97 protein-coding genes and 1 pseudogene (2 of these 98 only partly in view) are annotated in these 115,343 nt (G+C 35.3%); 32 read left to right on the top strand and 66 right to left on the bottom strand.

The features are described from left to right. The 6 genes from HN014_RS13945 to tgt all read right to left on the bottom strand — a co-directional run. Positions 1-836 carry the 5' portion of an asparagine synthetase B gene (locus HN014_RS13945; protein WP_254884009.1) on the bottom strand. Its footprint begins 502 nt before the window's first position, so only the first 836 of its 1,338 coding nucleotides appear in the window; the start codon lies at positions 834-836; its stop codon lies off the left edge, out of view. Next, the gene (dnaB, locus tag HN014_RS13940) at positions 811-2,355 is read right to left on the bottom strand and encodes a replicative DNA helicase (protein ID WP_176029465.1); all 1,545 of its coding nucleotides are present in this window, start codon (positions 2,353-2,355) and stop codon (positions 811-813) included. Before dnaB ends, HN014_RS13945 begins: the two co-directional genes overlap by 26 nt. Before the next feature lie 167 nt (positions 2,356-2,522). Then, the gene (locus HN014_RS13935; RefSeq protein WP_176029464.1) at positions 2,523-3,476 is read right to left on the bottom strand and encodes an acetyl-CoA carboxylase carboxyltransferase subunit alpha; all 954 of its coding nucleotides are present in this window, start codon (positions 3,474-3,476) and stop codon (positions 2,523-2,525) included. A 68-nt stretch (positions 3,477-3,544) separates the two neighbouring features. Continuing rightward, complete coding sequence (locus HN014_RS13930; protein ID WP_176029463.1) at positions 3,545-4,459, bottom strand: DMT family transporter; 915 nt, start codon at positions 4,457-4,459, stop codon at positions 3,545-3,547. Then, positions 4,446-5,516 carry an LptF/LptG family permease gene (locus HN014_RS13925; protein WP_176029462.1) on the bottom strand — a complete coding sequence of 357 codons (1,071 nt, stop codon included), beginning with the start codon at positions 5,514-5,516 and terminating at the stop codon, positions 4,446-4,448. Before HN014_RS13925 ends, HN014_RS13930 begins: the two co-directional genes overlap by 14 nt. Positions 5,517-5,518: 2 nt before the next feature. Further along, on the bottom strand, positions 5,519-6,649 hold the full coding sequence (tgt, locus tag HN014_RS13920; protein WP_176029461.1) for a tRNA guanosine(34) transglycosylase Tgt: 1,131 nt from the start codon (positions 6,647-6,649) through the stop codon (positions 5,519-5,521). A 176-nt stretch (positions 6,650-6,825) separates the two neighbouring features. Here tgt and HN014_RS13915 point away from each other — a divergent pair, with 176 nt between their 5' ends. The 3 genes from HN014_RS13915 to HN014_RS13905 all read left to right on the top strand — a co-directional run bounded on the left by HN014_RS13915 (position 6,826) and on the right by HN014_RS13905 (position 9,469). Beyond that, complete coding sequence (locus HN014_RS13915; protein ID WP_176029460.1) at positions 6,826-7,671, top strand: transketolase; 846 nt, start codon at positions 6,826-6,828, stop codon at positions 7,669-7,671. A gap of 71 nt (positions 7,672-7,742) precedes the next feature. Then, positions 7,743-8,696 (top strand): transketolase family protein, encoded by a 954-nt coding sequence (locus tag HN014_RS13910; RefSeq protein ID WP_176029459.1) that lies wholly within the window; start codon positions 7,743-7,745, stop codon positions 8,694-8,696. A gap of 155 nt (positions 8,697-8,851) precedes the next feature. Further along, positions 8,852-9,469: a porin family protein gene (locus tag HN014_RS13905; protein WP_176029458.1), complete on the top strand. Its 618-nt coding sequence runs from the start codon at positions 8,852-8,854 to the stop codon at positions 9,467-9,469. 88 nt (positions 9,470-9,557) lie between these two features. On the opposite strand, the gene HN014_RS13900 is transcribed toward HN014_RS13905, so the two are convergent. The 13 genes from HN014_RS13900 to HN014_RS13840 form a co-directional block, all read right to left on the bottom strand. After that, complete coding sequence (locus tag HN014_RS13900; protein ID WP_176029457.1) at positions 9,558-10,052, bottom strand: YdcF family protein; 495 nt, start codon at positions 10,050-10,052, stop codon at positions 9,558-9,560. Further along, positions 10,049-10,399: an SgcJ/EcaC family oxidoreductase gene (locus tag HN014_RS13895; RefSeq protein WP_176029456.1), complete on the bottom strand. Its 351-nt coding sequence runs from the start codon at positions 10,397-10,399 to the stop codon at positions 10,049-10,051. Before HN014_RS13895 ends, HN014_RS13900 begins: the two co-directional genes overlap by 4 nt. 133 nt (positions 10,400-10,532) lie before the next feature. Continuing rightward, complete coding sequence (gene rimO / locus HN014_RS13890) at positions 10,533-11,834, bottom strand: 30S ribosomal protein S12 methylthiotransferase RimO (RefSeq protein WP_176029455.1); 1,302 nt, start codon at positions 11,832-11,834, stop codon at positions 10,533-10,535. A gap of 88 nt (positions 11,835-11,922) precedes the next feature. Continuing rightward, complete coding sequence (locus HN014_RS13885; RefSeq protein ID WP_176029454.1) at positions 11,923-13,578, bottom strand: amidase family protein; 1,656 nt, start codon at positions 13,576-13,578, stop codon at positions 11,923-11,925. Between the two features lie 317 nt (positions 13,579-13,895). Then, positions 13,896-14,849: a signal recognition particle-docking protein FtsY gene (gene ftsY, locus HN014_RS13880; protein WP_176029453.1), complete on the bottom strand. Its 954-nt coding sequence runs from the start codon at positions 14,847-14,849 to the stop codon at positions 13,896-13,898. Between the two features lie 120 nt (positions 14,850-14,969). Next, positions 14,970-15,122, bottom strand: a complete 153-nt coding sequence (locus HN014_RS13875) for a DUF4295 domain-containing protein (protein ID WP_176029452.1) — start codon at positions 15,120-15,122, stop codon at positions 14,970-14,972. Between the two features lie 6 nt (positions 15,123-15,128). Next, the gene (rpmG, locus tag HN014_RS13870) at positions 15,129-15,311 is read right to left on the bottom strand and encodes a 50S ribosomal protein L33 (protein ID WP_109437157.1); all 183 of its coding nucleotides are present in this window, start codon (positions 15,309-15,311) and stop codon (positions 15,129-15,131) included. A gap of 27 nt (positions 15,312-15,338) precedes the next feature. Continuing rightward, positions 15,339-15,575, bottom strand: a complete 237-nt coding sequence (gene rpmB / locus HN014_RS13865) for a 50S ribosomal protein L28 (protein ID WP_176029451.1) — start codon at positions 15,573-15,575, stop codon at positions 15,339-15,341. Between the two features lie 427 nt (positions 15,576-16,002). Beyond that, positions 16,003-17,241 (bottom strand): CinA family nicotinamide mononucleotide deamidase-related protein, encoded by a 1,239-nt coding sequence (locus HN014_RS13860; protein ID WP_176029450.1) that lies wholly within the window; start codon positions 17,239-17,241, stop codon positions 16,003-16,005. Between the two features lie 2 nt (positions 17,242-17,243). Further along, positions 17,244-17,582 (bottom strand): Hpt domain-containing protein, encoded by a 339-nt coding sequence (locus tag HN014_RS13855; RefSeq protein WP_176029449.1) that lies wholly within the window; start codon positions 17,580-17,582, stop codon positions 17,244-17,246. Beyond that, complete coding sequence (locus HN014_RS13850) at positions 17,582-18,193, bottom strand: fumarylacetoacetate hydrolase family protein (protein WP_176029448.1); 612 nt, start codon at positions 18,191-18,193, stop codon at positions 17,582-17,584. The genes HN014_RS13855 and HN014_RS13850 overlap by 1 nt, the downstream gene beginning before the upstream one ends. Before the next feature lie 43 nt (positions 18,194-18,236). Next, positions 18,237-19,013, bottom strand: a complete 777-nt coding sequence (locus tag HN014_RS13845) for a 3'-5' exonuclease (protein ID WP_176029447.1) — start codon at positions 19,011-19,013, stop codon at positions 18,237-18,239. 73 nt (positions 19,014-19,086) lie between these two features. Further along, positions 19,087-19,773: a metal-dependent transcriptional regulator gene (locus HN014_RS13840; RefSeq protein ID WP_176029446.1), complete on the bottom strand. Its 687-nt coding sequence runs from the start codon at positions 19,771-19,773 to the stop codon at positions 19,087-19,089. Positions 19,774-20,084: 311 nt separating this feature from the next. On the opposite strand from HN014_RS13840, the gene HN014_RS13835 reads away from it, so the two are divergent. The 4 genes from HN014_RS13835 to HN014_RS13820 are packed head-to-tail and all read left to right on the top strand — an operon-like array spanning position 20,085 to position 24,042. Next, on the top strand, positions 20,085-20,999 hold the full coding sequence (locus HN014_RS13835) for a metal ABC transporter solute-binding protein, Zn/Mn family (protein WP_176029445.1): 915 nt from the start codon (positions 20,085-20,087) through the stop codon (positions 20,997-20,999). A gap of 2 nt (positions 21,000-21,001) precedes the next feature. Then, positions 21,002-21,739 (top strand): metal ABC transporter ATP-binding protein, encoded by a 738-nt coding sequence (locus HN014_RS13830; protein ID WP_176029444.1) that lies wholly within the window; start codon positions 21,002-21,004, stop codon positions 21,737-21,739. 13 nt (positions 21,740-21,752) lie between these two features. Next, positions 21,753-22,886 (top strand): metal ABC transporter permease, encoded by a 1,134-nt coding sequence (locus HN014_RS13825; protein WP_176029443.1) that lies wholly within the window; start codon positions 21,753-21,755, stop codon positions 22,884-22,886. Next, on the top strand, positions 22,879-24,042 hold the full coding sequence (locus HN014_RS13820) for a metal ABC transporter permease (protein WP_176029442.1): 1,164 nt from the start codon (positions 22,879-22,881) through the stop codon (positions 24,040-24,042). Before HN014_RS13825 ends, HN014_RS13820 begins: the two co-directional genes overlap by 8 nt. An 89-nt stretch (positions 24,043-24,131) precedes the next feature. On the opposite strand, the gene HN014_RS13815 is transcribed toward HN014_RS13820, so the two are convergent. The 3 genes from HN014_RS13815 to recR form a co-directional block, all read right to left on the bottom strand. After that, positions 24,132-25,472: a dihydrolipoamide acetyltransferase family protein gene (locus HN014_RS13815; RefSeq protein WP_176029441.1), complete on the bottom strand. Its 1,341-nt coding sequence runs from the start codon at positions 25,470-25,472 to the stop codon at positions 24,132-24,134. 84 nt (positions 25,473-25,556) lie between these two features. Next, the gene (locus HN014_RS13810) at positions 25,557-26,669 is read right to left on the bottom strand and encodes a glycosyltransferase family 2 protein (protein WP_303246395.1); all 1,113 of its coding nucleotides are present in this window, start codon (positions 26,667-26,669) and stop codon (positions 25,557-25,559) included. 36 nt (positions 26,670-26,705) lie between these two features. Beyond that, positions 26,706-27,326 carry a recombination mediator RecR gene (gene recR / locus HN014_RS13805; RefSeq protein ID WP_176029439.1) on the bottom strand — a complete coding sequence of 207 codons (621 nt, stop codon included), beginning with the start codon at positions 27,324-27,326 and terminating at the stop codon, positions 26,706-26,708. Between the two features lie 123 nt (positions 27,327-27,449). Here recR and HN014_RS13800 point away from each other — a divergent pair, with 123 nt between their 5' ends. The 4 genes from HN014_RS13800 (at position 27,450) to secA (ending at position 32,233) form a co-directional block, all read left to right on the top strand. Beyond that, positions 27,450-27,620: a hypothetical protein gene (locus HN014_RS13800; protein ID WP_176029438.1), complete on the top strand. Its 171-nt coding sequence runs from the start codon at positions 27,450-27,452 to the stop codon at positions 27,618-27,620. A 92-nt stretch (positions 27,621-27,712) separates the two neighbouring features. Next, positions 27,713-28,288, top strand: a complete 576-nt coding sequence (locus HN014_RS13795) for a cob(I)yrinic acid a,c-diamide adenosyltransferase (protein WP_176029437.1) — start codon at positions 27,713-27,715, stop codon at positions 28,286-28,288. Between the two features lie 130 nt (positions 28,289-28,418). Then, positions 28,419-28,640, top strand: a complete 222-nt coding sequence (locus HN014_RS13790) for a DUF2795 domain-containing protein (RefSeq protein ID WP_006989959.1) — start codon at positions 28,419-28,421, stop codon at positions 28,638-28,640. Between the two features lie 233 nt (positions 28,641-28,873). Next, a complete protein-coding gene (secA, locus tag HN014_RS13785) occupies positions 28,874-32,233 on the top strand; it encodes a preprotein translocase subunit SecA (protein WP_176029436.1) in 3,360 nt (1,119 codons plus the stop codon). Between the two features lie 78 nt (positions 32,234-32,311). Here secA and HN014_RS13780 read toward each other — a convergent pair whose 3' ends face one another. Then, positions 32,312-32,698, bottom strand: coding sequence for a hypothetical protein (locus tag HN014_RS13780; protein WP_176029435.1), 387 nt, complete (start codon positions 32,696-32,698; stop codon positions 32,312-32,314). Further along, positions 32,682-33,269 carry an RNA polymerase sigma factor gene (locus tag HN014_RS13775; RefSeq protein ID WP_176029434.1) on the bottom strand — a complete coding sequence of 196 codons (588 nt, stop codon included), beginning with the start codon at positions 33,267-33,269 and terminating at the stop codon, positions 32,682-32,684. Before HN014_RS13775 ends, HN014_RS13780 begins: the two co-directional genes overlap by 17 nt. Positions 33,270-33,417: 148 nt before the next feature. Here HN014_RS13775 and HN014_RS13770 point away from each other — a divergent pair, with 148 nt between their 5' ends. Beyond that, entirely contained in the window at positions 33,418-33,765 is a 348-nt protein-coding gene (locus tag HN014_RS13770) for a DUF6249 domain-containing protein (protein ID WP_176029433.1), read from the top strand. Positions 33,766-33,834: 69 nt separating this feature from the next. On the opposite strand, the gene HN014_RS13765 is transcribed toward HN014_RS13770, so the two are convergent. The 9 genes from HN014_RS13765 to HN014_RS13725 all read right to left on the bottom strand — a co-directional run bounded on the left by HN014_RS13765 (position 33,835) and on the right by HN014_RS13725 (position 41,511). Further along, positions 33,835-34,479 (bottom strand): hypothetical protein, encoded by a 645-nt coding sequence (locus tag HN014_RS13765; RefSeq protein WP_176029432.1) that lies wholly within the window; start codon positions 34,477-34,479, stop codon positions 33,835-33,837. Between the two features lie 667 nt (positions 34,480-35,146). Next, positions 35,147-35,665: a flavodoxin gene (locus tag HN014_RS13760; RefSeq protein WP_176029431.1), complete on the bottom strand. Its 519-nt coding sequence runs from the start codon at positions 35,663-35,665 to the stop codon at positions 35,147-35,149. Next, a complete protein-coding gene (locus HN014_RS13755) occupies positions 35,652-36,047 on the bottom strand; it encodes a hypothetical protein (protein WP_176029430.1) in 396 nt (131 codons plus the stop codon). Before HN014_RS13755 ends, HN014_RS13760 begins: the two co-directional genes overlap by 14 nt. Positions 36,048-36,201: 154 nt before the next feature. Continuing rightward, a complete protein-coding gene (locus HN014_RS13750) occupies positions 36,202-37,833 on the bottom strand; it encodes a PepSY domain-containing protein (protein ID WP_176029429.1) in 1,632 nt (543 codons plus the stop codon). A gap of 7 nt (positions 37,834-37,840) precedes the next feature. Then, positions 37,841-38,143 carry a hypothetical protein gene (locus HN014_RS13745; protein ID WP_176029428.1) on the bottom strand — a complete coding sequence of 101 codons (303 nt, stop codon included), beginning with the start codon at positions 38,141-38,143 and terminating at the stop codon, positions 37,841-37,843. A 1-nt stretch (position 38,144) separates the two neighbouring features. Then, positions 38,145-38,477 carry a hypothetical protein gene (locus tag HN014_RS13740; protein WP_176029427.1) on the bottom strand — a complete coding sequence of 111 codons (333 nt, stop codon included), beginning with the start codon at positions 38,475-38,477 and terminating at the stop codon, positions 38,145-38,147. 581 nt (positions 38,478-39,058) lie between these two features. Beyond that, positions 39,059-40,435 (bottom strand): hypothetical protein, encoded by a 1,377-nt coding sequence (locus tag HN014_RS13735; protein ID WP_176029426.1) that lies wholly within the window; start codon positions 40,433-40,435, stop codon positions 39,059-39,061. After that, entirely contained in the window at positions 40,419-41,036 is a 618-nt protein-coding gene (locus HN014_RS13730; protein WP_176029425.1) for a hypothetical protein, read from the bottom strand. Before HN014_RS13730 ends, HN014_RS13735 begins: the two co-directional genes overlap by 17 nt. Continuing rightward, positions 41,020-41,511: an RNA polymerase sigma factor gene (locus HN014_RS13725; RefSeq protein WP_176031120.1), complete on the bottom strand. Its 492-nt coding sequence runs from the start codon at positions 41,509-41,511 to the stop codon at positions 41,020-41,022. The genes HN014_RS13730 and HN014_RS13725 overlap by 17 nt, the downstream gene beginning before the upstream one ends. A 351-nt stretch (positions 41,512-41,862) precedes the next feature. Between HN014_RS13725 and HN014_RS13720 the strand changes: the two genes are divergently transcribed. After that, positions 41,863-42,423, top strand: coding sequence for a DUF2911 domain-containing protein (locus tag HN014_RS13720; RefSeq protein WP_176029424.1), 561 nt, complete (start codon positions 41,863-41,865; stop codon positions 42,421-42,423). Positions 42,424-42,536: 113 nt separating this feature from the next. On the opposite strand, the gene HN014_RS13715 is transcribed toward HN014_RS13720, so the two are convergent. Further along, on the bottom strand, positions 42,537-42,962 hold the full coding sequence (locus HN014_RS13715) for an organic hydroperoxide resistance protein (protein WP_176029423.1): 426 nt from the start codon (positions 42,960-42,962) through the stop codon (positions 42,537-42,539). Positions 42,963-43,096: 134 nt separating this feature from the next. On the opposite strand from HN014_RS13715, the gene meaB reads away from it, so the two are divergent. Further along, the gene (gene meaB, locus HN014_RS13710) at positions 43,097-44,191 is read left to right on the top strand and encodes a methylmalonyl Co-A mutase-associated GTPase MeaB (RefSeq protein WP_176029422.1); all 1,095 of its coding nucleotides are present in this window, start codon (positions 43,097-43,099) and stop codon (positions 44,189-44,191) included. Between the two features lie 57 nt (positions 44,192-44,248). Here meaB and HN014_RS13705 read toward each other — a convergent pair. The 8 genes and pseudogenes from HN014_RS13705 to HN014_RS13670 all read right to left on the bottom strand — a co-directional run. Further along, positions 44,249-44,470: pseudogene (locus HN014_RS13705) on the bottom strand (hypothetical protein); the annotation flags it as partial. 19 nt (positions 44,471-44,489) lie between these two features. Continuing rightward, positions 44,490-45,464 carry a deoxyhypusine synthase family protein gene (locus HN014_RS13700; protein ID WP_176029420.1) on the bottom strand — a complete coding sequence of 325 codons (975 nt, stop codon included), beginning with the start codon at positions 45,462-45,464 and terminating at the stop codon, positions 44,490-44,492. Between the two features lie 24 nt (positions 45,465-45,488). Then, positions 45,489-46,376 (bottom strand): agmatinase, encoded by an 888-nt coding sequence (gene speB, locus HN014_RS13695; RefSeq protein WP_176029419.1) that lies wholly within the window; start codon positions 46,374-46,376, stop codon positions 45,489-45,491. Then, a complete protein-coding gene (locus HN014_RS13690) occupies positions 46,369-47,766 on the bottom strand; it encodes an arginine decarboxylase (protein ID WP_176029418.1) in 1,398 nt (465 codons plus the stop codon). Before HN014_RS13690 ends, speB begins: the two co-directional genes overlap by 8 nt. 639 nt (positions 47,767-48,405) lie before the next feature. Next, a complete protein-coding gene (locus HN014_RS13685; RefSeq protein WP_176029417.1) occupies positions 48,406-48,975 on the bottom strand; it encodes a phosphatase PAP2 family protein in 570 nt (189 codons plus the stop codon). A gap of 132 nt (positions 48,976-49,107) precedes the next feature. Then, positions 49,108-49,335: a hypothetical protein gene (locus tag HN014_RS13680; RefSeq protein WP_176029416.1), complete on the bottom strand. Its 228-nt coding sequence runs from the start codon at positions 49,333-49,335 to the stop codon at positions 49,108-49,110. A 39-nt stretch (positions 49,336-49,374) separates the two neighbouring features. Then, the gene (locus HN014_RS13675; RefSeq protein WP_176029415.1) at positions 49,375-50,766 is read right to left on the bottom strand and encodes an MATE family efflux transporter; all 1,392 of its coding nucleotides are present in this window, start codon (positions 50,764-50,766) and stop codon (positions 49,375-49,377) included. Between the two features lie 132 nt (positions 50,767-50,898). Further along, complete coding sequence (locus HN014_RS13670) at positions 50,899-51,933, bottom strand: hypothetical protein (RefSeq protein WP_176029414.1); 1,035 nt, start codon at positions 51,931-51,933, stop codon at positions 50,899-50,901. Positions 51,934-52,083: 150 nt separating this feature from the next. Between HN014_RS13670 and HN014_RS13665 the strand changes: the two genes are divergently transcribed. The 6 genes from HN014_RS13665 to HN014_RS13640 all read left to right on the top strand — a co-directional run bounded on the left by HN014_RS13665 (position 52,084) and on the right by HN014_RS13640 (position 70,269). Continuing rightward, entirely contained in the window at positions 52,084-52,584 is a 501-nt protein-coding gene (locus HN014_RS13665) for a cupin domain-containing protein (RefSeq protein ID WP_176029413.1), read from the top strand. Positions 52,585-52,971: 387 nt separating this feature from the next. Continuing rightward, a complete protein-coding gene (locus HN014_RS13660) occupies positions 52,972-53,481 on the top strand; it encodes a ClbS/DfsB family four-helix bundle protein (RefSeq protein WP_176029412.1) in 510 nt (169 codons plus the stop codon). A gap of 770 nt (positions 53,482-54,251) precedes the next feature. Further along, the gene (locus tag HN014_RS13655; protein WP_176029411.1) at positions 54,252-64,526 is read left to right on the top strand and encodes a T9SS type B sorting domain-containing protein; all 10,275 of its coding nucleotides are present in this window, start codon (positions 54,252-54,254) and stop codon (positions 64,524-64,526) included. Between the two features lie 175 nt (positions 64,527-64,701). After that, positions 64,702-65,148, top strand: coding sequence for a cysteine dioxygenase family protein (locus HN014_RS13650; RefSeq protein ID WP_176029410.1), 447 nt, complete (start codon positions 64,702-64,704; stop codon positions 65,146-65,148). A 361-nt stretch (positions 65,149-65,509) separates the two neighbouring features. Further along, positions 65,510-68,863: a SusC/RagA family TonB-linked outer membrane protein gene (locus tag HN014_RS13645; protein WP_176029409.1), complete on the top strand. Its 3,354-nt coding sequence runs from the start codon at positions 65,510-65,512 to the stop codon at positions 68,861-68,863. A gap of 17 nt (positions 68,864-68,880) precedes the next feature. After that, the gene (locus HN014_RS13640; RefSeq protein WP_176029408.1) at positions 68,881-70,269 is read left to right on the top strand and encodes a RagB/SusD family nutrient uptake outer membrane protein; all 1,389 of its coding nucleotides are present in this window, start codon (positions 68,881-68,883) and stop codon (positions 70,267-70,269) included. Between the two features lie 42 nt (positions 70,270-70,311). Here HN014_RS13640 and HN014_RS13635 read toward each other — a convergent pair whose 3' ends face one another. Together HN014_RS13635 and HN014_RS13630 are read right to left on the bottom strand one after the other, a co-directional pair. Beyond that, complete coding sequence (locus HN014_RS13635; RefSeq protein WP_176029407.1) at positions 70,312-71,055, bottom strand: hypothetical protein; 744 nt, start codon at positions 71,053-71,055, stop codon at positions 70,312-70,314. Continuing rightward, positions 71,052-71,639: an RNA polymerase sigma factor gene (locus tag HN014_RS13630; protein ID WP_176029406.1), complete on the bottom strand. Its 588-nt coding sequence runs from the start codon at positions 71,637-71,639 to the stop codon at positions 71,052-71,054. The genes HN014_RS13635 and HN014_RS13630 overlap by 4 nt, the downstream gene beginning before the upstream one ends. Before the next feature lie 184 nt (positions 71,640-71,823). Between HN014_RS13630 and HN014_RS13625 the strand changes: the two genes are divergently transcribed. From HN014_RS13625 to HN014_RS13615, 3 genes are all read left to right on the top strand, one after another. Further along, entirely contained in the window at positions 71,824-72,861 is a 1,038-nt protein-coding gene (locus tag HN014_RS13625) for a hypothetical protein (RefSeq protein WP_176029405.1), read from the top strand. Positions 72,862-73,001: 140 nt separating this feature from the next. Continuing rightward, entirely contained in the window at positions 73,002-75,038 is a 2,037-nt protein-coding gene (locus tag HN014_RS13620) for a PKD domain-containing protein (RefSeq protein ID WP_176029404.1), read from the top strand. Next, complete coding sequence (locus HN014_RS13615) at positions 75,019-77,658, top strand: CHAT domain-containing protein (RefSeq protein WP_176029403.1); 2,640 nt, start codon at positions 75,019-75,021, stop codon at positions 77,656-77,658. Before HN014_RS13620 ends, HN014_RS13615 begins: the two co-directional genes overlap by 20 nt. A gap of 97 nt (positions 77,659-77,755) precedes the next feature. On the opposite strand, the gene HN014_RS13610 is transcribed toward HN014_RS13615, so the two are convergent. Genes HN014_RS13610 through HN014_RS13600 form a run of 3 tightly spaced genes read right to left on the bottom strand, consistent with a single transcriptional unit; the run spans position 77,756 to position 83,538 of the window. Then, positions 77,756-78,853: an alkaline phosphatase family protein gene (locus HN014_RS13610; RefSeq protein WP_176029402.1), complete on the bottom strand. Its 1,098-nt coding sequence runs from the start codon at positions 78,851-78,853 to the stop codon at positions 77,756-77,758. A 26-nt stretch (positions 78,854-78,879) separates the two neighbouring features. Further along, complete coding sequence (locus HN014_RS13605; protein WP_176029401.1) at positions 78,880-80,316, bottom strand: SusD/RagB family nutrient-binding outer membrane lipoprotein; 1,437 nt, start codon at positions 80,314-80,316, stop codon at positions 78,880-78,882. A gap of 12 nt (positions 80,317-80,328) precedes the next feature. Beyond that, positions 80,329-83,538: a SusC/RagA family TonB-linked outer membrane protein gene (locus HN014_RS13600; RefSeq protein WP_176029400.1), complete on the bottom strand. Its 3,210-nt coding sequence runs from the start codon at positions 83,536-83,538 to the stop codon at positions 80,329-80,331. Between the two features lie 504 nt (positions 83,539-84,042). Here HN014_RS13600 and HN014_RS13595 point away from each other — a divergent pair. Further along, positions 84,043-86,466, top strand: a complete 2,424-nt coding sequence (locus tag HN014_RS13595) for a prolyl oligopeptidase family serine peptidase (RefSeq protein ID WP_176029399.1) — start codon at positions 84,043-84,045, stop codon at positions 86,464-86,466. 118 nt (positions 86,467-86,584) lie between these two features. Here the strand turns inward: HN014_RS13595 and HN014_RS13590 are convergent, their stop codons facing one another. From HN014_RS13590 to HN014_RS13540, 11 genes are all read right to left on the bottom strand, one after another. Next, a complete protein-coding gene (locus HN014_RS13590) occupies positions 86,585-87,646 on the bottom strand; it encodes a bestrophin family protein (protein WP_176029398.1) in 1,062 nt (353 codons plus the stop codon). 594 nt (positions 87,647-88,240) lie between these two features. After that, positions 88,241-89,605 (bottom strand): M20/M25/M40 family metallo-hydrolase, encoded by a 1,365-nt coding sequence (locus HN014_RS13585; RefSeq protein WP_254884142.1) that lies wholly within the window; start codon positions 89,603-89,605, stop codon positions 88,241-88,243. 113 nt (positions 89,606-89,718) lie between these two features. Next, positions 89,719-90,597 (bottom strand): PPK2 family polyphosphate kinase, encoded by an 879-nt coding sequence (locus HN014_RS13580; protein WP_176029397.1) that lies wholly within the window; start codon positions 90,595-90,597, stop codon positions 89,719-89,721. A gap of 125 nt (positions 90,598-90,722) precedes the next feature. Continuing rightward, positions 90,723-91,247 carry a hypothetical protein gene (locus HN014_RS13575; protein ID WP_176029396.1) on the bottom strand — a complete coding sequence of 175 codons (525 nt, stop codon included), beginning with the start codon at positions 91,245-91,247 and terminating at the stop codon, positions 90,723-90,725. 107 nt (positions 91,248-91,354) lie between these two features. Continuing rightward, positions 91,355-92,518 (bottom strand): sigma-54 dependent transcriptional regulator, encoded by a 1,164-nt coding sequence (locus HN014_RS13570; RefSeq protein ID WP_176029395.1) that lies wholly within the window; start codon positions 92,516-92,518, stop codon positions 91,355-91,357. Beyond that, a complete protein-coding gene (locus tag HN014_RS13565; RefSeq protein ID WP_176029394.1) occupies positions 92,518-93,417 on the bottom strand; it encodes a hypothetical protein in 900 nt (299 codons plus the stop codon). Before HN014_RS13565 ends, HN014_RS13570 begins: the two co-directional genes overlap by 1 nt. Before the next feature lie 15 nt (positions 93,418-93,432). Then, the gene (locus HN014_RS13560; protein WP_176029393.1) at positions 93,433-94,320 is read right to left on the bottom strand and encodes a mechanosensitive ion channel family protein; all 888 of its coding nucleotides are present in this window, start codon (positions 94,318-94,320) and stop codon (positions 93,433-93,435) included. A 1-nt stretch (position 94,321) separates the two neighbouring features. Continuing rightward, a complete protein-coding gene (locus HN014_RS13555) occupies positions 94,322-95,632 on the bottom strand; it encodes an ABC transporter permease (protein WP_176029392.1) in 1,311 nt (436 codons plus the stop codon). Continuing rightward, positions 95,625-96,557, bottom strand: coding sequence for an ABC transporter ATP-binding protein (locus HN014_RS13550; protein ID WP_176029391.1), 933 nt, complete (start codon positions 96,555-96,557; stop codon positions 95,625-95,627). Before HN014_RS13550 ends, HN014_RS13555 begins: the two co-directional genes overlap by 8 nt. Before the next feature lie 334 nt (positions 96,558-96,891). Continuing rightward, a complete protein-coding gene (gene dnaJ / locus HN014_RS13545) occupies positions 96,892-97,998 on the bottom strand; it encodes a molecular chaperone DnaJ (protein WP_176029390.1) in 1,107 nt (368 codons plus the stop codon). Between the two features lie 7 nt (positions 97,999-98,005). After that, positions 98,006-98,548 (bottom strand): nucleotide exchange factor GrpE, encoded by a 543-nt coding sequence (locus tag HN014_RS13540; RefSeq protein WP_176029389.1) that lies wholly within the window; start codon positions 98,546-98,548, stop codon positions 98,006-98,008. A 165-nt stretch (positions 98,549-98,713) separates the two neighbouring features. Between HN014_RS13540 and HN014_RS13535 the strand changes: the two genes are divergently transcribed. Continuing rightward, on the top strand, positions 98,714-99,385 hold the full coding sequence (locus tag HN014_RS13535; RefSeq protein ID WP_176029388.1) for a YceI family protein: 672 nt from the start codon (positions 98,714-98,716) through the stop codon (positions 99,383-99,385). Between the two features lie 60 nt (positions 99,386-99,445). Here the strand turns inward: HN014_RS13535 and HN014_RS13530 are convergent, their stop codons facing one another. From HN014_RS13530 to HN014_RS13520, 3 genes are all read right to left on the bottom strand, one after another. Continuing rightward, positions 99,446-100,366, bottom strand: coding sequence for a TIGR01777 family oxidoreductase (locus tag HN014_RS13530; RefSeq protein WP_176029387.1), 921 nt, complete (start codon positions 100,364-100,366; stop codon positions 99,446-99,448). Positions 100,367-100,474: 108 nt separating this feature from the next. Continuing rightward, a complete protein-coding gene (gene mnmD / locus HN014_RS13525; protein ID WP_176029386.1) occupies positions 100,475-101,158 on the bottom strand; it encodes a tRNA (5-methylaminomethyl-2-thiouridine)(34)-methyltransferase MnmD in 684 nt (227 codons plus the stop codon). Beyond that, positions 101,158-101,661 (bottom strand): DUF4920 domain-containing protein, encoded by a 504-nt coding sequence (locus HN014_RS13520; protein ID WP_176029385.1) that lies wholly within the window; start codon positions 101,659-101,661, stop codon positions 101,158-101,160. Before HN014_RS13520 ends, mnmD begins: the two co-directional genes overlap by 1 nt. A gap of 177 nt (positions 101,662-101,838) precedes the next feature. Between HN014_RS13520 and HN014_RS13515 the strand changes: the two genes are divergently transcribed. Further along, entirely contained in the window at positions 101,839-102,906 is a 1,068-nt protein-coding gene (locus tag HN014_RS13515; protein WP_176029384.1) for a branched-chain amino acid aminotransferase, read from the top strand. Positions 102,907-103,057: 151 nt separating this feature from the next. Here the strand turns inward: HN014_RS13515 and HN014_RS13510 are convergent, their stop codons facing one another. Further along, the gene (locus tag HN014_RS13510; protein WP_176029383.1) at positions 103,058-103,444 is read right to left on the bottom strand and encodes a nucleoside triphosphate pyrophosphohydrolase family protein; all 387 of its coding nucleotides are present in this window, start codon (positions 103,442-103,444) and stop codon (positions 103,058-103,060) included. 363 nt (positions 103,445-103,807) lie between these two features. Between HN014_RS13510 and HN014_RS13505 the strand changes: the two genes are divergently transcribed. The 3 genes from HN014_RS13505 to HN014_RS13495 are packed head-to-tail and all read left to right on the top strand — an operon-like array spanning position 103,808 to position 107,062. Continuing rightward, on the top strand, positions 103,808-104,533 hold the full coding sequence (locus HN014_RS13505) for a hypothetical protein (RefSeq protein ID WP_176029382.1): 726 nt from the start codon (positions 103,808-103,810) through the stop codon (positions 104,531-104,533). Between the two features lie 16 nt (positions 104,534-104,549). Continuing rightward, complete coding sequence (locus tag HN014_RS13500; RefSeq protein ID WP_176029381.1) at positions 104,550-106,436, top strand: sensor histidine kinase; 1,887 nt, start codon at positions 104,550-104,552, stop codon at positions 106,434-106,436. Then, a complete protein-coding gene (locus HN014_RS13495) occupies positions 106,433-107,062 on the top strand; it encodes a response regulator transcription factor (protein WP_176029380.1) in 630 nt (209 codons plus the stop codon). The genes HN014_RS13500 and HN014_RS13495 overlap by 4 nt, the downstream gene beginning before the upstream one ends. 115 nt (positions 107,063-107,177) lie before the next feature. Here the strand turns inward: HN014_RS13495 and HN014_RS13490 are convergent, their stop codons facing one another. After that, on the bottom strand, positions 107,178-109,238 hold the full coding sequence (locus HN014_RS13490; protein WP_176029379.1) for a dihydrofolate reductase: 2,061 nt from the start codon (positions 109,236-109,238) through the stop codon (positions 107,178-107,180). A gap of 101 nt (positions 109,239-109,339) precedes the next feature. Between HN014_RS13490 and HN014_RS13485 the strand changes: the two genes are divergently transcribed. Both HN014_RS13485 and crcB read left to right on the top strand, forming a co-directional pair. Continuing rightward, a complete protein-coding gene (locus HN014_RS13485; protein WP_176029378.1) occupies positions 109,340-110,374 on the top strand; it encodes a GyrI-like domain-containing protein in 1,035 nt (344 codons plus the stop codon). Positions 110,375-110,765: 391 nt separating this feature from the next. Further along, positions 110,766-111,140, top strand: a complete 375-nt coding sequence (gene crcB, locus HN014_RS13480) for a fluoride efflux transporter CrcB (RefSeq protein WP_176029377.1) — start codon at positions 110,766-110,768, stop codon at positions 111,138-111,140. On the opposite strand, the gene HN014_RS13475 is transcribed toward crcB, so the two are convergent. Next, positions 111,137-111,748, bottom strand: a complete 612-nt coding sequence (locus HN014_RS13475) for a DUF1684 domain-containing protein (protein WP_254884006.1) — start codon at positions 111,746-111,748, stop codon at positions 111,137-111,139. The genes crcB and HN014_RS13475 overlap by 4 nt on opposite strands. Positions 111,749-112,091: 343 nt before the next feature. Between HN014_RS13475 and HN014_RS13470 the strand changes: the two genes are divergently transcribed. Continuing rightward, positions 112,092-113,312, top strand: coding sequence for an MFS transporter (locus HN014_RS13470; RefSeq protein WP_176029376.1), 1,221 nt, complete (start codon positions 112,092-112,094; stop codon positions 113,310-113,312). A 629-nt stretch (positions 113,313-113,941) separates the two neighbouring features. Here HN014_RS13470 and HN014_RS13465 read toward each other — a convergent pair. Both HN014_RS13465 and HN014_RS13460 read right to left on the bottom strand, forming a co-directional pair. Next, on the bottom strand, positions 113,942-114,484 hold the full coding sequence (locus tag HN014_RS13465) for a sigma-70 family RNA polymerase sigma factor (protein ID WP_176029375.1): 543 nt from the start codon (positions 114,482-114,484) through the stop codon (positions 113,942-113,944). 374 nt (positions 114,485-114,858) lie between these two features. Beyond that, positions 114,859-115,343, bottom strand: partial view of a DUF418 domain-containing protein gene (locus HN014_RS13460; RefSeq protein ID WP_176029374.1) — the 3' end only. The gene runs 709 nt beyond the window's last position; only the last 485 of its 1,194 coding nucleotides appear in the window; its start codon lies off the right edge, out of view; the stop codon is at positions 114,859-114,861.

Genomic DNA, 115,343 nt, shown 5'->3' with positions numbered 1-115,343 from the left:
GGATCTCCATCAAACATCGCTTCGCAAATATCAACTCCTTCTGCTGCCAATGCGATTTCGAAGCTATCTGTAGCACTACACATGGCAAACATAAATCCTCCTCCAATCACATAATCTCTTATTTTTAAAGCCACTGCGAGTTTTTCTTCTGATACCTTATCATATCCTAACTCACTTGCTAATTTTTCTGCATTTGCCTTTTCTCTAATATACCAGGGAGTTGCTCTATAGGTACCGTAAAACTTCCCGTATTGCCCTGTAAAATCTTCGTGATGCAAATGAAGCCAATCATACAAAATAAGATTGTCTTCTAACACCTCTTTATCATAAACAATATCATAGGGAATTTCCGCAAAAGTAAGTACCATAGTTACGGCATCATCCCAAGGTTGTTTACTTTTTGGAGAATACACAGCTATCTTAGGCACTTTTTCTAAGATAACTGCCTCCATATTTTGAGATGGACTACTGATTTCTGATAGGATTTGCTCAGCTTCTACCTGAGATAATACCTCATAAGAAACCCCTCTTACAGTACATTCTTTTCTAATTTCTTCTGCATCCGGAAGCAAAAAAGAACCTCCTCTGTAATTAAGCAACCACTTTACTTTTGTGTTTTTGCCTAGTGTCCAATAGGTAATCCCATATGCTTTTAGATGATTGCGCTGACTTTCTGCGTCCATTGGTATCAAAATATAGGAAGCATAAGTCTGCAAAGAAAATAATATTCCTACCAGAAATACTACGGTCTTTATTTTTTTAGTCTTGGTAATATTGTTTATCCAACCAAACAGATCGGTCAATATATGTTTAAAAAGGAACGTCGTCGTCATCATTAGAATCATTTATACTACTCCCAAAAGCTTCATCCGCACTTGGAAGGTGAGTGGTATCAAATGGATTCTCTTCTTCACCCTCATTCATTTTGGAATGATACTCAAAAGGAGTACTAAAGTCATCTAAGTTATCAAATTTACCTAAGTGTCCAATAAACTTTAACCTAATATTTTCTAAACCACCGTTACGGTGCTTGGCTACAATGAACTCTCCTTGCCCTTGAGTCGGTGATCTTTCTTCATCATCCCACTCATCTATTTTATAGTATTCCGGACGATAAATAAAGGATACAATATCAGCATCCTGCTCAATCGCTCCAGATTCACGAAGGTCACTCAACAGAGGGCGTTTGCTTCCTCCACGGGATTCAACGGCACGGGATAACTGTGATAAGGCGATTACCGGAATATACAATTCTTTGGCCAATGCTTTTAAGTTTCGAGAAATCGTAGAGATTTCCTGTTCACGGTTTCCGTTTTTTCCTGACCCTCCTGCTGTCATCAACTGCAGGTAATCAATAATAATCATCTTGATTCCGTGCTGAGAAGCTAATCGCCTGGCTTTTGCTCTAAGGTCAAAAATTGATAATGACGGAGTATCATCAATAAATAACGGAGCTTTTTCCAGGTCTTTTACCTTTACATTTAATTGCTCCCATTCGTGTTTTTCTAATTTTCCGGTACGTAATTTCTCTGAAGACAAACCTGTTTCAGAAGAGATCAAACGGGTAATCAGCTGTACTGATGCCATCTCCAGAGAGAAAAACGCAACAGGTATTCCCTGTCCTACAGCAATATTTCTAGCCATAGATAGCGTTAATGCCGTTTTTCCCATACCCGGACGAGCAGCTACAATAATCAAGTCACTTGGTTGCCATCCTGAGGTTAGCTTATCTAACTTATCAAAACCGGAAGGTACTCCACTCATTCCTTCCTTATTGGAGATTTCTTCTATCTTCTTTTTAGCCTGTATTACCAAACTCTGAGCAGATTCACTCGATCGTTTAATGTTTCCTTGAGTTACTTCATACAATCTGGATTCTGCCATATCCAGTAAGTCAAAAACATCTGTAGTCTCATCATAGGATTCTTCTATGATTTCGTTAGATATTTTAATGAGACTTCGCTGAATAAATTTTTGCAGAATAATACGTGCATGAAACTCAATATGCGCAGAAGAAGCCACTTTCTGCGTCAGTTGTATCAAATAATATTCTCCCCCTGCTTGTTCTAATTTCCCATCTTTTTTTAACTGGTTAGAAACAGTTAATAAGTCAATGGGTTCTGAGTTTTCAAACAATCTAAATATAGCCTCGAAGATGTATTGGTGCGATTCTTTATAAAAAACTTCGGCATTGAGAATATCAATAACTTCGTCAACCCCTTTTTTATCAATCATCATTGCTCCAAGCACAACTTCCTCTAAATCAACAGCTTGAGGAGGTACTTTCCCTTTTTCCAACGGTATTACGTTTCCCTTACCATAATTTGCCGATGGATTTCTTTGTGCTTTTTCCATAGTTACGAATGTAAAAAAAATGTAAAGAGATGAACGGAATAACTACATATCAATGTTCACTGGTCTTCAACATTTTACCTGTTAACAACTCTTTTTTTTTGTTAATAAACATAAAAAAAATCTGAAGTGCAAGTCTTCAGATTTTGGAATAAGTGATTTTTTAAGGGTTACCCTTTAAAGTCTCCCATATTGGCATATTTTTCCATACGCTTTTCTATCAAATCTTCTTTTGATAAGTTTTTTAATTCTTCAAAAGAGGCTGTAATTTGATCTCTGACAGTTAAAAACATTTTTTCTCTGTCACTATGTGCTCCTCCAAGAGGTTCTTTTACTATTTGATCAACAACTTTCAGTTTTACACTGTCTTTTGCTGTCAATTTTAATGCTTCTGCTGCGCGCTCTTTATGATCCCAACTTCTCCATAAGATAGAAGAACAGTTTTCTGGAGAGATCACAGAGTACCATGCATTTTCTAACATTAAAACTTTATCTCCTACGCCTATACCTAAAGCTCCTCCACTGGCTCCTTCACCAATGATAATAACTATAACAGGTACTTTGAGTCGTGTCATCTCCAAAATATTTCTGGCAATCGCTTCTCCTTGTCCACGTTCTTCTGCTTCTAGACCTGGATATGCTCCTGGTGTATCTACAAAACAAACTACAGGAATATCGAATTTCTCTGCACTTTTCATTAATCGAAGCGCTTTTCTATATCCCTCAGGATTTGCCATTCCGAAATTTCGGTATTGTCTTGTCTTTGTATTGTATCCTTTTTGTTGCCCAATAAACATATAGCTTTGATCTCCAATTTTTCCCAATCCTCCGATCATTGCCTTATCGTCTTTTACAGTACGATCTCCGTGTAATTCAAGAAACGAATCCCCACAGATTGCATGAATATAGTCAAGGGTATAAGGTCTAGATGGATGTCTAGACAATTGGACACGCTGCCATGCCGATAGGTTTTTATAGATATCTTTTTTAGTCTCGTTCAGCTTTTTTTCAATCTGTTTGCATGTATCAGTCACATCTACATCACTCTCTTCTCCAATAGCACATGCTTTGTTGTACTGCTCTTCGAGCTCTTTTATAGGGAGTTCAAAATCTAAATATTCCATATCAAGAATATATTTTATTTTTACTAGGGTTAGCGGACAAATATAAAAACTTTAGTCGTTATCTTATATCATGTAGGCATTCTTTTTCGCTTTTTGATATTTTTAAAAACACCATTTAGCACCACGGTCCCAAGTATAATCAAGGCTCCGTAATAAAATTGAGAACTCATTTTTTCTGAATCTCCGAAAATCAAAAAAGCAAGTAAAATTCCATAAACAGGCTCCATATTAATAGTAAGCATCACGGTATAAGGACTTAAGTACTTCATTACCTGTACCGATCCGATGAGTGCATATGCTGTACAAACAGAAGCTAAAATCATTAAAAACACCCAGTCTGAGGTAGACAATTGGAAAAAGCTCCAGGAAAATCCTTCTGCTCCATCCCCTATACATGTCATAACAATAAGGTATAAAGTAACGACAGCTACTCCACTTATCAGTTCATAAAAAGATATTACAGAAGGTGCATACCCTTGTACTAACTTCCCGTTGATCAAAGAAAATACGGATGATAAAAAGGCAGATATTAATGCCAATACAATTCCCAGAAAATAATTTTTCTCCACATTAAATATCAAATAGAGTCCACCAATAACCATAAGACCAAACAGCACTTCATACCAGATTAGTTTACGTTTATAGAAAATAGGTTCCAAAATAGATGTAAAAAAGGCTCCTGTGGACAATACAGCCAATGTAATGGAAACATTAGAAACCTTTATAGCTGCAAAAAATGTAATCCAATGTAATGCTATTACAATTCCTGCCACTAAAAATGCCAACAATAATTTTTTTGACACCTGCAGTCCTATCTTTCTGATTTTTATATACCCCCATATAAAAACAGAAGCCAATAACATCCGATACCAAACTAATGGTATTGCATCAATAGAAATTAACTCTCCTAAAATTGCTGTAAACCCCCAAATAAAAACGATAAAATGTAAGTGGAAGTAGTTTTTAAGTCTAGCGTTTGGCATTATACAATAAATAAATAGCTAAAATTCCAAAGGACACATTCGGAAACCATACTGCAACAATGGGTGAAAAATCTGATTGCTTAGCCAGAGTTCCCAAAACCTTATCCAAAAAGATAAAAATAAATGCCAAGGAAATTCCTACGGCTAAATTGATTCCCATTCCTCCTCTTCTTTTCATAGAAGATACAGCCACTCCGATTACTGTAAGAATGAATGCAGATATAGGAATACTCCATCTTTTATAAGCAACGACCTTATATCTGTTTATATCGGAAGACCCTCTTTTACTCTCTTTGTTTATAAACTCGTTAAGCTCCATATAATTGAGTGTCTCAGCTACATAAGTAACGGGAGTAAATTCTTCTATATTAAAAGGCAGCAGGGTATCTTTTTTACGTTCTTTAACAATAATATCTCCCTTATCCGTCACATCTCTTCTCACATAATTACTCAACTCATAAAGACTATCTTTATAGGTAATTTTTCTCGCTGAAATTTTAGTTACCAAGGTATTCCCTTTGAAATACTCCAAGGTAAAATTAGAGGCAGACTTATCTACCGGTTTGAAATCACTCGCATACAAGTACACTGTATCATTAAGTCTTTTGTATACATTCTTAGTTTCCTGAACTTTTTTATTTTTCTTCAGATAGGAATACCTAAATTCATTAAATCCCAAACTTGCTTTAGGAGCCAGAAATAATCCCATAGCCAACGCTCCCACACAGATAATCACAGCACCAATCATATAAGGTCTTAAAAACCTCCAAAAAGATACTCCTGAACTCAAAAAAGCAATAATCTCTGTCTTATTAGCTAATTTAGACGTAAACCATATTACTGATAAAAAAACAAAAAGAGGAAACAGCAGATTTGCAAAATAAATAGTAAAATCCAGGTAGTATTTCAACACCGCATCCAGGGGAACTTCGTGCTCCAGAATGTTATCTATCTTTTCTGAAAGATCTACGATAATCCCGATAGGAATAAATAATAATATCATGGTAGAAAAAGTCCCCAGATATCTCTTTAATATGTACCAGTCAAGTATTTTCAAATTTATAATCTTTTATCCATTTGTTTAACCATCATATTCTTCCACGTATAGAAATCTCCAGCTAAGATATGTTTTCTAGCCTCTCTAACCAACCATAAATAGAATCCTAAATTATGAATGGTTGCTATTTGTTTTCCCAGCAATTCATTTACTGTAAACAGATGTCTTAAATATGCTTTGGAATATTCCGTATCTACATAGGTAATTCCCATTTCATCAATCGGAGAGAAATCATCTTCCCATTTCTTATTTTTAATGTTTATGGTACCATGTGCAGTAAACAACATTCCGTTTCTCGCGTTTCTCGTTGGCATCACACAATCAAACATATCTACCCCTAAAGCTATATTCTCTAAGATATTAATAGGCGTTCCTACTCCCATCAAATACCTGGGTTTATCCTCTGGCAAAATCTCTGTTACTACCTGCGTCATTTCATACATTTCTTCTGCCGGTTCTCCTACAGACAATCCTCCTATTGCATTTCCTTCTGCCCCTGCATTCGCAATATATTCTGCAGACTGTCTTCTCAAATCTTTATAAGTGCTTCCTTGAACAATTGGAAAAAATGTCTGATCATACCCATACTTAACTGGTGTTTTTTCCAGATGTTGCATACACCTGTTTAACCAGCGATGAGTCATATGCATACTTCTTTTAGCATATTGATAATCGCAAGGGTATGGAGTACACTCATCAAACGCCATAATAATATCTGCTCCGATTGTTCGCTGAATTTCCATTACATTCTCTGGCGTAAAGAAATGGTACGACCCATCGATATGCGATTTAAACTTTACCCCTTCTTCTTTTATTTTTCTATTAGCTGATAATGAATACACTTGATATCCCCCACTATCTGTCAATATATTTCGATCCCAATTCATAAATTTATGAAGTCCTCCTGCTTTTTCCAGAATAGGTGTTTGCGGTCTCAAATACAGATGATATGTATTCCCTAAAATAATATCTGGATTGATATCATTTTTCAACTCTCTTTGGTGTACACCTTTTACAGTTGCGACTGTTCCTACGGGCATAAAAATTGGTGTTTCTATAACACCGTGATCCGTGGTTATTTTCCCTGCTCTAGCACTGCTTCCAGGGTCTTTGGATAAAAGCTCAAATTGCATAATTTCTATTTCGTGGATCGCAAAGATAACTAACTAAAACTACTTAGAAGCGCTTTAAATTTCAAAAACCAAAGTTATCAACAATAGTATTTTAACTAAAAGCTGCTTCGACATTTTGTCACCGCAGGTAAAACCGTTATTTTTGAGCGTTCAATATTAAGATAATTAGCATCGTAATGCCAGAAACTAAACATTTAGAAGATTTTGTAACACAAGTACGTAGAGATATTCTACGTCAGGTTCACAAAGTAAACTCAGGACACCCGGGAGGATCTCTTGGTTGCGCAGAATTTTTTGTCGCTTTGTATCAAGAGATCATGGAAAGAAAAGACGGTTTTGAAATGGACGGAATTGGAGAAGATTTATTCTTCTTATCAAACGGTCACATTTCTCCAGTATACTACAGTGTATTAGCTCGTAGTGGATATTTCCCTGTAGAGGAATTGAATACATTCAGACTCATCAACACCAGATTACAAGGACATCCGACTACGCATGAAGGACTTCCCGGAATTCGTATTGCTTCTGGTTCTTTAGGTCAGGGAATGTCAGTAGCCATTGGTGCTGCCCTTGCTAAAAAACTAAACAATGATGACCATATTGTATATAGTCTACATGGAGATGGAGAGTTACAGGAAGGACAAATATGGGAAGCTGCTATGTATGCTGCCGGAAATAAAGTAGATAACTTAATTTCTACTGTAGACCTGAACGGTCAGCAAATCGACGGTTCTACTGACGATGTATTACCTATGGGAGACCTAAGAGCTAAATTTGAGGCTTTTGGATGGGATGTTATCGATATTAAAGAAGGAAACAATGTTGCTGCTATCATCGAAGGGCTTACTGAAGCTAAAAGCAGAACAGGAAAAGGAAAACCTGTTTGTGTATTGATGCACACCGTTATGGGGAATGGAGTAGATTTCATGATGCATACGCATGCATGGCATGGAAAAGCACCTAATGATGAGCAATTAGCAAAAGGTTTAGCACAGAATCCTGAAACCTTAGGAGATTATTAATTTAATCGATTAAACAACAAGCGTGTTTACCTTATTACTAATTAAGAGCAAACACCCAACAGATTAAGAGTATGAAAAAATATATAGATACAGGAAAAAAAGATACACGTTCAGGTTTTGGAGCCGGATTAGAAATCCTGGGAAAAACAAATGAAAATGTAGTAGCATTATGTGCTGATTTAATCGGATCATTAAAAATGGACGCTTTTAAAGCTAATCATCCCGATCGTTTTTTTCAGGCAGGTATTGCAGAAGCTAACATGATGGGACTAGCAGCAGGACTAACCATCGGAGGAAAAATCCCTTTTACAGGAACCTTTGCTAACTTCTCTACAGGTCGTGTATATGATCAAATACGTCAATCTATTGCCTATAGTGATAAGAACGTAAAAATCTGTGCTTCTCATGCCGGATTAACTCTAGGGGAAGATGGAGCTACGCATCAAATTCTAGAAGATATAGGATTGATGAAAATGCTTCCCGGAATGACTGTAATTAATCCATGTGATTACAATCAGACAAAAGCAGCCACCATCGCAATTGCCGAACACCATGGACCTGTATATCTTCGTTTCGGAAGACCTAAAGTAGCCAATTTCACCCCAGATGATCAAACATTCGAAATAGGAAAAGCTGTTCATTTACAGGAAGGAACTGATGTTACGATAGTTGCAACCGGACACCTTGTATGGGAAGCTTTACTAGCCGCAGAAACCTTGGACAAACAAGGAATCAGTGCCGAAGTAATTAACATCCACACAATCAAACCACTGGATGATGAAGCAATTATCAACTCTGTAAAAAAGACAGGATGTATAGTTACTGCGGAAGAGCATAATTTCTTAGGTGGATTAGGAGAGAGTGTTGCCAGAGTATTAGGACAACAACATCCAACCCCTCAAGAATTCATCGCTACTCAGGATACCTTTGGAGAAAGCGGAACTCCTGACCAGTTAATGGATAAATACGGACTAAATGCAGCTGCAATAGTATCTGCAGCACAAAAAGTTATCAAACGAAAATAACGATTACTTTCAGATATAGTATCGATCAACCTCCTGACACAACTAATTCAGGAGGTTTTTTTTAGGTCTTATTACAGAATAATCACTCGTATAAAACGTTTATACATTACTAACCATTACGTTTAAAATAAACTCTAAAAATAAATATTCATTACATGAGAAATTTATTAATTCTTTTTACCCTATTAAGTTCTTTTTTAACTATTGCCCAGGGCAATCTTTTAAAATTTGGTGTTAAAGCCGGAGTTAACTACGGAGATAACGGAAAAATAGAACTAGTCGACATAACCAATGCCGGAGAGAACATCTTATCTGAAGATGCAAATCAACGTACCGGATATCATTTTGGTGCATATCTAAGAGCCAGTATCCTAAATACTCTCTATATTAAGCCAGAATTATTATATACTGTAAACAAAAGTTCCTATGATGTCAATGGAACCGAAGTTGATTATGAAGTAAAAAAAATAGACCTTCCGATTTTGGCTGGTGTATCTTTGATAGGTCCCTTGCATATTTTTGGAGGTCCATCACTTCAGTACATTGTAGATAATGAATTAAAAAATGTAAAGCTAGGAGATATCAAAAATGATTTTACTGTAGGAATGCAATTCGGAATCGGAGTAAAAATCAAGCGATTAAACGCAGACATTCGTTATGAACGCGGATTAAGCAAAAACCAAGCTGAATCTATCGAAAATGAATTAGGAACCCCACTTCGCGTGGATTCCAGACCAAATCAGTTTATACTTAGTGTTGGTGTTGATTTCTAAAAATTCCTTCCTTATCAATATACAAAATAAAAAGAGCTGCAATCATACAGCTCTTTTTTAATTTTATGTCGCTTCCGACAATAGCAGTTTAGTAATACAACCCCTTTTTCTGGATTTCTTCTACTGCTTTTTTCTCATGTGCTAACCGTTTTTCTAATGCTTCTCCTGATAGCTCCTGACAAGATACCCCGATAAAATCCATATCGTATGCACTTAAAATTTCATTAAAAATCAATTTTACTCTCCTGACATGAAAATCTGAAGTAATAATTTTTAGAGAGACATCTTCCCGGTTATAAAGAACTTCTTTTACCTTTACCGCATCATCTACCGTATGTTTTGATAGTGCAAATGCTAAAAAATCATCTTCTTTAACTCCTTTCCGAAGTAAGTATTGTTTTGCATAAAAAGCGTGAGGTGCCTCAGAAGTATTAAACCCTTCTCCCCATCCTCCTGTACACAAAACTTGTTTTCCTTCTCTATACAATAATGCACAGTGATTTAATCTACTTTTAGAAATAGCACTAAGCTCTCCTAATACAGAATTGGGACCTCCCAACACAACCAACACTTCTTTTTTCATTTTGTATTTTTTCTAACAAAATGAACACTCGAAATCAAACCTTCTCTCAGTTTATAAATTGCTACCACCTCTACCAAATCTACTCCATATCGCCCACTAACTCGTTCATGATCCAATACCTTGTCATCAAAAACAATACGACTAACAATCTCACAATGAAGCTTTGGAGAGTTCTCAAACATCTCCTTATACACGTTTCTTAACGCTTCTTTTCCTGAAATGGTAACTTTTTCACCCGGAAAATCCAAAATTACAATGTCATCCGAATAAAAACTTAAAAACAACTCAAGATCTCTCGAATTATATGCATCTAATTGCTCTTGTACTATTGCCTCTGTAGTATTCATCTATATTTACTTTAAAAAAAAGCTGAATTCACAACATAAAGAGAAATGAATTCAGCTTTTTTTCTTTATTAAAGATATCTATTTAGAAATTACCTTTGTATTCAAAAAAACACAAAAAAGAAGTATTCGTTATCTAAACTAACTCTCCGTACAGATCAAAATCTTCTGCTTCATATATTTTTACTCGTGTAAATTCTCCTGTTTTTAAATATTGTTTGGTAGCATCAATCAACACTTCATTATCCACATCCGGAGAATCTGACTCTGTTCTACCTACAAAATACTGCCCTTCTTTTCGATCAATAATCACATTAAACTCTTTTCCTATTTTTTCCTGATTGAGTTCCCAGGAAATTTGTGATTGGATTTCCATAATCTCATTAGCTCTTGCTATTTTCACATCTTCAGGCACATCGTCTTCTAAAGAATAGGCATGGGTATTTTCCTCATGGGAATATGTAAAACAACCTAAACGCTCAAAACGCATTTCTCGTACCCATTCTCTAAGCGTCTCAAAATCTTCCTGCGTTTCTCCCGGGTATCCAACAATCAAAGTAGTACGGATTGCCATTTCAGGGACAGCAGTCCTAAATTCATTTAGCAACTTAGTTGTTTTTGCTTTCGTAGTTCCTCTGCGCATGGATTTTAAAACAGGGTCTGCAATATGCTGTAATGGAATATCGATATAATTACATATTTTTGGTTCTTCTCTCATTAGCGCCAATACCTCCATCGGAAATCCGGTAGGAAATGCATAATGAAGACGTATCCACTCAATACCATCAACTTTCACCAGTTCTTTTAACAAGTCTGCCAGTTTCCTTTTTTTATACAAATCCAGACCATAATATGTCAAATCCTGAGCGATCAGAATAATTTCTTTTACCCCATTAGCTGCCAATTTTGTCGCTTCTACAACCAATTCTTCTATGGGGGTAGACACATGTTTCCCTCTCATTAACGGAATTGCACAAAAAGAACAAGGTCTGTCACACCCTTCTGCTATTTTGAGATACGCGTAATTCTTAGGTGTAGTAGTTAATCGCTCACCAATCAGTTCATGCTTATAATCTGCTCCTAAAGCCTTTAATAGCCCCGGCAATTCTGTTGTTCCAAAATACTGATCCACATCAGGAATCTCTTTTTGCAAATCCGGTTTGTATCGCTCCGACAAGCACCCTGTAACAAAAACCTTATCTACAACTCCTTCTTCTTTTTTATGTAAATACTCTAGTATAGTATTCACTGATTCCTCCTTCGCATTATTAATAAAACCACATGTATTGATCACAACCACATTTCCTTCCTCCTCATGCACTACTTCTTTATTATTGGCTTTTAGTTGTCCCATCAACACCTCACTGTCGTAGACATTCTTACTGCATCCCAGGGTTACTACATTGATTTTATTTTTCTTTAACGTCTTTGTCCTCATAGCTTCTTGGTAAAGGTTTGCAAAGATACAGAGAATCCTTTAATAAAATTCCTTATACTTCAAACATTATATACTAATAAGTAACCTCTTACTGATATGCTTTTGGTTGTTTCCGACTTTTTGATTGCTGCTCATACACATACCCACATTCCAATAATTTCTTTTCAGCAAATGGCTTACCTATAAATGTCAACCCCTTTGGTTCCCCTTCTTCTGTAACCCCCATTGGCACTGTCAATGCAGGATATTCCGCTACAGCTGCAAAACCTGCATGATAATTATTAACAGATAACACAACATCTAATTGATTCGCATCCATAAGAACATCAAAAAATTTTCTTCCTTCTGTTTTTAGTTTTTCCTTTATCGATAACAACTCTTCTGTACTCGCTGAATCGGCAACCACACCTTTTAACAATGCTTGTCCATAAGGAGCTCTAATAAGCGTGTCTTTTTCATTAAACAAAATCACATCTTCAACATTTTTGATCTTTACATCTTTTCCTCCATAGATAGACAAATACACTTCAAGATCTTTTTTCATATCCAAATTAAGCAATCGCAGGAAGCCGGGTAGCTCCACTTTTTCCTCTTCTACAACAACTAAAGTGCCTCCTAATTCTTCAATTACCTTTGTTGCGTTCTGATATAATGAATCTTCTACCAATGATTTTAGTACTCCAAAACGTTTTCCTTTTACAGATGCTGTATCGAACCCTTCATAATATGTTTTTTGTTTTCTTTTTCCTCCTAATAAAGTTGCAGGATCTTCCTGATCTTCTCCTACCATCGCCGTCAACATAATCGCTACATCTTTTACTTTTCTTCCCATAGGTCCCGGCGTATCGAGTGTACTCGAAATAGGAACAATTCCTCCTCTGCTTATCAATCCAATGGTAGGCTTGAGTCCTACTACAGCATTTTGACTGGCAGGAGACAAAATAGAGCCAGCAGTCTCTGTTCCAATAGCCACCGCACAGAAATTAGCTGCAACAGCCACTCCACTTCCTGAACTAGAACCTCCCGTATCAAACTTTTTTCTCCCATATGGATTAAAGGTTTGTCCTCCTACCGCCGAATACCCACTGGGGCAATCTCCACAAAAGAAATACGCCCATTCACTCAGGTTTGCTTTCCCTAAAATAAGTGCTCCTCGTTCCTTTAATTTGGTTATTACAAAAGCATCTTCGGTTTTATTATTCATCATAGCAATAGCTCCTGCTGTCGTTGACATCTTGCTAGTATTCACATTATCTTTTACCAAAACCGGAATCCCATACATGGAATTTTCCGAAACCATTTCATGTTCTTTTTCATCTAATAACCTTGCTTGCTTTACCACATCAGGATTTATCGCTATAACCGAATTAAGAGATGTATCATTCTCCCGATCATATTTACGAATCCGGTATAGATAAAACAAAACTAATTCTTCATAGGACAAAGTTCCATCGTTAAGCAATCGATGGATTTCAGAAATCTCGCGCTCCAAAAGTACAGGACGTAGTTTTTGATATTCTACTTCTGTAAACTTTTTAAAATCTTCTTCAAAAGCAGCCCATATTGTTTTATTTTGGATCACTTTTGCATCCGTCACTTTGAAGTCTCTGAATTGTTTCGTTGCTATTTTATCCAGACTATCTTGCTGGTGAACAACTTCTTCTTTTTGCACTTTCTCTTGTTTGGGCTCCGATTTACACGATACTATCATCCCTAACAACAGTAAAAAAAATATTCTTTTCATATCTTACTTATATACAATTGTCTTATTTGACAACATAAAAACTATCAGTACCATTTCTAAAACGAACACAAAATAAAAAAAGAACCGCACATATAAGCATGTACCGTTCTTTTTACTCGATAATCGAGATGTCACATTCTTAGATTTCTTCAGAAATCAACACATATTTTCTAGTAAACGATTCTTGTTTCTACATTGAAATACTTTATTCACTTGGTAGGTTTTAAACACTTCATTCCTCGTATTGAAATATATTCTGGTAGCTTCCTTTGAACCTTACATGAGTTTATTCAGGGATAGCTGACTTTTCTTTTTTCTTATTTAAAGAAAGAATCGACAAATTCATATTTATTAAACACCTGCAAGTCTTCAATCCCTTCTCCTACACCAATATATTTAACCGGAATTTTAAACTGGTCACTAATTCCGATAACCACTCCTCCTTTTGCTGTACCATCTAGTTTGGTAACTGCGAGAGAGGTTACTTCTGTTGCAGCAGTAAATTGTTTTGCCTGCTCAAAGGCATTCTGTCCCGTAGAACCATCCAACACCAATAATACATCATGAGGCGCATCTCCTACAACCTTTTGCATCACTCTTTTTACCTTAGTCAATTCACTCATCAGGTTGATCTTATTATGAAGTCTTCCTGCTGTATCAATTATTATTACATCTGCATCCTGACTAACTCCTGACTGTAAAGTATCATACGCTACAGAGGCAGGGTCACTACCCATTGCCTGTTTTACAATAGGCACATCTACTCTATCCGCCCATACCTGCAATTGATCAATTGCTGCTGCTCTAAATGTATCTGCAGCTCCAAGAACAACATTTAGTCCTTTTTTCTTAAACTGATAAGCTAACTTTCCTATAGTCGTAGTTTTTCCTACACCATTCACTCCTACCACCATTAATACATATGGTTTTTTGTCTTTTGGAATGTCATAATCTGTTGCTTCTCCTGAATTTGTCTCAGAAAGCAATCCGGCTATTTCCTCTCTCAGGATCTGATTTAATTCGGCAGTCCCTAAATATTTATCCTTACTTACTCTTTCTTCAATTCTTTCAATAACCTTAATAGTAGTCTTGACACCGACATCACTACTGACCAAAACTTCTTCCAAATCATCCAAAACCTCATCATCGACCTTAGATTTCCCGGCAACAGCTTTACTAAGTTTAGAAAAGAAACTTGTTTTTGATTTTTCTAATCCTTTGTCAAGTGTTTCTTTCTTCTCCGAAGAGAAAATCCTTTTAAAAAAACTCATCTATATACGTATTCTATAAAAATTCTATCAGACATTATTTATCTGCGTATAAATATAAAAAGAAAGAGCCATTCCAATAAAATTGAAACGGCTTCTTTTTGAAATATTTTAAGTGCGAATTTATTTTTGCTTTAAGAAGTCATTCACTGCTTCCGGAGCCATGATTGATTCCACAAAAGTATAAGCGCCAGTCTTAGGTGACTTAACCATTTTTATGGCTTTAGTTAACCTGTTCGACTTAGTCTGTAACGATGCTACTGATTTCTTTGCCATCTTTTCTTATTTTATTTCTTTATGAACAGTCATCTTCTTAAGAACAGGGTTAAATTTCTTTAACTCAATTCTATCAGGAGTATTTTTCTTATTTTTTGTAGTAATATATCTAGAAGTACCTGGCTTACCAGTTGCTTTATGCTCTGTACATTCTAATATAACCTGAACTCTATTACCTTTCTTTGCCATTATTCTATATCTTTAATAAAGGATTGATTATTTAAAGAAACCTTTGGCTCTCGCTTCTTTTAATACAGCAGAAATCCCGTTCTTGTTTATATTTTTTAATGCCGCTGCAGAAACTTTAAGTGTTACCCAACGATCTTCTTCTGGAATATAAAAACGTTTTTTAATTAAGTTAGCATTAAATTTACGTTTCGTTTTATTCATCGCGTGAGAAACATTGTTCCCTACCATCGCTTTTTTACCTGTAAGTTCGCAAACTCTTGACATTTCTTTCTAAATTTTGGTGTTATTTCAAAACAGGGTGCAAATTAACAAATTTTTTACCTAACAACCAATAATACTTCTATCTTTTTTAATATTAATCCCTACTTTTTTTTCTGATCACCTACTAAATTTCAAAAACAGGTATTTTCACCTGTTTGCACAACTCCATAAAGCGCTTAATTTTGCTCCTGTTAGTTTATCATAGCTGATAGAAGCTAACAGATACTTGATATGGGGTATTAAGTAGTACATTTGGACGAGTCATCTTTGATGACTCGTTCTTTTTTATACAATAATCAAGATGTAACAACCCCAAAATAAGCCGCAAACTAATAATTGTTCCCTATACATCATACGGAGCTGGAGAACATAGCAAACAACTACTCAAAACATGTTTCTATTCTAAAAAGAGAGTTCGGAAATACGTTTCCTATTTTAATAGATTAAATACCATCTCAAGGGATTTATTAACAGCTCTTGCTACATTCTGAGCTCTGTTTTTCCCAAAACGAACTTCTTTAGAAGACACTCCATCCGGTGTTGCTACAGCTAGAAAAATCGTTCCTACTTCAACATCTCCATCGCCTTTATCAGGTCCTGCATTACCTGTCGTTGCTATCGCATAATCACTTCCAAACTTTTCTTTAGCTTTTAATGCCATACGCTCGGCTACTTCGATACTAGTTACTGAATAACGTTCAATTAAGGAAGCTTCTACTCCGAGTACTTCTGTTTTACTTCTGGTTGCATATGAGACAATCCCTCCCACAAAATAAGCAGAAGCACCTTCTACTGCCGATATAGTATGCGCTACCTTACCTCCTGTACAACTTTCTGCCGCAGCAAGGGTATACCCTTTTTCTTTCAAAAGAGCTCCGATACGCTTTTCTATAGGATCCTCTCCTATACTAACAATAGAAGTACCTATCAATTTCTGAAGAGAAGCAATCTCTTTAGCTACTGCTTCTTCTATACGTTTTTGATCTGTTCCTCTGGCTGATAAACGCAACCGCACTCTACCCAATTGAGGCAAGTATGCTAATTTTATAAAGGGTGGTAAGTTATCCTCCCAATCTTCTAACTGTATTGCCAGATCACTCTCTCCTATTCCATAGGTCTGGATTGTGGTATGCAAAATAAAAGGACGTTCAAATTTTGTTTGCAACCGAGGCAATACTCCTGACAGCATGATGTTTTCCATCTCAAAAGGCACTCCCGGCATAGCTATAAATACTGTTCCGTCTTTTTCCATCCACATTCCAGGAGCAGTTCCATACTCATTCTTTAGCACTATAGCCTGACTAGGCACCATTGCCTGCAATCTATTTAATTCTGAAGTTGGTTTTTTCAAATAGGTAGTGAATAACATTTCTATATGCGCCAGAACTTCTTCATTTTCCTGCAATGAATCTTGAAAAAACTCACATAAAGTCGCTTTGGTAACATCATCTTTTGTAGGTCCCAAACCACCGGTTATGAGCACTACATCTACACGAGCCGCCGCTGCTGACATAGCTGTTAAAATATGTTCTCGCTGATCACTAATGGAAGTTATTTGAGCTACATCAATTCCTATCTCGCCAAGCTTTCGCCCTATAAATGAAGAATTTGAATCAACAATCTGACCGATAAGAATTTCATCTCCTATCGTTATAATTTCTGCTTGCATTATTATTCAAAATCTGCTTTGAGATCAGAAATTGCTTTACTTATAGTAGCAACTATATGCTCTATAACAATCGAAATCTCTTCTTTTGTTTTATTGGTTTTAGACCAAGCTTCTACTTCTTTTATATACGATAGAAGATCGATATCAAACAATTGAAGATTTGGTTTCATTTTATGCGCATACTGATATGCCTGAGGAGGATCATCCGAATTTACTGCATGAACCATCTTATCCAAATCCTGAGGAATTTCTTCTAAAAATGTCTGTACTAAAACAGACACAAATTCTGTATCTCCTCCCGATAATTCATTCACTTTTTCTAAACTATATCCTTTTTCCATTATTTTACTCGTATTGAAAAAAACTGCTGATTATTGATGTATCCTTCTAATCTATCCTCTGCTTTTACTGCTCCAACTCCAGAAGGCGTTCCTGTAAATATAATATCTCCTATCTTTAAAGTAAAATATTTTGACACATATTCTATTAATTCATCAATCTTCCACAACATAAGACTTGTATTTGCCTGCTGCACGACTTCTTCATTTTTTTTCAAACAGAAGTCAATTGCATCTACATTTTCGAATTCATTTTTAGAAACCCACTTCCCTATTACTGCAGCACCATCAAATGATTTAGCCTTTTCCCAAGGCAATCCTTTTTCTTTTAATTCTCGCTGCAGATCTCTAGCCGTAAAGTCAATTCCCAAACCAATTTCATCATAATACTTATGAGCAAATTTTCTATCAATATATTTCCCAATCCGATTGATTTTTACCAAAATCTCCACTTCATGATGCACTTCATCAGAAAAATCAGGTATAAAAAAAGGTTGTTTCTTTAATAAGATAGAAGTATCAGGTTTCAAGAAAATTACCGGATCTTTTGGTTTTTCATTTTCTAATTCTTCTATATGATCCGTATAATTACGACCAATACAAATAAGCTTCATTTATTTTTTTACTATTTCATAAAAAAGGACTTTCTCCTTCTTTTTATTTAAAGCTATTATTCAATTTCCTCAAACGAATAGCCGTCAATACTTTTTTTGTATACAATGGAAAATCTGCATTCTGAATCCATCCAAAATACCCAGGCTCATCTTCGAGTACCTGTGCTACAAGTTTTCCTTTGTGTTTTCCGAAAGAAAACACTTCTTCTTTTTTATTGTTAAAAGCTATAAAACCTGCAAAATCGGCAAACTGATTTCTAGAACTAAAATCTGCTAAAAATTTAGTATCATTCTCTAGTTCCGGATAGCGATCTAACTGAGCTTTTAGTACTTCATATGTCGCCATCGTATCGGCTTCTGCAGAATGTGCTCCTTCCAAATCTTTATCGCAATAAAACTTATAGGCTGCTGATAAGGTTCTCTTTTCCATTTTATGAAAAATCGTCTGTACATCGACCCCTACAGTATTTTTCATATCAAAATCATATCCTGCTCTCAACAACTCTTCTGCTAATAAGGGAATATCAAATCGATTCGAGTTAAACCCTCCTAAATCACAGCCTTTGATCATCTCATGTACTTTTGAAGCCAGTTGCTTAAAAGTAGGTTCATTAGCGACTTTCTCATCAGAAATCCCATGAATCTCAGTGGTAGCAGGAGGAATTGGCATCTCCGGATTTACCAGCCATGTTTTACTTTCTTTATTTCCATTCGGAAATACTTTTAGAATTGAAATTTCGACAATACGATCTTTCGTTATATTAACCCCGGTTGTTTCAAGATCGAAAAAACATATCGGTTTTTTTAAATTAAGCTCCATAAATTGATTGTGTATCCCAAATATATAAGGTATTCATTACATTCTCAAACGTTATTTATCTTAATTAGTATATCTATTTACTAATTTTCACAAATACGTTATCTGCAAACTTTTTTGTGACTGTTTCTACCCTGTCATCAAACTGAATTCTGATAGAGTTATCGAAGTCTCTAATTTCTAATATGGTGATTTTACTGCTTAGCACCAGTCCTATCTCTGACACGTACCTAAGAAAAGTCACAGAACCATCATTAACAGATACAAGCTGACAGACATCTCCTTCTGACAGAGAAGACAGCATTACTTTTGGTTGAATAGAGTACTTCCCGTCTGCATCCGGTATAATTTCTCCATGTGGGTCTCTTCTGGGGTAATTCATAAAGCGATCTAACTCATCAATTAACTTCGGAGAATTAATATGCTCCATTTGCTCTGCCACTTCATGTACCTCATCCCAAGTAAAATTGAGATAATCACATAAAAATGTCTCCCACAACCTATGCTTTCTTATCAGCCTTACAGCAATTCGCTTCCCTTCTTCTGTAAGGTCTAATTTTGTATATTTTTCACTCACTACATACCCCTTCGCTTTTAGCTTCTTCACCATATTATTGGTCGAAGCAGGAGATACATTGAGGTGATCTGCCAATTGATTATTACCTACTTTCTCCAACCCCTCATCAATAAGCAATTGAAAAAGGGCTTTTAGGTAATCCTCCTCACTTTTTGTTAATTTATGCAAATTCCCTTTGTTAGTCATAGCTAACTTTTTTAATTTTGTACCATTAAAAGGCAAATTTACTAAACCGAATGCAATTACTTAAGATCGTTTCGTTCGTTTTTTTCAACTTGTACGGAATATCTTTTATTTTCTATCGAGAAAAATCCCCTCACCCCTTATTTATTCCGAAAAAGTTAACAAGTCTTTTCTCTATTTATAAAAAAATTTTAAAAACAAAAGAGAAGTCCTATCTCCTCCCCTTTATACGATTTACTTCTCCTTTCAGTTATCATATTATTAATAAGAAAGCTATCCCCTAAGCGCATTTAATCACTATTATTTAATCAGACATGAAAAAAATCACCCTTCTACTCCTTATAACCCTTTCTCTTTTCTCTTGTAATTCAAATAAAAAAACACCTAAGGAAAAACTTCATGTAGTCACTACCACATCTATGATTACTGATATCTTACATAATATAGGAGGAGACTTAATCCAGGTAGATGGCCTGATGGGAACAGGAGTTGACCCTCATTTATACAAAGCCACAGAGGGAGATGTTTCTAAATTAATCAATGCAGATATCATCTTCTATAACGGATTACATTTAGAAGGGAAACTGGTAGCAATTTTTGAAAAAATGAAGCACCAGCAAATCAAAACTGTAGCACTTGCGAATATTTTGCAAAAAGAAGCGCTGATTGACTCTGATTATTTTGCTTCTAATTATGACCCTCATGTTTGGTTCGATATTAACAATTGGAAAGAGGTAGTACAATACGCAACTCAGGAATTAAAAAAGGCAGATCCTAAAAATGCAGATGCTTTTGAAAAAAACAAGGATATATATCTAAAAAAACTAACCCTTTTAGCCACAGAGATCAAGCAAATCATTAACACGCTACCTCAAGAAAAAAGAGTTTTAGTAACTGCTCATGACGCTTTTAGTTATTTTGGAAAAGCGTACGATTTTGAAGTAATCGGATTACAAGGGATTTCTACAGCGACCGAAGCAGGCGTACAGGACGTACAGCGATTGGCGAACTTAATTATTGAAAAAAAGGTAAAAGCTATTTTTGTAGAAAGCTCTGTTCCTAAACGAACTATTGAAGCACTACAGGCTGCTGTAACCTCTAAAAACCATGAAGTAACTATCGGAGGAACCTTATATTCAGATGCATTAGGTAACCCAGACACTAAAGAAGGAACCTATACAGGCATGTTTTTATACAACGTCAATACAATTGTTAATTCACTACAATAATTATGAAAGAAACTATTGCTGTTAGAATAGATGATTTAACGGTTGCTTATAATTATAAGCCTGTATTATGGGATATCGATTTAGTTATTCCAGAAGGGGTTTTAATGGCCATAGTCGGTCCTAATGGTGCTGGAAAATCTACTTTAATCAAATCAATCCTAGATATTATTGATCCCATTGCCGGCAGTGTACAGATTTATGGAAAACCGTATCGCAAAAATCGAAATCTAGTTGCTTATGTCCCTCAAAAAGGGAGTGTAGACTGGGATTTCCCTACGACAGCTTTAGATGTGGTAATGATGGGAACTTACGGAAGTCTAGGATGGATCAAACGTCCCGGAAAAAAAGAAAAGAAGGCTGCCTTAGAAGCTCTGGAAAAAGTAGGAATGCTCAGTTTCAGAAGTCGTCAGATAAGTCAATTATCAGGAGGACAGCAACAGCGTATCTTTTTAGCAAGAGCGCTGGTTCAAAATGCAGCAATCTATTTTATGGATGAGCCTTTTCAAGGAGTAGATGCTACTACCGAAAAAGCAATTATCAACATTCTCAAAGAACTCAGAAAATCAGGAAAAACAGTGATCGTTGTCCATCATGATTTACAAACTGTTCCTGAATATTTTGATTGGGTTACATTTCTTAATGTAAAAAAAATAGCTACTGGTCCTGTCAAAGATATTTTTAATGATGACAACCTAACCAAAACATATGGAATCAATTACAAAGTAAGTATTCTAGGATAAAAACAACCACAGCATGAACATTACAGAATACATAGAATTACTTGTAACTGATTACACCTTGAGAACAATTACTTTGGGAACTGCGATTCTCGGAGCTATTTGTGGAATGCTTGGTAGTTTTGCTGTATTGAGAAAACAAAGTCTTTTAGGAGACGCTATTTCACACGCTTCATTACCCGGAATCGCAATTGCTTTTCTTATTATAGGTACAAAAAACAATGCTATTTTATTGATAGGCGCATTAGTAAGTGGTCTTATCGGTTCGTTCTGGATACGCGGAATTATAAAAAAAACACATCTAAAATCTGACACTGCGCTTGGGTTAATCCTATCCTTGTTTTTTGGTTTGGGGATGCTTTTGCTCACCTATATCCAAAAACTCCCTAACGCCAATCAGGCAGGCTTAGAAAATTATTTATTTGGTCAGGCTGCAACCTTGTTAGAGAGTGATGTTTGGCTCATGGCAATAATCACAGGAATATGCTTGTTTATCCTGCTAATTTTCTGGAAAGAACTAAAACTGTTATTATTTGATGAAGATTATACGAAAACACTTGGATTCAACACCCGTTTTCTGGATATCTTAATAACAACCTTTATTGTTATTGCAATCGTACTGGGGCTACAGACTGTTGGAGTAGTCCTGATGAGCGCCATGCTTCTTGCTCCTGCTGCTGCTGCCCGACAATGGACAAATAACTTAGCCACCATGATCATTATCGCAGCTGTCTTTGGTGCTTCTTCCGGGGTTATCGGAACTGCTATCAGTGCTTCGAGCAACAACTTATCGACAGGACCTGTCATTGTTTTAATTGCAGCCATTTTTGTTCTGGTCTCCTTTATTTTCTCCCCAGGAAGAGGGTTACTTTTTCGAGAAATCAGATTTAGAAAAAACAGACATGACCTACAACTACACAAAACACTGTCATTTATGTACAATATTGCCAGTACTCATGAAAACAAATCTCACCCTCATGCTATAAAAATCCTAAACAACTTTCAGGGATTCACCAAAAAGTCTTTAAAAAAACTGGAAGACAAAAATTTTATTACCATCTCAGGAAATATGTGGTCATTAACCACTTTGGGATATGAAACAGCTGCTAACTTATACAATCAACTAACAACTGATCCGGAAAATGAGTAATATCCAAATAGAAATACAATTAATCGCTTGTCTGGTTGCTATTGCCTGTGCTATTCCGGGAACTTTTTTAGTTCTCAGAAAAATGGCATTAATTACTGATGCGATTAGCCATTCTATCCTTCCCGGTATAGTCCTCGGTTTTTTTATCACTCATGATTTATCATCTCCTCTTCTCATCATTCTCGCAGCGGCTACCGGAGTTCTAACAGTCGTTCTTGTAGAATTTATTCAAAAAACAGGGCTCGTTAAGGAGGATACCGCCATTGGCTTAGTCTTCCCTGCACTTTTCAGCATAGGAGTGATCCTCATCGCTCAAAATGCCAATGATGTACACCTGGATATCGACGCTGTTTTACTAGGAGAATTAGCATTTGCCCCTTTTGACAGGATACTTATCAACGATACTGATCTTGGTCCTAAATCTTTATGGACCATCGGAATTATATTGTTAGTTACCATCATACTGCTTTTCACTTTTTTCAAAGAATTAAAAATAAGCACCTTTGACAAAGGACTCGCTGCTTCTTTAGGATTCTCTCCTGTCCTTATTCACTATGGATTAATGACGATCTCATCTGTTACCACTGTCGGAGCATTTGATGCTGTTGGAGCCATTTTAGTAATTGCCCTTATGATTGCTCCTGCAGCCACCGCCTATCTATTAACAAATGACCTAAAAAAAATGATTGGTCTGGCATGTATATTTGGCATATCCGCCGCCTTATCTGGTTACTGGATCGCACATTTGCTAGACACATCCATTTCTGGGGCTATGACAACCGTTTTGGGAGTCATCTTTTTAGCTGCTTATCTTTTTGCTCCTGACAAAGGGCTTTTTACTGTACTTTACCGTCAGAAACAGCAACGTATCGAAGTATCCCTCCTCACTTTTTTATTGCATATCAGAAATCATAGCGATGACCCTAAAGAATGTCATATCGACCACCTGAACGAGCATATCAACTGGCAAAAAGTTACTTCTAAATCTGTACTAGACCTCGCCCTAAAGAATAATATGATTCATATTTCTGATGATATCATCTCTCTTACCCCTAAAGGAAAGAAATTTACCAAAGAGGCGATCAACTACATTATTAAAGAAAAAAACACAGAAATAGAGCACATGAAAGATCGTTTTTTCCTGTTTCGGGGATAAAAAACTTCTACATTCCAGACATTTTAATTCAAAAAAAATCAGGATAGTTACGTAACTATCCTGATTCCTTTATATTTTAGATTCGATGATTAGAACTCTCTGTTCACATCCCAATCTTCTAAGTATTCTTTTACTCTTAGAACAAATTGTCCTCCTAAAGCTCCATTTACCACACGATGATCATAAGAATGTGACAAGAACATTTTATAGCGTATTCCTATAAAATCTCCTTCTGGTGTTTCTATAACCGCTGGTACTTTTCTAATAGCTCCCAATGCCAAAATCCCTACCTGTGGTTGATTAATAATCGGAGTTCCCATAATACTACCAAAAGTCCCTACATTAGTCACTGTATATGTTCCATCCTGAATATCATCTGGTTTCAATTGATTATTTCTTGCCCTACCAGCTAGATCATTTACAGCTTTGGTCATCCCTACTAAATTCAACCTGTCTGCATTTTTAATAACAGGAACGATCAAATTACCATCAGGTAATGCTGCAGCCATTCCAAGATTTATATTTTTCTTTTTGATGATTTTATCTCCAGAAACAGAGATGTTCATCATTGGAAAATCTTTTAATGCCTTTGCTATTGCTTCCATAAAAATAGGAGTAAATGTTATATTCTCTCCTTCTCTTTTTTGGAATTCGTTTTTCACTTTCTTTCTCCAGTTCCAGATATTGGTAACATCCGCTTCAATAAATGACTGAACATGAGCAGAAGTTTGCACAGAATCAATCATATGATGCGCAATTAGTTTCCCCATTCTGGACATCTCGATAATTTCATCCTCTCCAGACACAGGAATCACCGGATCAGGAGTTTTTGTTTTTACCGCTACGGCATTTGCTGGTTTAACAACTGCTTCTTTTTCTACATTAGCAACAGGTACTTCTTTAGCTACTACTCCTGCTTTCCTTTTTTCTATATACGAAAGAATATCGTCTTTTGTGACTCTATTATCCTTTCCGGTACCATGAATACTTTCTAACTCTTCTATAGACACTCCTTCCGTTGCTGCTATGTTCTTAACTAACGGAGAATAAAACTTATTAGAGCTACTAAAATCTATTTGCTTTGAAGATGCAACTTCTTCTATTCCTGCTTCCAGTACTACTGCTTCTTCTGGTTGCTCACTTACTACTTCTTTGCTTGCGGCAGGAGTTTCCGCTACAACACCCTCTCCATCTATTTCAATAATAGCAATTGTTTCTCCTACTTTTACTACATCATCTACATCAAACAGTTTCTCAACCAACACACCTTCTACCTCACTTGGTACTTCGCTATCCACTTTATCTGTAGCGATTTCTACCACTGCCTCATCCATTTCAATAGTATCTCCTACTTCTTTTAACCAAGTAGTTACCGTTGCCTCTGCAACACTCTCACCCATTTTCGGAAGTTTCAGCTCAAATTTTGCCATATTCTTAATCAAAAGTATTTATTGGTTATTATTTTTGCGAATTTAATTAAAATTCTCCTTTTATTTTGTTTTTTATCTATTATTTTATCCCAGCAAAACAACTTCGCCGTGATTACTACTACAATCACTTCCTAAAAAAAAGCATTCATTCCGAGGACGAATTCTAAAGGTAATTGTATGTGTATTATTCGATTGCATTGCAGAAATCATCTCATCATATCTTACAAAATCACCGTCAAAGATAACTTCGATATTATTAGTTCCCAAATCAGGTAATTGATTCAATGTTGCTAACGCTACTTCTTTTTTTACTGCTTTTTCTATTTTTATGACCAACTTCTGGTTTTGAGACACCAGCATAAGCTCTTTATTTTTGGGGAGATCTTTTTTCTTATCAAACAAAAATTGAACAGAAGACACAAAAGACACCCCAACCCAAACAATCCGATCTAACAACCAATTGGTCTTAAAATGTTTTTTATAAAAAATAGTCATTGCAGTATAAAACTGTTTTTTATAAAAACTGGTCAGTTTCGTACTCTCTCCTTTAAAATGAACCGCAGTTACTTTTCCACAATAATAATTTTGATACCCTGCTTTTTTTAATCTATATGCTAAGTCAATATCCTCTCCATAAATAAAATATGCTGTATCAAAACCTCCTATCTCCTGAAAAACAGTTTTTTTTATCCACAAAAAAGCACCTGTTAATACCTCTACAGCTCCTAATGATTTTTCAGAAATATGACTCGCATAATATTTTTTTATGATTCCTGACCGAATTCCAAACAATCGCTGAAAAGCAATCAAAGGAGCTGGAATATTTCGTTTACTCTCTTGCAAAAAAAGCCCTCTTCCATCAATCAATCTAGGGCCTATTCCTCCTACATCAGGCAAACGTTCTTCCAATTCAGATAATTTCTTAAAAATATCACCGGGAACCATTATATCCGGATTCACAAAACATATCTGCTCTCCTTTTGACACTGCTACTCCCTGGTTATTAGCTTGTGCAAACCCTACATTTTCTGTATTAATCAACAAAACAACCTCTGGAAACAATCGCCGAATCATAGTGACAGTACCATCCTGAGAGTTATTATCTACCACAATAATCTCCGCTTCCAGACCGCGTATAGCTTCTTTAATACTTAACAGGCATAACTGCAAGAAATACTCAACATTAAAGCTTACTATAACTATTGATAATTTCAGAAGATATTATTTTATAATTTACGAATTTTTTAATGCATTTTCGAACGGCACTCTATTAATTATACTTCTTCCCAGCGTTACTTCATCTGCATATTCTAATTCATCATTAACTCCTATTCCTCTTGCTATTGTTGATATTTTGACCGCTGTTCCTTCTAGTTGCTTATAGATATAGAAATTGGTTGTATCTCCTTCCATCGTAGCACTCAAAGCAAAAATCAACTCCTGAACATCCCCAGACTTCACTTTATCCAATAAAGATTGAATCGTTAAATCCTGAGGCCCTATTCCATCTAGCGGGCTTATTTTACCTCCCAATACATGATACAGCCCTCTGTATTGACTTGTTGCTTCAATAGCCATTACATCTCTGATATCTTCGACAACACAGATAACAGTATTTTTTCTATTAGGATTACTGCATATCTCACATATTTCTATATCACTTATACTATGACATTTTTTACAAAACTTTATTTCTGTTCGTAATTCCCGTAAGGCATTTACCAAATACTCTGTTTGGGTAGGCGGTTGTCTTAATAAATGCAACACCAATCGCAATGCAGTTCTCTTCCCTATTCCAGGTAATTGAGACATTTCATTTACGGCATTTTGTAACAGTTTTGAAGAAAATTCCATAGCACTGCAAATTTAACGTTTTTGGAACTATTCCCTGGTAAAAAAGAAGCTTAATTATCCATTCTCTACCTCCATAATATATTTCATTCTATTTTAGTATTTTTACTTCAAACTAAAAGAAACATGCTAGCATCTTTATCCGAAGAGACACAACTTGTACTGGCAATTATTGGAATCGCTATATTATTTGGTATTGTGCTTTGGAACACCAAAAGAAATCGAAAAAAACTTTATCACAGAGAACAACGGAATTTCAAAAAAAATTACGCCAAGAAGAAACATCAGAGACTTTAGTTTTTTTCTCTATTTTACCCCATATACTATTTACAGTATTTTACAGTTTATAAGTATCTATACAGACCAAAAGCACTAATTTTTAATCAGAAATGAAAATATACACAAAAACCGGGGACAAAGGGACAACCGCTTTATTCGGTGGAACCAGAGTTCCTAAGCATCACATTCGTATTGACAGCTATGGAACTGTCGATGAGCTAAACTCTCATATTGGTCTTATTCGGGATCAAGACATTGACGAGACTACAAAAAAGCACTTGATCGCTATACAAGATCATCTTTTCACCCTTGGGGCTGTATTAGCAACTGATCCTGAAAAAGCAGTATTAAAAAACGGAGAAAAACGTCTAAACATTCCTACTATTTCTACAGAAGACATTAGCTTTCTTGAGGAACAAATCGATGAAATGAATACCGCCTTGCCACCAATGACACATTTCGTATTACCCGGAGGACATCAAACTGTGTCATTCTGTCATATTGCACGCTGTGTATGCAGGCGGGCTGAGCGTTTAGCAGCTGCCTTATATGAATTAGAACCATTTGAAGAAGCTTCTTTGAAGTACTTAAACAGACTATCTGACTACCTATTCGTACTGGCACGAAAGTTGTCATACGATTTAAAGGCTGACGAAATACAATGGATTCCTACAAAGAATTCATAAGCCTAAAAACCTGAGTATTAAAAAACAACAAAAAATCACGTTCTTAGATATTATTGTTTAAATAATTAATTTTTTACTTGACTTTTTGAACTAAAAATTTATTTTTGCAAAAAATTAAACCAGTAAACGTATGTATTGGACTTTAGAACTAGCATCTTACTTAAGTGATGCACCTTGGCCGGCTACAAAAGATGAATTGATAGATTACGCAATTCGTACTGGAGCACCTCTGGAAGTTGTAGAAAACCTACAATCAATAGAAGATGAAGGAGACTCATATGATTCTATAGAAGAAATATGGCCCGACTATCCTACAGACGAAGATTATCTTTGGAACGAGGATGAATATTAAAACATAGAAAATAGCGCTAAAAGTCTCGAAAGAGGCTTTTTTTTTGCGTAAATTACGCCTTGTATACTGACCTTGACACGGTTTTATACAAAGCTTTGTATAACACTTGATAATCTTAGGAATTATACGGTGATTACCCCCTTATTATATAGCACTATACAATAATTCGGGTAGCCACAATAATTTTTATTAGTTAGACGTATAAGAACTAGATAAAACACACGACCATAATTATGGGAATTTTAGATTCTGTATTAAAAGTATTTGTTGGAGATAAATCCAAAAAAGACATAAAAGAAATTCAACCCAAAGTTGAATTAATAAAAAAAGCTGAAAAGACACTGGAAGGTTTATCTAATGATGAATTGCGTGCAAAAACTGTTTCTTTTCAAAACATAATAAAAGAGGCTCAGTCCGAAGTTAAAAATAAAATCGAAACGCTTACTAATGAAGCAAACACTACAGAGGATATCGATAAGAAAGAAGATATCTATGCAGAAATCGATAAATTAAAAGAGGAAGCCTACGAAATTGTAGAAAAAACACTTTCTGAAATCCTTCCTGAAGCTTATGCCTTAGTCAAAGAAACCGCCAAGCGCTTCGCTAAAAATGACAATATCACTGTACAGGCATCTGCATATGATCGTGAATTATCTGGCTCTAAAGAATACGTAACACTAGACGGAGAAAAAGCGATTTGGGCAACAAGCTGGAATGCCGCAGGAAAAGAAGTTTCCTGGGATATGATTCATTATGATGTACAGCTCATCGGAGGAATCGCCATGCATGAAGGAAAAATTGCAGAGATGCAAACCGGAGAAGGAAAAACTTTAGTTGCAACACTTCCTGTTTACCTAAACGCATTAAGTGGAAATGGCGTACACCTGGTTACTGTTAATGATTATCTTGCGCGTCGTGATAGCGAGTGGATGGCACCGTTGTTTCAGTTTCACGGATTAACCGTTGACTGTATCGATAATCACCGACCTAATTCCCCTGAACGAAGAGCTGCCTACAATGCAGATATTACATATGGTACAAACAATGAATTTGGTTTTGATTACTTAAGAGACAATATGTCTCACTCTCCAGAAGACTTAGTTCAGAGACCTCATAACTATGCGATCATAGATGAAGTAGATTCTGTATTGATTGACGATGCCAGAACACCACTTATCATTTCTGGTCCTATTCCAAAGGGAGACATACATGAATTCGATGAATTAAAACCAAAAATTGAAAAAATAGTTTCTGTTCAACAGAAGTTCCTTACAGGGGTCTTTGCCGAAGCTAAAAAATTAATCAAAGAAGGAAACACAAAAGACGGAGGATTTAAGTTACTTCAAGTCTACAGGGGTATTCCTAAAAATAAAGCATTAATTAAATTCTTAAGTGAAGAAGGAATTAAGCAATTGCTTCAAAAAACTGAGAATTTCTACATGCAGGATAACAACAGGGAAATGCACCAAATTGATGCAGACCTGTATTATGTTATCGAAGAAAAAAACAATCAAATAGACCTTACTGATAAAGGAATTGAATTCTTATCCGGAAAAGAAGATCCTGACTTCTTTGTTCTACCGCAGATAGGAATGGAAATTGCCAAAATCGAAAATCTGGAACTCTCTAAAGAGGAAGAAGCCGAGAAAAAAGAAGAGCTATTTAGAGATTACAGTGTAAAAAGTGAACGTATTCACACTTTACGTCAACTACTTAAAGCATATTCATTATTTGAAAAAGATGTGGAATATGTTGTAATGGACAACAAAGTGAAAATTGTAGATGAACAAACAGGACGTATCATGGATGGTCGTCGCTATAGTGATGGACTACACCAGGCAATTGAAGCAAAAGAAAATGTAAAAATCGAAGATGCTACTCAAACATTTGCAACAGTTACCTTGCAAAACTACTTCCGTATGTACAACAAGTTATCAGGAATGACTGGTACTGCTGTAACAGAAGCAGGAGAACTGTGGGAAATCTACAAATTAGATGTTGTTGAAATTCCAACGAACCGACCTATTGCCAGAAAAGATCAGGAAGACCTTATCTACAAAACAAAACGAGAAAAATACAATGCCGTTATAGAAGAGGTTACAAATCTGTCTAGAGCAGGTCGTCCTGTACTTATCGGTACTACATCTGTAGAAATATCAGAACTTCTGAGCAGAATGCTTGCCATCAGAAAAGTTCCGCATAATGTACTGAATGCAAAATTACACAAAAAAGAAGCGGATATCGTTGCTGAAGCCGGTAACCCAGGAGTTGTAACCATCGCAACCAATATGGCAGGAAGGGGAACAGATATCAAGTTATCTGATGAAGTAAAAGCAGCTGGTGGTCTAGCCATTATCGGTACAGAGCGTCATGATTCCAGACGTGTAGACAGACAGCTTAGAGGTCGTTCTGGTCGTCAGGGAGATCCAGGAAGTTCTCTTTTCTATGTTTCACTGGAAGACAACCTTATGCGCTTGTTCGGATCGGAAAGAATTGCTAAAATGATGGACCGAATGGGGCATAAAGAAGGAGAAATGATACAGCATTCTATGATTTCTAAATCTATAGAAAGAGCACAGAAGAAAGTAGAAGAAAACAACTTTGGGGTTCGTAAACGATTACTGGAATATGACGATGTAATGAATGCTCAGAGAGAGGTTGTTTACAAACGTAGATATCATGCCCTTTTTGGAGAGCGACTACGAGTAGACATCGCTAATATGATTTATGACACCGCAGAGGTAATCACTGAAACAAATAAAGGCGCTCAGGATTTCAAAAATTTTGAATTCGAACTGATCCGTTATTTCTCTATGAGTAGCCCTGTAGGTGCTGAGGAGTTCGAAAAAATGGACTCGAAAAAAATTGCAGGAGAAGTATACAAAAATGCTTATCAACACTATCAAGACAAAATGAAACGCAATGCAGAAACTGCATTCCCTGTCATCAAACAGGTATACGAAGACCCTTCTAACAACTACGAAAGAATCCTCGTACCATTTACTGACGGTGTAAAAAGTTTAAATGTTGCTACTAATCTAGAAAAAGCATACGAATCGGAAGGAAAACAGCTGATTACTGATTTTGAAAAAAATATCTCTTTAGCCATCATTGATGATGCCTGGAAAACGCATCTTCGAAAAATGGATGAATTAAAGCAAAGTGTACAGCTTGCTGTTCATGAACAAAAAGACCCATTATTAATATACAAATTCGAAGCTTTTGAGCTTTTCAAGAGCATGATCGAAAATGTAAATAAAGATGTAATCTCCTTCTTATTCAAAGGAGAGCTCCCAACCGGAAATACAGAGGATATCTCTGAGGCTCGTCAGGTAAAGAAGAGGGAAAATCTTGAAACATCCAAAGAGGAGATCCCTAATATGGATGAGCGTGCAGCCATGAATCGTGCTGCCGGACAAACACAAAGCCAGCCTCAGCAGGTTACAGAAACTATCACCAGAGAACATCCTAAAATCGGACGTAATGACAAGGTGACTATTAAGCATGTAATGAGCGGAGAAAACAAAACCGTAAAATACAAACAAGCCATTCCTTTAATTCAAAAAGGAGAATGGGTTCTTATAGAAGAGTAATTTAACAACATAAAAAAACCTCCAAATCGCGATTTGGAGGTTTTTTTTATTACTTTATTTATACAAATAAAACATATTCTACACTTTATTTTCTATTCGTTTTTTCAAAAAAACTACTTGAACTACAAATAACACCATTAATAACAATACACTATAAATAACCGATTTACTTGCTGTATATCCTGAAAAATTAAACCCGAATTTAAAAAACGAGAACTTGAACTTATAGCTAAAAAAATGTGAAACATCCACAAAAAGATAGGTCCCCACTAAAAACATTGTTATCAAAATTCCAATAACACCCCATGCTTTTTTTGACACAATAGGAGACATCTTATAATCTTCTTTACAAGGCACTGTCTCTGCATGAATCTTTTTCATCACAGTATCAACAAACCCTACAGAAGGAACATCTACTCCTGTCTTCTTTATCAATTCTTCTATTTCATCATAACGCTCTTCCATATCTATCCTTTATTTCTGGTGAAACATAGTCCTTTAGTAGCGAATATAGTTTTTTTCTCGCTCTGTAAAGTTTAATTTTTACATTTTGAGGAGAAATCCCGACAATAGCTGCTATCTCTTTTACTGAATTTTCCTCTAAATAATAGAGTGTAACAATAACAGATTCCTTTTCTGGGAGCTTCATAATTGCCTCCAAAACAATTTCATTCTGCTCTTTACTCTCCATATAGTCTAATGCATTCTCTACTTGTTTTAAAGCTTTTTCTGATACTTTATCTATTACACTAGTTGTAAAAGTTACAGATTGATTCCGAACCCTATCCAAACTTTTTCTGTATGCAATAGTATATAACCATGAAGAAAATTTCGACTTCCCTTTATACGTTCCCAACGACTGATATGCTTTTACAAAACTATCTTGTGCTATTTCTTCCGCTTCCTCTTTATTACGTACAATACGATACACTACCGTATACACCATATACTGATACCGCTCCACAAGAGCCGCAAAGATAGCTGTATCCCCTTCTAAGGTTCTATCGATAATTTCCTGGTCAGTATAGTGTGTCATTATCTATATGACGCACAATCTTTCTTTACGGTTACATTTTACTTACTAAAAAAATAAATTTTTTTTTTAATTAAACCTGTAACCAACTTCAAAACAATCCCGTCTTACTAAGAAAACGAACAGTATTAATCACAAAAAATGTAAATCTATGGGAGCAGAAGTTATTATTTTACCTGCTATATTAGGAGTTATTTTTGGTATATACTACGTATATATCTCTGCCAGAAATAAAGAACGAATGGCTTTAATTGATAAAGGAGCAGACGCCTCTATCTTTTTTAATTCTAAGGACAGGAAAGTTACCCCAATTTGGAAAATCATTATCCTCAACCTATCCCTATTATGTATGGGGATCGGTATTGGTATATTTATAGCCGGTATTTTGGATAAGGCTATTGGTGTAGATGAAGATATTGCCTACCCAGGCACCATATTCCTGATGGCTGGTATTGGGTTATACACTTCCTTCACAATAACAAAAAACCTGGACAAATAAAGGTTATAATAAAAAAAAGACCGAATTTGTGAATGATTCGGTCTTTTGTGTATGTGAGTTTTTGGTTTATTAATACATAGCGTATCCTTGCCCCTCTATTATTTCTTCTTTAATTTTTTCAATTACAATAGCTTTTCCTCTATTGTTTTCCAGCACATATCTTCCAAAAGGAAGTTGACTAAGATCAATTGTTCTTGTCGTTTTAGATAATACATGAACTGTATTTTTAATCTCGAAAAGTTTAATCATATCACCTTCTTCAAAATCAACTACTGTTATGATATCTCCTTCTCTAGAAATCTCCAATTCGTCTGAATCTGTACTAGCATAAAAATTGTTCAATTCTTCTGCTGTGTTCATATCTCCAAGATCAGTCGCTCTCTCACTGTCTTCCGCAACCATATAATCAGTACCTAACACATCCTCTTCTTCTAGATAAATCTCATCTTCTCCTCGCTCAATAACAATTGATCGACCTTCATTATTTTCTAATAAGTACTTCCCGATTGGTAATTGACTTAAATCGATTTGTCCTCTAGTTTTAGACAACACATGATCCCCTGTTTCTACTTCAAATAATTTTATCTTATCTCCTTCTTCAAAGTTTACCACTACTACAGTCAATCCATCAAATTCTACCTGAAGATTATTATCTGAAAATGCATAAAAGTTAGTTACGAAAAATAAAGTAATTAAAAGTAAAGTTGTTCTCATACTGTGTCCCCTTATCTGTCAATATTGTTACGTGATTACCGTACAATAATATTACTAAATTGTGACCCTCTAAAGAAAAAACTTAACTTTTAGATCAACTGTTTTTGATATTCGATAAAGAACACAAAAAACGAACTTTTCACACTTTTAAAACACTAACATGTTGATTTATAATTAATTACATTTTTAAAAAGTTTTTTTAATAGACAAAAGACATAATTTACAGACCAACAACTCAATTAACTGTTTGTTATCAAAAGTTTATTAATGTTAAAATCATATAAATCAACAAAATACATAATAAAAACAATGTATCAATTCCTAAAAAAACCTTTTAACAAAAAGAAAAAAACCTACAAAAACACAAGTATATTTCTTGTTATCCTTGGCACTTTTATTGCTTAAAATCAGTCAGTAACCAATATTATTTTTACATATATTTAAGATATTTTAACTATTTTATTTTTTTCGTTTACAAACAAAAGAAAAAGGTTTTTCCTCTCGAAAAAACCTTTGAATTATATCTTGTAATTTTCACTTGATAATCGAAACATAAATACCCTGGAGTTATCCAAAAACAGCATCTATTTCTTATTTGACATTCCCCGTAATTAGACCGAAGGTTCTACCAAAAAACAAAAAAATCTTTTAAGCATCTTATTATTACTTAATTAAAATGCTTGCGTAGTATTTCTAACCAGTCAGTAATACGTTCTGAAGACAGATCAGTTTGATTATCTTCATCAAGAGCCAGACCATAAAATAACTCTTCGTTATAGAGCGCTTTTGATTCATCAAAATCATAAAATTCAGTAGACCAATGCCCGACAATTTCCCCTCCGTTTCTTAGCACCTCTTTTGCTATTATCCCTATTCCATCCACGAAATACTGCGGATACCCATATTGATCTCCCAGACCAAAAACAGCTACCGTTTTTCCTGTAAAATCAATAGTTTTGAACTCCTCGAAATATTCTTCCCAATCACTCTGTAGTTCTCCATCATACCAAGTAGGAAGCCCTAGAATGAAATAATCATAAGCCGCAAAATCATCTTTAGTAACATTAGCTACTTCGACAACATTTATTTCATTAAAATCACATTCATCTACAATTACATGTGTTATCTCTTCTGTCATACCTGTATCAGAACCGTACACTAAAAGAATACCATTATTCTTGCCCATTTTTTATCCATTTATATCCATTCAATATTAATAAAGCACTTACGGCAACCATCCAACCTAAAATTAATATCTCGGATATGTTTGATGCTTCATACATAAATGAGGCTACTAGATGATATACATTATACCCTCCTAGCAAGATTGCCCATACAAATGCAACCCACTTATAAAGCTTTGCTGTAATCTCTAATGACAATAAACAGAAAATCAATGCTATTCCTTCGAAAAGGATTCGGTATATATGATGTATCAGAGGTACTTCGCCTGTGGCTCCTTCCATCATCAGGCTCTCATGATAGTATACTCCAAAAAGTCCATAGATGTGGTGTAGTATAAAACCTACTGCCAGAAATAACCATAAAAGTGATATTTTTAATTTCATGTTTTAATTATTGTTTTGACGTGCTTACGTATTTTACATTTTCTGTACAGCACGCTTTATTAGATTTAAATATTTATTATTGGCGGTTTAATGCCCCAAAGTTTGCCTTGAAACTGAAAAATTGTTTCTAACGGAATGTTTCGTGATAGTTTACCTACTTGGCAGGTTCCATTGCTGCTATGGTCATTTTTTCCTTATCAAGCTCAATGGATATTTTCCCTTTTTTCATCTTTCTCTGGGGTTCTTCTTTTCTCTTTACTTTTAATGCTGTTATAAAAGTTATCACAGACACCACTATCCAAAAAACATCAATAAAAAGAATCTCATGTTGATGATTCATATAGGTAACCCAAATCCAATTGCCTGAAGAAATTCCATTACTAATCGGAATAAAAAAACCAACAATACTTCCTGACAACAAACAATACTTATTAGTATAAAAATTGTCTTTTTTGAGAATAAAGAATACTGTTGCTAAAAGCCACCCACCAAAAAACGTCCAATACAGAATATCCATTCGCATGAGGTTATGCTCTTCCGGAATTAATTTTGAGACTACAAAAGAAATTGCAGTTATCGGGTACATACTTAAGCATAATGCCAGGTATACGACCCCTACTCTTCTGTTGAATCTTCTTTTTCGTTCTGGCATATTTCGTTTCTTTCTCGCTTCTAACCAAATCAAAACACCTGATATAATTACGAAACAGGTAATAATAGCCATTATAAAGTAGACCATTTTTAAAGCAAGCCCTCCATAATCTCCAAAGTGAAGACGATATATCACAAGTCGAACTCCCTCCATATAAGAGCTCTCATAAGGATCTTTAATAGAGGTTATTTTTCCTGAAGTGGCCTCGTATACAATCCTTCCTTTTCCCAGAAAGCCGTCTTCTGCTCGTATAAGTCCTTCCACCAGAAATTTCATATTGGAAGAACCATAATTTTTTATATGTACTTCTTCTGCAGTAAAACCTTCCCATTTATCCAGTGTGAACTGCATAAACTGATTTACTTTTGGCACGTCCTCAATCTTCTCTTCTAATGGGTATGTCTTCATCATAGGAAGTACATCTGCCATTAATTTTTCCTGATCTCCATTGTACAGAAAATTTGCTGGCAATAATGCCAGAATAGACAACCCCAGAAAGCAACTGGTTACAGCATACACAAACTGAAACGGCACGCCAATCATTCCTAATACTGTATGCGCATCTGTCCAAACCGTTTTTAGCTTAGCTGCTGGTCTGAAAACATAAAAATTAGATATAATTTTTTTCCAATGTACTACAACCCCTGTTACAATAGCGAATAAGAAAAATACCGCTACTAATCCTGCCAAATACATCCCTATATAAGGAATTTGGCTAAAAAAATGAAGCCGAAACAACAGCTCTCCCATGCTGTAGTAATCATAATATCCTGATGTCTCATAAGTTTCTGTATTGATTTTAAAATAAGCTCTCCCTTTATCTTCTTTTGTTGCTAACGAATCTTTTGATCCCTGGAGAATTACCAATACTTCTTGCTTGACATCACTCGGCATTAATCGAATATCTCTTCCGTATAGGTTATACCCTTCACATTCGATAGTTTCAACCACTTTATCGTAGTTTACATCTACCCTGTTTTCTACAGCTGTAGGGTTCCCTTTTTCCCACGCTGTAATTTCATCTTTTATAAGTGCAAATGCTCCTGCAAAAAAAATCACATATAGTGCTACACTTATAACTATTCCACTTACTGTATGTGTATGAAAAAACACATTATAATCCCTCTTACTCATGCTATATTTATACTATTGGATAATACATTTTCCCTAAATAAATCGCAATAGAACATATAAAAAACACAAGCGTATACACGCCCCATACTTTCCACCCATTCTTAGCCCAAAACGGCACAATAATCAGTGCTACCCATAACAAATACATACTATATATAGACGTGATCAGAACAGCTTTAAAATCTGGTACCCAATAAGCGATCGCTACATGTATTGCAGCAGCTACAAAATACCCTCCTAAAATCCCTGAAGATATCTTTGCAAAACGTTGCCAATTCGAAGTCGTTAAATATTTTGGATTTGCCGGCATCTTATGAAAGTATTAGTTCTAATAATAAAAAAACACAAAATGAAATGGCTATCCGCTTATATGTTATGACATGAAGAGGTGCTAGTAATATCACCAAACTACCTAACATCATAAAAATTAAAAAAGCGATAAAAACTCCTGCTCCTACTCCCAAATTAGCCGTTAAACCAATTAATGAAGCTAGTAACAATGTAATTCCTATACATTTTGCAATTGCATCATTTCCCTGAAACCAGGTTTCTACTTTTACCGGTAGTTCCAAAACGGCTCTTTTTGATGTATTATACAAAAAAAAGAAACCAGATAACATCAATAAAACTGTAATTGAAATCATGATTATATTAATTATTAATTATTAATTCATTTTTTAAAACTGTTAAATACAGTCGTAACTTGTAATCAAAAAACAATTAGTATCAGTATAAAAAATGTATGTATTAATTAGCAGATGCAGTACTCAACCATATTTTAGTTATTGGTACTCTAAACATTAGAAGTACTAGTATACACTATTTTTTTAGATAGATTTTACCCTTAATGAATACGGGTCAGAACTTACCTAGTCACTTTCGAACGCCTCTCTTCTAAAAATCAATATATTCTTAAGGGCATCGAGAAAAGTACCTAATTAATGCTTCACCTATTTTTATAGTACATACATTGTAGAGGTAACGATAAAAAAGCGTTATCCTGTTTGAGAAAATTCATTTATCCTTATTTAGACTGATTAATTATTGTACACAAAAATAAAGCAGTCTAAGAGAAAAATAAAATTTATTTAGATTAATTTTTAATAACTTAACATTCAGCGTCTTAATTCTAAGACAAACAGTCTATAAAAAAATAGCTTGTCAAATATGTTTTGACAAGCTATTTTCAAGTTACTACAAAATTAACACATTATCGTAAAAACGATTATTGTAATATTAGCTCACTATACTTAGCATTAATAGTAATTATTTTTTCTGTATTTCTGGTTTCATTAAATCCGTTGATAAAAATATTTCCAAAGTTTCTTGTTACTGTTTTCTCCATGGTTTTAGGCAACGAAATTCTACTTTGTGCTCCATTATACACGAAATTAAATGCTTCTTCAGGTAGTTTTAGTTTAAAATCACTATTTGCTACTGCCAGGTTTAGGCTTTCAAAATCAGCTCCAACCTTCAAAATCGTAACAGCTCCAAAACTCCCTGTAATAGCTCCTTTCTTACTTAATTCATGAACTATAATGCTACTGGAATCCGCGTTAGCATGTAATGTATTTGCCTTTTTAATTTCACATCTTTTCACATAATTAAGTATCAATTCTCCCTCATTCCAGTTGGTAATAAATACAGGAGAGTATGAAGCTTCTATATAAGTATCTCTACCATCAATCGTTCCCGCAGTTAATAGTGTATGTGACAAAGAGGCTTTTACATCTGCTGAAAAATCAGGAAGTTTCACTTCTCCGTGTCTGGAGTTAATTCTCAATTTAGCATTTTTAGGCATGTATACCTTTATTATTTTACTGGCATTTATATTCGTACTACTGGTCGTATATCTATATACTTGTATAGTTGTTCCTACATTTTGTTTTGTTTGAAATTCTCTAGCAAACTGATTAGCCCATGCTTCCATCTCTCTTCCAAACTGCTCTCCCCAGTATTTAGAATTCTCTCCTCCTATTTCCTGCATGCGGACTTCCATTTTAGCACTAATTTCTTCTGCTCCTTTCTGAAATTGTTGTTTCCAATCTTTTAATGAGTTTCCAAAATTACCTCCAAACTTCTCTGATATCTGATGCTCCCATTGTTTTATATATTTTTCTTCTCCTTCTTTGTATTTTCCGTAATCAAAACTGGCATTTATCTTATTATTTTTAGGCAATGTACTTGGCATAGGATTATTAGCCATTCGCTCCATAATGGGACCTAGCATATCATTGATCATTGGTTCCATCATTCTCAGCTCCTGTAACCCTCTCTTAACAGCAACTTCTCTGGAGATTGAGTTTGCAGAAGCAGAGGTTATCACTACTGCATTCTGATTAGCCATGGTATGGACTTTCCAGTTGTCCAGTAAATACTCTTTGTTTTCTTCTGTTATATTTCCTCCATCCAAATATGCTTCAACTGTAACTGTGCTTTTATTCCAAGGAACAAAAACTAAATTTGTGTGATTGGTATTTAATGTAATTGTTACGTCTTTAGCAACTGAAAAAGACTCTTTTAATTTGCTTTCTGTATTCTGAGCAAATAAGCCTACACCACAAAAGACACTTAAAACAGCTATATTAAACGTGTATTTCATTGTAATTATCGTTTTCAATATCTTCTTGTTCTTTTAGTTTGTTTTCTAATCTATTTAACAGCGTAATTCTCATTTCCAGGTTATCTTTCATTGCCTGAATGCTTTGCATAGAAGGACCTTCTTCCATTAATTCTTTATTCAATCGCTGATATTCTTCGTGTAAATCCTTTAATCGAACCATAAAACTCTCTACCAGTTCTCTATTATCATCGGTTACTTCAATTTTAGAAAGTCTGTATTTTACATTCGTCAAAAATGCATTTTCTGTCTCTTTATATTGAGGAGAATAATCTGCTAAAACAGAAGACTGTTTTTCTACCAAAACCGTCGCATCTTTTATTTTATCTTTATCAAGCCCTACAACACCATCATTTGTATTTTGTGAGCTTCCGAACTGATTAAAGGCTGTCAGTGATATAGACACTATAATTGCAACACTTGCTGCAACCTTTAACCAAGTATACTTAGTTGACTTTTTTGGGTTCTCTATTGGCAATTGTTCATTGAGTCTCGCCAAAAAACGATCCTGATGCCCTTTTCTTATCCGCTCAGAAGAAACGTGGGTATCTTGTTTTAATAACTCTCTAATATCCTGTGCCATCTCGTAAGTGTTTTAATTGATCCTGAAGCTGTTTTTTTCCTCTGTGTACCAGCGTCCTGGAAGCTACAGGGGTAATATCTAAAATTTCGCTTATTTCTTTATGGTCATACCCTTCTATTAAAAATAGCATTACAGCATATTTATATTTTTCGGGTAAATTTTCTATTGCTTTTTTTACTTCCTCTACGGTAACCGAATCTGATACAGACCAATCATTCTGCTCCTCTACTGTCGACATTACCTGTTCATTAATCGCTACCATATTCATCTTTTTCGCCTTCAGCATGTCAATACTTTTATTAATCACTATTCGCTTTAACCAAGCTCCAAAAGTGACATCTCCTGTAAATTGATGTAATCTCGTAAAAGCCTTGATAAAAGATTCCTGCATTGCTTCCTCTGCCTCATACGGATCTTTGAGGAATCTAAGTGCTACATAATACATCCCATCACAATACTTATTATAAAGCTTCATCTGTGCACGGCGATCATTCGCCCTACATAGCTCTATTATTTCGCTTTGTAACAAATTTTTCTTCAACTTAGTAGTTAGTGTTTACATTGTTTAAAAAACAGTCCCGGATTACAATTCATCTATAATGACGCTCTCCCAATCTGCATGTTGCAAAATTAGTCAGAAAAAAAGCTTTTTCTTCTAAAAAAAATACATTTACAAACAGATAACAATCGCCCACATAGGTTTTGTTTTGTTTCTTTATCCAATCATAATGAATATTTATACCATTTGAGATGGTTATACAATTTCATTCTATTAATTTTACACAGGTCTAACCCCCAATCATAGCTTACACAAAAAATATCTTATATGAACAAGTTTATTAAACGTTTGATCTTTATTCTAATCGGAATTTCTATTATCAGCTATATCGGTTTATCTTTCTTAAAAACTAATACTAAGAAACATAGTCCCGAAGAGACGGTCACACATCAAACCAAAGAAGCTTCTCTTAGCGTATTTTATAACCGCCCATACAAAAAAGATCGTATTATCTTTGGTGAATTAGTTCCTTTTGGCAAGGTTTGGAGAACCGGAGCTAACGAAGCAACTACTTTTAACACTTCCAAAGATCTTCTTATTGATGGCAGTACATTACCGGCAGGAAAATATACTTTATGGACTATTCCTAATAAAAAATCATGGAAAATACTATTCAATAGCAAACAATATAGCTGGGGAGTTAATATGGACGGAACTGTAAAACACAATCCTGAATTTGATGTACTAACAATAGAGGTTCCTGTAAATCCCCTTCTTAATGTAGTAGAACAATTTTCTATCTATTTTGAGGAAGCGAATGATTTTTCTATCATGTACCTCGCGTGGGACACTACAGTGATTGCTGTACCTATAAAGGTTAAAAAGTAAACCTAGAAACACGAAGCATTACTTCAGGGGAGCCCCCTGAACATTTAGACATCGATTATCACATAGACACATCAGGTCTTTCTTTTACATCTAAGAAAGACCTGATTACTATATTATTCATCTAATAACAAATTCAAGGTTACATCAATGTTATCTCTAGTCGCTCTGGAATACGGGCATACTTCATGAGCTTCGTTAATCAATTCCTCTGCTAGTGCTGTTTCTATCCCCGGCAAATAAGTATCTAATACCACTGCCAATTCAAACTCTTCTTCTTCTGTTTTTCCTATAGATACCACAGCTGTGACAGTAAAATCTCCCAAATCGATTTTTCGCTGATCGGCTATATGTTGTAATGCGCTCCCATAACAAGCAGAGTACCCTGCTGCGAAAAGTTCTTCAGGGTTTGTATAATCTCCTCCTGCTCCTCCTAATTCTTTAGGAACACTTAATGGTGTATCAATAGTTTTGGTATCTGTAGAAACATGACCAGATCTTCCCTTTTCCGTTGTTGCTTCTGCGGTATACAAAATTTTCATATGTATATATTTAGTGATTAATGTATGATGATAAACTCCGTAACGACAAAGTCCGGAGTACTAATTTTTCACTTAGTAAACAAAGTATATGTTTCTCAAAAAATGAATGCTTAAATTTGCAATAAATCGATATCGTGTCTAAAGATAACACAAAATATAACACTAATACTCCTTTTTCTAAAACACCTGGAAGTACGAATCCAAAAGCTATCAAGAGCTTCAAATCCAGGCAACAAAAAAAGGTAGATATCGAAGAATTATTTACTAAGATCAGGACAAAAGACAGAACTGCACTTAGTCAGGGGATTACTTTAATCGAGAGTTCCCAACCCCTACACCAGGAAAAAGCGCAACAATTAATCGAAAGATGCCTGCCTTTTTCTAATAATTCAATACGGATTGGAATTACAGGAGTTCCAGGAGTTGGCAAAAGTACTTTTATAGAAGCACTGGGAAATATATTAATCAGCCATCAAAAAAAGGTAGCTGTTTTGGCTGTAGATCCCAGTAGCAGTATTTCTGGAGGAAGTATCCTTGGAGATAAAACACGAATGGAAACATTAGTCGCTTCTCCTGATGCATTTATACGCCCTTCTCCCAGTGGGAATTCTTTGGGAGGAGTTGCACAGAAAACGAGAGAGTCAATCATTCTTTGCGAAGCTGCTGGTTTTGACACCGTTATCATAGAAACAGTTGGTGTAGGACAGAGTGAAACTGCCGTACACAGCATGGTTGATTTTTTTCTTTTACTCAAATTAGCTGGAGCAGGAGACGAATTACAAGGAATAAAACGAGGTATTATCGAAATGGCTGACTCTATTGTAATCAACAAAGCCGATGGTGATAACAAAAAGAGAGCTCGGGAAGCGAAAAATCAATTTAAAAAAGCGTTACACCTTTATCCTATCTCCCATAACGGATGGCTTCCTCAGGTACTTACCTGTAGTGCACTAACTAATGAAGGAATTACAGACATTCTGGAACTGATTAGTTCTTACATAAAGATCACAAAGACAAATGGCTCTTTTGAAAATAAAAGAATCGAGCAAAATAAATATTGGTTATTGCAAACCATCGAAGAGCAATTAAAAAGCTCATTTTTTAATCATCCTGGCATCAAGGAAATACTCCCAAAAAAAATTGATGCTCTAAAAAGACATGAAATTAGTCCCTTTGCTGCTGCCAAGGCACTTCTTACCCTTCATAAAAACAATACAGAAAAAGCTTAAGCGTACCGCACTAAACTTTTTCTGTATCACAATAGGTCTATCAGCCTGTAAAACCTACTCCTCTAAATCATAATTCGCCATAGTATCAGCCAAACGCTTACTTATTTTCACCAGATAAACAGTGTCTTCTGTTTTCACTTCGACTGCTTCTATAACATCATTATGACCATTTTTAAAAGTAACAATATCGCTATCATTATATCCATCCGGATATTTTTCTACTAACAAAGCAAGGATATCTTTATTAAGTTTTTTATAGTCAACAATTACTCTTTTCATGTCTATATTGATTTGTTGGTTACATATCCAAAAGGTACGCAAATATTAACGGAGCCACAATAGTCGCATCACTTTCTATGATAAACTTTGGCGTATCAATATCGAGCTTCCCCCAGGTGATTTTTTCATTGGGAACCGCTCCTGAATACGACCCGTAACTAGTTGTAGAATCTGAAATCTGACAAAAATAACTCCAGAATGGGGTATCCGTTCTTTCCATATCCTGATACAACATTGGCACCACACAAATAGGGAAATCCCCAGCAATTCCTCCTCCTATTTGAAAAAAACCAATCCCTTCTTTAGAATTTTCCGTATACCAGTCTGCCAGGAATGCCATATATTCTATTCCTGATTTCATCGTACTAGCTTTTAACTCTCCTTTTAGCACATAGGATGCAAAAATATTCCCCATAGTACTATCTTCCCATCCGGGGACTACAATTGGTAGGTTCTTCTCTGCTGCTGCATACATCCAAGAATCTTTTATATCTATTTCATAATATTCTTCCAGAACTCCAGATAATAGCAGCTTATACATAAATTCATGAGGAAAATAACGTTCTTCTTTCTCTTCGGCATCTTTCCAGATTTTGAATATATGTTTTTGCAACCTTCTAAATGCCTCTTCTTCAGGAATACAAGTATCTGTTACCCTATTCAGTCCTTTCTCTAATAACTCCCATTCTTCTTGTGGGGTAAGATCTCTGTAATTAGGTACTCTTTTATAATGCGAGTGTGCCACCAGATTCATGATATCTTCTTCGAGATTAGCTCCCGTACAGGAAATAATATGCACTTTATCTTCTCTAATAATATCTGAAAAGATTTTTCCTAATTCAGCAGTACTCATAGCTCCTGCAAGGGACACCAGCATTTTACTTCCTTTATTCAACTGATCTTCATATGCCTTGGCTGCATCGACGACAGTAGCTGCATTAAAGTGTAGATAATATTTCTCTATAAAATTGGATATTGCTCCTTTTGTATTCATTTGTTGGTCAATTTTATTTACTATTTATTTCTGAGCACCTTCATACTCCTGATTAACTGCCTCTTCTTTGAACTTATAGCTAAGCATTTTATAATACAATTTAGCTGCTAAAAAATCAGAGGACTTTTCTTTTTCGTTAGGACATAGTTCTACAATATCAAACCCAACTACATTTTTTTCTTTAAACACCATTTGCAAAAACTCCATTGTCTCATACCAGAATAACCCTCCTGGTTCCGGGGTTCCTGTGGATGGCATAATTGAAGGGTCAAAAGCATCTAAATCAAAGGTGATAAACACATTATCTGTCAATTGATCCACCACCTTATCCATCCAATACTCATCAGCGACCATCTCATGAGCAAAATATGTTTTTTCTGTATTCATTACTGTCTTCTCAATGCTATCCATACTCCGAATACCAACCTGGATCAAATTTGTTTTTTGACTAGCTTCATATACTGCACAAGCATGATTACAAGCTGTTCCTTCATATTCTGGTCTCAGATCCGCATGCGCATCTATATGCAATACGGAGATATTCTCAAAACATTCATCAAAGGCTCTGATTGTTCCGATAGAGATGGAATGCTCCCCTCCAAACACTGTAACAAATTTATTTTTCTTAATATACTTTTTAGTAATACGATGCACTTCTTCCACCATCTGCTCCGGAGAACTAGATTCGGTTACAGGTTCTGCCAGATATACCCCATGCTTATACACTTCCGTATCTGTTTCTATATCATACAATTCCATGTTTTCAGAGGCTTCCAAAAAAGCATCTGGTCCTTTATCTGCTCCTTTTTGCCATGTACTTGTTCCATCATACGGTACAGGAATCAAAACGATTTTTGCATTATCTAACCTAGCATACTCATCTGGTATGCCTGCATAATTATTTTTACTCATTGTAACCTAGTATTTTTAGTAAATCTTCTCCTTTCTGCTGTCTGCTAAATAGCGAGGTAACGATGTTACCTTCTTCATCTTTATCAATCAAAATATGTTTTGGCTGGGGAATCAAACAGTGCTGCAATCCTCCATATCCTCCTATACTCTCTTGATATGCTCCCGTATTAAAAAAACCTATATAAAGTGGCTTATTCTTCTTAAACTTGGGAAGATAAATAGCATTCATATGTTGTTCACTATTATAATAATCATCACTATCACAAGTAAGCCCTCCTAACAGTACCCGCTCATATTCATCATTCCATCGGTTTATTGCCAGCATCACAAAACGTTTGCTAATTGCCCAGGTATCTGGCAGCGTAGTAATAAAAGAAGAGTTAATCAGGTTCCATTTTTCACGATCATTCTGTTGTTTTTGATGCAGTATCTGATAGATAGCACCTCCACTCTCTCCTACTGTAAAACTTCCAAATTCTGTAAAAATATTAGGAACTTCAACCCCTGCTTTTGCACAGGTAATATTTATTTGATTAATAATCTCATCTACCATATATTGATAATCGTACTCAAAAGCCAGGGAGTTTTTTACAGGAAATCCTCCACCTATATTCAAACTATCCAGACTGGGACATACTTTCTTCAGTTTGACATATACTTTTAAACACTTTACTAATTCATTCCAATAATATGCGGTATCTCTTATTCCTGTATTGATAAAAAAGTGGAGCATCTTCAATGTCACTTTCTTATTATCCTTAATATCTCTATTATAAAAAGGAACTATATCCTTATATCCTATTCCCAACCTAGAAGTATAAAACTCGAATTTGGGTTCTTCTTCTGAGGCAATGCGAATTCCAATCTCATAATTCTTATTAATCTCTTCGGACAATAAGTCTACTTCTTCATAATTATCTATAATAGGAATGCAGTTTTGATGCCCTTCATTGATTAACCGCGCTATATTATGGATATATTCCTCTCGTTTAAAACCGTTGCAAATCACATAGGTATCATTAGTAATTTTTCCATTTTTTTTAAGGTTTTCTACGATGTTGATATCAAAAGCAGAGGATGTTTCGATGTGTACCTCATTTTTCATTACTTCATTGAGTACATATTCAAAATGAGAACTCTTAGTACAGTAACAATAGTTATAGTTTCCCTGATACTGATGTTTTTCAATTGCTGCTGCAAACCACTTTTTGGCCTTATTTATATTCTCAGATATTTTGGGCAGATATGTAAATTTTAAAGGAGCTCCATATTTTTCAATTAGCTGCATCAAATTTATATCATGAAAGGTCAGCTGATCTCCTTTTAGGTTAAATTCTTCTTGCGGGAAGTAGAATGTTTGGTCAATTAAGTTTATGTATTTGGTATTCATTATAAATTAAAAGAGTATGTAGTTAGGTATATTAGTTATACAACAGTAACTAAACTGATATGCGATCTTTTTTATTCATTAATATGTAAATGAAATAAAGAGGTACCTGTATTTCTTTGGTGAGAGTACAAAAATTGAAGTTGACGGTGAAATGTCCGGGGTCTATTCCATAAACGTGCTCTAAAAGTAACTTCTTCTCTTTCAGAAGACCGAACGTAAAAACACTTATCATAATGTTCCGCTAATTACTATTGTAATGCTACTCAAAAATAACAAAACTTTCATATGCTTCTACCAAAAAAAAATGCTTTTCGAAAGTTTTAATATTTTAATAATACCAACTTCTTACCTTTCAATCTATAACCTCAAAAAAAAATTTTTTTTTTATGATTTTTTAGCAATTTCAAAAAACACAAAACCCAATACATACTGTTATACCACAGTAAACATACTGTGTATCCTGCCTTAATTTAATATCAAAAAATCAATGTTTCCTTTTTTTATAGGACAATAGTCATTTCCTCATTCCTGAAAGAACGTTTTTTGGGATACGTATATCTTTAGAAAAGGATTTCTTCTCTTTGCGTAGAAGAACCTCTAGTCTCTAACCTAAAATACAGTCATAAAATGACATTTTGTTTATGCTTTTATATACTTTGTAATAAGCCATTGATGAAGGCGAAAAGCTCCTATTCCCAACAGAGCTCCAATACCCCATCCTGTCAGGACATCTCCTGGGTAATGCACTCCGATATAAATTCTACTGTAACTAACAATAAATGACCAAACAATCATCAATACAAAAATATATTTCAGTCGTTTTCTAAGTGCTAAACCTGTAAAAAATGCCAAAGCCATAGAACTCGCCGAATGACCTGAAAAATACCCATGTCTACCACACCTTTCTGCAATAAAACGAGTCAATTCCGAAACTCCTTCTGCTCTACATGGTCTAGGACGCATGAACAATACATTTTTAAACAAATTAGACAATTGATCCGTCGCTGTTATTAAAGCCGCTACGACTAAGATAGTTATCAGCAATCCTTTGGGTCCAAATATTTTATAGAAGAAATACAAAAGGACAGCGTATAATGGAATCTGATAAAACTTTTCTGTCATAAATAACCAGAAACCATCCCATGTTGTTGTCCCGAGATTGTTCAAATACAAAAACAACTCTTTATCTAATTGTATCAACTCTTCCATTAAAACAAATTTATATCCTTGTTAGTTATACTCTAAGTGAGGCTTATACGCGTCAACACTTGTGCTTAAAATCTCATAGTAGTTCCTTTTGAACACCTCATAGACTTGCCCCTATGCGCTTTATGTATACTATTACGCTTCGTATCTGGAAATTTCTCTGTCGTAAAATTCATTTGCTTGTTCGAACAACCGCTCTGCTTCATTTTGCAACTCTTCTTGATCATTTTTATCAAACTCTTCTAACCATTCTACTTCATCGTTTTCTAAATTAATGATGAATCGGGGAAACTCAGTATGTATTACAAAAATGGCATTAGGGTAATCTGTATTGTCCCCCAATAAGAATTTTGGAAACTCCATATGTTCAAAAAAATTATTGTCAAAACTACAAAGGTTATTTTAATTAACCGTTGTTTTCTCCTCTGAATTCTCAGATATTTTTTTACTTAAATAATAAAATCTTCCGAATAGTAAAACAGCTGAAGTACTTAAACCTGCAAGTAATCCTAACCAGATCCCTTCACTTTTATAAGATGTATATAATCCCAAGTAATAGGATACAGGAAAACCAACCACCCAATATGCAAAAAAAGTAATAAGCGTAGGTATTTTCACATCCTGAAGCCCTCGCAAAGCTCCCAAAACCACCACCTGAACTCCATCCGATATTTGAAACAATGCCGCTATTAATAACAACTTGGCCGCAATTGTTAACACCTCTGCATTATCTATTAAATTTTCTGCATCATCAATATCCAGATATATTTTAGGCAGTAACTCATTAAAGCATACAAACAATCCTGCAAAAACAATTTCTATTAATAGGGTAAGAATAAAAAAAGAGGTCGCTATTCTTTTTAATTCATCATACCGTTTCAAGCCTTTCTGATTCCCTACTCTTACCATAGCAGCCACACTTAACCCTGTTGCCACCATAAATGTCATAGAAGATAAATTCAATGCTATTTGATTGGCTGCCTGTGGATTTTTTCCCAAAATACCAGACAACCAGACAGCAGCAGTAAAGATCCCGACTTCAAATAACATTTGTAGTGCTGAAGGAAATCCTAAAGCGATGATTTTTTTAAGCATTATTTTTTCAAGGGTAAAAAACTTGATACCACTAATAAACGCATTAGACTTTTCTTCATTTTTCAGGAACCACCATAAACAGATCACCATAACAATTCGGGATATCAATGTTCCGATAGCAGCTCCAATAATTCCCAATTCCGGAAAACCTAATTTCCCAAAAATCAACACATAATTCAGTAGTATATTGACAATATTAGCTATCAAAGTAGCATACATTGGGTATTTCGTCATTGACAGACCATCTGAAAACTGCTTAAATGCCTGAAATACAATCAACGGAATAAGAGAGAAGGCTACCAAATCCAGATATGGGATGGCATACTCTACCACTTCTACCGGCTGCTTCATCAAATACATTAATGGCTTGGCTATCCATATTGCTGCAAATAGAAAGATTCCTAACGAAGTACACAATACCAACCCATGCTTAAATGATGATTTTCCTGCCTGGAAATTCCCCTCTCCATCGGCTTCTGCTATCAAAGGAGTCAAAGCTGTAGAAAATCCAATCCCTAATGAGATCGCAATGAACATAAAACTATTCCCCAGAGACACGGCTGCTAATTCAGCTGTCCCTAGTTGGCCCACCATAATATTATCTACTAAGCCTACAAAAGTATGCCCTAGCATTCCTAACATTACAGGGGCAGCCAGTCTCATATTATATCTGAATTCTCTGGTGTAGTTGTTGAGCATTCCTTCTTTTTTTGAATCGGTAAAGATACGTATATTCCATATCGTAAAACATCTGTTACCTCACTTTAATTCATAGAACAAAAAGTATTCTTTACAAAAAAAACCGATATAGTCTTATATCGGTTCTTTATTCTATTCTTTTTTCTTCTTAGCTTTCTCCTTCTTAGCTTTCTCCTTCTTAGCTTTCTCCTTCTTAGCTTTCTCCTTCTTAGCCTTCTCTTTCTTAGCCTTCTCTTTCTTAGCCTTCTCTTTCTTAGCCTTCTCTTTCTTAGCCTTCTCTTTCTTAGCCTTCTCTTTCTTAGCCTTCTCTTTCTTAGCCTTCTCCTTCTTAGCCTTCTCCTTCTTAGCCTTCTCTTTCTTAGCCTTCTCTTTCTTAGCTTTCTCCTTCTTAACCTTCTCTTTCTTGACCTCTTTTTCTGCTGCTATTTCAGGGATTTCTTTTTCTGTTTCTTCTATCTCTTGCTTCCCCTCCTCCTGATTTTCTAGTAAAGTTTCTTCGGCATCTTGTTTCGTTTTTTCGACGACTTCTTCTGTTTTTACTTTTGACTTTTCTTCTTTTTTACTCTTATCCATCATGACGACTTCTTTTACTTGGTTTACTTTTTCTTCTATTGCCTGCAATGCATAAAACAGCTCTTTTTTTACAGGGTCATTATCTGATTTTTCTGACACCTTTTTTTCTTCTAGCTGATATAGCAAAAGGTTATATTTTGTTGCTAACTTATGATATCCATACCCTCCTAACAGAAGCCCTCCTAGCACAATAAATAATGTTACCCAAAAAAACAACGTTAATCGATCTTTTAACATGCTATTTTCTTTGAGTAAAAAATCCATTCTAGTCTGAATACTTTCTTGCACCGAAATCAGCTTCCTATCAGTATTTTTTTCAGAGGCTGCTATCCTATTACTGACATCAGTCGATAAATTTGTAAGTTTTTTTTCCTGATTAACTGTTTCGGTTTTCAGCTCCCCAATACTAGTCAACTGTTTATTAACTACCTGACTCAAACCAGAAATATTTCTGGTAAGTTGTCGATTGAGCTGTACCAACTGTACTATTTCTCCTTCTATTTTAGAAATAGATACTCCTTTTTCTATTCCCAAAGTCTCTTGTGCATAATTCCATTGCACAAATCCTAACAATATTATGATTAGATATCTCATAAGCATTCAGATTAGTCTGATTAATATACTAATTAAAACGACTTTTCAAACCTCTCCTTCAAAACTTTTCAAACTATCAGTTTTTTCGTACTCAAAAAAAATAGTTTTGAGTCTTTATTTTTTTTATACTAGCCATAGAAATTAAGCATCATGAATACAGCACAGTCTATTATTAAACATTTGGATTTACAACCACATCCAGAAGGAGGATATTTTAGAGAAACATATCGCAGTAAAGAAGAGATTCCAAAAGCTGCCCTTCCTGACACGTACAGCAGTTCCAGAAATTATACTACAGCTATATATTTCTTACTAACATCTGACACTTTTTCTGCTTTTCACAGGATTAAACAAGATGAAATCTGGCACTTTTACGATGGTGCACCTATCCAACTGCATATGATCTCTCCTGAAGGACACTATTCTATGGTTCGTATTGGAAAAGACTTTTCGAATGGAGAGCTTCCTCAATTTACTGTTCCAGGAGGCTATTGGTTTGCAGCAAACTTACAAAAAGAAGCTACTTTTTCTCTGGTTGGGTGTACCGTTTCTCCAGGATTTGATTTTCAGGATTTCGAACTCCCAAAGCGTGATTACCTACAGTCACTCTTTCCAGAACACACACAAATCATTACGTTATTAACCCGATAAAAAGAAGCAAAAAATAAACGAGAACATTATATTTAACATTCTCGTTTATTAGGTTTAAAAAGCATTTTTATAGATCTTCTTATCATCTTCTCATAGCATAACGTGATGCTCCTGGAAGATCTCTAAGAAAAGAAAAAAATGTATTAAAACTTAGTTTGAAAATAGTGTAAAAATTCATCATAATGTGTTGGTTTTAAATTGTTTACATAAATATAATCATATTTTTCCAAAAAAACCATAAAAAATCGACGAAAAACACAAAAACAAGATGAAACACACAATTGACTCTATTTTTGCTGTTAAAAACTTACGGTTTAGACCTAAAAACTAAATTTCACCTCCTTAAAACCCCTTTCATGATCCTTATTTTTACCAAAACAAAAAACAATGGCAGTTCCTAAAAACAAAGAAGAGCTACTCAAAGCAATCCAAACAGATTACAATAAGTTGAAAAATGATTTAACAGCCATTCCACAAAGTCTTACATATAATAAGGAGTTACCAGGTCATGCCAAAAACACTGAAATGAGCGTCTGTAACTTGATTTCGTATCTTATTGGATGGGGAACACTGGTATTGACATGGGAAGCAAAAAAAAGAAAGCAACAGCACGTTGACTTTCCCGAAACCGGATATAAATGGAACCAATTAGGCTTGCTTGCTCAAAAGTTTTATAATGACTACGAACATAAAACCTATGCAGAACTTCTTTTTCTACTAGAAAAAAACCATGTTGCTATTCTTTCCATGGTAACATCATACTCTAATGAGGAACTATATCACACTGCCTGGTATGATAAATGGTCGTTGGGAAAGATGATTCAATTAAACACTTCTTCGCCCTACAAAAATGCAAGAAGCAGAATCAGAAAATGGAAAAAAGAAACAGGGGTATAATAATCAAAAGAACGCTCTTTGGTTCTATCTTAGAATAACATCCCTCCTTTTAAAATATGTACTGGCTATTCACGCATAAACACAAGCCTTAAACAAAAGAAGTAATTTTCTTACATAAAATAAAAATACATATTTAATAATCTCTTCAATCTTATTATGTGTTTTTGACAAAAAAAACACGGTTAAACCTCAAAAAACACAAGATAAAAGCAAAATATTTACTAAAAATTTATCATTTATCTTAACAAATCCTATATTTTTTTTGTTTAAATGACTAAAATCCAGTAATTTTATTGATGTTTTTTAACGACAAAAACACGTTTTTAAACGATGAAAAAACCACAAAGCATTGAAAATACTGCTTTTTTCATCTATGTATTACTTTTTAATAACCCCTAAACAACCAAATATGAGAAACAACTACGTATCCGCTACCAACATATCATTATCAAGAAAAATCATCTTATTTGAGTTTGACAAACAAAGTTTTACTCTAACGACTGAGCCATAGCCTGTACGTTAATAAACTAACCCTATATTACTATCTTTTTCAAAAAAAATGTTTGATTCAAACTCATAATCGAGTTTCGTTTTTTACCACTTTAAAAAGTGACAATTGTTTGTAGTTGTTGTTAAAAATTAATGACAATCTCAAACCTATTTAATAAACCTTTTACGACATTCTAAGACCATTTTAGCTGGTCTTATTTATGGTTTTATATTTTTTTTGAAAATTTCAATACCTCAATGACAGACCAAAAAAATGAATCATGAAAATAGCCCTGCAAAAAAAAATATCCCTTACTAAACGTGCTCTTCTCATACTCCCCTTTTTATTATTCCACCAATACTCTGTGGCGCAATGCCTTACTGTAAACAATATAGGTACAGGAGATGCTGATAATGATAACTTATGTGATTTATACGATCTGGATGATGATAATGATGGAATCCCTGATACTATTGAATGTAATTTCCCGGAATTATTAGTGAATGGTAGTTTTGAATTAGATAATCTGGTTGCTCCAAGGAGATGGGCTCTTGTTAATCATAATAGAGTCACCGGATGGAATAGCTCTATTGGAATCATCGAATATTGGGGGAGAAATTTCCTAAATGTTAATGCTCCTCAGGGAGATGTTATAATAGAACTTAACTCTACCCGCCCTTCCGCTATATTTCAAACATTAAATGTACAACCTGGTGATCGTATATTTTGGTCTGTTTCTCATAAAGGTAGGGCTGGAACAGACGAAGCATCTGTACGAATAGGTGCTACATTAGCAGGTGCTCCTGTTCAAACTGTCATGAGAACAGGACGTAACAATTGGAGACAATATGTAGGGGTCTACACTGTTCCCCCTGGTCAAAACACTACTTTATTTATATTAGAATCAGTATCTACTCATAGAAACAGTCGTAGTGTTGGAAACTTAATTGATAATGTTCAGCTTTTTTCTATAGATATGTTAGAGAATTGTCAAGACACAGATGGGGATGGAATTGCCAATAGCTTAGATCTGGATAGCGATAACGATGGTATATATGATGTCGTAGAAGCTGGTGGTACAGATGACAATGATGATGGAAGAGCTGATGACAATGATAATAACGCTAATAATACTATTACTCTTGGTATTCCTAGTTCTGCCGGAAATGGAACCATACCAATTGACACTGGAAATAATGGTTCATTCGATTTTCTCAACCTGGACAGTGACGAAGATGGTTGTAGTGATGCTGATATCGCTTATAACAACCCCTTAGCGGATAACGATGATGGATTTGAATATGGTGATGCTGATACTGCAACAAACAATGACGGATCTAATAGAATTAATGCAAACGGTTTAGTTACAGCTGCTTCATATGATGATCCGGTTGTGATCAGTCATCCGGTATTAAAAGTATTAAAAAGAGTATTGGACAAAGATGGAAATGACATCACCGGAGGGAACGTAAAACTGGGAGATGAAATCTTTTATGAATTAGAAATAGAAAATCAAGGAAATGAAAACATCACTAATGCCAGTATAAAAGATATTATTCCTGCAAATGTCAATTTTGTTCCTGGGTCTATTGATGCTGATACCGGGCTTAACGCCTCCTATGATTCTCCAAATAGACAAATCAATATTACAATTGATAATACTGTAGTAGAACGATTCGATAGTGCCATAAAAATTAAATTTAAAACTAATGTTGTAGAAAGTTGTGCCGATCTCAGAGAAGCTTGTTCTAATGAAATAAAAAACATTGCCTTGGCAACATATACAGGAAGTATGTCAGGTGTTACTATAAATGAAGAAGAGAGTATCCTGGATCAAGATGCTTGTCTATTTGATATAGAAGGAGCTTCTACTTTTTTAATCGATATGAATGACTGTGATGGTAATTTTGATCTTTTTATTTGTTCAGGCACTGCCGATATTACAGCAGGAGGAGGATTTACAGCTTATAGATGGACCAATTTAGACACCAATGCTATTATTGGAAATACACAAACTATAACAGTTAGTAGTAGTGGTCGATATCGAGTAGATAAAACCGGAAATACAGATTGTCCTGATTTATTTGAAATCTGGACCGTAAAAGCTTTTAATGAGATTGTTAATCCTATCATAGAAATAGCAGAACGTACTACTGTTAATGGAAATATCAGAACCTGTGCCGTTACAGGAGATAAACTTCCTGAGCTGTTTTTATGTGGTGAAGATGATGAAATTACTCTTGACTCCGGTTTTGTCGATGCCACTAGTATTACCTGGGAGCGTTTAGACTCTGCTGCATGTCCTTCTGTTATCAGAAATGAAAATTGTCCTACTATTGATGGTCAATGTGAACCTGAATGGACTGCATTAGGAACGAATAGAGAATTCACAGTAACAGAAGCTGGAGAATACCGAATCAAAAGTGTATTTGACGGAAACTGTACTATTTCATTCTATTTCAATGTCTATAAAAATAACTTTAAACCCAATCTGGTGGCGGTAAAAAATATCATTTGTGATGTGAAAGGAGTATTACGTGTTCAAAACTCTTCCAACCATTACGAATATCAATTACAAACTCCTTCTGGAGCTACCATGCCAACCCAAGGAGATCCAACTCTTGATCCTGATGCTAACGGGTTTCAAGATTCTCCAGAATTTTCCGGATTGACAGACAAAGGGAAATATACAGTTAAAGTCCGTCAAAACAATGGTCTTCCAACTGCCTGCACATTTGAAGCTTCTAAACTAATGGATACAAAAGACCCAACAGTAACCATTACCACTTTTGATCCCGGATGTCCGAACGATACCGGAGAGATGTTAATAAAAGTAGAAGATGGAGCTTCTAACTACACCTACAATATCAGTAGCACAACAAACAATTTTACTGCTTCAGAAGGACCTACAACTGAAACAAACCATACTTTTAAAGGGCTAAACCCTGACACATATGATATCGAAGTTTTATCTTATGATGGAGATTGTATTGATACCCAACGAAAAACCATAAAAAAATCAGATGATTTTATAGCAACTGCATCTCTTCAAAAAGACCTGAGTTGTAATACAAATTACCAACCAGATGCTACGCAACCTAACTTTGATGACGATGAGCATACTGCCCTGTTCATTGTTAATATAACGGGGGGTAAAGGTCCTTTTACCTTTAGTACCAGTGATACAATGACTCCAGCATTAACCCCAGAACCTAATACCACGAATGAGTTTAGGTTTACTTCGGCAGGAGCAAGAGATATTTATGTAAAAGATGAAACTACAGGATGTATTATTCCTGCAGGAACCGTGACTGTGACTACCTATGAAGAGCTAGAGATCACTATGACAGGAGTTCCTGCAAAATGCCCAGGAAACAAAGGTGCTATGCAAGTAGAAGTCACTGCTGGAGAAGGTCCTTTCATCTATATTTTGGACAGTAATATTTTTACACAAGCGATCAACACCACTACACATGTTTTTAATAACATAACTCCAGGAAACCACAGTGTTATCGTAGTTGATCAATTTGGTTGTAACTCCAAAACTGTCACAGTAAACCTTCCTGAAACAAAAGCTATTGAAGCTGATTTTAAGATTACACAAGAATATAAGTGTACCGCTGCCGGAATTCCTGAACAAACGGCTACAATTAGTATTACAAACCCTAAAAATGGAAATGGAAATTACGAGTATAGTATTGATGGTGTTGATTTTACTAATACAACCGGATCATTTACAGGCTTAAAAAATGGAGTCTATACTGTGTACATTCGAGATACAAATACTGCTATCTGCCCTGTCGAATTAGGTCAACTGACTGTTGCCCCATTACAGCAGGTAATTGATTTGAAAATTGATTTCTCGCAGGTAGAATGTGATGACCTAACTGCTGATGCAACACTTACTCCGACAGCTACAAATGGAGCCAACTCCTTTGAGTACAGAATTACCGGACCTACAGGACAAGAAAGAGACTGGCAAACTTCTAATGTTTTTAATGACTTACCTACAGGAGCTTCGGGAACTACATATACATTTGAAGCCAGAACAACTACAGATGGCTGTATTTATTCTGAAGACATAACCTTAAAAAACATTGATTTCATAGGTATCAACGCCAAAGTAACACAGGAACCGACCTGTCAAGGAGATGAAGATGCGATCATTAGTTTTAATATTACAACGATTGATCTAACAAAAACTACCTTCAATTACGAAATAACCGGAGGAACAATTACAGGAAATCAAAATGGAAATAACCTCACTGATCTTACAACTGCCATTAATGGATTAGGAGCAGGAACCTACGCTATAACCGTTACTGACAATACGACAAAATGTACTGCGACAGCAAATAATATAGTCATTACAGATCCTCAGGAGATTAAAATTGACAATACTGAAATAGCTCCTTTAACATGTATTAATAATGCAATTGTGACGATTACCGCATCAGGAGGGAATGGAGGAACTACCTATGAGTTAAAAGACAGTACCAATACTACTACAGTTGCAGGACCTCAAACAACGAATGTATTCTCTATAGCTACTGCTGCTACTTATACTGTTGTAGTTAAAGATAACAAGGGGTGTACTGTTAATGAAACAATTACGATTACGCCCCCTCCTACCCTAACAGCAACTGTCGAAAACACCTCTGATTTATGCTATGACTCTACTAACGAGGCCAGTATGAATATCACAGTAAATGGGGGGACTTCTCCTTTTACTTTTACAATAAATGGAGGTGGTGCCACCAATATAACAGGAAACACATTTTCTATAAATAATTTAACTCCAGATGATTATGAGATTATTATAAAAGATAAGTTTGGATGTGAAACAACCATAAACCAGACCATTTCAGAACAATTAACAACAACTGCTGCTTTAACGAAAGATATTGATTGCTCTGGTACTCCAAATGCATCTATTGCTGTAACCTCTTCAGGAGGCACTGCTCCTATCACGTTACAAGTTAGTAATGATGGAGGAACGAGTTTTACTGCAGTCCCAGGAGGCTCTCCGTTTTCTACCAATGTTGCAGGAGATTATCAATTCAAAGTGATTGACGCTAACGGCTGTGAAGCTATTTCCAATACCGTGAAAGTTACAACAGCTCCTGATCCTGAAATTGCATCCACTGCAATTACTCCTCCTACTTGTCAGGGAGCTGCAGATGGAATAGTAGAATTAACAGTAGACAATACAATTGGAACCCCTCCATATGAAATTAACTTTAACTCTGGTGGATTTAGTGAAAATACAACTTTTGGAGGATTAGCTGCCGGAACATATACCTATGTAATCAGAGATGCCAGACAATGTATTACGACGCCTCCTTTATCTGTAACAATAGCGGATCCTGCTCCGATTACTATAGGAAATTTAATTAAGTTTGATATTACTTGTACACCTACTACAGATCCTAATAATCCCACACTCACCAACGGTTCTGTTATTATTACAGGGGTAACAGGAGGAACAGGAACTTATGATTATACATTATTAAAACTTGACAACTCTGTAGTAGCTACCGCTGGGAACCCTTCTTTAGGAACTACAAATACAAATATTAGTTTTAGCGATCTTTCTTTTGGAGACTACATTTTTAAAATTACAGATTCCAATGGATGTAATAGTACTTTTAATTTTAATATTGCTACCAGAGCTATTTTTACCGTTACAGAATCTGCTCCAACCGTTTCTTGTACCGGAGGAGTAACTGTTGACATTAATGTGCAAGATGGTACTGGGCCTTTCTCTATTCGAGAATACCCAAATGGAACTCCAGTGGACTTGGATCCAGCCCCCGTTCCAACTTCTCCCCCATTTACAAGAACTTTTCAATTTACCAATCTGGATTTCGACACTCCGTTTACCTATGAAGTTATTGATAATGGAACAGGATGTACAGATATTCGTTCTATAGCTCCTCAACCAAGTCCATCTGCAATGGATATTTCCATAACCCCGACTTCATCTACCTGTAATGGAGCCGATAATGGAAAAATAGCCTATGAAATTACCGATTATAACGGAAATGAATTAACATATGAAATATACAGTGTTGTCGACCTGAATACTAATATTGCTTCTTCCTTTACCTTCTCTAACGGAAATGCTCAAACAGGACTGGGAACCGGTCCTGCTACCGGAGAAGTTACCGGTTTCTCTCCAGGAGTCTATCAACTAAGGATATTCGAAACAGATGGAGGGGTTGCCGCTCCATGTAATGCTGCAATGCAATTTACCATAGAAGAACCTGAGGTTCTAAAATTAGCAAGAAATAGTAAAAAAGATGGATTCTGTTCCAAATTACCCGAGTTATCAATGATCGCTAGTGGTGGAACCGCTCCTTATACATATATTGCAAATGATGGAACCAGTGATGTTGCCACCAGTACATCCGGAGTATTCAATACTCTTACCGATGGAACTTATCATATACGGGTAGAAGACAGCAATGGCTGTACTGTAACCCCTATACAAGAAACTTTAAATACCATTACCAATCCTTCTATAACACCAATTACAGCATATGATCGTTGTGATTTTGGCACAGGATATACCTTTACTGTAAACGCTACTGGTACGGGGCAACTTTCCTATAGCATTGACGGAATAAGTTTTGTAGATGATGGGGCAACCCACACATTTACAGTTACCTCTCCCGGAACATATACTGTGACAGCACGAGATCCTAACGGGTGTACAGGAACACAATCTATAGAGATTCATGAGGACCTGATTGTTTCTGCGGACTTTGATACAGAACCTACCTGTACAACAGGTCAAAATATAACTGTAAATGTTTCTGGAGGATCAGATTTCACTTCATCTCCTGCCAATTTCACCTTTACACTAACAGGTACTGATATTAACGGTACTACTGTTAATACCACTCAAAATGCTAATAATATATTTGCCTCCGTATTAGCTGGTGATTATACTGTAACAGTTACAGATACAGGAGTAAATGCTACAGGATGTACCAAATCGGTAAAAGTTGCCAGAGTCTATACCAATCCGGTATTAACACTAGCGGATAGCGGAAATGTATCTTGTAATGGTGGTGCTGACGGGTTTATTTTGGTTGAGTTACAAGCGGGAACCGGACTTGACAACCCATTTACATATCGTCTGTTTGACAGAGCAACCAACGCACAAGTTGGTACAGATCAAATAGACAATCCATTATTTGAAAACCTATCTGCTGCAACGAATGATTATAGAGTCGAAGTAACATCTGTTTTTGGATGTACAGCTGTATTAGAACCCATAGAAATAACCGAACCTATAATACTATCAGCTACACCTAGCACGAGTTCTTATAGTTGTAATGCTAACAATGACAAACTATTCCCTCAAATAACTGTAGATATTAACGGAGGGACTGCTCCTTATAAAATATCTTATACAGGACCGCTTTCCGGTACTTCTTTGTCGGTTACCGGAACACAGTTTATTATTGATGCATATGAATCTGGAGACTATACAATCACAGTTACGGATAAAAATAATTGTACACATACCATTACCCCTGTAATTAATATCCCAACCATTCCGGAAATGACATCACCTGATGTTGCACAGGTAACTGCTATTGACTGTAATACCAACACAGAAGAAGTTACGATTTCTATCAATGGAGGTACTGGTCCATTTAACTTTACGGAAATTAATGGTGCAGTTGCTGCTCAAAATAATATTCCATCTGGAGGAACAATTACGACCAGTAATGCTTTCCAGCTACCTGGTGTAGGTAATTATATTTTTGAAATTCACGATACTGCTACAGGATGTAGTATCCGGACAGATATATACCCTATTGAGGCATATGATACAATCGAAGCTGAAATTACAGATGGAAATGGTGTTGCATGTTTTAACTCTACCCCTCCTAATGGCTCCATAGAGCTTACTGTTAGTGGTCATACAGGAGCATATACCTATCAATTAAACAATCTTACTACAGGAGCTGTTGTCAACGGTGCTGGAAATACGACAGCTCAAAATCCAATTACTATAGCAGGGCTTTCTCCTGGTAATATTCAGGTAACAGTTACCGATCCTACTTTGGGATGTACAGATGAGACTAGTATATACACCATTCCATCTGCTCCTACAATTGATGTATCGATAGAACTAATTAGTGCAGGATTCTGTAACTCCAGTGAAAATACAATTATAGAAGCTTTTGCTCAAGGAGGAAGCGGAGATTTTGAATACCGATTAGAAGACCAGACAGGTACTCCTTTGGCTCCATATGATACCTATAGTGATACCCCTCTTTTTGAAAACCTAGATCCTGTAGCAACAGGTACTACATATCAGGTTCGAGTAAAAGATGCCAATGGTTGTGAGGCCACCCAAACAATCATTGTTTCTCCTCCTCAGGAAATTACAATTGCTTCTGTTACCAGCAGCACATTATCCTGTGTTGATAGTAGAGATGGTTCTATCAGTATCACTGCAGCCGGAGGACAAGGAAGTGGAAGTTATTTCTTTACAATTACACACCCCGACGGGACAAAGGATGCTCCAATAATAGGTTCAACCGACTCTCATACATTTACTAATCTTCCTGCTGGAGAATATACGATTGAGGTAACTGATAACCTAAATTGTGAGGCTTCTCAAAACGTAACTATTGATACGCTGCCAGAAGTTATTGTTGCTGTAGAAACTACCATGACACCTTCTTGTGCAGATCCAACTGCTTCTGTACAAGTAACTGGAGTTGGAGGAACTCCTCCTTATGAGTTTAGTAAAGACGGGACTACCTTTGTTTCCGGTACTAACCCACATACATTTAATAACTTGACCGAAGGAGACTACTCATTCTATGTCAAAGATATAAACAACTGTATTTCTAAAGTATCCAATACAGTTCCTATTAGAAACATTGAAGATCTTTCTATAACACTAGATAAAGGCAATACTTTTATTATATGTTTTGGAGATAATGCTGCTTCTATAGATGCTTTTGTAACCGGAGGGTTAGGAGATTATACATATTCTCTGACAGGAACAGATTATCTAAATCAAGCTGTAAACATCGGACCTCAAAATGATAGTTTCTTTGGTGATTTACTCGCCGGAGATTATACGTACAGTGTAACGAGTAAAGACTGTGGACCAGAAGAAGTATCCTTTACTATTGAACAGCCAGAAGCGTTTACTGCAGAAGCTACCCCTCAGGACATTTCTTGTAATAGTAAAATAGACGGAAGTATTTCAGTTACTGCCTCTGGCGGATCCCCTGGATATATTTACTCTTTGTTTAACAGTGCTGATGAGGCCTTATTCACTTTTGTAAAAGATGATAGTGATGGTACTTTAGGATCTCATGTATTTGATGAACTTCCTGCAGATATATACAGAATAGAAGTATCCGATGAAAATGGGTGTAGCACATTTGTTGATTCAATAGAAATAAAAGAACCATTAGAAATCAGTGCCCAATTACTCTCTTCTACTCCAGAATCCTGTGCAGGAGATGCTGACGGAAGTGCTATTATCTCTATCTCTGGAGGAGTAGCTACCTCATCAACACCGGTATATTATTGGAGTACAACAGGTGAAGAAACTAGTTTTGTAGCTGTACCTGATCCTTCTAATCTAGTTCTACAAGATCTCCCTGGAGGTATCACTACTGTATTCATCAGAGATGAGAATAATAATAGTGAATGTCAACTAGCCTATAATATAGATATTACTCCTGGTGCTGTTCTGGAAGCAGAGCTAACCAGTACTGTCGAATGTCCTGTAATTGATTCGGAAACCGGAAGAGTGATTACTCCTCCATCATACACAATTAATTTCGAATTAAGCAGCGATGCTACCACTACCGATATTATTTATAGTATCCAGGGAATTAACGGGACATCTACCCCTCCTGCTAATCAAAACTTATCAGGAACATTCATCGTACCTCCGGGAGAATATGAAGGGTTTATGCTGAATTCATCTGGATGTGAAAAGTCTATAGGAACGATTACTGTAGAAACATATACCCCACTTGCTACTCCTTCTGTTCAAACAACTAATAACTCGAGTGATGTAAATGAATATGAAATTCTCGCAGAAGGAGGAACAGCTCCCTATACTTATTATATCACCTTTATAGATGGAAGTGAAACCGAGAACGAGTTACCTGATAATATATTCTTTATCAGAAAAAGCGGAGAGTATAAAATTAGAGTGGTAGACAGTATTGGTTGTGAGACTTCATCAACCATTAAGCTCACCTATATTAACTTAATCATTCCAAACTATTTCGCTCCTGATAAAAATGGAGTACAATCATGGTATCCTGATCAAACAACAACCGATGAAGATATTCCTTTCTTATTTGAAAATATAGAAGTAAGAGTGTTTGATCGTTATGGAAGGCTATTGGCTGACTATAAAGGAGACCATAGAGATGATGGTTGGAAAGGAATCCATCAAGGAAAAGAGTTACCATCAGGTGACTACTGGTATATGATTATTGTCAATGATAAAGACAATCGAGAATTTACCGGACATTTCACTCTTTACAGAGAATAAAAACGAATCAATATAAAATACCGTGTAAGTTATTAATCAAATTGCGGGCAATCAAAAGAGTAGATCAACAACAGATCTGCTCTTTTTGTTTACTTCTGTTATACAATCCTCTAAAAATTGAATATATTAGCCAATATCAACAGTTCATTATGAACAAGTAAAAATAAGTTAGCTTATGGCATCTTTATCCGAAATCAAAGCCTTTCTGGACAATACTATTTCTAACCCCAACTTTGAATCATTAAAAAGTTTGCAACATTGGTATCAAGAAACAACACTGGATAATTGGCAAAATAAGGTAACTTTTGAAGACGCATCTTATAAAAGAATTTCTTTAATAAAGTCCCATTATTATGATTTACTGCTCTTATGTTGGAAACCCGGTCAAAAGTCTCCAATTCACGGACACCCTAAACAAGGATGTTTAGTAAAAATTATGGAAGGGAATTTAAGTGATGAAATTACTACTCCTAATCAACAAATAACAGCTAATACTTACTTCCAAAATGATGTTTTATACATAGCTGATAATGTAGGACAACATCGGGTATTCAATATCTCTGATAAAAATGTCGTCTCCTTACATCTCTACGCACCAGGAGGGTACACTCCAGATATGTAAAATAATAGTCTCTCTAAAAAAACATTCCTTATCCTCCTCTTATAACTACAGACTTAAACACTATCCCTTTTTGTTATTTATCTGCGTCATAAATGATACTTTATCCTTTTTATCTCAACTTTACTTGCAATAGAAGTTATCTGGTTGAAACTTGTTTTGAAGTTAAACTTTACTCCCTCTATAATCTCTCAAGAACTTATACAAAATCCCCTCTACATTTCTTTAAGAAATTTTCACATTAAAATAACACAACATTTTGTTTTCCCCTTCTCTTTCCTTAGGGGGTAACAAAATTCCTCTACGTCAGATCAAAGTAACTAACACATATAATCATTAACAATTACTAAAACTTTTAAAACCTATGAAAAAGAAAGTAATGTCCTTATATAGGGGAAAATCCCTTTGGCATAAACTAAAGTTCTTACTTATTATTTTTTTAATTACAACCATAGCACGAGCATCACCTAATACTCTGTTATTACAAATCAATATTGATTCTGGTCATATGAACCTCCATCAGTTTTTTGACTTAATTGAAAAGAAAACAGATTTTACCTTTTTCTTTGAGAATTCCGAATTAGATTTAAAAAAGACATTTACCATCTCTGCTCAAAAAGCATCTTTACACACCATTCTGGAGCAGTTATTCAGAAAATTATCACTTACCTATCATTTTGCTAATAAAAAAATCATTGTCCAACCACAAGAACAATCATCAATAACCATTACAGGGAACGTTCGGAATGACAAAGGAATAGCTCTTCACGGAGCGACTATTTCTATTAAAGGGACCACAAAAGGGGTTTCTACCGATCAGGAAGGAAGTTATCGTATCAAAGCTGCAATAGGAGATGTACTGGTTTATTCCTTTTTGGGGCATTACAATCAAGAGCAAAAAGTATCCATTTCCAAACAAATTAATATCACCTTACACCAGCAAAACACCTCACTTGATGAAGTGACTTTAATCGGATATGGAAAACAGAAAACAAAAGACATAGCCTCTGCCATTAGCTCTATCAAAGCAGAAGAGGTAATTACCAGTAACTCTAATAGTATTGATCGTTTATTAGGGGGACACATTCCCGGACTATATGCAATACAAATGTCTGGAAGTCCAGGTGCAGGAGCTATTGTTAATATCAGAGGACGTACTTCTTTTAAAGGGATGAATCAACCCCTATATATTATTGATGGTATCCCTATTGTAGTGGAAGATAATTTTCCTGAGTTTTTTAATAATGGACTCGGTGCTTTGCGAAAAACAAATCCATTAGAACTGATTGCTCCATCTGATATTGCTACGATTGAAGTTCTAAAAGACGCTGCTGCTGCTTCAATATACGGATCCAGAGCAGCAAATGGAGTACTGTTAATCACCACTAAAAGGGGCAAGAAAAAACAAAAACCCATGATTAATTTCAGGTATACTTTTACCAATAATCAACCCATTGCCAAACATCAATTACTTACTGCAAAGGAGTACAAAGAAATGATGATTACTACCGCAAAATCCTCTTTAAAAATTGATCCGAATGACCCCATTGCTACACTAATTATAGATCCTTTAGACAATACGGTCAACAACGATTTTTTCTTTAATGGAGATACGAATTGGCAAAATGAAATATCCAGAAAAAATGCAAGTCTACACACCACAACTGTGGATATAAGTGGAGGAGGAAATAAAACCAACTATTATTTTTCTTTAGGAAACACGTCTCAAAAAGGAATTTTCCTAGGAGAAGAATATGATAAATATTCAGTTCGGACTAATTTTGATGCAGTCATTTCCAAGCACCTGACTACTGGTGGAGGAATTAGTTATCAAACTTCTGATCTAAATAACAACAACTTACAATCTTTAGACATCACATTTCAAACCAGACCTGATATGCCTGTAAGAAATGAAGACGGAACCTTGTTCCTAATTAATAATGATGATTGGAGCAATCCATTAACTAATCTTGATAAGACTATCAACATACAAAAAGCACTTAACTTTTCTACGAATACGTATCTTTCTTATAACGTTTTCCGTAACCTCACACTAAAAACAACCTTTTCTTCTACCATTGCCGATAGTCAGTTAAGTAATTACTATGGACAAAACTCTTATAGCTACAGAACTGATGATAACAGCCGTGTATTTAATCAGACCTGGGAAAACACTCTTTCTTTTAATAAAAAGCTCTCTCTCCATCAGGCAGACATATTACTTGGGACAACTTTTGATTTTAGAAGAATTGAAGCAAATGGTGCTACCTATAGTGGTTTCCCTTCTCCTGCGTTTTATAATGTTATCAGTCTGGCAGATAACATTACACGCACTTTTGAGCATATAACAGAAAGTCGGCTACACTCTTATTTTGCTCGCTTACAGTATAATTATGACAGTAGATATTACATATCTGCAACAAATCGAATTGACGGATATTCCAAATTTGGGAAAAACAAACAATGGGCATCCTTTCCTTCTGTTGCGCTAGCCTGGACTCCCACTAATGAAGCTTTTTTTACTAAAAATAATATGATCAATACTATTAAACTTCGATTCTCAATAGGACGTACAGGAAAAGCCAATTTACCGGATTTTATAAACCAGCAATTTTACAGCGCAACAATAAGTAACATTTTTACTAACATTCATGATATCACAGGAATTGCTCTCACAAATCTCTCAAATACGAATATTGGTTGGGAAAACACCAATGAAATCAATTACGGAGTAGATGTTTCTATGCTGCAAAATAGAATTTTACTTACTGCTGATTATTTTAATAAAACCTCTGAAGGAATGATAATGTACCAAAAAATCCTTCCCTCTACAGGCTTTCCTTATCAGCTAAAAAATTCCCAAAGTACCGTTAGTAACAAAGGGTTAGAAATAGCAATATCAGCGGATGTAATTTCTTCTAAGGCTATTCAGTGGAATTCTTCTTTTAATATTAGTTCTTTAAAAAACACAATCGAAAATGTAGATGGTTCTTTATATGCTGGTTTAAGTTATAGAATTAATAAAGGAATATCTATGGGAGCTATAACAGGGTTCGTATCAGAAGGTATTTTTAAGTCTCAAAAGGAAATAAATGAACATGCACTACAACCTGGAGCTCAAATTGGAGATTTAAAATTCCAAGACACGAATAATGATGGACAGATAACATTTGAAGATTTACAGATTATCGGTGATAATATTCCTTCTTTTTTTGGTGGCTGGAACAATACAGTTCGTTTCGGTAATTTCGAATTAGGAGTAAATCTTCAATACAGTTTTGGAGCAATGAAAGAATGGGCTCCTTCTGAGACCATTGTTAGCTCCTTAGATACCAAAACAAATATTACCAGAGAAATGTATCAAAATTCATGGAGCTCAGGAAAAGGAGATACAAAATACCCTCAATTACGATTTAATCGCCCCAGGGGGTTAAATACAGCTTCCTCTGCGATAATTGAAAATGCTTCGTTTATCCGTTTAAAGAACATATCCTTTACCTATCATCTCCCTGTATCTTTCCTAAAAAAACTATCCCTGAGTAATGCTTATATCTTTACAAGCGCTACAAATCTATTTACAATTTCTCCTTATCCGGGCATTGATCCTGAAGGTGTCAACTCTAGCAACCTCTTTATGAACACCTTCAACACAACCCGGGATTTTAATGGATATCCCCTAAGCAGGTCTTTTAACTGGGGAATTCTTATCTCTATTTAATTATAAAAACAAAACTTATGAATCATCAATATAAATATATCTGTTGTATCTTTTCCTTTTTATTTATTTGTAGTTGCGAACCCTATGGGCATCTTGAAGATGTAGAAACAAATGGGCAAATCCCAATAGAGCAAGCCTATACTGACAAAAAAACCATAGAAGCTGCCGTTATTGGATCCTATGCATCCATGCGAAAATACATTGGTATTGTTTCGTATTTATCTGCCATGGGAATCTCTGGAAAAAAAACGGTGCATAGCTATGGAGAAGACAGTTTTTTAAATAATGCTGTCTCTCCTAACAGCAGAACTGTTATGGAGACTTATGCCGGGCTATATCGATCTATTGCTAATGCTGATGAGATCATCAACAGAGTTCCTAAAACAAGTTTATATGATCTGTCTGAAACAGAGAAAAACAATATTATAGGAGAAGCTACCTTTATAAAAGCACTTAGCTATTTTTACCTGCTAAGAATGTATGGTCAGTTTTACGACATAAATGCTGAATATGGTATCATCTTAGGTCCTACAAAACTAGATAGTAATAATCATCCTATTTTAAAACCCAGAAGTTCTGTAAAAGAAACATACGATGAAATACTATCGCTACTCAATATCGCTTTAGAAACCGATATTCCTGAAACAAGAGAAGCTTCAAGAATATCAAAAAGAGGTATAAAAGGCTTTAAAGCAAAAGTTTTATTATACATGAATTCCTATGAACAAGCTGCAAACATTAGTAGTGAGTTTATTGATATTTCTTTGCGAGAAACCTATATAGATATCTATAAAAAAGCACATACTGCTACTGATGTACTATTTGCTTCACCCACTGATTACTCCAGGTCAAACAGTCAAGGAGGCGGGTTTACTACAGGTATTGCCCCTGGATCTGCATACTTAGAGAGCATACATAGTATAGAAAAAGATAGTATCAGAAAATCTATTACCTCCACTACACCTCAGCTTCTTGATATTACAGGTTTCAAATGGAAGTTCTCATATGAGTTCCCTCCCGCATTATTACACCTTAGATTAGCAGAAGTTGTTCTTATTTATGCAGAAGCAGAGGCCAGAAAAACTCTGATAAACGGAGGAAGTATTACTGATATACCTATAGCGGTAGCTCAATTAAACAAAGTGAGAAAGCGCGTTGGTTTAGATCCCAAAGTTCCTACATCAATTCCTGAATTTTTAGAAATGATTCGCCTGGAAAAAGCAATGGAACTTTATTATGAAAACGGAGAAGATTGGTTTGATCTGATCCGGTACCAAATAGCAAAAGATATTGACATAACAACTATTAAACCCACTATTACAAATTCGTCTCAATACATACTCCCTATTCCTCTGGATGAAATTATACAAGGACAAGGAGTTATTACACAAAACCCTGGATATTAACACCTATATAAAAGCCTCAGAAATAATTCCTGAGGCTTTTTCTCATTCTAACGCTTCGAGCAGAGATCGAGCCTTTTTATAATCCTCCGCAGTTGAAGGTATTTTTTCTAAATATGATTTACTAATCGAGTATTTTTTCTGTTTTAACTGGTTCAATGCTTCAAACCATATAGCTTTATACTTATAAACAGAAGTGCCTTCATACAAGGACAAAAAAACCGTACTTGCCTCTTGATGTTTATTTTGTTCCAACAGAGAAATTCCATAATAAAACTGGTAGGTTGTATTTTCGGTTTCTTCTAAAAGTCCTTCAAGCAGCTTCTCTGCATCCGCATATGCTTTTGAATTAAAAGCCATTTCTGTAGCTTTGATAAGCTTATTTTCTGATTGACGTTCTGTAATTGTTAATTCGGGAATACTGACAAAGTCCTTATATTCCGGGGGGTGATTTTTATTAAAAAAAGTAAACACTCCCAATATGACCAAAATACTCGCAGCCACTCCATATTTCCAGAATGGAAAAGAGATCACTTTTGCTTTTTTCTTTTCTTTTTCTTTTGCAAAATAGGTAGTCCCTGCGTTATCCAGCATTTTCTTAAACGCTTCTACATCCTTTTTCTCCTGATGTACTGCTTCAAAATGTCTGGTAAATTCTTTAAAAACGGCAAACTCTTCTTCTAATGCTGTATTACTTTCTAATAAGCGTTTAAAATCTTCCAATTCTACAGAAGATAATTCATTTGCACAATAGCGTTCAAAAAGTAAATATTTCTCTTCCGAATTCATAATCCTTCTTTTATCTTTTTATACATTGGAGATTCCTGAATCATCTTTGTTAGTCTTCCTATACAAATTGATTTTCGTTTTCTGACATACCCATAAGATTTTCCTAATTTATTTGCTACTTCTTCCATCGACTTAATTGCAAAACTGAGTTTTAATAGTTCTTTACAGCTATCTCCTAATTTTTCGAACATCTCATCATACAACTTCTTTCTATTCATATACATAGCTGTCTCCTCTGCTAATCGTATGCTCTCTTCATCTACAGATACAAAATCCTCCGGCATTGTTACCTCTCTGGAGGTTGTTTTTTTCAATGTATTAAGCCATCGTCTCTTACACAATAAAAAGAAATACGCATCAAACGGGCATGTCAACACGAGTTCTTTTTCTTTCCCTTGGTGATATATGGTTAATAAGGTTTCCTGTATTAAATCATTTGCCGCCTCATCATCTCCACTATTTTTACGGACATATCCCCGTATTTTGGGAGCAAATTTTTCATAAATCTCTGCTACTACACGATGATCATTATTCAATAATCCATGTATATATCGTTGATCCGAATGAGGTTTCTTTTTTGTCATATAAAACACGCTGAGTGATCTAAAGTAAAAAAAGTTTGGAAAACAGGGTAACAAAAAATAAAAGGAGTTGATCTGAGAGTGTAGAAATAAAAATACAGTAAGGAATATTTCTATCTCGAACTGCATAAAAACTGTTCGAATATAGAGATCACTATTTCTTACTGATTTCAAAAAAATGAAAACAATGAAAACAATGAATGTAATGAAATCAGGATCTTTTTTTAAACATAGCTATATTGCTATCCTTATACTAATTATACAACTATGCTTAGGATGCAGCAGTGATGATAATTCACCTGCCATTATTATCGGAGAACCTGATATCCAGGAACCTTTTGATGGAACTGCTCTAAAAAATGCTATTGCAGAAAATAGAAATAAAGCCATACAAGAATTTTCTCTCACTGTAGAAACCGGGGGAAGCATCACTGGAGAACAAGGAACTGTTTTATATTTCCCTCCTGATATTATAACAGATCAACATGGGGATCCTGTTACTGGAGAAGTAACGATCCGTCTGATCGAAATATATGACCGATCCAGTATGGTATTAACCAAAATGCCAACCAACGGAAAACGCGAAAACGGCGATATTGAAACATTGATTTCTGCTGGAGAGTTTTATATAGACGCTTATCAGGGGGAAGAATCGTTACTCCTTTCCGGAGCATTCCAGATAAATGTTCCTACAGAAGAATTTGATCCGGAAATGAGAATATTTGATGGACAAGATAATGACTGTGACGGAATTCAATGTGATATCGTATGGGAAGAGAATACAGAGAAAGGGCTAGAACCCGGACAGGGAGATGGAGCAGAAGATGGAACATGGGTAAACAGATATATTGGTTTTCTGGATAATTTTGGATGGACAAACCTCGATCGATGGATTATTGACCCCAGACCTAAAACTTCTGTATCAGTGGCTGTCCCAGAAGGGTATGATAATACAAATTGTAATGTATACATTACAATTGATAATGAACCTACCGCATTAGCTTTATTAGATATCTATAATGAAGAAACATCTTTGTTCACTGAACATTACGGTCATATTCCTATTGGAATGGAAGTACATTTTATTTTTGTTTCCAAGCAGGAAGACGCATATGTATATGCTGTTCAGCCAGCAACCATAGGAGAAAATCATATAGAGACGATTGGAACACTGACTACAGGAACAGAAGAGGATTTAACAGCCGTAATTAATGAGCTGCCATAATTATTAGCATTACCACGACAAACCTACTTTATTCTGTTGTAAATTAGGAAACACAGTATCAGAAAACTTCTTTTTTGTACTGTGTTTTCTCTATATCACCTCTCTGTTAAACAATATTTTTTTAATTATCTTTATTGACAATGAAATGGTTATTTGCTAAAATTAAATCTTCAAAAAACAAGGATAAAAACCTCCGGGATATTCATTTATTGCTATTTGTTTTCTTTTCATTTTTTTCTCTTTTAGGGTATACTCAATCCCCTCTTTCTGATTCACTTCGGGTAGCTCCTATTTCATACGACATACAAGGAAACAATGTTTCTTTCATGGGAGAAATGCCTCCATTAAATCAAATGGCAGGAGCCCCAAAAGCATTTTATACTTATTTCTGGGAATTTGGAGATGGACATTACAGTTTTTCCAAAAACCCTACTCATCAATACAACAAAAAAGGTGCTCATACAGCACGATTATGGGCTACTAATAATTATGATAATGGGAAACCTCCGACCAGTATTCCCAAAATCATTGACATTATGAAATCATATGATCAGGCTACTATCATAGACTCTCCATTTAATGAACAAGAAGACTTAATGATTAAAAGAAATAGAGAGCCATTACCAGACCAGGAACTAGTTATTATTACTTCTTACAAAAACCGGTTAGACTACACTTCTTCCGGTAAGTTATACTTATTCTATAATGATGTTCGTTTCAAGAATAACAACTTTATACTTCAGGATACGAGAACCCATTATGGAGAAAAAATACGTGCAACGGATGTTATTGCTTCTCAGCTTCCTGAAAATGACAGCAATACCTTTCTGGCGACAACACTAACTTCTTCCTTTATTTCTAACCGTATTGTACAAGACTCTACCAAAAGAAAAAATCTACCACTTACTCTGGAGGAGTCAAAAAAACAATACAGAGATTATCAGGTAATTGAATTTTATGATTTAAAACCCGGAGAAGAACGTTCTTTTTTCAGAACATTAAAAACAACTCCGGAAATGATCAAAGATACGAGCGCTGTGGTTACTTTGCGAAGTATTTATGTTCCGGATATCAATTATGATGATCATACGGTAAAAGAAACTGAAATGGAAATCGTGACCTCTCATGACCCTAACAAAATGTCTTCTAATGGATGGCTGATGAATTATCGTTTTGCCCGGTTTAAAAGATTACAGTTCAAGGTACGTTTTCAGAATAATGGAGAGGGCCCGGCGAACACGATTCGACTAGAGGTAGATACTCCTGATATGTTCGACAAATCAACTTTACAAATTAAAGGAATGTATCCCGAGTGCCCTATTTGTCCAAAAGAGAAAGAGGTCAATTATAGTTGTCTGGACACTCTGATTCAGCCAGATAAAATCACCTTTACTTTTAAAAAAATATACCTACCGGGAAGCCAGCAAAAAAATGTATATGAAATTGATTCTACCAAAGGTTTTGTTAAATATTCCATGCGGTTCAAAAAAGATTTTCACAAGAAAAAGACAAAAAGCAAAACCGCTATTTTCTTTGATAAAAATGATCCAATTATTACCAATTATGCAACCACTCGTTTTATCCCTGGAATTTCTATTGGAGCCAAAGCCGGATATATTTTTAATCCAGAACGAACCAATGACAAAGAGTATTTTGCAGGAGTAACTTTGTCCCCCTTTAAATCCTACAGAGGATATTTTCAGGCAGAACTGATGGTTTCTTCTGCTTCTTTTGATGCTCTTAGAAATTATGCCACCCAATCGACAAATGCAATTGGGATTGAAGAAATTGTTCGTTTTCAGGAAGAAAATACTACGAATGCCATTAGTATGTATGCCGTTCCGGCTTCATACAGATATAACCTTTCTAATTTCTTTGCTGTAGGAGCAGGAATCCAATTGTCACTGGATGCCTCTCGTAAAAGTACGATTACAGCTGCTGGAGAAGGTTATCAATTAGAACTAATACAAAATGAACTCAGAGAAATCCGAAATCCAGAATTAGATGTCAGAACTTCTCAGGAGATCTCTAATTCTTTTTCAAATCTGCACACTGGCTTTTTTATAGGAGCTAACCTGGGCACCGTTCGAATTGGTCCTAGCCTGGGAGTACGCTATGTACATTATTTTGATTATGACAATCCTCAAATACAATGCTATGCTATTTGGAAATTCTAAACAAACAGCATATTTAGTAGTACGTAGTTGTTGTTTCTTTTTTATGTTCTCTCCTATTTTCTCACAATCTTCTCCTGCTGATACATTACTAAAAGAGCTTATTTTTCTCAAACAGACCCCTTCCATAGAACGATTGCATACCGTATCCAAAAACATCCAGCCAATAACTGCTTTAATCACTACAGAAAAAGATTATTATATGTGGTTAGAGATACAAAATAACCTGGGATACTATTATCAGCAATTCGGATATATAGCCAAAGCAATCACTCATTATGAAATTGCGTGGAACACTTACCGTTCTCATGCCGTTTCTAAATATGACATTATCGAATACTGTCTTCAGCCATTGGGAAACCTGTATATTAAAATCGGAGATTTGCAAAAAGCTGAACGCATTATTACCTATTACATCTATCAATCCGAAAAGGAAAAAAACACAGAGAAAGTGATCACAGGTATTACGAATCTCTCTGTAGCTTATAATAATTCCGGGACCTATGAAAAAGCTATACAATTATTAAAAAAAGGACTCTTATTCGATTCGAAAAATATCAATCTGCAAATCAATATGGCAACCAACTACCTACATCAGGGAAACTGGAAACTTGCTACCCGATATGCACAATCAGTCATATCAATCGCCCCGGAAGAAACACAAGCATATACAATTCTTGCTGCTATCGCAATAGAACAAAAGGCCTATGACGCTGCCGAAAAACACCTAAAACACGCAAGAAACCTTCTCGCACAAAAAAGCAATACTACAGGAAGAACACTAATACAATGGGAACTACATTATACAGAACTGTTAGTTGCTAAATCTTTATACAAAAAAGCACTATCCCATATATCCTACTGTTATACACATCTCTTCCCCGGAATAGCTATCGAAAATGGATTGCCTTCAAAAAAAATTAACAACGCAGATCCCATTTTATTAGCTGTTTTAGACATACAAGCCCATATATATCAAAGCATGGGTGCTATTGAAAAAGCAAACGAAACCTATGAAGTTGCATTTGCTCTCCAAGAGAAATTAACGCTTTTTTATCCCTTACAGGAAACCAAACTGATACAGCATTACCAACATCGAAAACGGGTAGAAAAATACCTGCAACAACTATATCATTTATACCAAAATACTTCGCAACAGTCATATCTCGAAAAAGCATTTATCATGGCTGATAAAAGTAAATCTCCTTTTCTAACCGCTTCTTTATTTTCCAAAAAATTCATGAACACATATCAACACGATACACTAGTTGTTCAAAAGCAAAAATTACAGGAAGAAATTGCACTATTTAGTACACAAATAATTAAAGAAAAACTAAAAGGACCTACTTCTGATATTTTTCAAATACAGCAATGGAATCTTCATTTAGAGCAGCTCAGCAGTACATACAGAAACATTACTCAAACACTTACCAATACCTATAAGCAGCTCCTTCCTCATTCGACTCCCTTATCTATTTCTGATTTGCAGGAACATCTGGCGAATCAGGAGACAACACTTATCTCGTATTTTTTTGGAGAAGAGGATGTATTCCAATTTCAGGTTACACAAGATCATATTTCCATGCACCGACTGGGCAGTGCTACTCAGATCAAAGAAAAAGCAATCTCCTTTATTCGTTTTTTTCATCACGCTAATACAATCACGGATGATATTTCTTCCTATACACATACCGCACATGACACCTATACCATGCTTCATCTACCTCTTAACACTAACAAGATTGTTCTTATTACGGATGGGCTTCTCAATTTTATTCCTTTTGAGGCATTATTGACTACAGACACGAAAAGCATTCAATTTCAGGAGATGCCTTTTCTTATAAAAAAGAGTCATATTCATCATGAAATTTCAGCGGTCAAATATGTCCATGCTACCCGCATACAAAAAGCTAAAGACAAAACAGTTCTAGGTGTGTTTCCTATTTTTGAGGGCACTGCTAGTGCTTTGCCTTATTCCAAGAAAGAACTCAATAGTATTAAACAGTATTTTTCCGGACAATTTCTCACCCGACAACATGCTACTTATAAAAATTTTAAAGCTAACTCCTTAGAACACGATATTCTTCATTTATCAACGCATGCTTCTTCCGGAACATTAGAAGTTCCTGCCAGTATCCGTTTTTCTGATGAAAATGTACTTGTCAATCAATTATATGGTTTGTCATTACAGGCAGAAATAGCCATATTAAGTGCTTGTGAAACCGGTATTGGAAAAATTTCCAAAGGAGAAGGTCCCATCAGTATTGCCAGAGGGTTTCAATATGCGGGTGTCGAAAATATTATCTTTTCTTTATGGAAAGTACATGATAAAACAGCATCGCTTTTTATGGAGAAGTTTTATAATAAACTGTATAATCAATCGCCTGTTTATACAGAGGCATTACACTTCGCTAAAATTGATTATCTTCAGGATCCTGTTATTCTCAATGCTCAAAAATCCCCCTATTATTGGGGAGCTTTTGTCTTCTACGGTACTCCTGTTACTATTGAAGCTTCTGGTTTTACACCTCTTCTAGCAGGAGCCGTAATATTGATACTCCTAATAATAATCGGCATAGTATATTATACATTTTTCCATACAGCCCCCCTTAAAAACAGTTAATACATTTTATCTATAAACATTCTCTTTTTCTGAATTTGTTTTATTAAAAAATCCCCTGAATGGATTCACAAACAAGGGATTTTTCATTGTGTAATTACTACTTATTACTTAATACATTGATAGGAGACCCTGCTTTTTCTATTGTGTATACCTCCTGTAATAAGACAGCAATAGTACTCGCTATCTGATTACTATATAATTGTTCTTCATCTGTTACTTCTCCTAATTGTGCGACTCCTTTTCCAAAAGCTACTAACCAGACATCTCCTGCACCTACTATGTTTTTACCATGACTGCGCCATGTGTTTATTGGAGTAGTCCCTCTTCCATGATCTGTAGTAATAATAAAAATAGTCTGATCTTTATAAAAAGAGTCTTCCTGTGTATACTCCCATAATTGTTTGATCATTTCATCTGTATTGTGAGCGGCTTTCAGATAGGCTTCATAATCCCCATCATGAGCAAAATCATCTGTCTCTCCATATGCAATATAAGTAAGTTGAGGATGTTTCTTTTTCATATACTCCAAGGCATAATGATGTGTAAATGCATCCAATCGTACAGAACTCCAAGGACTGGGAATTTGCTCTTGAAGTTCATTGAGAAACTTTTCTCTGCTTGTCAAATTAGTTGTAGCTGGTTCAAACCCCGCATTTACAGGGATTCCTGAACGTTTTTCATTAATAATAAAAGGAAATACGTCCCAGCTCCCGAATGCAGCGACCTTGCCTTTATATTTTCTGGAATTATTGATAAACTCTAAAACTGTTCTGTTTGGATTATCTATTTTATTATTACTATGAATACGGGCATCATCTGCTACCCCAGTTAAAATTTCATTATACCCGGGGTATGAAAACCACATTGAATTAGTCAGGTTTACTTTACTTCCTTCCTTTCTGTTTCCATGCAGCTGTCCTATAGCTTCAATTGTATTCCAGAAAAAAGGCATCAATACTTTTCTTCTTTCTACCTCATCAGATCGCCAAAATTCCTTTTTTAACCCGATAGTATCGTTTACATATTCTTTATTGGTAATCAATTTAGGGTCTGCTCCGCTATACAATTCCTGCCACCTTAGTCCGTCTAGTGTAATTAGTACAATCTTTAGCTCACTTTTCTCCTGTGATCTTCCCGAAAGCCCCACACATAGAAAAACTCCTGTCAGTAGTATATGTTTCAAATTATATTTCATTGTTATTTTTGATTCTTGATCGATTATTATTGTTCCCACCAAGCTTTTATATTGATCGTATTTCCTCCTATATCAGAAACTACTTGATCATAATTCTCTTTATTCAATGTTTGTTCACTATCGGGATATAAAAAGCGAACAGGGACAACATCATCATTAACATTATCGGGTCCGGGAGTTATAAAAGTAGGAAAACCAGTTCTTCTGTAATCATACCAACCTTCAAACCCGACTAAAAAAGAGGCTAGCCATTTCTGAGTTAGGATAATTTCCAGTGTATCATCAAAAGCAACCCCTGTCTGCGCTAAATAAGCATCTATATCCTGAGGTACTTCCCAATACTCGAAAGACAATCTTACTCCGGTTTCATAGAGCGTTTTTGCATCTGCCGTAATCCATCCTTTCTGTGCCGCCTCTGCCAAAATAAATTGTACCTCCGCAGCTTGTATAATCGCTGCTTTCACCTTATCAGGAGCATCAAAAAAATACGCTTGATTTATACGAGATACATTACTGGCTCCTCCATTATAATTAGAAGCATTATCCTCACTCAACCCATTAGGCAAACCTACCAATAAAGAAGGTGCATCCGTGGGATTATCTGTAGGTTGAAACCAAGCTGATAATCGTTCATCTTCAAATTGTTTTAAAACTTGCTCACTGGTCTTACTCAATCTATATTCATCAAAACTACCGATTCTCGAAGTACTGATTGGCCAGGAATCAATCTGAGTACTTCCCGGATAATTCATGACCGCATTTTCTTCATTCGTGCTTATATATTTTCCAGAAGAAAAAATAGCTTGTATTTCCGCTGCGACATCTTTTTTATTAGAGACTCTTAGCAAATATCGCAATCGCAATGAATTACCAAACCTCACCCACTTATCCATATCGCCATCATATAGCATATCTCCTCCTAAAATGGGTTGTTTTTCTTCCAATAAAGCTACTGCTTTTTTTAAGTCCTTTAATAATGCAGTATAGATTGCTTCTTGTGTATCATATTTGGGCGTAAAATTATTCTCAGTTCCCCGAATTGCTTCTGAAAACGGAATATTTCCCCAATTATCGGTAAGAATAGAAAACACATAAGACCTCAAGAGCAAAGCAATCCCTTCATAACTGGTATTTTTGGTTTCTTCTCGTTGAGATGACGTCAAAATAAGATCTATTTCCGGTAATATCCCATAATAGGTATTCCATAATCCAGATTCTGCCCCCCATTCGTACCTATCAAAACCTGTAAAATTAATTTTGGCTGTCAACTGACTTACTACATTTCCTCTTCCCCATCCAGATGTTGCTGCTTCGTTAGCTACTGTTGATATCACTGTAGCTAATAATAAATCGGCACCAACTGCTTCGGGTTGATTGGGATTTGTATTAATTTCTTCAAAATCACGAGTACAGGATACGATCGTTAATAGTATCAAAACTGTACAAACTATATTATTTCTCATTTTTTCTTTTTTTTAAAACGTGACATTAAGATGTAAACCATAACTTCTGGAACTAGGAAGTGCCATATCCTCTACTCCCGGAACAATGGTTCCTCCATTAAAAGAAATTGTTTCCGGATCAAAATGAGGATTCTCTGTCCACAAGGCTAAATTTCTTCCTACCAGAGATAAGGAAAGACTTCTGACAAATGTTCGCTTCAATATTTTTTTAGGAAATGTATACCCTAATCGTACTTCTCTAAGTTTTAAGAAAGAAGCATCAAACATTCCTACTGCTTCATTTCCCCTATTATATTTCCACCAATAAAAATCTCTTCCGGAAAGAACCACATCATTGGGTCTGTAACTTCCATCTGTATTTTGAATTACTCCTTCTGATATAATTCCTGTTTCTCTTCCTACTGCCGTAAAATCCATCATTCCAGAAGTTCCTCCGATCAGTACTGTACGGGAATTTACAACCCCTCCCTGTCTCCAATCAAATAGAAAACCAACATTAAATCCTTTATAACTAAAGTTATTTTGCCACCCTACAGTGAAATCTGGATTATAATTCCCTAATTTTTTTAATTCCGGATCCCTCAGCGAGAAACCATCTTCGTTATGCACCACCTGTCCGTGATATGGACTATTCGGGTCATCTACTGTCACCAGCCCCGTTCCATAAATATCTCCCATTCTTCCTCCGACTTTGGCTAATACATTCACATAATTAGATGAGATTTCATAGGTATCTAATCCATCGATTAATGATTTTACTTCGCTTCTGGCTGTGGTAAAATTTACGGTGGTATCCCATGTTAATCCACCCTTTATCTTTACTGGTTTTGCATTCAATACAATTTCTAATCCTGAGTTTTCTATTTCCCCAGCATTAATAATTCTGGAATTAAATCCTGATGTATTAGAAACCGGAAGTGTTAATATCTGGTTTTTGACTGTAGCTTTATAATAGGTAAGATCTATTCCCAATCTATTTTGAAAAAAACGGATATCAGTTCCTACTTCTATAGATGCTGCCTCTTCTGGTTTTAGGTTTTCATTTTTTAAAACAGTAGATGCACTTACCCGCTGATGGTTCCCAAAAGGTTCATTAAACGAAAATGTATTTCTCAGGGCATACGGATCTGTATCGTTCCCTACTATTGCCCATCCTCCTCTCAGTTTTACAAATGAAAACAATTCAGGTAATGCCATCATATCAGATACAATCGCACTGACGCCTACTGAGGGGTAGAAATAAGAGTTATTACCCTCAGGAAGTGTACTCGACCAATCATTTCTTCCGGTAAGGTCTAAAAACAAAAAATCTTTGTATGAAAAATTGGCAAACGTATAGAGAGAGCTCACCTTTCTACGATCATTAAATTGTGTTTTAGCCAATGGTTCTGCAGCATTTTCGAAATTATAAATCCCGGGAATTGATAATGAATTGGCACTAATTCGTTTATAACGATTCTCTTCTTCTCTGATATTCCCTCCTGCTGATAGCTCCAATCCTACATTTTCTGTTAATGCTTTAGAATACCTAAGAAGAAAGTCCGTGTTTTGTTCTTTAAAGTAAATATCATCTTCTCTGTATTGTCCTTTTGCGAATCGTTGCGTACTGTAGGCTCTTCGGCTTGTTCTCAGTTCATCAAAATAATCTATTCCCGAACGCAGCATTAAAGATAGTTCTGGTGTTATCTGTATATCTGCTCTGACATTACCAAATATGCGATGTTTATCAAATCCATTGGTATTTTCATATAAGGTAAAATATGGATTATCATGCCAGTTATAGTTATAATTAAACTGCTGTATGCCTTCAAATCCCGGTTGCCAGTAATTTCTGAGTGAATTCATATCTATCTGACGACCAAACCACGCCCATAGGTACATAATATTCTCGGTTCCATATGAATTGTTTGGACGATTATCACTACCACTATTAATGTAGTTTATGGAGGATGATATTTTTAACCATTTCGATAAGTTATATCCTCCATTAAAAGCATATGTTCTCCTTCTATAATCTGTATTGGGTAAAATTCCTTCACTATCCAAATCAGTAACAGATACTCTCATTGTTCCTTTTTCGTTTCCTCCTGTCAAAGAAACATTCGTAGTTCTGGTGACTCCTGTTCTAAAAAAGTCCTTAATATTATTCCTGTTTTTTCGCCAGGGAGTTGGAATAACCTCATCTGCAAAACTCCCATCTGGATTTTTGGGTCTGGCTGCAAAATCTCCAGCTCTAAACCCACTTGTCGTAGGGCTATTGTGCTGTGCAATTAACTGTCCATTTAATACTGGTCCCCAACTCTCATCAATATTATCATTCACTCCTCCTCCAAAACCATCTAAAAAGGAAAACTCCCCATTGGCTCCCTGACCATATTCATTTTGATATTTAGGAATTCTGATAGGAGATTCAAAAGTGATATTCTGACTAAAACTAACTCCCAGTCCTTTACTGTTCTGACCTGACTTAGTTGTAATTAGTACCACTCCATTTAACCCTCTCGATCCATATAATGCGGTAGCACTGGGTCCTTTTAGTACTGATATTGATTGAATATCATCTGAGTTAATATCCTGAGCTCCATTCCCGTAATCTGTTTCTAGATTCCCTTCTGCTCTATTACTTACTGTTCTATTCGTAACAGGAATTCCATCTACAACAAACAAAGGAGAATTATTTCCCGGGATTAGAGACCCTTCTCCTCGTATTGTAATTAAAGAGGTACTCCCTACTCCTGATCCTCCACCTGTAATTTGCACTCCGGCAACACGACCTGCTAATGCATTGGTAAGGTTTGCTTCTTTGGCGGTTGCTATTTGATCCCCCTCTACTTCCTGTACAGCATACCCTATCCGTTTTTTTTCTTTTTTAATTCCCAAAGCAGTAACAACCACTTCGTCTAATGCTTCTTCAGAAGGAACTAATTTGATCTCTTGCAGCTCTTTGATTTCATTCGTTTTTAAAACTACTGTAATCATTTTTTCTTCAAAACCGATATAACTAATAACCAGTTGATATTGACCTGATTTTAATCCTGTTATTTCAAAATTCCCATCAAAGTCAGTGACGACACCTTCTTGTTTTCCCTGAAGAGTAATAGTGGCTCCGGGTAATGGAATTTGACCGTCTGTAACCATTCCTTTAATACCTGAATCCTGACTGCTGACTATCGAGGTAAAAAAGTAAAATAAGACGGAAAAGATTGTTAGTGAACTTTTCATGCGCGACGTATATATTTTACTAATAATAAATTAACAAGTCAAAATTGATTATATTTTTTATTATTAGTAAAACTTTATCATTATTTAATCTTTATGATAAAGACGATAAATCGTTAACCTAACGTTATTAATATTATCAGAAGTTTTTTCTTTTTTTGAGAAGGATAAACACTTATTTCTTTGAGATACTGTTTCATCCTTTTAAGGATATTTTATCGTATAGAATCTCCACTTGTTTTATACATACTCATAAAATAAATAGTATATTAGTAGAATTATCATATAACAAATACCAAATAACCAAAAGATACATCATGTCACTTATTACTTTTTCTAATTATATACTTACTTATCAAAAGATTTTTATCTGATTGTACACTCTCAATTGTTTTAATTTCCTGAAAAGTTAGGAGACGTAGCTCCTGTATAGTAAATCATTAAAAAAAAGAATATCGGATCGGATATTTATATTCTGCTGATGTATCTCACACAAACATTTTATATATGAAACAAATAGTATGTCTGACACTACTGTTAATATCGGTTTTTTATGTCAAAGCTCAAGAAAACATTTCGTATCAAAAACCTCCTGATGAAATTCTGAAATTAGTTGATGTACAAGTAGCTCCCAGGGTATTACTTGATGATAAAAAAGAACTACTTATACTATTATCCAGAAATGCATATAAATCAATAGAGGAATTATCACAAACTGAGCTAAGGCTAGGAGGGCTTCGAATAAACCCCAAAACAAATATCGGCAGCAGACAACGCTATTATAACAAAATTCAGATTCAGAATATCAAACAAAAAGAGGATGCTAAAGAAATTAAAGGGCTTCCTAAACATCCTAGGCTTACTAATTTTTCATGGTCTCCAGATCAAAGTAAAATTTCTTTTACGCACACTTCCACTACCGGAGTAGAATTATGGATTCTCGATGTCGCTACAGCCACTGCCAAAAAATTAACTCCTGCTACTATAAATGCTAATTTATATAGTCCTGTTCAATGGTTTAAAGACGGTACGGCTATGTTGGTCAAAATGATTCCTGAACAAAGAAAAGCACTTATCGATCCCAAAAGTGCAATTCCTTCGGGACCAACCATCTCAGTAAATCATGGAAAAAAAGCGCAAAACAGAACGTATCAAGACTTGTTAAAAAACAAAAATGACGAACACAATTTCGAGCAATTAGCAATTTCTGATTTGTACAAAGTTTCGCTAGATGGGAAAAAAGAAAAATGGCTTGATACCTCTATGTACCGCTCTATACGGTTCTCCCCTGACGGAGAATATGTATTGATAAATATTATAGAAAAACCTTTTTCTTATTTAGTCCCATACAGACGCTTTCCTTCTACCACTACTGTTTACACAAAAGAAGGTAAAAAGGTAAAAACCGTTGTTTCTGTACCTCTGATCGAAGATTTACCACAAGGTTTTATGGCTGCCAGAAAAGGAAAAAGAAGTTTTTCCTGGAGAAAGGACAAACCTGCTTCCTTAATTTATGCAGAAGCACTAGATCAAGGAGACCCAAAAAACAACGTGACATACCGGGATGAAGTTTTTCAATTAGATGCTCCTTTCACAAAAGATCCGGTATCCTTACTAAAAACCAAAAACCGTTACTCTTATATCGAATGGGGAAATGATCAATTTGCAGTTGCTCATGATTTTTGGTGGAATACCAGAAACATAAAGTCATATATATTCAATCCAGGAGACAATCGTGCAAAACCTGTTTTAATTGAAGATAGAAATTACCAGGATCAATACAGTGACCCGGGTAAGTTTTTGATGAAAAGAAACCAGTTCGGAGCAGAAAGTCTGGTATTAGATAACAATGCAGCATTTTTAATTGGAGATGGGTATAGTGATAAAGGACAATTTCCTTTTTTAGATCGTATTGATTTAAAAACAAATAAAAAGGAACGGGTTTATCAATCCTCTTTTGTCAATAAAATAGAAGATATCAGGGATTATACTCCTGAGAAAAAAGAGCTTTTGGTACGTATTGAATCTCCTAATGAATATCCTAATTATTATTTCAAACACATCAATAAAGACCAGATATCGCAATTGACTCATTTTGAAAACCCGTTTAAAAGTATTCAGAATATTCATAAAGAAGTTATTAAATACAAAAGAGAAGACGGAGTTGAATTATCCGGTACTTTATACTTACCGGTTGGATACGATACTCAAAAAAAGGAGAAAAAACCCATGATTATGTGGGCTTATCCAAGAGAATTTAAGGATAAATCATCTGCCGGTCAAAGCACTAAAAACCCTAATAAGTTTACATACCCTCATTATGGGTCTATGATTTATTGGGTCACCAGAGGATATGTGGTTTTAGACGAAACTTCTTTTCCTATTATTGGAGAAGGAGATACGGAACCTAATGATTCTTTTAGAAAACAATTAGTAGCAAATGCCAAAGCTGCTATTGATGCTGTTGATAAGTTAGGGTATATTGATCGAAAAAGAGTTGCTGTAGGAGGTCATAGTTATGGTGCTTTTATGGTTGCTAATTTGCTTTCTCATTCAGATTTATTTGCTGCAGGAATTGCCAGAAGTGGAGCTTACAACAGAACACTTACTCCTTTTGGGTTCCAAAGTGAAGAAAGAAATTATTGGGAAGCTCCTAATGTCTACTACACAATGTCTCCTTTTATGCACGCTGATAAAATGAAATATCCGCTATTATTAATTCATGGAGAACAAGATAATAACTCAGGGACTTACCCCATGCAAAGCGAACGTTATTTCAATGCTCTAAAAGGACTAGGTGCTAAAGTGCGACTTGTTATGCTTCCTAAAGAAAGTCACGGATACAGAGCTAAAGAAAGTATCTTACACTTACTCTGGGAGCAAGATCAGTGGTTGGAAGAACATGTAAAAAATAAGCCTGTAGGTCAATAAATATCATCAAAATACATACGCGAGCATTGATTACGTTTTGAGATACACCTCGAAACTATTCAGGTCGCGATGATCAAGTAAAAAGGCAAACTTAGTGTTTGCCTTTTTACTTCTATTATTACATCTGTACATCAAATTGTTCTTTAAACTGCTTTGGGATTTGATCAACTTCTTCATCTAACAACTGTCTGAGATCAATTTCTATTCCCCGGGAAATTGTAGAAATAGGGACATCATTAGCAGACCCTTCGAATGGATTTTCTCCTACCGTTCCTATTCGTTGCATCGTATGGAAAATCCAGGATACAATCGTATAAAAAGGAACTGCGAGCCATACAAAATTGAATCCTATTATTGGATATTTTGTTGCTATTTTGTCTCCTATCCCAGAGAATTCAGGAATAATCGCAAAAGGCAATAGTATCACAAAGATTAATACAAAGTAATGAGATAGAGTCGCGTATTGCCTCGGATATGGAAAATTTTTAATCCTCTCGGATTTTCCCTGAAGGGTAAATAACTCTTGTAATACATTTTCTAAATCCAAAAATGAAAATTCCCAGAGTAATTTTTGTTCTTTTAACTGTCTTAAATGACCTGATTGCAAATACAAAATTGCTGCGGCTTTATTATTTTTTTGTAAAATATAAGCTTGTTCTTCTTTACTCAGATATGGAGATATTGCTTCTTCCAGGCTAATATCGCGCTCAGGAATATGCATCATTTTTGACCATTCTCTATTGGTTCTATGATATTCAAAAACTTCCCATTTTTTTGGACTTCTCATAGCATGACGTAATGCTGTAAGCCATGCTATATGACGATACACCATTGTTTTCCTTTCCTGTATTAACCGTTCTTCAGGAACCTTTTCTTCTGTATACTCATTAGTGATCATGTCTTTTGTTTTCATTCCCCAGCTACGTGAGGTATTTACTATACCTCCCCATATTTTTCTAGCTTCCCAGATTCTTCCATAGGCAGCGTTATTTTGGAATCCGATGATAAAAGCTACAGCTGTACCAACAACAGCAACCGGCGTCCATGGAATTTTAAAAAAAGTAAAATCAAATAGCTGATGTAATACGGTTATGATCGAGGAAAAAATAATAAATCCGATAAGCTCCCATCGGGTCCACTGGAGCATATCTTTTACTGAATAACGAGCTTTCGTAAGCATATTTACATATTTTAGATATGCTTAAATGTACTCTTTTTTAACAAAAAAACAGACTCTTATTATCTCCTCTCTATCTGATAATCTAAACATTACCTCTATCAGTATATAATATATCACATATAAAGCTTTTGATATTTCCTATCTCAAGAATAGCTAGGAACGCTGTTTTTAATTTCTCCAGCAATATCTTTTCTGAATTCAGGAACATTTTCAAACAAAAAAACAAGCATCTATATATCAACAACTTGTATTCATTTTTATTTTTTGGCACAGCAATTGTTTATAGTATGATCACAATAAGTAATAATACTAAAAACAAGAAAACATGAAATTTTTAAACAACGTATTCAGATTTAATTTTAAACCTTTTATTAATTTTTTAAAAGAACTTCCTGCATCATGTAGCTATGCGATTCACAGATAGATCATGAAAGAAACATATCGCATTCTATTCCCCAAGGAATTACAGGTTATTACATAAAAGTGAGATTCAATAAACGATCTCACTTTTTTATTTAATGCTGTTTTTCCAAAACAAAAAAGAGAATACTTTATAAGCATTCTCTTCTATGATATCGTTACTAAAAACAGGAGTTACTTAATCCCATAGGTATCCATTAGATACATCAGACTAGTCATAGTGGCTGCCCCTAGTTCAAGTTCTCTTTTATTTACGGCATCAAATGTGTCATTTGCTGCATGGTGGTAGTCAAAATACCGCTGAGAATCTGGTCGTAATCCTGCCAATACAATTCCTTTTTCTTTTTTGAGAGGACCGATATCTGCTCCACTTCCTCCTTTTTCGAAATAATGAATCAAATACGGTGCAAATAGCGGTTTCCAGGATTGTATCTGTTGTAAATTTGCTTCATCACAATCAAAGGAAAACCCTCTTGGTGTAAAACCTCCTGCATCACTTTCTAAGGCAAAGACGTGATTCTCTCCTTTTTCTTTTGCCACTTTCGCATATTTTTTTCCTCCTCGTAATCCATTTTCCTCATTCATAAATAATACAACCCGTATTGATCGTTTGGGTTTATACCCAATTTTCTTAAACAGTCGTAACACCTCCATCGATTGAACAATTCCTGCCCCATCATCATGAGAACCATCTCCTAAATCCCATGAGTCTAAATGACCTCCTACCACCATATATTCATTCGGGTATGTTGTTCCTTTTATTTCACCAATCACATTAAATGATTCTACATCTTTCCACAAACGACAATTCATATTAAAATTAAACTTAATTTGCGGATTTAATTTCAGCATGGCACTTAATAAGTCGGCTCCATTTGTACTAATAGCTGCTGCCGGAATTTTTTCTGAATTGGATAAATCACCATAACTCATCGCTCCTGTATGTGGATAATCATCTTGTCTTAAATTCATTGAACGTACAATCACTCCCACAGCTCCAAACTTGGCGGCTTCTTTTGCACCGGCATATCGTTGATCCACACATCCTCCATATGCCTGAAATGTTTGAATCAGCTCTGCCTGCATAGGACGGTTATAAAAGACAATTTTTCCTTTGATTTTTTCAGTCCCCAAATCTGCTAATTCCTCTATTCCTTTTACCTCTATTACAGGAGCCTTTAACCCTCCAATCGGTGTAGGTACTGATCCTCCTAATGCACAAATAGGCACATTAGTCGTTTTTCCTAATTCTGTTTCTATATAGGCAAATTCAGTAACTCCTCTAGTCCATTTTGGTACCATTACAGACTGTAGCCACACTTTATCCAAGCCTAATTCCTTTAGCTCTTTTTCTGCCCATTCTACCGCACGTTGCGCATTTAATGAACCGGATAAACGCCCTCCTATCTGATTGGATAAGTAATCTAACCATTCATAGCTTTTTCCTTCTAAAAGAGAAGCGTTGTATATTTTCTTTACTATCACAGAATCTTGTTTCGCAGAAGTAGTCTTCTGCGTTGTCCCTTTGGTTGTAATCATAAATACTCCGATAAATAGTAGTATTCTTATCGGAGATGAGAGGAACGATTGCTGCATTGGTATCATTCTCATATTCGTATTGTGTATGTATTAGCAATTATTTCTTTGACTGCTTATTCGCTTTCTAATTGTCTTTTATATAAATCCAGATTCGCTTTTGTTTCTGGGTCCAATTCTGGCTCGTCAATATCTTTATACGTTTTTAAGCTATCATATAAGGTTCTTGCAACAATATATCGAGCGGTTGGTTTATCATCACCAGGAATGATATACCATGGCGCATGGGAGACCGAAGTTCTGTTAATTGCATCCTGATAATACTCCTGATAGTGATCCCACAGCTTTCTTTCTTTGAGATCTCCTGCAGAAAACTTCCAGTTCTTTTCCATTTTTTCTAATCTCCTTAAGAGTCTGTTTTTTTGTTCATCTTTAGAAATATGCAAATAAAACTTATAAATCAAGGTTCCATTTTGAGCGATGTGCTTTTCAAAATTTCTAATTTGCTCAAATCTTTGTTCCCAAAATGCATCATCTATATCAGAGGCCTTATCTATTCCCGGAATATTCTCTCCCAATATATATTCAGGATGCACCCGGGTTACCAAAACATTTTCATAATGCGTGCGGTTAAAAACCCCAAACTTACCCCTTGCTGGTAATGCTATATAATGTCTCCATAAATAGTCGTGATCCAATTCTAATTCGGTAGGTACTTTAAAGCTATGAACAACGATTCCCCGTGCATTAAAATCCTTAAAAACTTCACGTATCAAGCTATCTTTTCCTGCGGTATCCATTCCTTGCAGACATACCAGTACTGCATATTTACCATGTGCGTATAAGGTATCTTGTAGTTTTCCCAGTTTTTCTCGTACATCTTCTAATTCTTTCTCTATTTTTTTTTCACTGGCATCCAAATCATATGTGGTTGGAACATCGGATAGAGAAACAGGATCAACTGCCTGAAAGTCTTTATAATTAATTTTATTCATACTATATCCATTAGAATCTTTTGGAAAGATACTAAAGTTTTTACTCGAAGGAAACAGAAAGCTAAAAATAACAAAGGACTGCTTCTTTTTTTATGATTTATTTGGCACAATCCTGCTGACTTGTCTTATCGGGTATTAAAATCATAACTGATTCCCAGGAGTACGGTATCGTATTCCCTTCCCAAACTCTTCAGGTTAAACTCTGCAAAGACATGAATTGGAGTACTCAAATGGTATAATGCTCTTATTTTTATTTGTGCACCATGATTAATATCTCCTGTTCTGAACGCCAAAAAAGCATCATCTTCTACTGATGGAAAAAATGAGGAGTTATTTCCTATATATCCAATTCCTCCCGTAATGGTTGTCGGGTACCAGTTAAATAAGATCAAGTTTACTCCTATACCAAACTCATGATACCCACCTGAAGGTTCTTGTTCGGTATCCAAAGAAAATACCTGCGCCAGTTCTCCCATATAGGTAGTATAACAATTCGGAGCATATTCTACACGAATTCCAGCTCCAATGCCTTGTTGCGATGCTACTGGTTTTATCGCAGTGATTCCGTAATTAACAGCTCCTGGATCATACTGACCATAGATACCTCTTACGAAACCAAATACAAAGATAAAAATGATTACTTTTTTCATTGGGGCATTTCATTCATCACTACCATTTCACCTATAGATGTATAGATCAACTTTTATATCCTTTGTGATGTATTTTCTTATTAGTCGCAATACAATGGCAAGCATTACTACTTTGCGGCAAACAAAGAAACATCTTCTTCGCTAACTTCTGCTCCTCCTAAAATAATTAGTCGTTCGATCACATTACGCAATTCTCGTATATTTCCTGTCCAATCATATTGCTGTAATTTCTTGATAGCTTTATCAGAAAACTTCTTTACTGAAGACCCCTGCTCTTTTGCTATTTTCTTGGCAAAGTGATTTACCAATTGCGGAATATCTTCTCTTCTATCATTTAAGGCTGGTACTTTTACCAAAATAACGGCCAATCGGTGGTATAAATCTTCTCTGAATTTGTTTTCTGCAATTTCTTTCTTAAGATCTTTATTGGTTGCTGCAACAATGCGAACATCTACCTTGATATCTTTATCACTTCCTACTCGCTGTATTTTATTTTCCTGCAGGGCTCGTAATACTTTAGCCTGAGCAGAAAGGCTCATATCTCCTATTTCATCCAGGAAAATGGTTCCTCCATTCGCTGCTTCGAATTTTCCTGCTCTATCTTTATTAGCAGAAGTAAAAGCTCCTTTGACATGACCAAATAATTCACTTTCTATCAGTTCTCCTGGAATTGCAGCACAGTTTACTTCTATCATAGGTCCTTTGCTTCGGTCACTTTTTTGATGTATCCAATGTGCTACCAGTTCCTTCCCTGTTCCATTAGGTCCGGTAATCAGTACTCTGGCATCAGTAACCGCTACCTTTTCTATCATATCCTTGATATCGGTAATTGCTTTGGAATCGCCTATCATCTCATAATTCTTAGAGACTTTTTTCTTCAGCATTTTATTCTCTGCAACCAGTTCTTTTCTATCTACTGCATTTCTCACTGTATTGAGCAAACGGTTTAAATCTGGTGGTTTGGAAATATAATCAAAGGCTCCTAATCTCATCGTATTCACTGCTGTATCTAAATCTCCATGCCCCGAAATCATAATCATCGGTATTTCGGGCTTTATTTTTTTTACAGCCTCCAGAACTTCTACTCCATCCATTTTAGGCATTTTGATATCACATAATATCAGGTCAAAATCTTCTGCTTTAATCTTTTCAATCCCCAGAAGACCATCTTCTGCTTCAGAAACAATATATTTATCGCTTTCTTCCGACAGTATTTTTACTAATACTCTTCGGATTGCCGCCTCATCTTCTATTACTAATATTTTTGCCATTATATCTTAAATTTTAGTCCGGTTTTTAGATATACAGTATTCTCATCAGAAAGTATTTTCAGATTTTCCTGATCTGTATTTATCCATCGGATTTCATTATCAATTGTATATCCTACATCTGCATATAACAATAAGTGTTCCGTAATATAATACTCATAGCTCAAAGCTCCAAGTACCATGAACATGGATGTACTGTTAATTCTTTCTTGTTGAGCTGCTCCGACTGGTAATGTATTAACATGCTGCATGGTAGCATAAAATCGATCTAGCCCCAGATACATTTTCAAAACAGATTTCTTTTTGCAATAAAAAGAGAGATTAGAAATGGGCGTTCCTACTGTATATGACCAATTAGGATGAAATTTTTTATAGTAGCTAATGATAGGTAATGGAGCAAAAACATCAAAAGGAATTGTCATATGCAATCCCAAAATCCATTTGCTTGTTTGTTGTTCATTCGCAGCTGTTTTTTTCTTAATGAATAAAAAATAGGTGGTATAAAACAGCTCCTCATTGGTAATTTCCCCTTTGGAAAAATCAGAAGATGCAATTGCTTCTCCTCCCAGTGTAAACCCCCATCCGTTTTTTACTGGTGTTGTATACAATGCATTTACAGCAATGGTATGAAATTTCTGTGGAGACTCCATTAGTACCTCATCAGATTGCAGCTGTAGCGTATGATAATTATAGCGTACTCCTGGTATGAAATAGGTATTTTCTTTTTTTAATTTCACAGGTATTCTCCCCAAAACCTTAATACGGTTATATTCCATATTTGTCTGCTGAGGCGCATGGGTATAGTCTACATTAAACAACTCTAAGCTTTGTGCCTGTACATTCGAATTACTCCATATGTACAGCAAAACAACTAAGTGATAAAGCTTATAAAGTCGGATCATATATTATGTATTTCATCATTTCCTGACAATAGTGACTTCTGTTTGAGGGAATGGTATATCAATCTTATGTTCTTTGAATAAACGATCAATAGCAAATCTTATTTCACTTTTTATAATCGTTGCTTCAAAACAATTATTGATTGTAAAAATAAGTCGGAATTCCAAAGAGCTATCTCCAAAATCAGTAAACAAAACACTTGGTTCTGGAGTTGCTAAAACTTTATCACTCGTTAATGCGGCTTTTATCAATACTTCTTTTACCAAATTGACATCACTACCGTATGCTACTCCAACAGTAACAGATTCTCTGGTATATACATTATTTTGTGTCCAATTATACAGAATAGAAGTCAAATACAAGTGATTAGGAATAATTAACACCTTGTTATCAATCGTTACAGCTCGGGTTGTCCTCAACTTAATTTCTTCTACCCGACCAACAGTACCTTCCATTTCGAAAATATCTCCTACTTTGACACTTTGATCTATAAAAATAAATATCCCGGAGATAATATCCTGTATCAATGTCTGTAATGCTAACCCCACTCCAACCAGTAAGGCTGCTGAGGCTGCAAAAATTCCGGTAATATTAAACCCAATAAGGTCTAATGCGATAAAAATTACGATCACATAGATAAAATATCGGGTAAAGGAGAAAATAGAAATAAACTTCTTTTTATTCTCATTGGGTAACTTTCTTGTGACCAGTTTTCTGATCAGCTTCAGACAAAAAGAAGTGATGACAAATACTACAATTACAAATAACAGCAGTCCCACTGTCAATATTATGGGAGATTTTTCGGTTCCGAAATGAAAAATTTCATAGTTCAAAAAGCTTTGTAAGCTTTGCCAAACATCTTCATGAATCACTTCTTTAACTTGTGCTGTTATATCGTCTTGCATCCTATTTATACTTTAACCATTTAAAGAGTTCTTTATAGCTCGCTTTTTTTCCATACATCAAAATCCCAACTCTGTATATTTTTGCTGCAAACCAGGTAATAAAGGTAATACTTCCGAATAATAAAACAATCGATATCACTACTTCCCACCAGGGTACCCCAAAAGGTATACGCATCAACATTACGATAGGAGATGTCAGCGGAATCATGGAGAATATAGTCGATACCGTTCCATGCGGATTTTCTATAACAGAAAAGAACCCCACATAAATTCCCAGCATTAATGGCAATATGACAGGCAGCATAAATTGCTGAGAGTCAGTTTCACTATCTACAGCTGCTCCAATAGCTGCATAAATAGCACTATACAGGAAATAACCTCCAATAAAATAAATCAGGAAAGAAATCGTAAGTGTTATTAACGGTAATCGTTGTATTTCCACAAATATATTCGTCATATCATCAATCATACCTCCATTCGAAGCGATCATTTTATTGACCTCCTGTAACTGAACAGGTTCTACATCTACTCCAAAAACAAAGGTTCCCACAGTCATTAAAATCATTCCTAAAAATACCCAGATAATAAATTGTAAAACTCCTGCAAAAGAAGTCCCTAGTATTTTCCCCAACATCAAATGAAAAGGTTTTACCGAAGAAATAATAATTTCTATAATCCTGTTTGCTTTTTCTTCAATAACAGATCGCATCACCATATTTCCGTAAATAATAATAAACATCATCAACAGATATCCGGCAACGCCTCCAAAAACCATTTTTACGTAACTAGCCATTTTTGAAGTCTTTTCTCCTGAAAAATCTTCAACGAGAATAGAAACTTCTGATTTTGATTTTTTGATAACATCGAGGTTTAGTCCTTTTTCTCTATAATTACGTTCTGTTATTTTTGCTGATATTACCTGCTCTATTTTACTTAATATAGAAGGACTGGGGGCTTCTTCTGCATAAAACTGGATAGATGTTGCTAACTGATCAGTACCTTCTTTTTTAGGAATATACAGTAGTCCATATAACTTTTGCTGCTTAACCGAATCCTTTGCTACTTTCCAGTTCAGATGGGAATAATCAATATATTCTATGTTCCCTTCATTTTTTAAATCAGCTGAGAACATTTCTGTTTCATCTACGAAGGCTATTTTATGTATCTCATCATTATTAATCGTTGCCAACCAAGTAATCAATGAGATCATACCAATAAAAATCAGGGGGCTTAAAAAGGTCATTACTACAAATGTCCTGTTGCGAACCCTCGCCATAAACTCTCTTTTGATAATGAGTTTTAAATTATGCATTCTCTTCTGTAATTGTTTTAATAAATATTTCGTTTACTCCCGGAATTACTTCATTAAATCGCAAAATCTGTGCTTGACCAGATAAATACCCTAATAAATCATTCGGAGAATCTTCCTTTCCAAGGGTAATATTTAATTTTAGTTGCTCATCAATTGTTCTAAAATCGGCAGGGGACACCTTAAATTTACTTTTAATTTGCTCTAATATTCCCGCTGCATTATCTGTCATCAACCCCACTTCAAAGGTATTTGATTTATAAGCTCTTTTTACATCTGTCAATTTCCCATCTAATATCTTTTTTGATTTATTAATCAAGGCGATATGATCACACAATTCTTCTACGCTTTCCATTCTATGTGTAGAAAAAATAATAGTAGCACCTTCTTCCCTGAGTTGTAAGATCTCATCTTTTATAACCGTAGCATTAATAGGGTCAAAACCACTAAATGGCTCATCAAAAATCAACAATTTTGGGCGATGTAATACTGTAACAATAAACTGAACTTTTTGCGCCATCCCTTTGGACAACTCTTGTATTTTTTTATTCCACCAATGTGAAATTTCAAACTTATCGAACCAGTACTTTAATCGTTCTCTTGCTTCTGTTTTACTCAACCCTTTTAATTGTGCTAAATACAGTGCTTGCTCTCCTACTTTCATCGATTTATAAAGTCCTCTTTCTTCTGGCAGGTACCCTATATCTTTTATATGTTGTGGTTCCAGAGGTTGACCATCCAGAAAAACCTTTCCCTGATCGGGGTATGTGATTTGATTAATGATTCGTATCAATGTAGTTTTACCAGCCCCATTGGGCCCTAATAAGCCGAATACACTTCCTTTAGGTACCTGAATGGACACGTCATTAAGCGCAGTAAAAGTTCCAAAGCGTTTTGTTGCGTGCTGTACCTCTAATACATTGGTCATAAATAATGGTTGTAATTTATTTTTTCAAGTAAATAAAAACGGATGAATTTTCAAGAATAAAATTCTGTTCCACGCGTTTTCAGTTGCATAATTACAAAATTATAATGTCTTCATAACTTTTTATTTACCTACTTATTTTATTTCGGTACAATATCCTATAAACCAAAAACAAAACCCACCCTGAATACGAATACTAAGGATGGGAAAAAAATTGCTATGAAAAAGAAAAATTATCACTAAACATTTTTAGTGATGCTCAAATATACAAATTTTTCTTAACCATATGTTAAAGAAATCAAATCATTACGACCTCTCTCATTTCTTTATATCGTTTTTATGAGAACATATCTTTTACTTTCTCAAAAAAGGATTTATCTCCACTTTCGGGTTTTGGCATAAAATGTTCATCTTTTGCCATTTTTTCGAAAAACTCTTTTTGTTCTCTGCTCAGGGTTCTTGGGGTCCAAACATTGACATGTACTAATAGATCACCTCTTCCGTATCCATTAATACTTGGAATTCCTTTTCCTCTAAGTCTCAATATTTTTCCACTCTGAACTCCTTCTTCTATCTTAATTCTCACTTTGCCACTTACTGTATCAATTTCTTTGGACGCTCCAAGAGCAGCTTCTGAGAAACTGATATACAAATCATAATGCAGGTTATCTCCTTCTCGTTGTAACTCTGCATGAGGTTTTTCTTCTATGGCAACCAGCAGATCTCCTGCAATTCCATTCCCAGGTGCTTCATTTCCTTTTCCTGCTACTTTTAGCTGCATTCCTTCTTCTACTCCTGGCGGGATTTTTACACTTACGGTTTCTTCAACAATCTTCAACCCCTGAGCGTCTGCATCGGCTGGTCTTTTATCGATCATTTGTCCGGTTCCTCCACACACATTACATGGAGAGGACGTTTGCATTCTTCCTAAAATCGTATTGGTAATTCTGGTAACTTGTCCTGAACCATTACAGGTACTACATGTTTTATATGTAGTTCCAGGAGCCTTAACCTTTCTTTTTACCTTAATCTTTTTATCGACTCCATTCGCGATATCTTCTAAAGACAGTTTCACACGAATACGAAGATTACTTCCTTTTGCCGTTCGTTGTCTTCCTCCTCCGAAGCCGCCAAAGCCGCCAAAACCACCACCAAAGATATCTCCAAACTGACTGAATATATCATCCATATTCATTCCACCACCTCCGAAGCCACCTCCGCCTTCGAATGCCTGATGACCAAATTGGTCATAACGTGCTTTTTTATCAGGATCACTTAATATCTCATATGCTTCTGCTGCTTTTTTGAACTTCTCTTCTGCAGTCGCATCTCCCGGATTTTTATCTGGGTGATATTCAATTGCTTTTTTACGATATGCTTTTTTGATTTCTGCCTGACTAGCTCCCTTACTAATACCTAGTATGTCATAAAAATCTTCTTTCATAAATGTCTTATTGTCCGGTTACTACCTTTGGAAAACGGATGACTTTATCGCCAAGCTTATATCCTTTTTCAATAACATCAACTATTTTCCCTTTCAAATCATCACTAGGTGCAGGAATCTGGGTAATCGCTTCATGATCATCTGCATTAAACGTATCACCAGCAGCAACTTCTACTTCTGAAAGTCCTTTACTCTTTAGTGTTTCTTTGAGTTTATTATGAATCAATTCTACCCCTTTGATCAGGTTTTCATCTTCCGATTTTTCGATTTCTTTTTGCGCTCTATCAAAATCGTCTAATACGGGTAGCATTGATTGTATCACATCTTGACTTGCTGTTTTAAAAAGCTCTAAACGTTCTTTTGAGGTTCGTTTTTTATAATTTTCAAACTCTGCAAAGAGTCTCAAAAACTTATCTTTTTCCTTCTCCAGTTCTTCTTTTAGCTGTGCTTCTACATCAACCTCTTCATTTTCTTTCTCTGTAACAGGCGCATCAAGTACTTCTTCTACTTGATCTTTTAGATCATCGTTTTTTTTATTTTTCTTACTCATGTAAAACGTATCTTTTTTATAAGTTTTTCTTTATTGCAGGTGCAAAAGTACTGCCATTTTTCAATAAATGTCATAATGTCACAATAATATTTTAATATATATTTAAGACAGAAGACATCAGAAAGAAATATTTTTGACCAAATTTTAAACCTTTAATTCTTTATTATGAAATTTAAATTAATGCAACTTGCTGCAGTCACGGCACTTTCAATCCTTGCTTTTTCTTGTAAAGGAGAGAAAAAAAATGAAACTACTGCTAAGGAGGCTGAAGAAGTAAAAGAAGCTCCTGCTGTGGCAGTTACGTATACTGTAGACCCTACAGCTAGTACTATCGAATGGACAGGATCTAAGCCTACAGGTAAACATATGGGAACTATCGCGCTATCGAATGGTACATTAAAAGTTCAGGAGAACAAAGTACTTGGAGGATCATTCGCTATAGACATGACTACAATTACTGTTACTGACTTAGAAGGTGACGAAAAAGCAGGTCTTGAAGCACACTTAAAAGGTGAAGGTGAAGGTAAAGAAGATCACTTCTTTAATGTAGCCAAGTTTAAAGATGGTGCTTTCGAAATTACTGCTGTAAATGAAAAAGATGGAAAAACTGTGATCGAAGGAAACCTAACATTAAAAGGTATCAAGAAAAATATCTCTTTCCCGGCAACTATCTCTTCTAATGATTCTGAAACTACTATTACTAGTGACGTATTCACAATTAACCGTACAGAATGGGGAGTAAACTACGGATCTAAATCTGTATTCGAAAACTTAGGAGATAAGTTTATTAACGACGATATTGAGATCAAAGTAAGCTTAAAAGCCAAAAAAGCATAATCCGAATAGGACGATGCTTTACAAAAGCATTAAAAAACTGACATCTGTTCTGATCTGGTGTCAGTTTTTTTTATGCGCATCAATTTCTTCAAGCGCCTGATAAATATTTTCGTAATAAAACTGAAATCCGTTCTTTTCTATTTTGGCATTAGAAACCCGCTGACTACTTACCAGTAATACGTACATCTCTCCCAGTAAAAGCCGTAGTACAAACTCAGGAACATTCGGTAACAGTATTTTTTTACCCAGCTGACTCGCTATTGCATAGGTGAGTTTTTTATTAGATATCGGATTAGAGGCTACTGCATTATAGACTCCTTCTAATTTCTTTTCGTGAACAAACAGAAACATTCTGGCTACGTCTTTTAAATGAATCCAACTCTGCCATTGTGTTCCTTTCCCTATTACGGCTCCTACTCCTTTTTCTATTGGTTTTGCCATTTGAGGTAAAGCGCCTCCTTCGTGAGATAACACCAAACCGATCCTCAAAATGCCTAATCTCACCCCCAATGTTTTGAAGCCTTCTACTGCTTTTTCCCATTTTTGTACTACATCTGAAAGAAAAGTTGAATCTCTCTCCGTACTTTCTTCCGTATAGTAGTTTTGGGATGAACTTGGATAAATCCCTATGGCACTGGCAGCAATCACTTGTCTTACCTGATGCTTTTGTTGCTGCAATGTGCTTATTAATAAATTTGTCGTTTCTACTCTACTGGATTCGATTCGCTTTTTATAAGAAGTAGTCCAGCGCTTTCCTATAGTTGCTCCTGCCAAATGGATAATCGTCGTCACTCCTTCAAAACAGGACGAATCAATTTCTTTAGTATCGGGATTCCAATAAAACCCCTGATAATTTTCTTTTCCAGTCTTTATTTTATTTTTACTCGTGGTAAGATAATTCACATCCATCCCTGAATCATGGCATAACCTCACAATTTCCTGACCGACCAACCCCGTAGCTCCAGTAATTAGAATCCTCATTAAGTTAAGTTAAAGTTGAGTAAAAATACTACTTCCTTTTATGAAAAGCTGCCTCTTTATTATAGGTTTAACACAATTCTTCTGAAGACAAGCTATCTGTAAAAAATATTATTTTACAGCCCGTAACATTTCTCTCTTACCAGGAGGTCCTGGCAGTCTTTCTACCGAAAAACCTACTTCTTCCATTGCTCTTCTTACACTTCCTTTGGCTGCATAGGTGACCAAAACACCTCCATCCCGTAAGGCTGCAAACATTATTTCGAAAATCTGAACTGTCCACAACTCTGGTTGTACTCTCGCTCCAAAGGCATCAAAATAAATCAAATCATACGACGCTACATCTTTTATATCGCCAAACAACATTTGTTTTTTAGTCAAAGAAAAAGTATCTGATACTTTTTTTTCTTTTTCCCACTCACATTCATGAAGGCTCATAAAAGTAGCCTGTTCATGAAGGGCTTCTAATTGTTGAGCATAATTTAGTTTCTCAATTTCATCCATTAGTACAGGATACGCCTCAATTCCAACATACTGGATTGCTTTCCCGCTTTTTTTACTTTCTAAAAACGTAATAAATGCGTTAAGCCCTGTTCCAAAACCTATTTCCAGAATGGCTGTTTCCTCCTTTTTTTCTTTTTCCCATATATACTGAAGCCCACTTTTAATAAATACGTGTTTTGCTTCATTGATAGCTCCGTGTTTGGAATGATACTGTTCATTAATTTCGGGAAGATGAATCGTTACTGAACCATCTCCCGTAATGATAATTTCTCTTTTAGTTTTATGCTCCATTAACTCTTTATCAAAACTCCATCAGCTACAAAAGAATATGTCTTTTTAGGAGTTGTTATTTTTGCTATTTCATCTTCACTTTTACCTGCATCACTTGCCAGATGGCGTTGTTCTTCTACAGATACCTCTGTTACAAACGCTTTTCCTTTTACGATTACTTCTTTGTTTTCGATATCCATAGGAACAAAAAAACCATAGTCTTTAAACTTTACCATGTTCTCTTCTTTATCATCAATAGCAACTCTCATCCAGCAACCTTTGACTTTACACACACTATTAACCGTACTTTTATACATCATAGCAATAGTATCTCCCTCTTTCATCTCATGATATTGGGCAGCCAATTCATCCGGTGAAAAAACAGTTCCTTTTTCTATTTTTTGTCCATATGCCTGATATTGCTCCAGGGGTAAGTTTTCTATTAAGTTTTTTCCTTTTGTATTCGTGTTTTTACAAGCATATAATGTCACTACTCCGAATACCAATACTATAAATTTTCTCATATTTTTTGTCTATTGTCGTATTTGGTAAAATTAAGCAATTCAAAAAATTATTAATTACGTAGAAAAAGGTATTTTTGTGTCAGATTAAAATTGGCTATTTCTTTTTTAATCATTAAATCGTAATAAACATTTATTGAGTTTATTACACTTTTCACAACCTAAAAAATAGTTAATCGGATGAAGAGTTCAACTCAACAAGCAATTGAAATCACCAAAGCAAATGAGTCTAAAATCGGACAAGTAGACTTTGAAAACCTAACTTTCGGTAATATTTTTACAGATCATATGTTTGTCTGTGATTTTATTGACGGAAAATGGCAAACTCCAAAGATCACTCCATATGCGCCGCTCACTCTTGATCCTTCTGCTCGTGTTTTTCATTACGGGCAAGCCGTTTTCGAAGGAATGAAAGCTTATAAAGATGACAATGGAGATACCTTTTTATTCCGACCAGATGAAAATTTCAAAAGAATAAACAAATCTGCCGCACGTCTGGCAATGCCCGAATTCCCTGAGAATTATTTCTTTGACGGATTAACGGAGTTACTCAAATTAGATAATGAATGGATCAAACCTGGTTTTGGAAATTCATTATACATCAGACCTTTTGTAATTGCTACGCAGGCAGGTGTTTCTGCTTCTGAAGCAAATGAATACAAGTTCATGATTATCTGCTCTCCTGCTCAGGCATATTATAGTGGAGATGTCAGTGTATTGGTGGCTGAAAAATTTAGCCGTTCCGCTAACGGAGGAATTGGATATGCTAAAGCTGCCGGGAATTATGCAGCTCAGTTTTACCCTACGAATTTAGCAAAAAAAGAAGGGTATCAGCAGGTTATCTGGACTGATGCTGACACGCATGAGTATATGGAAGAAGCGGGAACTATGAATGTTTTTTTTAGAGTAAACGACACCCTGCTTACAGCTCCAACTAGTGATCGAATATTGGATGGAATTACACGAAAAAGTTTAATCGATATTGCTAAGAAAGAAGGGATTTCTGTAGATGTCAGACCTGTAAAAGTTAGCGAAATTGTGGCAGCTGCCAAGGATGGAAGTCTCAAAGAAATTTTTGGTGCTGGAACAGCCGCTGTTATCAGCCCTGTCAAAGCTTTTGGATACCAAGGAAACCACTATGAACTCGAAAAACAAGAGAACTCCTTTGCTTCCTTGTTTAAAACAGCTTTGATGAATATTCAATACAATAAAGCAGAAGATCCATTCAACTGGAGACATAAAATATAAACAATAACTTTTGTTATTACTGTAATTATAAAACCCCTCCTAGGAGGGGTTTTATAATTCTTGGTTATCGAAACTTATATGCTTCGAGGTTCTCTTCTCTCCCAAGAGTACAATACCATTTCGTGTATAATGCTATTTTTTATCAACGTAATTATTTATCTAAAATAGCTTTGATATCAGGTTTGAAATAATTAGGGCCTTTTAATACCTTACCGTCTTCCCGATATATTGGTTCTCCATCTTCTCCTAACTTACTCATATTACTGCGTTGAATTTCATCAAATACTTCTTCGATCTTATGTTGTAAACCATGTTCTATAATCGTCCCGCACAAGATATATAACATATCACCCAACGCATCTGCAACCTCTACCAGATCTCCATCTTCTGCTGCTTCGAGATATTCTTCATTCTCTTCTCTCATCAAATCAAAACGCAATTTGTTTTTTGCAGACCCCAAATCTGCCATGGGTTCATTCTTATATCCGATCTTAAATGCTGTATGAAAATCCTGAACTGCCTTTATTTTATCCTTCATCCGTATCTTTTTATGAGTTATATTTGCGGTAAAATTAGCAAAATATGTTTAGTACAGGTCAATTAGTATTTGCCGGATTTTTTGTCATTGCATTTATCTTGCTTATGATTTTCAGTTATAGAAAAGATATTCAACTACACAAAAAATACTATAAGGGTACCTTATTTATTTTGGCTGGATTTATCGTTTTTATCATACTTCTCTTTGGTTTAAAGACGTATCTACATCCATAAACTAGCTGAAATCCCCTGATCATTAGTACTGTTTATCCTATTATTTTATAGAATCCCCATCACTGGGTATGGAATATGTGCAAAATTTTAAGGATTTTTATCCTTTTACAACACATTAAATTCCAATACTATGAAATCAAAATTTTTACTTTATGTATGTATTGTTTCCTTTTTATCCGTTACCGGATGCAATATCTTTCAAAACGAAGACAATGACAATAAAGACAAAAAACTTCTCGCCCTGAAAGAAGCGCTTGCGAATTGTCAGGAAAACACTAGTTTCCAAACGAATTTTCGTCGATTAGCCAGTGATTTATCTATCAGTAGAAAAAGAGACAGTGTCACACAGGACAAAATTGTTTTTAACCTGGACTTAACCCACAAAAAACCACAAATTGTACATCTGAGCTCTGACCCGGAAAAACTACCTTTTATGTTGGTCTGTACTATTGACGGAACCCCTGAAGGGACGGAACATTTCAAAATTACCAAGCTTCACTTAGCTGTACGTTCTATTTTTGAAGATCCAGCTACTTATTTCACTATTAGTTCCATTTCCAAGCTTGTTCCTGCACCAGAAAATAAAGGATATGATTATTTTCTTCTTGCCGATATTGATCTAAACACCCCCACAAATGCTCCTAATGCCAGCAGATCTGTATCCCTGGATATTGACAATCAAACCGTAAAAAAAGGAGAGCATATCGATATCAAGCTTTCTGCTAATGCATTAAAAAGAACATTGGATGGGCTGTCTGATAAAATAAACAGTTCGTATATTGATAAAGATTTTATAACCAAACTAGATAAGCGATGCTGTAATGGAGTAATCTGTTCCGTAAAACTTATGATGTAAGTACACTATATACTAAATGAAGACTAAGGTTAATTTCATTATTATACTCTTATGCGTTGGGATTTCCACATCGTACTCCCAGAATAATGATGAAATTAACCTTCTTAAAAAAATACTCTTCCACTTAAAAAATAATAACATTGAAAATGTAGAAGAGCAATCGCAACGCATTACTTCCCCTTTCATGCAATCTTTTGTTGACTGCGAATTGCAATTTGTAACTTTTCAAAAAATTCAATCTACTACTTTTGATCAATTCCGATCTATTTCTCCTACTGATCAGAATCAACAAATTTTATTTCACATTGCATATGGAGATTATCTATCGGGTACTGAAAAATTCTCTGATGCCAGCATTATCAAGCAATATGAAACGGCTTTTCATATGGCAAAAGCACATGACAAAGAGATCTTAGCTGCTGAGGCAATCCGACGGATTTGTAATTATTTTTTTAAGACTCAAAAAAACATTTCTTCTTTAGAAGAGGCACTTACAAGGTACAAGCATTACTTATATGATCCCTATGAACAGTACAAATACAATTATTATTCTCTGGGGCTAAAAATGCAACAAAACTATGCTACGGGGAAAAGTGCTCCTTCTACCAAATTCAGCACCCTTATTCACCTTGCCAAAAGAACAGCTAATCCTATCCTGATCGGAGAAGCTTTGCAACTTACCGGGAGTTATTATATGATATTTCATCAAAACAAAGACAGTACAACCCACTATTATACGCTCGCCAGTAACTCATATGCTCATTGTTCCAACCTCAGTTGTAATATCAAATCATACGGTTTAGAAATTAACCGGGCGATTTTACTATTTGAAAACAAAGAATACAAACAGACGATCGCAAAGTTAGATAGCCTCCGAGCAAAAAAACTCCCTTATCAAAACTTACAAGAGCGATTAAGTGTATTTCAATACCTAAAAAGCGCACACCTTCAGCTACACAATTACAAGCAAGCATACCAAGCTCAGGAAATAGAAAAAAGAATTCAGGACAGCCTGGATCTTACCAAACATAAAATTGCCATTAATGACATTCAGACATTCTACAAAACCAAAGAAAAAGAACACGAAAACCTACAGCTAAAAAAGGACAAAAAAAACTTATTACTCCTTTCGGGAATACTTCTATCACTAGGACTCTGTATTATTTTTCTGTTATATAAAAACATGCTTCGGAAACAAAAAATCGCAGCTCAAGAACGAGAAATTGAAGTCCAGCGAATTGATAAAATACTGAAAGAACAAGAGCTACAAACTATAGATGCTATGATCCTCGGACAGGAAAAAGAACGCCAACGTATCGCAAATGATCTACATGATGATCTGGGGAGCACTCTAGCTTCTGCAAAACTTCATTTTCAGCACTTACACAAGAACATACAAAACCCAAAAATAAAAGATAAAGAAGCCCTCTTTACACAAACAAACCTCCTTTTAGAGGAAGCTTATCAACAAGTACGAACAATTGCTCATGAAAAAAACAGCGGAGTCATGGCTAATCAAGGGTTACTCCCCGCTATAAAACAGCTGGCAAAAAAAATCTCAGCTGCTAATAAACTTCAGATTACAGTACAAGATTATAATTTAGAAGAACGACTAGATAACACGTTGGAAATTTCTATTTTCAGAATCATTCAGGAATTGATTACCAACACAATAAAGCATGCTGATGCTACAGAGGTAGACATTTCTCTAACGAATCACGATGCATTACTCAATATTATTGTAGAAGATAATGGCAAAGGTTTTGATGCCACTATACTTCCTAACAAGGATGGAATGGGGTTAAAAAATATAGAAAAACGCGTCGAGTATCTGGAAGGTACTTTCGAAATAGATAGCACCCCCCATAAAGGAACTAATATTATTATAAACATTCCCATATGATTACAGTTGCCATTGCAGAAGATCACCAATCACTTATCGACGGCGTTACTCTTCTATTGAAATATGAAGAGGAGATTAGCGTAATCGGTATGGCTAATGACGGAGAAGCATTATTAGACATTATCAGAAGGAAACAACCTATGGTTGTCCTGACCGATATTCGAATGCCAAAAATTGATGGTATTGCTGCTACTTCTATCATCAAAAAAGAATACCCTCATATAAAGGTTATTGCTTTTTCTATGTTTGATCAGGAAGAAGCCATACGACAAATGTTTGAGGCTGGTGCTTCTGGCTACCTCCTAAAAAACTCCCCTTTGGAAGAAGTATTAATCGCCATACAAGAGGTTGTCAAAGGAAACACCTATTATGATGAAGCTATTGACATCTCTTCTATTCTGCCAACAACAGGTCATAAAACTAAAAAACAATTACTTTCTAAAAGTGAGCGTCAAATTCTAACACTGATAGGGCAAGGGAAATCTTCTTCAGAGATTGCAGCGATTCGATTTAATTCCGTTTCTACAATTGAAACGCATCGCAAAAATATCATCCGGAAATTGGGTCTGAAAGGCAAGGGGGAATTACTCAGGTATGCGATCGAGAAAAAATACGACTTTGAGTAATCCACCCTCCTCTAAGCAGGCTATTATCCAAGTCAAAATACTCATTACCTCCTGATATAAAAAAAACATCCCCGGCTATACCAGGGATGCTTTAAAAAAATAAGTAATACTATAATTAGTTCACTTCTGGTAAGAAGTTATATTGTTTACTATATTCCAGCATTTGTGTCACAAAATCCTTAGGTTGTGTCACATTAATCTTTACGATTTCTCCATTTTCATCCTTTTCAGGAACCAATACCGGGTTTACAAATCCACTATACGGTGCAGAAGTGAATTGCTCATTGCGTTTTAACACCTCGGCATGAATTTTCTGATCAACTTTTACTCCATATCCTTCTACTAACTCCTGAGCTGCTTTGAAATCTCCTTCGGATTTGATTCGCTGTGTCTCTCTTAGTAATCTTCCGAATATCTCGCGAAGTTTTTGATAATCTTTGATATCGAAATATGTCTTCCCATCTTTGGTTACTTTTTCGATAACCCCTTCTTTTTTGCCTTGTTCGAATGCCCAGGCACTTACCCACTGCCTGTTTCGCATATGTGCTTCTTCCACATCATCCCCAAGATTCAATCGAATTAATTGTGTCATTAACCCATTACGGATATATCCATCATATGCTGCTTTTCCTACTTTTTCCCAATCAGTAACCAGACCTAATTCCTGTAATTTTGGGTCCATCAAATAGTATAATCCTACTAAATCTGCTCTACCTTCTTCCATTGTAGATGCATAATTCTTTAATGTTTCTTTAGTCTCTCCTACTCCCGGGTTTAGTTTCCCTGACGCATGTCCTATTACTTCATGTAGTGCCGTATGCAACTTATCTGCCAATTGTCCATACTCCTCTTCTAATTTGTATTCTTCTTCGTCATGAACAAACTCTTTTAACCTTCCGGATCCTCCTGCATTATTATAAGCATGGATGATATTCCCTAACGATACAGACTTAGATCCTACAGCCGCTCTAATCCAGTTCGCATTCGGTAGGTTTACTCCTATTGGAGTACTTGGAGATGCATCTCCTGCTTCTCCTGCTACCGCTACTACCTTATAAGATACTCCTACTACTTTTTCTTTTTTATGCGCATCCATCAAAGGAGAATTATCTTCAAACCACTGTGCATTATCTGATAAAACTGCCATTTTCTCAGACATATCAAAATCTTTGATCTGAATAATACTCTCGTAAGAACCTCTATATCCTAATGGATCATTATACACCTCTATAAAACTATTTATATAATCAATATTTCCTTCTGTTGCCGCAGTCCAAGCTACATTATAATCATCCCATGTTTGCAGATCTCCTGTTTGATAATACTTGATTAACAAGCCCAGAGCATCCCCCTGTGCTTTGTTTTCTGCAACTCCTTGTGCTTTTTCTAACCAGAAGATAATTTTATCTATTGCAGTTCCATATAATCCTCCTGATTTATACACTAATTCTTTTAGTGTTCCGTTTTCCTTCACTAATTTTGAGTTTAACCCATAAGACAATGGCTTATCTGGATTAGGAGATTTCATTTTCTTATAAAATGAAACTACATCATCATTAGTTACTCCCGGACCATAAAAATTAACCGCGGAAATCGCTACATTATCTACATCTTTTGCCTGATTTACCTTTTTATTATCTGCATCGTTAAAAATAACATCAACTGCCTCTTTTACCAAGGTCGTCTTTGTCTCTGTCAATAATCCAGTTAGGTATTCTTTTGTAAATTCTGGCTTTATCTTATCATTGCTATAATGATGATGGATTCCATTAGAAAACCAAACGCGTTTCAGGTAGGTTTCAAAAGCACTCCACTCTTCAGTACTTTTATCTCCTGCATAAGTTGTATAGATATTTTCCAATGCCTTGCGAATAGAAAGATTATATCTATAATTCTGATCCCACATAATATCTCTACCGCTTAGACCAGCCTGAGTTAGATAGTATACTAATTTTTGCTCTTTAAGAGATAATTTATCCCATCCCGGAATTTGATATCTCAATATTTTCAGGTCTGCAACCTGTTCTACAACGTAGTTAAATTTATCTTCAACTACTTCTTCTTTTTTTACTTCTGGTTCAGCGACAGCCTCTGTTGCTTTAGTATTAGGATCATTCTTACAAGCTATCAGCGCGCTACCGATAGCTACGGAAAATAAGATCTTGGTAAGCTTCATATATTAGTTTGTTTTATATTTTTGGCAAATGTAACAAATTAATAGGATGTCAAAATTGATTATATTAGCTCTGTAATTAATTTTAACTTAACTAACTCTAAATGAAAATTATTAAATATCTATTCTTTCTTCTACTTCTTATAGTTATAGGAGGTTCTGTATATATCGCTACTATTGACGGGGAATATCAAATAGAAGAAAGTAGAATAATAGATGCTCCTGATGAATTAATCTTCAATACGGTTAATGAATATAAGACCTGGGAAAAATGGGGACCCTGGATGGACATGTCTGATGATCTGATCATGAGCTACCCCAATCAAACTAGTGGAGAGAATGCTTCATATAGCTGGAAAAGTGAAACTCAGGGAGACGGAAGTATGAAAACTGTAAAGATAGCTCCTTTCTCCAGTATCGATCAAAAAATAACCTTTATTACTCCTTTTGGAGAATCCGGAAGTGATGTTTATTGGAAATTCGAAAAAATTGCTCCTAAAAAAACTAAGGTATCATGGGGTATTAAAGGAGAACAATCCTTTATGGAAAAAGCTTTTTGGGTAACTCAGGATAGTACCCTATCTGCCAATATTCGTCCTATGTATAAAAGGGGGCTAGAAAAATTAGAGGCCTATATGCAAAAGCAAATGGATGTATATACCATTAATGTAGATGGAGTTACAGAGCATAATGGTGGGTATTATATGTATAGTGCTACAGCTTCTTCTATTACCGGAATTGTCCCTAAAATACAGGAGTTATCACAAGCGGTAAAAACCTATATTCGAGAAAATGAAATTCCACAAACCGGAATGCCATTTACCCTCTACAATGAGTATAATAAAGAACAAGGAACAGCTATATTTTCTGTTGGAATACCAACAAGAGATCAGGTAGTTGTTCCTAATGAAAGTACAGTACTATGCAATTCTTTACCTCAGCAAAAGGTAACAAAAATAACCTTGACAGGAGATTATAAAAACCTAAAAGAAGCCTGGGAAGCCGGTCTTACCTACATGGCAGAAAACAATCTCGAGATGAATGAAGAGTCTCCTGCTTTTGAGGTATACCGAATTAACCCGGATCTAAATCCAAACCCTGCTGCATGGGTTACCGAGATCTATATCCCGGTTAAGTAAAATCGATCCGTAAGATGATCGTATTTCGGAGTTTTCCGGAATTAGTATATCAACAATATTCAACTGCTTCCTGGTATTCATCAGGAATGCGATACCATACAGACTCCGTGTTACTTTTGGTTAGTAACATGGAGTTTTGCTTTTCTCTATACAAACGTTATTCTTTCTGAACTACACTTTTCAGATACTCTCTCTTTATTTTTTTAATAGCCTCCTACCAACTAACGATAATTATAGTTAGTATTGTCGTAAATTTACACCAGATCAGCATAGTTTTTTTTTAGAAAACTGCTTCGATGCTGACATACATAGTTATAGTAATTATGAGGGCAATCCTTACAATATTTACATCTTGATTATTGAGTAAGCAGTACATATAAAAGCGAAAAACATGAAACAATTACTATTGGTATTTATTGGAGGAGGAAGTGGTAGTATTGCCCGATATTTATTAGGGAAACTTCTAAATACATCTTCATCACCAATTCCCTATGGAACATGGACAGCAAATGTTTTAGGCTGTTTTTTTATCGGATGTATTCTAGGGTATTTATTAAAAAACAACCCTGTTGCTTCTCAAAGCATCGCTTTACTATTGGCTACTGGTTTTTGTGGTGGTTTTACTACTTTTTCTTCTTTTGCCTATGAGAATCAGGTATTTTTAAAAAATGGGGATATTACATCTTTCGCACTCTATACGTTCGGATCTGTCATCCTGGGAATGGCTGCAGTATTTGCTGGTATATTGATCGCCAAATTCTTTTAGTGCTCTTCTGAGCGAAGATATTTCTTAACTCCTACTGGAATCTCTATCTCCAGATGGTTTTCTACGGGAGGAACAGGACAGGAATACCTATCGTTATAACAACAATACGGATTATACGATTTATTAAAATCCAATATCAGTTCATTTCCTTCTGGAATTTTCAAATCGATAAAACGTCCGCCTTCATAGGTAGTTTTTCCATTGGTCATATCCGTATATGGAAGAAATAAATAATCTTTATATGCTTCCTGAGTAACCAGCATTTGATTCTGATATACATTTAATATGTATTCTTTATCTTCTAATTGAAAATGCACTTCTCCATATTTTACATAAATCGGTTCCCTATTGGTGGTGGTCTTCATTACAAAGGGAGTTTCATAGGGAGTTCGGACAAATGTGGCTTGTACAGAAAAGGAAGGATCAATTTTGAAAAAATCCAGATTCTTAAAATTTTCAAAATCTTCAGATGGCAACGGTGACATTTCTTCTGACGCAAATTTTTCATTCAACGCTGACTGAAATTTCAGCACATCCTCAACCACAGTTGATTGCTGTGCTATTCCATTAAAAAAGAGAATAATAAGCCCGTAAAAAATTCTGTACACCTCTATTTTTTTTGCAAAAATACAAACGTTTCCCAAAAGCGAACGTTAATTTTATCTAAAATTAGCGTTTTTTTAATTTTTTTAATGCTAGTTTTGCAGGATAAATTAGTTCAATTAATAAAATCAAGGTGATGTTTTAGCAAAAAGTATAGGATGTTCGAATTATTGTTTTTGACTTTATCGTTCTATCATTCTATACGTACTAAAAGCAATTCTTACCATCTTTTGTTTATTCTTTGAAAAGCTAAAAAACCATAAGTCTCCCCTTTACCTTATTCATCTTATTAATAAACGATGTAAGTAGTCTTTTATCTCAAAACTTCATTGACTAAAATCGTTTGTGTTGAAAAAATTACTACAAAACTACATGGATTCTTTTTCCGGGCTATCAAAAGAAGTATGGTGGCTGGCATTGATTACATTAATCAACAGAACCGGGGCTATGGTGATTCCGTTTTTATCATTATATCTTACGGACAGCCTTTGTTTTTCCCTGGAACAGGTAGGGTGGATCATGACTAGTTACGGTTTAGGATCTCTATTTGGAGCTTGGTTAGGAGGAAAACTAAGTGACTTAATCGGGTATTACAAAATTATCCTTACATCTTTATTCCTGACGGGAATTTCATTTATTATCATTCAGTACTTTACTTCTTTTTGGAGTATCTGTATCAGCTTTTTTATACTTATAGCGATTGCTGATACTGCTCGTCCGGCATTTTTTGTTGCCTTAAGTGCATATAGTAAACCTGAAAACAAAACCCGATCTTTAACCTTTATCCGTCTCGCCATAAATCTGGGATTCGCAATGGGTCCGGCTCTGGGAGGAATTATTATTGCGACTATCGGATATCAGGGGCTTTTCTGGGTTGATGGGATTACCTGTATCATCGCGGGATTAATTATGATTAAAACATTGCACCCCAAGGTTGCAAAAGTATTAGATAAAGAAAAGGTAATTGAGAACCCTATCTCTCCTTATAAGGATACTACTTATATCATTTTCCTTATCGCACTGGCATTGTTTGGATTTATTTTTGTCCAGTATTTCTCGACAATTCCTCTGTATTACAAAGAAGTACACTTACTATCAGAAAAGACAATCGGGCTTATTCTCGCATTAAATGGTGCTTTAATTTTTGTGTGTGAGATGCCACTAATTGCTTACCTGGAGAAAACAAAATTCACACAGGTACAAAGCGTAATGAATGGTTTTATTCTTACAGGAATTAGCTTTATTCTACTATTAGTATCTCCATGGTTTGGCATACTTATCATAGGAATGGTTATTGCGACTTTGGGGGAAATGATTGCATTTCCTTTTGGGAATGCCTTTGCTCTAAAGCGTTCTAAAAAAGGACGTCAGGGGGCTTATATGGGGCTCTATAGTATGTCTTTTTCTTTAGCACATATCTTTGGACATAATACGGGTATGCAGCTTATAGAATCATATGGATATGATAATGGTTGGATATTTATGGGAGTACTTGCTTTAATAGGTTCAGTACTATTAGTAATTGTACGTAAAAGAGAACATAATGAAAAAAGCATTCCTAGGGCTTAGGAATGCTTTTCTTAGGGGTCAAATTTCGTACTCTCTTTAGGTTCTATGCCATAGCACAGCATGTCACTTCTAATGTCCTCACACGCTATTCAGCCCTTTTTTGTATTCCAAAATTAACATTCATAAGATTCATGAAATACGTCTGTATCAATGTTAATCTTGCTATACGTTGACTATGAAACAAATATACAACAAAGCTTTCTCATTTTTGTAAGCATTCCACATAAGTTATTAACAAAATGTCGATAAAATGCTATTTTATATCGTTTAAGTGCTAAAAATCACTTGTAAACCTTATAAAAATGACTAAAAAACCCAATCTAAAAATGGATTGGGTTTTTTGGGATAAATAACGTACTCTCTTTAGACCAAATGCCATAGCGTTGCACTTCACTTCTAATGTCCTCACACATTATTTACCCTAAACCGTATATAAATCAATATCTTCGCACTTATCGTCATAAGTTCAAAAAAATGACTTAACAGAAAGTTTTACAGTATCTTATTAACTGGTTCAAATATAAATAGTTAGATACGGTTTTTCCGTAATCACAAACCAATAACATAAAAAAACATCGATAAAAAACATATTTTATCGATGAAATGCAATTTTAATTTTTCTATTATGATTATTCCATGCAGACTTTGCATTCGTTTTTATGCTTTCTCTCTCCTATTAATTTACCTTCTTTATTGACCTGATAATCACAACAATCAATAAATCCTTTTTTTACCAATTCTCTACCTCTTTGAATTTTTGATTTTATCGTCGATAAAGGGCTGTTTAGTATTGTAGCAATTTCTTTAGCTTTCATTCCTTTTATATCAGACAGATATACAACTTTTTTATATCGTTCTGGTAAGGTACGTATTATTCCGGGCAGACAGTCTTTTTCGGTATGCTCATGTATTGTTACTTCTTCTGCTAATTGTACAGTATCTATAGGTACAGGCAGGGCTTGTTTTTTAAAGAAATCATATATCCCATTTCTTGCAATCGCATATATCCAGGCTCTGATTTTTGTCTTATCTTTTACCTTTCCAATTTTCAAATGTACTTTTATAAATGTCTCCTGAATTAAATCTTCGGCAACATGAGTATCATTTACCTTTCTTCTTATAAAAGAGGAAATTTCATCTTTATATGTATTCCAAATTTGTGTTGTACTCATAGTATAGTAAGAACACAGCTTTATCCTATTGACAAAGCTGTGTGATTTTTTTAATTAACAATTACATGCATGACAGTTACAATCGGCACAGCTGCATCCTTCACAATTTCCTTCCTGGCAAGATGCACAGTTACAGGTACATTTATCTATTTTCATTTTAAGTATTTTTAAAGTTCATATAGTAGACTCAAAAAAACCAAAAAAGACGCATTTATTTTTATTTTTTTCAAAAAAAAGCCACCCACAGAATCTGAGGTGGCTTATCTTTTATCTTGTACTCTCTTTAGTTTTCCCATACTAATGTCCTCACACAAGAAATATAAACTTATCACTATTTATAAAACAAATCTCATGCCAAATTACATCCTGAAAAATCATTCCTTTCCTTTTTTGAATGGTAATTTTTTTCCATAGGTTAAGGACTTCCACAACCATTCTAAAGGACCGTACCTAAAAAAATGCAGCCATATTGTAGTGTACAATAATTGCACTCCCCATATTACCAATACAGTATACAATAAAAACACCCGATCAACTTTGCCATAATACCCCAATCCATACCCATAAAACAGAAGGGAACAAATTACGTTCTGCAAGATGTAATTAGTAAAAGCCATCCTTCCCAGATTACTCAATCCTTTTCTTGCTTTTTTAAACAAAGACGATTGAATACATAAAATAAGTATACATATATATGTGTATGCCATTACCATTGAACTTATATAAAACAAGATATATACAGAGGTAGAAAACATCGCATAATCAAAATTACTATCCAGGTATAAATACACACTCAACACGCTCATAGGCAACCCAATAGCCATGCTAATAATCAGATCATTATAGTATCTTTTTTTTG

This window comes from Aquimarina sp. TRL1 (assembly GCF_013365535.1).
Lineage (GTDB): Bacteria > Bacteroidota > Bacteroidia > Flavobacteriales > Flavobacteriaceae > Aquimarina > Aquimarina hainanensis.
Note: the sequence above shows the minus strand (reverse complement) of the source record. Positions and strands in the feature narration are given on the sequence as shown.

Excerpts from the sequence above, each read along its gene's own strand:
- dnaB (WP_176029465.1), bottom strand. The coding sequence starts at position 2,355 with ATGGAAAAAGCACAAAGAAATCCATCGGCAAATTATGGTAAGGGAAAC.
- HN014_RS13935 (WP_176029464.1), bottom strand. The coding sequence starts at position 3,476 with ATGGAATATTTAGATTTTGAACTCCCTATAAAAGAGCTCGAAGAGCAG.
- HN014_RS13930 (WP_176029463.1), bottom strand. The coding sequence starts at position 4,459 with ATGCCAAACGCTAGACTTAAAAACTACTTCCACTTACATTTTATCGTT.
- tgt (WP_176029461.1), bottom strand. The coding sequence starts at position 6,649 with ATGCAATTTGAGCTTTTATCCAAAGACCCTGGAAGCAGTGCTAGAGCA.
- HN014_RS13915 (WP_176029460.1), top strand. The coding sequence starts at position 6,826 with ATGCCAGAAACTAAACATTTAGAAGATTTTGTAACACAAGTACGTAGA.
- HN014_RS13910 (WP_176029459.1), top strand. The coding sequence starts at position 7,743 with ATGAAAAAATATATAGATACAGGAAAAAAAGATACACGTTCAGGTTTT.
- HN014_RS13905 (WP_176029458.1), top strand. The coding sequence starts at position 8,852 with ATGAGAAATTTATTAATTCTTTTTACCCTATTAAGTTCTTTTTTAACT.
- HN014_RS13900 (WP_176029457.1), bottom strand. The coding sequence starts at position 10,052 with ATGAAAAAAGAAGTGTTGGTTGTGTTGGGAGGTCCCAATTCTGTATTA.
- HN014_RS13895 (WP_176029456.1), bottom strand. The coding sequence starts at position 10,399 with ATGAATACTACAGAGGCAATAGTACAAGAGCAATTAGATGCATATAAT.
- rimO (WP_176029455.1), bottom strand. The coding sequence starts at position 11,834 with ATGAGGACAAAGACGTTAAAGAAAAATAAAATCAATGTAGTAACCCTG.
- HN014_RS13885 (WP_176029454.1), bottom strand. The coding sequence starts at position 13,578 with ATGAAAAGAATATTTTTTTTACTGTTGTTAGGGATGATAGTATCGTGT.
- ftsY (WP_176029453.1), bottom strand. The coding sequence starts at position 14,849 with ATGAGTTTTTTTAAAAGGATTTTCTCTTCGGAGAAGAAAGAAACACTT.
- HN014_RS13875 (WP_176029452.1), bottom strand. The coding sequence starts at position 15,122 with ATGGCAAAGAAATCAGTAGCATCGTTACAGACTAAGTCGAACAGGTTA.
- rpmG (WP_109437157.1), bottom strand. The coding sequence starts at position 15,311 with ATGGCAAAGAAAGGTAATAGAGTTCAGGTTATATTAGAATGTACAGAG.
- rpmB (WP_176029451.1), bottom strand. The coding sequence starts at position 15,575 with ATGTCAAGAGTTTGCGAACTTACAGGTAAAAAAGCGATGGTAGGGAAC.
- HN014_RS13860 (WP_176029450.1), bottom strand. The coding sequence starts at position 17,241 with ATGCAAGCAGAAATTATAACGATAGGAGATGAAATTCTTATCGGTCAG.
- HN014_RS13855 (WP_176029449.1), bottom strand. The coding sequence starts at position 17,582 with ATGGAAAAAGGATATAGTTTAGAAAAAGTGAATGAATTATCGGGAGGA.
- HN014_RS13850 (WP_176029448.1), bottom strand. The coding sequence starts at position 18,193 with ATGAAGCTTATTTGTATTGGTCGTAATTATACGGATCATATAGAAGAA.
- HN014_RS13845 (WP_176029447.1), bottom strand. The coding sequence starts at position 19,013 with ATGGAGCTTAATTTAAAAAAACCGATATGTTTTTTCGATCTTGAAACA.
- HN014_RS13840 (WP_176029446.1), bottom strand. The coding sequence starts at position 19,773 with ATGACTAACAAAGGGAATTTGCATAAATTAACAAAAAGTGAGGAGGAT.
- HN014_RS13835 (WP_176029445.1), top strand. The coding sequence starts at position 20,085 with ATGAAAAAAATCACCCTTCTACTCCTTATAACCCTTTCTCTTTTCTCT.
- HN014_RS13830 (WP_176029444.1), top strand. The coding sequence starts at position 21,002 with ATGAAAGAAACTATTGCTGTTAGAATAGATGATTTAACGGTTGCTTAT.
- HN014_RS13825 (WP_176029443.1), top strand. The coding sequence starts at position 21,753 with ATGAACATTACAGAATACATAGAATTACTTGTAACTGATTACACCTTG.
- HN014_RS13820 (WP_176029442.1), top strand. The coding sequence starts at position 22,879 with ATGAGTAATATCCAAATAGAAATACAATTAATCGCTTGTCTGGTTGCT.
- HN014_RS13815 (WP_176029441.1), bottom strand. The coding sequence starts at position 25,472 with ATGGCAAAATTTGAGCTGAAACTTCCGAAAATGGGTGAGAGTGTTGCA.
- recR (WP_176029439.1), bottom strand. The coding sequence starts at position 27,326 with ATGGAATTTTCTTCAAAACTGTTACAAAATGCCGTAAATGAAATGTCT.
- HN014_RS13800 (WP_176029438.1), top strand. The coding sequence starts at position 27,450 with ATGCTAGCATCTTTATCCGAAGAGACACAACTTGTACTGGCAATTATT.
- HN014_RS13795 (WP_176029437.1), top strand. The coding sequence starts at position 27,713 with ATGAAAATATACACAAAAACCGGGGACAAAGGGACAACCGCTTTATTC.
- HN014_RS13790 (WP_006989959.1), top strand. The coding sequence starts at position 28,419 with ATGTATTGGACTTTAGAACTAGCATCTTACTTAAGTGATGCACCTTGG.
- secA (WP_176029436.1), top strand. The coding sequence starts at position 28,874 with ATGGGAATTTTAGATTCTGTATTAAAAGTATTTGTTGGAGATAAATCC.
- HN014_RS13780 (WP_176029435.1), bottom strand. The coding sequence starts at position 32,698 with ATGGAAGAGCGTTATGATGAAATAGAAGAATTGATAAAGAAGACAGGA.
- HN014_RS13775 (WP_176029434.1), bottom strand. The coding sequence starts at position 33,269 with ATGACACACTATACTGACCAGGAAATTATCGATAGAACCTTAGAAGGG.
- HN014_RS13770 (WP_176029433.1), top strand. The coding sequence starts at position 33,418 with ATGGGAGCAGAAGTTATTATTTTACCTGCTATATTAGGAGTTATTTTT.
- HN014_RS13765 (WP_176029432.1), bottom strand. The coding sequence starts at position 34,479 with ATGAGAACAACTTTACTTTTAATTACTTTATTTTTCGTAACTAACTTT.
- HN014_RS13760 (WP_176029431.1), bottom strand. The coding sequence starts at position 35,665 with ATGGGCAAGAATAATGGTATTCTTTTAGTGTACGGTTCTGATACAGGT.
- HN014_RS13755 (WP_176029430.1), bottom strand. The coding sequence starts at position 36,047 with ATGAAATTAAAAATATCACTTTTATGGTTATTTCTGGCAGTAGGTTTT.
- HN014_RS13750 (WP_176029429.1), bottom strand. The coding sequence starts at position 37,833 with ATGAGTAAGAGGGATTATAATGTGTTTTTTCATACACATACAGTAAGT.
- HN014_RS13745 (WP_176029428.1), bottom strand. The coding sequence starts at position 38,143 with ATGCCGGCAAATCCAAAATATTTAACGACTTCGAATTGGCAACGTTTT.
- HN014_RS13740 (WP_176029427.1), bottom strand. The coding sequence starts at position 38,477 with ATGATTTCAATTACAGTTTTATTGATGTTATCTGGTTTCTTTTTTTTG.
- HN014_RS13735 (WP_176029426.1), bottom strand. The coding sequence starts at position 40,435 with ATGAAATACACGTTTAATATAGCTGTTTTAAGTGTCTTTTGTGGTGTA.
- HN014_RS13730 (WP_176029425.1), bottom strand. The coding sequence starts at position 41,036 with ATGGCACAGGATATTAGAGAGTTATTAAAACAAGATACCCACGTTTCT.
- HN014_RS13725 (WP_176031120.1), bottom strand. The coding sequence starts at position 41,511 with ATGAAGCTTTATAATAAGTATTGTGATGGGATGTATTATGTAGCACTT.
- HN014_RS13720 (WP_176029424.1), top strand. The coding sequence starts at position 41,863 with ATGAACAAGTTTATTAAACGTTTGATCTTTATTCTAATCGGAATTTCT.
- HN014_RS13715 (WP_176029423.1), bottom strand. The coding sequence starts at position 42,962 with ATGAAAATTTTGTATACCGCAGAAGCAACAACGGAAAAGGGAAGATCT.
- HN014_RS13700 (WP_176029420.1), bottom strand. The coding sequence starts at position 45,464 with ATGAATACAAAAGGAGCAATATCCAATTTTATAGAGAAATATTATCTA.
- speB (WP_176029419.1), bottom strand. The coding sequence starts at position 46,376 with ATGAGTAAAAATAATTATGCAGGCATACCAGATGAGTATGCTAGGTTA.
- HN014_RS13690 (WP_176029418.1), bottom strand. The coding sequence starts at position 47,766 with ATGAATACCAAATACATAAACTTAATTGACCAAACATTCTACTTCCCG.
- HN014_RS13685 (WP_176029417.1), bottom strand. The coding sequence starts at position 48,975 with ATGGAAGAGTTGATACAATTAGATAAAGAGTTGTTTTTGTATTTGAAC.
- HN014_RS13680 (WP_176029416.1), bottom strand. The coding sequence starts at position 49,335 with ATGGAGTTTCCAAAATTCTTATTGGGGGACAATACAGATTACCCTAAT.
- HN014_RS13675 (WP_176029415.1), bottom strand. The coding sequence starts at position 50,766 with ATGCTCAACAACTACACCAGAGAATTCAGATATAATATGAGACTGGCT.
- HN014_RS13670 (WP_176029414.1), bottom strand. The coding sequence starts at position 51,933 with ATGAGATATCTAATCATAATATTGTTAGGATTTGTGCAATGGAATTAT.
- HN014_RS13665 (WP_176029413.1), top strand. The coding sequence starts at position 52,084 with ATGAATACAGCACAGTCTATTATTAAACATTTGGATTTACAACCACAT.
- HN014_RS13660 (WP_176029412.1), top strand. The coding sequence starts at position 52,972 with ATGGCAGTTCCTAAAAACAAAGAAGAGCTACTCAAAGCAATCCAAACA.
- HN014_RS13655 (WP_176029411.1), top strand. The coding sequence starts at position 54,252 with ATGAAAATAGCCCTGCAAAAAAAAATATCCCTTACTAAACGTGCTCTT.
- HN014_RS13650 (WP_176029410.1), top strand. The coding sequence starts at position 64,702 with ATGGCATCTTTATCCGAAATCAAAGCCTTTCTGGACAATACTATTTCT.
- HN014_RS13645 (WP_176029409.1), top strand. The coding sequence starts at position 65,510 with ATGAAAAAGAAAGTAATGTCCTTATATAGGGGAAAATCCCTTTGGCAT.
- HN014_RS13640 (WP_176029408.1), top strand. The coding sequence starts at position 68,881 with ATGAATCATCAATATAAATATATCTGTTGTATCTTTTCCTTTTTATTT.
- HN014_RS13635 (WP_176029407.1), bottom strand. The coding sequence starts at position 71,055 with ATGAATTCGGAAGAGAAATATTTACTTTTTGAACGCTATTGTGCAAAT.
- HN014_RS13630 (WP_176029406.1), bottom strand. The coding sequence starts at position 71,639 with ATGACAAAAAAGAAACCTCATTCGGATCAACGATATATACATGGATTA.
- HN014_RS13625 (WP_176029405.1), top strand. The coding sequence starts at position 71,824 with ATGAAAACAATGAATGTAATGAAATCAGGATCTTTTTTTAAACATAGC.
- HN014_RS13620 (WP_176029404.1), top strand. The coding sequence starts at position 73,002 with ATGAAATGGTTATTTGCTAAAATTAAATCTTCAAAAAACAAGGATAAA.
- HN014_RS13615 (WP_176029403.1), top strand. The coding sequence starts at position 75,019 with ATGCTATTTGGAAATTCTAAACAAACAGCATATTTAGTAGTACGTAGT.
- HN014_RS13610 (WP_176029402.1), bottom strand. The coding sequence starts at position 78,853 with ATGAAATATAATTTGAAACATATACTACTGACAGGAGTTTTTCTATGT.
- HN014_RS13605 (WP_176029401.1), bottom strand. The coding sequence starts at position 80,316 with ATGAGAAATAATATAGTTTGTACAGTTTTGATACTATTAACGATCGTA.
- HN014_RS13600 (WP_176029400.1), bottom strand. The coding sequence starts at position 83,538 with ATGAAAAGTTCACTAACAATCTTTTCCGTCTTATTTTACTTTTTTACC.
- HN014_RS13595 (WP_176029399.1), top strand. The coding sequence starts at position 84,043 with ATGAAACAAATAGTATGTCTGACACTACTGTTAATATCGGTTTTTTAT.
- HN014_RS13590 (WP_176029398.1), bottom strand. The coding sequence starts at position 87,646 with ATGCTTACGAAAGCTCGTTATTCAGTAAAAGATATGCTCCAGTGGACC.
- HN014_RS13585 (WP_254884142.1), bottom strand. The coding sequence starts at position 89,605 with ATGATTACAACCAAAGGGACAACGCAGAAGACTACTTCTGCGAAACAA.
- HN014_RS13580 (WP_176029397.1), bottom strand. The coding sequence starts at position 90,597 with ATGAATAAAATTAATTATAAAGACTTTCAGGCAGTTGATCCTGTTTCT.
- HN014_RS13575 (WP_176029396.1), bottom strand. The coding sequence starts at position 91,247 with ATGAAAAAAGTAATCATTTTTATCTTTGTATTTGGTTTCGTAAGAGGT.
- HN014_RS13570 (WP_176029395.1), bottom strand. The coding sequence starts at position 92,518 with ATGGCAAAAATATTAGTAATAGAAGATGAGGCGGCAATCCGAAGAGTA.
- HN014_RS13565 (WP_176029394.1), bottom strand. The coding sequence starts at position 93,417 with ATGATCCGACTTTATAAGCTTTATCACTTAGTTGTTTTGCTGTACATA.
- HN014_RS13560 (WP_176029393.1), bottom strand. The coding sequence starts at position 94,320 with ATGCAAGACGATATAACAGCACAAGTTAAAGAAGTGATTCATGAAGAT.
- HN014_RS13555 (WP_176029392.1), bottom strand. The coding sequence starts at position 95,632 with ATGCATAATTTAAAACTCATTATCAAAAGAGAGTTTATGGCGAGGGTT.
- HN014_RS13550 (WP_176029391.1), bottom strand. The coding sequence starts at position 96,557 with ATGACCAATGTATTAGAGGTACAGCACGCAACAAAACGCTTTGGAACT.
- dnaJ (WP_176029390.1), bottom strand. The coding sequence starts at position 97,998 with ATGAAAGAAGATTTTTATGACATACTAGGTATTAGTAAGGGAGCTAGT.
- HN014_RS13540 (WP_176029389.1), bottom strand. The coding sequence starts at position 98,548 with ATGAGTAAGAAAAATAAAAAAAACGATGATCTAAAAGATCAAGTAGAA.
- HN014_RS13535 (WP_176029388.1), top strand. The coding sequence starts at position 98,714 with ATGAAATTTAAATTAATGCAACTTGCTGCAGTCACGGCACTTTCAATC.
- HN014_RS13530 (WP_176029387.1), bottom strand. The coding sequence starts at position 100,366 with ATGAGGATTCTAATTACTGGAGCTACGGGGTTGGTCGGTCAGGAAATT.
- mnmD (WP_176029386.1), bottom strand. The coding sequence starts at position 101,158 with ATGGAGCATAAAACTAAAAGAGAAATTATCATTACGGGAGATGGTTCA.
- HN014_RS13520 (WP_176029385.1), bottom strand. The coding sequence starts at position 101,661 with ATGAGAAAATTTATAGTATTGGTATTCGGAGTAGTGACATTATATGCT.
- HN014_RS13515 (WP_176029384.1), top strand. The coding sequence starts at position 101,839 with ATGAAGAGTTCAACTCAACAAGCAATTGAAATCACCAAAGCAAATGAG.
- HN014_RS13510 (WP_176029383.1), bottom strand. The coding sequence starts at position 103,444 with ATGAAGGATAAAATAAAGGCAGTTCAGGATTTTCATACAGCATTTAAG.
- HN014_RS13505 (WP_176029382.1), top strand. The coding sequence starts at position 103,808 with ATGAAATCAAAATTTTTACTTTATGTATGTATTGTTTCCTTTTTATCC.
- HN014_RS13500 (WP_176029381.1), top strand. The coding sequence starts at position 104,550 with ATGAAGACTAAGGTTAATTTCATTATTATACTCTTATGCGTTGGGATT.
- HN014_RS13495 (WP_176029380.1), top strand. The coding sequence starts at position 106,433 with ATGATTACAGTTGCCATTGCAGAAGATCACCAATCACTTATCGACGGC.
- HN014_RS13490 (WP_176029379.1), bottom strand. The coding sequence starts at position 109,238 with ATGAAGCTTACCAAGATCTTATTTTCCGTAGCTATCGGTAGCGCGCTG.
- HN014_RS13485 (WP_176029378.1), top strand. The coding sequence starts at position 109,340 with ATGAAAATTATTAAATATCTATTCTTTCTTCTACTTCTTATAGTTATA.
- crcB (WP_176029377.1), top strand. The coding sequence starts at position 110,766 with ATGAAACAATTACTATTGGTATTTATTGGAGGAGGAAGTGGTAGTATT.
- HN014_RS13465 (WP_176029375.1), bottom strand. The coding sequence starts at position 114,484 with ATGAGTACAACACAAATTTGGAATACATATAAAGATGAAATTTCCTCT.